Raw genomic sequence first — 115,343 nt, 5'->3', positions numbered from 1 at the left:
AATGAAAGAGTCGAATTAGATAGTGTGAAAGAGTGAAATCAGATCAGTAGGAGCAACAGTAGAGTAGTACGCAGAATAGCCAAACAAAAGAGCAGCAACCGACTAGCGGAACAATAGACGAGCAATAGTAAACTAACATCAAAGTAGTAACAGTCCGGCAGTAGACTAACATCAAAGTAACAACAGTCCGGGAGCAGACTAACAGCAGTAAATCACTGTTGACTGACAAATCTAACAACAGTCATCTTTTGAGCTACTATAAGTAAGCATTATCCTAACATCTGCGCTACAACAGATCTAATTTTAAAAACCAGCAAGTCCCCAATCTTGGGAGGCTCGCTGGTTTATGTTTTTAAGGAGCGATGCCGGAGAGCAGTACATCGTTTTGATACAAGGTTACTTTGTTCCAAGTGCTGAAGGAAACTTTGGTTGGGTCGAACGAATAGTCATTTGCTTCATTGAAGTTAGACCAGTCGCTTTTATGCACTCGTAATTGGATTTCTCCTGACTGTCCACCGGCAGGTATGGAGCCCGCGCTAGCGTTGAAAGTAAGCTCAACATAAGAGTCGGCGTTCGTTCCACTAGTGGACCCAAGGGCAACCGATATATTAGAAGCACCGATCTGCGCCCAATCGATCAGACCATTGAGGGAGGCGCTTCCATCTTTAGTAAAGTAATAACGAATTTTCAGTCCATTTAGATTGACTGCCGTTGTTCCGTTGTTATAAATGTTGAAGTAAGGTTTGATTGAGTTATCTGTAGCATTGGTATCTGCTGCACGGTAGTAAAGTGCCAGATTACTGGATGGCGAGCCGGTAGGAGTGGCTGTAGGTGTTACTGTTGCTGTTGGCGTTGGTGTTGGCGTTGGCGTTGGTGTAGGTGTAGGTGTAGGTGTAGGTGTAGGTGTAGCTGTTGGCGTTGGTGTTGGTGTAGCTGTTGGCGTAGGTGTAGGTGTAGGTGTAGGTGTAGGTGTAGGTGTAGGTGTAGGTGTAGGTGTAGGTGTTGGTGTAGGTGTAGTGCCACCATCCGGCACAGGTTGGTAACCAGGTGTTGTGTAAATTTTATTAAGCATAGAGGTTGCTAAGGTTCCGTTTGCTCCATTAACGACTGTATTTCCCCAGTTGCTGAGTGTTCCTGCTGGACCGCTGGCTAGATCCAGATATTCAACGCCTCCGCCATTACCATACCAGGACCAGGCGAGCCAGCCCACCTTTTTTTCCTTAGTGTAGCTCAAAATGGTGGCTTCATCGACATCTCCACCCGTGTGCTTGTCACCGAATTCGCCGATAATTACAGGGGCTCCAATAGCCAAGGCACTATCGATATTACTCTTAACTGTAGCAGCATTACCTCCAGCATATTCGTACATATGAATAGAGAAAATGGTATTTTTTAAAGTATCTGAATTAAATACAGCCTGACCACTAGTGAAAATAGATTGTGGGTATTGACCCCATCCCGCTGCATCTACAACTAAAGTGTTCTTAATGCCCGCATTTCTTAACGCAGGAATTGCCGCTTGGTATCCACTAGCCCATGTTGCAGTGTTCCAAGAACCGTACCATTCATTAGCAATATTCACAATGACACGATCTTCTTTACCGATCAAAGCATCCTTGATGCTGATCCAATAGTTTACTGCAGCATTAAGGTCAGAGGTGTTGTCTGAGCCCGTAGCATCATGCACTTCTAGCATGGCAATCATTTTATACTGATCACAAAGCTTTAGAATATTTTGGACATCAGCTAAAGTATCGAGAGACCACTTGCTGCCATTAGAAAGTACAATTCTGACGGTATTGGAGCCAGTCGCTGCGATGGCCGGTATTGCAGTAGCCAGATCGTTTTTGTACCAAGTGTGTGCATGATTCACCCCACGCATTACAAAAGGACTGCCAGTAGCATCGTATAAAGTGGTACCGCTTACATAAAAACCTTTAACAGAAGTGTTTGCTGCCGCTGCCTGCTGTTGAGGTAGAGATATAGAAAGAGTAAGGATACTGATTAATACTAACAAACTGATTTTCCGGAACGAAAAATGCTTACTGAATTTCATCAACATTTCCTCCTTAATCAAATAGGGTTGCTTCTTAGATTATGCGTATCCTTCAGGTGGTTGCAGTAAATGCACTCAATTACAGGCATGTATCACCTCCTCAGTTATTTTGAATATAACATATAAGGGAATTTTTAGGAATAATAAATAATTTAACGATAACAATAACTTTATGTTTTATTAGAAAATAAGATGAAGTGCTGATCAGGCACTCGTCTTTCATCTAACATTATCATAAAAAAATGATGTTATTTTTAGATTCAGGAAGGAAAATATAATTTTTTTTGACTAATGATTTGGATTTCTCGCGATTTTCTTTCATAATATAAAGGGTAAACTAAATACAAAAGAAGAACCGTTGCCCGAGAGCGATGAGTTCTGTACAGAAGAGGCGATATTATGATTATCATGAAAACGATGGAAGAGATCGAAAAAATGCGTGCGGCGGGAAAAATTCTCGCTGAATGTCATCGTCAAATTGCGCAAATTTTGCAGCCTGGTATTACGACCTGGGAAATTGATGAATTTGCAGAAAAATTTATATTGTCTCAAGGAGCTACTCCTGAGCAAAAAGGATATAATGGGTACCCGTACGCAACCTGTGCATCTGTAAATGATGTAATATGCCACGGATTCCCGAAAAAAGAGCCGCTAAAAGACGGGGATATCGTAACCATTGACATGGTTGTTAACTTAAACGGCTGGTTGGCAGATTCGGCCTGGTCTTACGGCATTGGCAATATTAGTGAACAGGCGACCAAACTTCTAGACACTACTAAGGAATCGTTATTCCGTGGAATCGAGCAGGCGGTTGCAGGCAACCGTATCGGGGATGTTGCGCATGCCATCCAAGTTTATGCAGAGTCTAACGGATTTTCTGTAGTACGTGATTTTATTGGCCACGGGATCGGTTCAGAAATGCATGAAGCTCCGGAAGTGCCTCACTATGGTCCAGCAGGGAGAGGGCCTCGTCTTAAAGAGGGGATGGTATTTACCATTGAGCCCATGCTGAACACAGGCAGTTACAGAACAAAAATTGATGCGGATGGTTGGACTGCGCGTACCATTGACGGTGGATTGTCAGCACAATATGAGCATACTTTAGCGATTACCCCACAAGGAACGATTATCCTGACTGAACTGTAATTTTGATGAAAAATAAAATGACCAGTCTCCGTAATTGAGATTGGTCATTTTTTATTAATCTGTAATGTTGCGAGTGTAATATTCAATGATATCTTTTCTCCTAATAATTCCAACAAATACACCCTCATTATCAATCACAGGAACGAAATTCTGATCCGCAGCAAGCGTCAGCATATCCTCCATTTCTGCATTAATGAGAACACTTTCGTTATGAACATGCTTTTGGATGTCGCTTACTGGAACTTCCCCTATATTGTCAAAGGTTAAATCTGCTGTGTTTTTCAGCTTCCACAATAGATCACCCTCCGAAAGTGTTCCTACATATTTTCCTTCATTATCAATAATAGGGATAGCCGTGTAATGGTGCTGTTCTAATTGTTCTAAGGCTTCCAGCATGGATAGTGAGTTAGTGATATAGGCAACTTGATCTTTTGGCAACAAAAAAGAGGATATTTCCATCGGCATGAACTCCTTTGTATTATGTTTTTTTTGAATAGGCTACTTTTATTTAAACATACTTTTGGAATGGATAGAATTTTAAATTTTCATCCCTTGAATTATAGGTAATAAGTCCTATTGAATAGAGGTCGTATTTTGTCGATTAAAGATATATTATCCTAGAGTGGAGTTGTTCAGATGGCATTGTATCGAAGGCTTTCTTTAACGTTTAAGTTTGTTATGGTGGTAAGTTTAGTAATTATTGTGATCTTTTTCTTTAGTTTAGTCGCAAACCTGGCTAATCTGCGTAGTGTGAGCATATCCAACGGTGAACTTCAGGCAGAGATCGCAGGGAAAAGTTATGCGGAGACCATTCAGAATAGAATGATAGACATTCAGTCGACGGGTGAAGCGCTCGCTGAGGTACTGATTGAATCAAGAGAACGTCAAACCTTGGACCGTGAAGATGTTGTTTCTACAATGAAAACTATGCTTGAGCACAGACCAGAAATTTTTGGGATGAGCATATTATGGGAACCCAATGCTTTTGATCAGAACGATCAGGCTAATATAAATAAGATGCCATATGATGACGGTACGGGGCGTTTTATTCCTTATGTCTTTAGAAATCAAGGTGCAATTAAGGTTGAACCCTTAAAAAATTACGATGTAGAAGGTGCGGGTGATTATTACCTTTTACCTAAAAAAGAGAAAAAACCGGTCTATATTGAACCCTATTCCTATGAGACGACTGGTGGAGCAATAGAGATGATTTCGGTCATGCTGCCGATTTTGGATAAAACGGGTGCATTTCTTGGGACTGTAGGGTTCGATGTTTCGTTAACCCAATTGCAGGAAGAAGCTGTTAACTATAAACCTCTGGGAGGTTATGTTTCTTTAATCACTGGTAATGGCAAATATGCAGCCAATCCAAATGATCCTCAAAGTGTACTCAAAGAGTTCGGTGATACAGAAGATAAAACATTACTGTGGAAGCGTGTGAAGAATGGGGAGGCCACACTGGGATACACGATAAATTCCAAGGGAGAAGACGTGCTGCGGACTTTTGTTCCGATACCAATGCCTGGAAGTGACCAGGTCTGGTACACACAGACAGCGATTTCTAAGGATGTTATCATGGCTGATTATGAACAAGCCAAAACAGAATTTTTTATCATTATGATTATTGGTATTTTGATTTTAGCTGTTATTGTTGGTCTTCAGCTATGGTTGATGGTAGTTAAACCGCTTCGCTTGTTATCTGATAAATTGCAGCTGATGTCTCAGGGTGATTTGACTCAAACCCTGCAGGTTCGAAATGATGATGAATTCGGCAAGATGGCTACACATTTTAATCATATGACCCATAAGCTTCGAGAAATGTTTGGACTTGTCGCTGATTTATCAATGTCTGTGGGAGCTACCTCTGAAGAGCTGACAGCTAACGCTGAGCAGACTGGGAAAGCTGCTGAACAAATTGCTGTGGCAATTGGACGAGTAGCCGAAGGAGCGCAGCTGCAGAGTGATTATGCGGGTGATTCTTCAATGGCGATGAGCGAGCTGAATGTTGGAGTGCAACGGATCGCTGACTCTTCGTCATCGGTGTCTGCGTCTGCAGATGAAGTTACCGATCAGACGAAAAAGGGCAGTGCGCAGCTTCAAATGGCAGTGAACCAAATGTCAGAGTTAAAGCTGTCTGTGGATGAGACGAGTCTGGCAATCGAACGTTTAGGCGAACGATCTGCTCAGATCAGCGGGATTATAGGCCTGATTTCGAACATAAGTAAACAGACCAATCTGTTGGCACTAAATGCGGCTATTGAGGCGTCCAGAGTGGGTGAACATGGCCGAGGTTTTGCTGTAGTGGCCTCAGAAATTCGTATGCTGGCAGATCAGACTAAAAAAGCTGCCGAACAAGTTACTGCTTTGGTTGAAGATGTGGTGCAAGATACTAATCAAGCTTCACAAGCAATGGCTGTCGGCAATGAAAAAGTAATTCTTGGTGTGCAAAGTGTATCTGATAGTGATCTTTTATTTACTTCGATTCTGACAGAGATGACGCAGGTGACTGATCAAATCCAAGAGGTGTCAGCAGCTGCACAGCAGATGACCGCGGGTACGGAGCAAATTTCAGTTACAGTTAAACAATTAGCCGATCTTGCTTCGGAAGCTTCATCTGACTCCCAAAGTGTGGCAGCAGCCTCAGAGGAGCAGCTTGCTTCTATGGAAGAGATCTCAGCTTCGTCGGAGTCACTTAGCTCAATGGTGCAAGACCTGTTGGATAAATTGTCCTATTTTAAAATTTAAATTCCCTTTTCAAATTTTAGAAAAAGGGCTATCCCCTAAGCTATGAAAATGACTGCTGTGTCGAAAGCACATGCTTAGTCACTGGAAAATACGCTTAGTAACCTGCTAAGGGACACAGTGGTCCTTAAACGTAGGATTATCCGATATTTGGAATGTTATCGGACTCCAGTGCAGCTATTGGCCCGAAAAATGCTTAATATGAGCCTCTTTCCAAGGAATAACGTCGCTGGAGTCCGAATTCTAGCTGTAAAGGATAAAAACATGAAAATAACGTCAACTGAGTCCGAAAGCCCCGCAGGATAATGAAAGTGTAGTTGAAGCAGGCCGCGAATGACCAAAAAACGCCGAACAGCGATTCTTCGAGAACAGAAGAATCGCTATTTTGTTGATTTTAAGATTTTGAAAGTGAGGAGGTCAGTCTCCGCTCGTAGAATCACTTATGACACAGCTCCTTCTTTCTTCCCATTTTGTTCATAATGCAGAAGAGTATCTATTTGGTGTTAGCTGTGCTATAATCAATCTATCGAAAGTATTTACCTGGCGAATTCACATAGCGTAGAGGGTTATTCTTTAGACGTTAATAACCTTGTACCATATGTGAATTTTTATTTTTTTAGAGATTTTGTAAGAGATTTTTTGAGGATAAGAATAACATGTAAATAAAAATAAGGTGGTAATTATATTATGCAAACAGGAACAGTGAAATGGTTTAACGCAGACAAAGGTTTTGGTTTTATCGAGGTTGAAGGTGGAGAAGATGTATTCGTACATTTCAGCGCAATTACTGGTGACGGATTTAAGTCCCTGGATGAAGGACAACGTGTAGAATTTAACGTAGTTCAAGGCAATCGTGGTCAACAAGCTGAGAATGTTGTAAAACTGTAAGTAGTAAAATGAATCCCCAAACGTATCGTTTGGGGATTTTTTTATAGAAAGGTGGCGGATGTAAATGCAGGTGTTTGAAGACTGGAATTTAAAAGTTAAGAAAACCTTTAACGCTACAAGTAACAAGGAAGTATTGACGGTGTCTGAAGCGGGAAGCTTGCTTGGGCTGTCTAAAGACCAAATGAAAAGTTATGTAGATCAGCATAAGTTGACTAAAGTTCCGATCATGAGAAGTGTCGTCAGATATCTTTTACTGAAGAGCGAGATCGATATGATTGTGAAAAAAACCTAAGATCAGCATTAATAAATAGGGTAGACCAATCCTTGATAGGATATGGTCTTTTTTTGTCTCACAAATTTCTTATAAATAGAAACTTATCGACCCGAAGATCGTCTATAATAATGGGATATTTTAGGTAACAGTGTCATCCAGCAAAAAATATCCTCACATACTGGTGGTTATCTATCAAAACATTACGTGATATCTAAGGAGAAAATTATGAAACGACTAGAGAGTAAAGATTATTACAAAGCTATTGAGCCTTTAGGAAAAGTGAAAATAAATACGATGTTCGCTGAGTCAGTGGTGAAGCAAGTCATACCTGGCAGCTTATATGTTGACGATATCGTTAACCCGCGTGCTTTTTACATTGCACACCCTTGTGGAATGTCTTTATTAATTGGTGAGTCGGATAATGAAGAGTTTAAGCGCGACCTTTTTGATTACATAACCAATAAAAATATGATTCGGCATCATCAAGAGTTGCTGCAGGCTGATCCAGCGGGAGGTTGGCCGGAAGTTATCGCTCATTGGAGTGAACAGGAAATGCTCCATAGAAATACAAGGGTCAACTTCAGCTTTAACCGCGAGAGATATCTGAACCAGAAAGCTTCTTATCTTAACCAAGACCTTGAAGTGGTGCGAATGAACAAAGAACGGTTTATGGCGGCAACAGGAGGTGTCAATCCTAAGGATTTTTGGAGGAATGAAGAGCAATTTCTTGCTGAGGGGCTGGGCTTCAATATTCTTGATGCTGGGGAAATTGCCTCTACGGCATTTTCGGGTTTTGTTAATGAGCATCAACTGGAAATTGGCATAGAAACCTCAGAAGCACATCGGGGGAAGGGCTATGCCTACGCTGTCTGTTCAGCCTTAATCGAATACTGTCTAGAACATCAGCTTGAGCCGGTGTGGGCGTGTCGTCTGGATAACGAAGGTTCTTTCAACTTAGCGCATAGATTAGGCTTTGAGACAACCTACATGATTCCCTATTATCGGCTGGTAGAATCCGTCATCAGGAAGGGTTAAGGATCCGAATGAAAAATAAACAGATTACCCATTCAGCTTCTTCTTTTTCTTTAAGTAGAATTGAGAAAAAGAAGGTGAAGAAGAAAACTAAGACCAGCAGGAAAAAAAAGATCTGGCTATTTATGCTTGCTATCGTACTTATTGCTGGGCTAGGATCTTATGTTTTTCGTAAAGAACTGCTGATTTTCGGATTTAATAATGTTGTGGCTCCAACTATTGAACACACGCTTGATGGGTCATACGTTCCTTTAAAAAATAATGAAAATGCTGAAGCTCCTGGATTCCAACCCACGACGGATAATAAGGATCGTCCATTTTCTATCCTCCTATTGGGTACTGATCAGCGGGGAAAAGAGAACGGGCTTTCTGATTCGATTATATATACTGTGATTCGGCCAGTTGATCATAAAGTATTGTTCGTGTCGATCCCTCGTGATTCCTATGCAGAAATTATCGGAGCGGAAAATGTTAAAGGAGCTAGGAAAGAAACCAAGATTAATGCAGCACATTCCTATGGCGGTCCTCAGATGAGTGTAGACACCGTTAAAAATTTGTTAAAAGCGCCTATCGAATATTACGCTACTATTAATTTCAACGGTCTTGTGGGCGTTACAGATGCTCTAGGGGGTGTTGAACTTCCGATTACCAAGGTGATTGAGAACAAGAGCCCGGATCATGAGAAATTAAGAATTGAACCGAACAAACCGATTTATTCTGGCGCTGAAGCATTAATGTATGTAAGATACCGTGAGGATTCTGATTTTAAACGAACGGAGCGGCAGCGGATCTTTTTGAAATCTGCGCTTGAACGGATGAAGAGAGTAGATAATATCCTTAATATACAGAAAATCATCGAAATAGCAGGCAGTAATTTCCAAACCAATATGAAGTCAGACTTTATTCTTGATTTGGCGAAAAGAGTAATTCTCGAGGGGGGTACTCCTGAGATTACAAGCCATATGTTGCAGGGTGAAGGCAGACGGAAGGATCAATGGTATTATATGCTTGACGAAAATGATGTGAAGCGTACCCATGAGTTGATTGAGATTTGGCTGAATCCTGACTCTACCGATATGGATCTGGCCGCAGCTTCTGCGGATGACGCAGCATAGATGTTGTGACTGAATTATTTTATTTTTCATGTGGAGGTTGATCTCTCTGGCTGCAAAAACAAATGAGCAAATGTTACTCGAATTTAAGTCCCTCATCCCGTTCGTAGAATCTTTAGGGGAAGTATCAGACAAACATTGGAATCAGCCTATTGCAGCTGGTAAATGGACTGTAAAGGATATCATCTGTCATCTCATGTTATGGGATAAATATTTTTATGAAGGTGCGATTAAGAAAATAATTCTCCGGGAACCGATCACAACTAAGCATTTGGATTTTAACGAGTTTAATGCTAACGCTGTAGAATATGCTAAATTATTATCTGAACAAACATTAATTGAACAATTTGTACGTTATAGAACTAAAATCATAGATGCAGCTGCAGGGTTAACGGAAGATGAATTCAATCAGGAATATAAGGACGGAGATCGCAAAAAATTCAGCGTTCGCAAGTATTTGAGAAGTTTTATCCCACATGATAAGCATCATAAAAAACAGATTGAGCAGTTCTTGAAACCTTAAACCTTGGCGCGATTTTGAACTAACTTCATGGATTGGCGTATGAGGATAGGACCAAACATGCTTCCGGCAGAGGCGGCAATTAAAGAATGGAAGGGAAATTTTATAGCAAAATAAAAGACCCATCCAGCAACAATATCAATAAGGATGAACTTCTTGATCTCGGATAATGGAATGGTCACGAAGACAATGGATTGTTTGTTTCTCACAGCAATGACCTCCTAATTTTAAGAAAACATCTTATAAATCCACTGTTCATTCTATTTTGGAACTAAGATGTCCCATTCCGTCTAAATCTACAATCGAATCGTAAAAAAAAGGAAGTATGCCTTGCGGTTCTTTTTCGCAAAGTGTACTTCCTTTTTTGTATGTGAGGATATTATCTGACTAATATTTGGCAGGGTATGGAAAGTCACAGAAGATATATTCAATCACTAGTACAATGTAAGCGTTATCTTTTGTGAAAATATATCCTAAAGGAGCTAAGCTATGAGAGTGAAGAGACTATCTTTTAACCAGCTTGTGTTTATCTGTTTAGGTTTTCAATACTTGTTAATGCGTTTGTTCTCTGCCGGCGAGGCGATCGTTATCACATCGATAGAGCTAGTAATATATATTGTTTATACTGTCGCCACCCTTGCCGGATTGTTTCTCCGGAGCAGACGAATTGATAGTGAAGCTGTATCTGGGTTGTCGTCGTTATTTTTCAGCGTGTTATGGACGGTGTCTTTGTTCTCACAATTTCGGAAAGAAAGTTATCCAAATGCTTTAACAATCATCAATTCGGTGGGGGTATCTTCAGCGGTAATCGTGATGCTCACACAATTTATTATTTTGGCCAAGGCTTAGGCTTTAGCTGAAAAAAAAGGCGGGTGCCCCAGCAGCCATTTCATGGCTTATGCGGCACTCGTTTGTTTTTTTTTCATCCCCAGAAATGAAAGCTCACCCTGTTCATTCCGTTTAAATTCAAATTTACTATCATGCTTGGTATGATGGAATCTTGTTTCTGAGATAGGATAGAACGGTGTAACCTCTTCATCATTCCAGACAAAATAATAGTCCTGGCCCCTACGCTCTACGCTCGCTTTGCAGCCAAATCCCTCATAGGTCCCCATATATTCAGCATACATGCTATCATCAAGTGGGAAGGCTTGCGGGAATATCGGCATCTCGGCAGGCTCACCGAATACTAATCCAGATAGAGATTCCGTTAACTTGGTAATGGGGACACAATCATAATTGGTCAACATGACGACGGTCGTCTGCTCTTCTGGATATCTGTGCATTTCACTTCGGAAGCCGCGATAAGCGCCGCCGTGATACATTCTTTTGCGATCATAACGTTCGTCCAAAAACCAACCAAAACGATATTTGAGATTACTTGAATGAAAAGCCATCTCCAAAGTATCGTGGGATACTAATTGATCGGAGTATAACGCTTGATCCCACAGGAAAAGATCAGCAGCCGTCGAATACATAGCACCCGCTGATAGGATAGAGCTCATATTTATGTATTCACCCTGAGTATACTCACCCCATGAGGAATGATAAGGTGAGGCTAATTTTGAAATGATTTGCTGATTGTTATAAACTCCTGTATTTACCATGCCAAGAGGCTGTAATATAAAAGTAGTGATATAATCTTCAAATGTCATGCCTGTAATCTTCTCAATGATCATTCCTAATAAATAATAACCTGAATTATTATAGGAAAACGATGTGCCAGGCATAAATGCAGGCGGTTGACTCACAAATAGCTGTAACATCTCCAGTGGAGTCAGCTTCAGCTTATTTAATTTTTGATTATATTCGGGTAGAGAAGTGTAGTTGGCTATACCCGAGGTATGTCCCAGCAGATGAAGGATGGTAATCCCCTCGAATGCATGCTGTTCAGGAATATACTTAAAGATCGGATCTTCCAGTCGCAGACGTTTTTGTTCTTTTAGCATCAGAATTGCCATGCCAGTGAATGACTTGGTTAATGACCAGATCCGGAATTTGGTATCTATAGTGTTCGGAACCTGATGTTCAAGATTCGCATATCCGTATGCTTTTTGTAGCTTGATTTCTCCATGCTGAGCTACTAAGACTGTCCCGCTCAGTGGCCAGCTTTGTTCGTATTTATCTAAATATTGCTCCAGACGCTGGGATTGTTTATCCACAGGTAACCCCTCCTTAAAGGCATATTCTAACATAATACTAAATTCTGTTGAAGCGGAGAGAAATCCATGAGATATGATTGTTTAATTATTGATGATGAAACTGAACTTGCGGAGAGCACCTGCGAATATTTTAATTTGTTTGATGTTCAAACCGCGTTTGTTACAAGCGCTGCTGCCTGCCGGAGCTTTTTGCGTGAGCATCAAGTCTCAATGTTACTGCTTGATATTAATTTAGGCGGTGAATCCGGCTTCCAGTTATGCAAAGAGCTGCGTCAGACGATGGGGATTCCTATCTTGTTTATTAGTGCCCGCTCCAGTGAAGATGATGTATTGATTGCTCTTGATATCGGAGGAGATGACTATATTCATAAGCCGTATACCCTGAGAGTGCTGCTCGCAAAAGTGAAGGCGGTGCTTAAACGCCACAATAACGAAGTTATAGCTGAGGCAGCGGTCCTTCAAGCCGGCTCTATCCAGATAGACCCTGAACTTAGGAGGGCAAGCCTTAATGGCTTAGCTCTCAAGCTGAAAACGATGGAATATAAACTGCTCAGCTATTTGATTCAGCATAAAAATAGGGTAATCCCCAAAGAGGAGTTATTTACAGAGGTATGGGGAGATGTTTTTGCGGGGGATGGCACCTTAAATGTACATATTCGCCATCTACGCGAGAAGATTGAGCAGAATCCTAATGATCCTCAGTACATCCGTACAGTATGGGGCATCGGTTATGCTTTTGAGGACAAATAGTTATGACTAAAAAACTGCTGTTGGCTCTTCTACTTACTATATTTGCCGCAAGTTTAACGCTCACATTCCTAATTCTTAATTTGCAGGAGGAGACAGGAACAGATAGAGTGGCTATCAATACCATTGTGAAGCTCACGGAACAGAACTGGGACAAGCTTGATCCGAACCTGTACAAGGAAGGTCCTTATGAATTTGCCATTATCGATACCGCGGGAGTACTTAAATATCAGACGGGAAATGCGATTTCCGTTACCGTTAACGAAGCCATCAACAATCGGGATACTCTAGTGGACGTTTTTGTTCAGGATAAGATGGTGGGTAAGGTGATTATTAATAATGATTACCATGCGATTTTTATACATATGAAAAAACAATTTATACAAGTTTCTATTGTGATGCTGCTACTGCTTACGGTTTTAGGCATTCTCTATATTTGGTTCCTGAATCGATCGGTTCTCCGTCCGTTTCGCAAAATGCAGCTATTCGCGAAGCATATCGCGAGAGGTGATCTGGAAGTTCCGCTGGAGATGGATCGTAATCATCTGTTTGGTGCTTTTACCGAAAGCTTTGATATGATGCGGGAAGAGCTTGCAGCGGCTAGACACAGCGAATATTTGGCGAATAAAAGTAAAAAGGAACTGGTTGCTAGTCTCAGTCATGATATTAAAACACCAGTTGCTTCGTTAAAGGCGATTACGGAACTGATGTTATTAAGCGCAAGGGATGAGAAGACCAGCAGACAGCTTAACACTTTGTATTCCAAAGCGGATCAGATTGATCGTCTGGTGACCGATATGTTCCATTCGACCTTAGAGGAACTAAATGAACTTAAAGTCAGCTTAACGGAGGAGCAAAGCCACCTGCTGATCCAAATTATAAATAATGTAAATTTCTATGAACGGATTTCAGCAGCAGCAGTGCCTGACTGTATCATTACGGTGGACTCCTTGCGGCTGCAGCAGGTGATTGATAATGTTGTGAATAATTCCTACAAATATGCCTACATAGACACACCTATTGATATTAGGTTCGAGATTACGGATCATTATCTGGAGGTAGATATTCTGGATTATGGCCCCGGGGTTCCGGAGGAGGAGCTGCCTTTAGTATTTAATAAATTTTTTCGGGGCAGTCTGGCCGTGAGCCAGAATGGTGCGGGTCTAGGCCTGTACATTTCCCGTTATATGATGCAAAAAATGCAAGGCGACATTGTGTGCTCCAATCGGGAGGATGGATTTACAGTCAAACTGCTAATTCCTTTAGCAGGACAGAATTAAGAATTAGCTAAGGATTGCACAAAGACATGTTAAGAACATTTAACGTACGATAAGGTTGCAATTACGAATGAGCTTGTGATTGCAGCCATTATATTTCGCGTAGAGCAATGATTTTCTTTTAGCGCAATTAATGAGCATGAATGTAAATGGAGTGTTCAACATGAGCGAAGTGAATAATAAAGTGCTGATGCAGACTAATAAGCTTGGAAAAACCTTCTCCCATGGAGGAACTCAGCAGCATGTTTTGAAAAATCTGGATCTGACCTTATATCATGGTGATTTCACGATTATCATGGGCAGCTCTGGTTCTGGTAAATCAACACTGCTGTATGCCATTTCGGGTATGGATAAGCCAACGCTTGGAGAGGTTCTATTTGAAGGTCAGGATATCACAGCCATGAGTAATGATCAGCTTGCGATATTCCGGCGGAAGAATTGTGGGTTCGTGTTTCAGCAGATTCATCTGCTGGATACGATGAGTGTCCTCGACAATGTATTATCTAGTGCTTTTCTTGTACAAAAGGATAGAGCAGGGGCTGTGAAAAAAGCCAAAAAGCTACTCTCAGATGTAGGTCTGGATGACTCTGTCTGGGGCAAGTTTCCGGCGCAAATCTCAGGTGGCGAAGCTCAGCGGGCGGGTATTATCCGGGCATTGATCAACAGTCCAAAAGCGGTTTTCGCTGATGAGCCGACAGGTGCGTTAAACAGTTCAGCAGGAATAGGTGTATTGCGCGTCCTCACTGAGGTGAATAGGCAAGGGCAAAGCATAATTATGGTTACACATGATCTTAAAACCGCGTTGCGTGGTAATCGGATATTGTATCTGCGGGACGGAGTCATCGTTGGTGATTTGCGTCTTACCCCTTATAGCGAAGATAACGGACCTGAACGGCAGCAGCAAGTACAGTCCTTTCTAACCGAATTGGGGTGGTAGGGATGAGCAGCCTAATAGGAAAACTAGCTTGGTCAAATATTCGTAAAAGAAAAAGCGCCACGCTTACACTCTTCATTTTGATCATGATAGCTGTGCTGCTGCTGAACATTGGCCTTACGGTCAGTTTAAAGCTAAATTCTTTTCAGCAAGAAAAAATGACTGAATTAAGGACTCCAGAAATAAGTGCATTTTTCCCAAAAGATGATCATCTAGAAGAGTATGAGGAGCTTGTGGATAGTTATTCATATACAGAAACCTGGGAGAATGAAGCAGCAATTCTGTTAGCAGACGCTAAAATGAAGTACGGACAAACGGACACTACGGTAGCTTTTATAATTCTTAACATGGATACACCGCGGACCAAGGGACTATTCAAGACAACGACTCCGTTAGGATCTAAGGATGCGGATATGATCTATTTGCCTTATTTGTTCCATGTTGGATCGGGGTATAACCTTGGCGATACCTTTTCTTTTGTATACGATAATAAGCCATTCTCTTATACCATAGGTGGCTTTATTGAGGAGCCGTTGCTAGGGACGTTAACTAATGGAGCTTTAAAAGTATTTTTGAATGATGAAGGTTATAAGCAGTTGGAGAAACGTCTTGGAACAGAAGCTCAGTACAGCTTTCTATCAGCAGATTTAACCGATCCTTCAAAGGATGTAAAGCTGGAACAAATGCTAAGTGAGCGGATTTTTGCCTCAGGAAGTACGGATCAATTTCAAGTCATGCGGGCAGAGGTTGGTCTCCAAGGGAACCGTGTTTTTGTTAATCTTTTAGCGGCCATTCTGATCGTATTTGCCCTGATTATGGTTCTGATCTCGCTTATTGTCATCAGGTTTCAAATATTGGGACATATTGAAGACAATTTGACGAATATCGGTATTTTAAAGGCCAACGGTTATACTTCATGGCAGATTAAAAACGCGCTTCTGCTACAGTTCACCTCAGTGTCAATCATCGCAGCTATACCGGGAGGTGGGTTATCTGGGATTGTTATGCCGTTGGTAGGGAATATGATTTCGTCTTCAATCGGACTTCTGTGGCCAATATCCTTTGAAGGGGTCAGTGCAGTACTTAGTTTGGTTATTGTCTCTGGACTAGTGCTACTTGTTACCTATCTGTCGAGCCGGCGAATTCGGAACATTACTCCGATTACAGCTCTGCAGAGCGGAATCCTCACTCACAATTTTAAGCGGAACCCAATTCCACTCGAAACATCCCGAATGAATTTGCAATTCAGCTTAAGCCTTAAAGCTTTAGTAAGGCAAATGAAGCAGAATATGATGATCGTATTGATCGTTGCCGGATTAACCTTTTCTAGTATTTTTTGCTCTATATTGAATTTCAACTTTAAGGGAGACACCTCAGCAGTTATAAAACTGGTAGGTATAGAACGCAGCGACTTTTTGTTGTTGCCGAAAAACGGTGACCTACAGCAGGGGAAGTTTACAGAATTAGAAGCCATGCCAGGGGTTGAAAAGTTGACTGTATTGGATAGCATGGTCGCTTCGATTAAAAATACCAGCTTTATGCTCCGGGTATCTGACGATTATAGCAAGCTGGAGACACAAACCATATACAAAGGGCGAGAGCCTATTTATGATAATGAAATTGTGATTTCCGGTGTTATTGCAAAGTTGAAAAATACAGAAATAGGGGACGAGGTACCTATCACTTTTAATGGTGTGACGGAGAATTATTTGGTCACTGGCTTAAGCCAGCAGATTAGCCAACTTGGAATGGTGGCGAGTATGACCGGTGATGGAATGAGAAGACTTCAACCGGAGTACACCCCTCTGTCCATCAATGTGTATCTGAAAGAGGGGGGAGATGCGCAAGCTTTTGTGAAGGATCTGGAAGCACATTTCCCCGGAAAATGGAATATTACTAACATTCGAGAAACGGTTGATAGTACGCTCAGTACATTCACTGCCGCAGTATCTTCTATGACAGCAGTCATCACTGTGGTGACGATTATAGTAGTAAGCCTGATTTTATATTTAGTGATTAAGACTTTGATTCTGAAGCGGAAGCGTGAGTTCGGCATTCTTAAAGGAATGGGTTATACCACTTTTAATCTGATGACGCAGATTACCTTTAGTCTGTTTCCGGTGATTGTGGTGGGAGTAGCTTTGGGGAGTATAGGCGGTTATTTTTTCTCGGACTCTGCGTTTGTACTATTGCTCTCGAGTTTAGGGATTTATAACGTCCAACTGGCGGTTAGTTTGCCACAAGTATTGCTATTGTGTGCAGCCATTCTAGTAGTCGCTTATGCGGTGTCTATGCTTGTTGCCCGGCGAATTCGGAAGGTTAGTGTTTACGATTTGATTATGGACTAAGCAAAAGACAAAAAAACAACGAGCAGGAGGTTTGTTACTCCATACTCGTTGTTTTTTTTACATATTCATTCGTCCGTCATCATAATTGAATTGCCAATCAATGCCGAATTTATCTTTTAGACTACCATAACAAGAGCTCCAGAAGGTTTCTTGCAGTTCCATAACTACTTTACCGCCCTCTTGAAGTTTATTGAAATATTTCTTTATGTTATCTAAATCCTTACTAACTACGGAAAGACTAATATTGTTTCCTTCGATAAAAGGCATGCCTGGAAAAACATCAGAAAACATTACATTACTGCCTTCGATATTCAAGCGGGTGTGCATAACCAAATCTTTAGCTTCCTCAGGAAGAGTGAAATTGGGATCGGGTGGTGTTTCACCAAAGGTCATGATTTGTGGACGTTCAGTGCCAAACACCTCTGCGTAAAACTCTGCTGCGTCACGACAATTCCCGTTGAAATTAAGATAAACATCGATAGACATTTTTTTCACTCCTTAAAGGTTTGTTAGCGGCACATCAAAAGTTCTTAAAATTCAAAATACCTTATCACATCCACATTGTATCATTTACCAGTTTATAAACAAATATACTTTTAGTCTCATTATTAAACTTTTATTTCATCTACTATCTTCTAATTAAAAATAGGATATGGTAGTATTCAAGAAAAGGGATAATTTTCTATAAATTAAATAAAATTATATTTATGTTAAATAGTTGGGGTGGATTTGGGCTCGTGTTTGATCTTTACCACTGAGAGGAGGTGATGGTGAGTGCGGGTAAGGCATAGAGGAGGTGACAATTCTTTAAAGGAGTGAATACTGCAATTGTAGCATCGCGTGGCTATTAATAAATTATTTACGAATTTATTTAATTGTCGAAAGGAGAATAATAAATGACAAAAGCACTAAGGAAGCAAATGTTGTTATTGCTTACGATCATGGCTTTAGTTATCACCGGATATGCTCCTTCTACCACGTATGCCAGTGAGGCACATGTTGACAATCCGTTTGTAGGAGCTACAGCATATGTGAATCCTGATTATGCCGCACTGATTGATACCTCTATTGCTCAGGTTACCGATAGTACTTTAGTTTCCAAGATGGAGACCATAAAAAAATATCCGACAGCCGTATGGCTGGATCGAATTGCTGCAATTTATGGCGGAGAGGACAATGGAGGTAGAAAAAGTCTGGAACAGACTTTAGATGCCGTACTCGCGCAAAAGCAACCCAATACGCCGATTACAGCCACGTTCGTAATTTATGACATGCCTGGTCGGGATTGCCACGCTCTTGCCTCCAATGGCGAGCTGCCACTGACAGCTGCGGGTCTTACAACCTATAAGTCAGATTATGTTGACGTAATCGCCAGTATTTTTGCAAAGCCCAAATATAGTGACATTCGTATAGTGACTATCGTAGAGCCGGACTCGCTTCCGAATCTAGTCACCAATCTCAGCACACCACAGTGTGCTCAAGCTAACTCCACGAATATTTACCGTGATGCTACGCGTTACACTTTAAATGCTCTCCATGCCATTCCGAATGTATATACTTACATGGATATTGGCCACTCCGGCTGGCTCGGATGGGATACTAACCGTGGCCCCGCTATCGACCTCTTTACTTCGGTTGTGTCAGGCACTACAGCTGGACTTGCTAGTGTCGATGGATTTATTACGAATACAGCCAATACCACTCCACTAGTAGAACCTAATCTTCCAGATCCGAATCTTACGATAGGCAGCCAGCAGCTTCGCTCCGCAAGTTATTATGAATGGAATCCGTATTTTGATGAAGCCGATTTCACAGCAGCTTTGTATTCAGGTTTTGTAGCAAAAGGTTGGCCTTCCACGATCGGCTTCCTTATTGATACCTCCCGTAACGGGTGGGGTGGACCTAATCGTCCGACTAGTGCAAGCGGAACAACCGTTAACGCTTATGCAGATTCCGGTCGGATTGATAAACGTCTCCATCGCGGCAATTGGTGTAATGCCAGCGGCGCTGGAATTGGAGAAGTTCCACAAGCAGCCCCTGCAGGTTATGCAGCCTCACATTTGGACGCATTTGTCTGGGTGAAACCTCCGGGAGAATCTGATGGTTCCAGCAGTGCCATTCCAAATAATGAAGGCAAGGGCTTTGACAGAATGTGTGATCCGACTTATACCAGCTCAAGCGGCACACTGACCGGTGCATTACCTAATGCGCCTGTATCAGGTCACTGGTTCCATGATCAATTTGTTCAGCTGGTACAGAATGCTTACCCTGTAATTCCTCTAAGTAACGGAGGGGGCACTGTAGTTCCAGCGGCACCCACTAACTTGGTAGCGACAGGGGAAGATGCAAAGGTAAGCCTGAGCTGGAGCGCATCCAGTGGTGCGACTAGTTACACAGTAAAACGAGCGACCACAAGCGGAGGGCCGTATACCACAGTAGCGACAGGATTAACAGCTACGAGCTACTCCAACACCGCCTTAACGAACGGAACAACTTATTACTATGTTGTAAGCGCAACCAATAGTGTGGGAGAGAGTGCGGATTCTACACAAGCGAGTGCGACTCCAGCAGCAGTGGCGACTTTTCCCGCGGCACCAACCAATTTGGTAGCGACAGCAGGTGAGGCGAAAGTAAGCCTGAGCTGGAGCGCATCCAGTGGAGCGACTAGTTACACTGTGAAAAGTGCAACCACAAGCGGAGGACCGTACACTACTGTAGCGACAGGGCTAACGGCAACGAGCTACACCAACACGGGCCTAACGAACGGAACAACCTATTACTATGTTGTAAGCGCAATCAATAGTGTAGGAGAGAGTGTGAATTCGGGACAAGCAAGTGCGATCCCAGCAGCGGTGGCAACTGTTCCAGTGGCACCAACTAACTTGGTAGCGACAGCAGGAGATGCGAAAGTGAGCCTGAGCTGGAGCGCATCCAGTGGTGCGACGAGTTACACTGTGAAAAGTGCAACCACAAGCGGAGGACCGTACACCACTGTAGCAACAGGGCTAACGGCAACGAGCTACATCAACACGGGCTTAACGAACGGAACAACCTATTACTACGTTGTAAGCGCAACCAATAGTGCGGGAGAGAGTGTGAATTCGGCACAAGCGAGTGCTGTTCCACAAGTTCCGGCAGCAACTAGTCTGACGTTGCAGTATCGGGCGGGAGATACTAATGCGACAGACAATCAGATCAAACCTTATTTTAATATTAAAAATAACGGCACAGCCGCAGTGAACTTAAGCGATCTTAAAATCCGTTATTATTTCACTAAAGATAGTAATCAGACGTTAAACAGCGCAATTGACTGGGCACAAGTTGGCAACAATAATATTCAAGTCGCCTTTGCAGATTACACAGGCACGAATGCAGACACTTACGTTGAGCTTTCGTTTACTTCTGCAGCTGGTTCCATTCCAGCTGGAGGCCAGTCCGGAGATATTCAGCTCAGAATATATAAATCCGATTGGACTAATTTTAACGAAGCCAATGACTACTCCTTTGATGCTACAAAAACTGCTTATACTAACTGGGATAAAGTGACGCTTTATCAAAGTGATGCTCTCGTATGGGGGATTGCTCCGTAACGGAAAGCAGGGGATATTTAAAAGAGCCGCTGGAGTGATCCTGGCGGCTCTTTCTGTATTATTTAATTCGTTTACCGAGTAGCACAAGCAGCCAGATGATTCCAGCCCCAACAATGGCGTGACCAAGCCCCGCAATATGGGGCAGGAAGCTAATATCACTGCCGTTAATTTGCAGCATTCCACGTGTAGCCATTGCACCAATCGTGATTAGAAGACCAATGTTATAGACAATGTACCATGCACCAAAAGATTTAGCCTCATGGATATTAAATAACTTATCTAAGATCATAGCAATAATAAAGAAAAAGAATCCTAAGATTAGAATGTGGGTGTGAAGCGCAACTAATATAGTATCTCCTGTGAAATCATTCATTTTAGTAATTTCGCGATAGGCCACTCCGGCTATCAAACCAAGAATTGCATAGAAAAAAGACGTGTAATACAATTTTTTCATAAGAATATCTCCTTTGTAGTTATCGTTATGATTGAAGTGTATCAAGCAATTAAGAACGCAATATGAACAAATGATTACAAGGTGAAAAAAATCACTAGTTTATAAATACATTATATCCTAAAGGAAGTTTCACTTTCCACGACGAACTGTACTACTAGAGAAATGAGAGGAGACTTAAGGAAAATATGAATGATAACATTGAAGTATTTCCGGTGCTCGAAACTGACCGCTTTATTTTGAGAAGAATTACACTGGATGATGCTAAAGAAATATATGATTATTTTTCAAAAGATGAAGTGACCCAGTATTATGATCTGGATAGCTTCACCGATATACAGCAAGCGATCAACCTTATCGAAAGATGGGATGAACGTTTCAAAGGCAAACAAAGCATTCGCTGGGGAATAGCCAGGCGTGAGGATAATATAATGATTGGTTCATGCGGATATCATAACTGGGCGCACAGAAATTTCAAAGCAGAGATTGGGTATGAATTATCTCCACTTTATTGGTGGCAGGGTGTGATGACGGAAGTTCTGACAGCTATTATTGCGTATGGCTTTGAGCATATGAAGCTCCATCGAATTGAGGCGTTTTATGATCCGGCTAATATTGCCTCCAAGAAGTCGCTTTTGAAAGCGGGCTTTAAGTATGAGGGGTTGTTACGCGAATCTTTTTTTGAAAAAGGTAGATTTGTAGATGCGGAGATTTGCTCTTTGTTAGCTTCCGATACGAACTAAGAAGTGTAAAATTAATAAAAGCAAGTTAACCATAATGCGAGAGGACGTATTATGGTTTTTTGTTTGTGATACAATAAATAGATTATCGAATTTATCCTACGTGGTACTAATCCAACATACATATCATGATGAAAGAAGGTGAAGGTATGGAGTTTGAGTATTTGCTTCGTGTAATTGGCGCGGGAATTTGTGGCGTATTAGTTGGATATGAACGCAAAAGCCGGATGAAAGAAGCTGGAGTTAGAACACATTTTGTTGTAGCCTTAGGTGCTGCACTCATGATGGTCATCTCCAAATATGGGTTTCAGGACCAAGCGGATTGGCCTAATCTTTCTCTTGATCCCGCTCGGATAGCTGCTCAGGTAGTAAGCGGAGTAGGTTTTTTGGGAGCAGGGATGATTTTTATGCAAAGACACACAGTCAAAGGGCTCACTACTGCTGCAGGGATTTGGGCAACAGCCGGAGTGGGCATGGCTATAGGGTCTGGTCTTTATATTCTTGGCGTAGGAGCAACGATAATCATTTTACTTGGGCAAAAGATCTTACACAGTCGTAACAGCTGGCTGGCCGCACCAAAAACCCAACAGCTCGTTATAAGTCTAGCTAACACAGAAGGCGCTATGGGCCGAATTCAAGAGTTACTTAAAGAACACAAAATCGCTGTTCTAAGTTTTCATGCTGAAAATAACAGTGTAGAATCCGAATTAAACGTAGAAATCGTTGTAAGATTGCCTGAATCATTTAATCCAGTGCAATTGTTATCGATGATCCAAGAGGACGCAGCCGTTAAGACCGTTGAGTTTCAATGATTTTTTAGCACCCTCGATGTAACTAACTCACTTCGCATCAAAGGTTACCTCCCTTTAGAGAGCTTCCTTTTGATGCGAGTGTTACCTTCCATTTTACAATCGATTCACACACCTCACATTAATCCAAACAAAATACTTCTTTCAGTCTTTCTATCCCAATTAATAGGTTCAAGATTCAAATTAAATGCTAATTCATGGGTATGTGTGTTATGTCTGTGTTATATATTTAATGGTTTTTGTGTCGGTTATCTTTCGTTAACCGCTTACATTTATTTTTAAATAAAAAATATGTCATTTATATTGACACATAAACCATGACCCTTTATTATTAATCCCATCACTGGAGAAACTAAATTAAAATTTAAATCAAACAATACATTATCAGCGCTTTATTTGCAAATATTTTCTTGTTTTTGTGGTTTATTAATCCAATTAATGCACTGGAGAAAATAATTAGGAGAATGCCCGTGAAAAAGCACGATCAGGATTTCATGAAGCGACAAAATCGTTTAACGGTTTTCGAAATTATAAAAAATCAACAACCGATTTCTCGCGCTTCTATTGCTAAACAGACTGGTATGAGCCCTACGACTGTAAGTCGAATCGTCGGAGAGTTGACGGAGGAAGGATATTTACTCGACTCTGAGCAAGTATCATCAGGATTAGGTCGGAAATCAACGTTAATAGGTATGATTGACACTTCTGTATTATCGGTTGGCGTTGAACTGGATCGCAGTCTTATGTCTATTGGAATTGTGGACTTACAAGGACAGCTTATCTGCAGTAGTCAATTTCCCCGTACACCAGACGAAAGTCCAGATCGAACGCTGGAACGAATTAAGGATGCCATCGATCAATTGTTCCAGCAGCATGTGATTGACAGAACACGTATCGTGGGTATTGGCGTTGGACTTCCCGGCATTGTGAATAACGAAGAAGGAATTGTTGTCTTCTCTGTTCAGCTAGGATGGAAAAATGTGCCGTTAGCCAAACGCTTGAAAGAGCTGACAGGTTTTGAAATCGCTGTGGACAATGAGCTGAAAGTAAGGGCTCTTGCTGAACATCTTAAAGGAGCCGCAGTCGGCTCCAGCCGTACGGCATTATTGGGTTTCGGTCAAGGCGTGGGTTCTGCGATGATTCTCGAGGGAGAGATTTATCGAGGGGTGATGAACAGTGCGGGTGAAATTGGGCATACGACAGTGGATCCTAACGGAATGATGTGTGAGTGCGGCAAAGCGGGCTGTTTACAGACCTATATAAATATCAGTTCTTTATTATCTGAAGCTAATCGGATTCGCCCGATCCGTACGATTGAGGAGTTATTCGCAGCAAAACATGCAGGAGAACAATGGGCGATTCACTTGATCGACCGTGCACTCATGTATATGGCCATCACCATTAATAATGTCGTATGCATGTATAACCCCGACAGCGTGATTTTAAGTGGAGAACTCGTGGACAAATTCCCGGATATATACGAAGAAGTTGAGCAGCTGTACCTCTCGCGCTTTACATGGGAGCCGCTTCGTGGTTCCTTTACGATTCATCGCTCGTTGCTGAATGAGAAGGGTGTAATTATCGGATCGGGACTTTTATCACAGAATCGATTTTTTGCCTTAGATTAAATTAACTACTGCTGGGGAGGTTGTACAGATGGGATTTACAACATTGGTAGAAGAATATCGTGCTGGCCTGCTGGAGAATGTGCATTATGGTGCAGTTAGTGTAGTCGATGAGAAGGGCAGCATTTTGTACAAAGCAGGCGATCCGGAGCATATGACTTATCTTCGCTCTGCTGCTAAGCCATTCCAAGCTTTGCCGGTAATGAAACGCCGGATCGATGAAGTATATGGTTTGACAAGTAAAGAAGCTTCGCTGTTTACCGCTTCACACCGGGGAGAAGCCTTCCATATTGAAGCGCTTGAAGCTCTTTTTCAGAAAATGGGATTAAAAGAAGAGTCACTTCATTGCTGCTCTACATACCCGCTGAATGAAGAAGCCAAAGCAGAACGTCACCGGGCAAATGAGCCAACTCGTAAAATCTTTCATAACTGCTCAGGCAAACATGCAGGTTTAATGGGCCTTAGCAAATATATGGGTTGGGATATAGACACTTATTACGATCCTAACCATCCTGTACAACAGGAGATTCTTGAGATGATGGCTTATATCGCTGAAGTTCCCAAAGCGTCCATCCCGCAAGGTATTGATGGCTGTGGACTTCCTATCTTCGCACTTCCGCTTCATAAAATCGCTTATTCCTATCTAAAGCTAGCGTGTCCCGATTTGATTGAGGATACGGATATACGTAAGGCAGCCGCTGCAATTGCAAAACTTATGAACGATAACCCGGTTATGATTGCTGACACGAAATTTGTATGCTCAGAGCTCCTGAAGGATGACAATCTGACAGCTAAAGGTGGAGCAAAAGGGGTATACGGTATCGGACTCCGTAAGGAACGAATGGGTATATCACTGAAAGTATCCGACGGATCAGAACAAGTCTGGCCATGTATTATCGCATCGATTCTAGAACGTATTGGTTACAGCAATCAAGACACAATTGATCGCTTATATGCACTTGTGCCTAACACGATTGTTAATGATGGCGGTACTGTGGTCGGCGAACGCCGTGCTGTATTTCAATGGGAGATCTAGAGCATAAGGTCAAGAATAATCTTCAAGTTTGGTGATTAATCGGACTAGAAGCTTTTCTAATACATCGTTTGAATAGGGGAGTGTAAAAAATGAAAGCAAAAGGAAAAGTATGGTCAATGTTCATGCTGCTGCTTATTACAGTAGTAGTGACTGCAGGGTGCGGCAACAAAGCGAGCAACGAGGGACAAAACGGCAATACTGCTGGTGGAACTGAAACTAGCACCCCAACTACAAAGAATGATAAAGACATTGTAATTGCCATCAATTCTAACTTTATTACGCTGGACCCTCATAACGCAAGCGATACGCATTCAATCAGCGCTGCCAGAACGATGTACGAAGGTCTGATGGGTTTTGACGAGAATATGAACGTAGTTCCTGTTCTTGCCGCAAGCCATTCCATAAGTGAAGACGGGTTGGTCTACACGTTCACACTGCAAGAGAATGTTAAATTCCAAGACGGTACTGACTTTAATGCTGAAGCGGTTAAAGTAAACATCGCCCGTATTCAAGATGAGAAGAACAATCTGAGACTGCGCAAAAGCTTCGCAAAGGTAGCGAAAGTGGAGACTCCTGATGCTAAAACCGTGGTTATTACACTCAGCGAGCCGTACAATGCATTTTTAAATAAAGTAGCTATGGCACCTATTATTAGTCCGAAAGCTTTAGAAGAAAATGGCGCCGATATTTCGAAAAATCCTGTAGGAACGGGACCATTTAAGTTCAAAGAATGGGTGCAAGGCGACCGCTTGGTTGTCGTTAAGAACCCTGACTACTGGCAAGCTGGGTTGCCAAAAGTGGATAGTGTGACCTTTAGACCTGTTCCAGAGAATGGATCACGGATAGCCATGCTAAAAACCGGCGAGGCAGATTTCATTTATCCAATGCCAACGGAGCAAGTATCTGAGGTTGAAGGTCTTGAAGGAATTACTGTAGATACCATCGATTCGACAATTGTTCGTTATGTAACGTTAAATACGATGAAAAAACCTTTTGATGATGTGAAGGTTCGTCAAGCCATTAACTATGCTATCAATAAAGAAGCTTATATCAAAGTTGTGAAATCGGGTCTTGGCGCTAAGCTTGATTCCACGATGTCTTCCAAAACACAATACTATTCCCCACAAACAGGTTATGACTATGACATTGAAAAAGCTAAACAATTGCTTGCTGAGGCAGGATATCCTGATGGATTCGAAACCGAAATTTGGGGTGAAAATGAATCCGAAACTATGAAGGGGATGCAATTTATTCAGCAACAGCTAGCACTTGTAGGGATTAAGGTAGACGTGAAATCCATGGAAGGCGGCACATTGTCCGACCAAATTAACTCTGCTAAGACGCCAGAAGAAGCAAAAATTCAAATGTGGTATGTCAGCTGGTCTCCGTCTTCAGGTGATGCAGATGGTGCAACCAGAGGGTTGTTCAGTAGTGAAATGTTCCCGCCTGCTGGCTCAAATACAGCCTATTATAAAAATGAAAATGTAGACAAGTGGATCGCTGAGGCGAATAAATCTGTTGATCCAGAAGCGGCTAAATCCATTTATGGCAATATTCAAAAAACAATATGGGAAGATGCTCCATGGGCATTCATGGGCGTCGACCAAATCATTTCAGGCAAAAGATCGTATCTGGAAGGAGTTAAGGTCTTCCCGGATGGTTCCATTAATGTCCTGAATGCAGAAGTGAAATAATGCTAAACAAACGTTAGGTTTAATATCCCAAGAAATGAACGAGGCCGCTTCTGTAGTATGGTGGGAAGCGGCCTCACTAAATCATTTGTCGATACTGAAGGGGGCTTATGAGTTGGGTAGATATGCTTTACAAAGACTCCTCGGGGTTATTCCGCTGTTGTTCATTGTATCGGTGCTTGTCTTTTTGTTTATTCACTTAATCCCAGGCGATCCAGCCCGACTTATTGCCGGTAAAGATGCCACACTTGAAGAGATTCGTGGAATTCAGGAGCAGCTGGGTCTCAATCTGCCTTTGTGGAAGCAATACATAAACTACATGGGTGATCTGCTAAGTGGGAATCTGGGCAATTCGATCCGTTCAGGGATCCCGGTTACCGACATGCTAGAAAGCAGAGTAATGCCAACGTTGTGGCTGACTTTTCTCAGTATGGCCTGGGCTCTAATTATTGGTCTTCTAATTGGCGTGGTTTCAGCCGTTTATCGCAATCGGTGGCCAGATCATTTAGGGACGTTGACAGCTATTTCAGGGATGTCTATTCCTGGATTTTGGTTAGGCTTGGTACTCATTCAAATTTTCTCGGTAGAGCTTGGTTGGTTTCCAACAGGTGGTGTTGATTCCTGGAAGTCCTATATTCTTCCTTCCATTACACTTGGGATGGGAATTATGTCTATGTTGGCCCGTTATTCTAGGTCATCTATGCTGGAGACCCTTCGGGAGGATTATATCCGTACAGGACGTGCAAAAGGCTTACGCGAGTATGTTGTTATCGGCAGGCATGCGCTGCGCAACTCTTTGATTCAGGTGGTTACCGTAGCTGGACTTCAGTTTGGGTTCCTGCTCGGCGGCTCTGTAATGGTTGAGACGGTATTCAGTATTCCGGGTCTTGGCAGGCTGCTAGTAGACTCCATTTTGTTCCGGGATTATACAGTCATTCAAGCCTTACTGCTTCTGTTTGCTACACAATTTATTCTTATCAATCTATTAGTAGATTTATTGTATGGCGTACTTAATCCGAAAATAAGGTTTTCTCAGTAGCTAGTGCGACTAAGAAGCAGAATTTCAATAGATTTATAGGGTGAATTTAGGATCAGGAGGGATATCATGAGTGACAATTCGGCGGTGATGGGAGCAAAATCTCCATTACCCGGAGAGGTACTGGCCCCGGAGAAAACAAAAGGCCGTATGGGTGTTTTTTTACGTAAGTTCAGTAAACAAAAGATGCCCCTTGTGGCCGCATTTTTTATTATATTGCTATTCCTAATTGCAATTTTCGGGCCATTTCTGACCCCGTATAATCCTGATGAACCAAACTACGATGCCCTTATGGCGGGTCCTTCTGCTGCACATTGGGCCGGGACAGACGAATATGGCCGTGATATTCTAAGCCGTTTGATTGATGGTACTCGCTTAACCTTAGCTGTCAGTCTCAGTTCCGTCTTCATCGCAGGCGTACTTGGAACCATCCTAGGTCTGTTAAGTGGATATTATGGCGGTTGGCTAGATCGGATTATTATGCGTGGCAGTGATGTACTATTTTCATTTCCAGACTTGCTGCTTGCCATTGGGATCGTCGCCATCCTCGGTCCGGGTCTATCCAATGTTGTTATCGCGGTTGCAGTCTTTGGTACTCCATCGTTCGCCCGAATTATTCGGAGCGTAACGCTGTCTGCGAAAGAAACATTGTTTGTGGAAGCTGCTCGTTCCATGGGAGCGAAGCATCGCCGGATTATTTGGCGTCATATTTTTCCTGAGACCGTGCCCAGCATTATCGTTAATCTATCCATGAAGATTGGCGGAGCGATCTTGGCCGCTGCATCACTAAGCTTTCTCGGAATGGGTGCAAAAACAACGGAGCCTGATTGGGGCGCAATGTTAAGTATGGGACGTGATTATTTAAGTATTGCTCCACATATTGTTTATTTTCCGGGGATAGCCATCTTTTTAACAGTACTTGCATTTAACCTGGTCGGGGACGGACTGCGTGATGCTCTTGATCCCAAAATGAAAAACTAAGGAGGGACAAGACATGACTCAACATTTGCTGGATGTACAAGGGCTGAAAACGGAGTTCAAACGCGGCGATGGAAGTATTACTGCGGTTGCGGGGGTAGACTTTGCCATTAAGAAAGGTGAAGTGCTAGGCCTGGTTGGTGAATCTGGTTGTGGCAAAAGTGTAACCTCATTATCGATCATGCGGTTGCTTAAAGATACGCCGGGTAGAATTTCTGAAGGTTCTGTGCGTTTTGAAGGAAAGGATTTGACGAAGATTTCTGAGAAGGAGATGCGCCAAATCCGGGGAAATGATCTGGCAATGATTTTTCAGGAGCCGATGACCTCTCTTAATCCAGTGCTGCGGATTGGGCTGCAATTAACAGAGCCGATTAGACTGCATTTGGGTTATGGACGCAAGAAGGCTCGTGAGCATGCGATTCATATGTTGCGGCTTGTAGGTATCCCTCGCGCAGAGGAATTAATCGATGAATATCCGCATCAACTATCCGGCGGGATGAGACAGCGGGTCATGATTGCAATGGCCATGTCTTGTCATCCTAAGCTGTTGATTGCCGATGAACCCACGACCGCACTCGATGTAACGATTCAAGCGCAAATTCTTGATCTGATGAAGCAGTTGAAAGATGAACAGGATATGGGAATGCTGCTCATTACCCATGATCTTGGAGTAGTTGCCGAATTATGTGACCGGGTAGTTGTAATGTATGCAGGTCGTGTGGTGGAGGAAGCCTCTGTTCAGGAGCTGTTTGCCAGACCGCAGCATCCGTATACCAAGGGATTAATTCAATCGGTACCTAAGCTGCGCCAGAATGTACATCGCTTGGAGTCAATAAAAGGGAATGTGCCAGACCTTTCACAAATGCCTGCCGGCTGTAAGTTTGCGCCTCGCTGCGACTTTGCCATGGAGCGTTGTCTGTCGCACGAACCTGAGCTACTTCCGATTGAGGGACTAGAGCGCAAAAGCCGTTGTTGGCTTACACAGCAGGAGGACACGGAAGGAGCGGGATGTTTATGAAAGAGACTCCACTAATTGAAGTTAAGGGTTTGAAGAAGTTGTTTTCTGTGAAGAAGGGCTTCTTCGGAACGACTAAATATTTGCACGCCGTTGATGGGATTTCATTCGCCATTCGTAAAGGAGAAACGTTCAGCCTTGTAGGTGAAAGTGGCTGTGGGAAATCGACTACGGGCAGACTAGTGACTCGCTTACTGGAACCCAATCATGGAGAAGTGTGGTTTAAGGGGCAAAATATTAGCCATATCTCAGATAACCAAATGCGGCCTCTGCGCAAAGATATGCAGATGGTGTTTCAAGACCCTTACGCTTCACTTAATCCACGCATGAAGGTGAAGGATCTTGTCGCCGAACCCCTGCTTATTCATACAAAGCTGTCCTCCAAAGAGCGGGATAAGCTAGCTTGCGAACTGCTGGAGACCGTTGGATTGAACAGTTTGCACGCTGAGCGATTTGCGTTTGAGTTCAGCGGTGGACAGCGGCAACGGATTGGGATTGCCCGGGCTTTGTCAGTGCGCCCTAGTCTAATCGTGGCGGATGAACCCGTGTCAGCACTGGATGTATCGATTCAGTCCCAAGTGTTGAATCTGTTACAGGACTTGCAGGAGGAATATGGCCTGACCTATTTATTCATCTCTCATGATCTTAGTGTGGTCGAGCATATTAGTGATCGAATTGGGGTCATGTATCTGGGTTCCCTTGTGGAGACGGCTGATAAGGATACATTGTATGACCGTCCCTTGCATCCTTACACCCAAGCGCTGCTATCTTCAGTTCCCGTGCCCGATCCAAGCTTGAAGAAGGAACGCATTATTCTAAAAGGTGACCTTCCAAGTCCCGTTGATCCGCCGACGGGCTGTCGCTTTCATACAAGATGCCCTTCCTGTATGGAGATCTGTAAGCAACATGTGCCTGTATTCCGGGAAGTTGAACCAGGTCATGAGCTCGCTTGTCATCTGTTTGATGAAGAAATGTTGAAACTAGAACGATAATTTTAAATGTGAGTACACTTTACGGAAAAGAAGGGACAGCTATGAATATCTTGTTCGATTCTGCTAATGGGGCGGATATGCTTATCTACTTAGCCTATGAAGAGGAGCCTTTTCCTATTCGGCTGGGAGAAGCTCACAAACAGAGTGGCAGTGTGACATGGTTATATTCTCGTTCTGAGGAAGAGTCCGATGTGTTAGCTATTGGAATGGGAAAACGTAAGGCTCTTACGCTTGAGAAAATTCGTCGAGCAGCGGGATCTGCCGCCCGCTTAGCTCTAAGAGAAGGGCTGAATTTCGCTTCATTTGTTCGTAGGACAGCAGAAAGTGATATTTCCGCTGCGGATGAGCTGCAAGCATGGATTGAAGGCTGGCTTCTCGGATTATATCGTTTCCAAACCTATCGTGGCGTTACTAAAATAGACAATTCAGTTGATTTGCTGCTCCAGACAGCCGATTGGCCTGAGCTGACTAAGCTTGAACTGGAAGTTGTACTAAGTACTGGCCGCATACGCGCTGAAGGAGCAGTGGTTGCTCGCGATCTGGTGAATGAGGTGCCCGGGACTCTAAATCCGGATCGGTTCGCAGAATGGATGGTCGAATATTTCGAGCGTGATAACGCAGCAGTGAAAGTTCATGTTTACCGGGGGCAGGAGCTGGTTGACCTACAGATGAATGGGTTGCTGGCGGTTGGAGCAGGCAGTAAACACTCCCCAGCCCTCGTTGAAATTCGCTATGAGAGTAACCCTGAATTGCCAATGCTGGCATTGGTGGGTAAAGGTGTTACCTTCGATTTGGGTGGGATGAATGTTAAGACCGCAAGTGATATCAGCGATGCACGTATGGATATGGGTGGTGCAGCAGCTGTTATTGGGGCGCTGGATATTTTAGTACGGAATCAAGCTCATGTAAATGTGACCGTATTGATCCCAGTTGTTGATAACGTACCAGATGCTGAAGCGATGCTGCCATCGTCTGTTATACGCTATCCTAATGGGCTGACGGTTCAGGTTGCAAATACGGATGGCGAGGGGCGGCTTATTATCGCGGATGCGCTTATTCATGCAGCAAATATCGGGGCAACTAAGGTCATCGATATTGCAACACTTACTGGAAATGTTGGCGCAGCGCTAGGATTAGGTATCGCCGGCATATGGGGTGATGGAGAGATGACGCAGAACCTCGTCGAAATCGGTGAGCGCAATGGTGAGCGACTGTGGCCCATGCCGCTTATGGATGAATATGAAGTCGATCTTCGAAGCAATTACGCTGATCTACGTAATGTTAGTACTTCACCTTTTGCAGGTGCGATTACAGCAGCGCTTTTTATACGGCGTTTTGTAGCGGAATCGCTGAGCTGGGTTCATATTGATATGGCTGGGACGGTTCAGTACAAGCAGGATGTGGGGTATTCAGAAGCTGGAGCAACGGGCTATGGTGCTCGATTGCTCGCTGATTATGTCATGAAACAGGCACAACAATAACAACCGGAAGAGTGGGGGAAAGTTATGAGATTGGAAGTCATCGCTACCTGTATGGACGATGCTCTTACAGCCGAAGCGAACGGGGCTGACCGCCTGGAGCTCATTACTGCGATTACGGAAGGCGGTCTAACACCAGGGATAGGATTGGTGCAACAAGTTGCTAAATCGGTTAGCATTCCTGCGTTTGTTATGGTTCGCCCGCACAGCCGTTCTTTTTGCTATTCAAAGTATGACATTTTGACCATGGCAGCAGAGATAAAGCAAATTGCAGCCAGCGGAGCGGCGGGGATTGTGATTGGTGCGTTAACACCGGAAGGGACTATCGACGAGCGAGCGCTTGAAACATTATTGCCGTTGACCGATGGATTGCAAGTAACCTTCCACCGTGCTTTTGATGAGTTGAAGGATCAAATAGAAGGTTATCGAACGCTTTGTAAGTATCCGCAAATTACGCGTGTACTCACTTCTGCTGGGCCAGGTCCGGCACCAGAAGCTATTCCTGCTATGCGGAAGCTAGTCGAGGAATCAAGAGGTAAAACGGTAAGTATACTGGCTGGAAGCGGTTTGAAGCCGGAAGGTATTACTTCATTTATACATCAGACTGGAGTAACCGAAGTGCATTTTGGGTCGGCTGTTCGTTATGATAAAGACGCTTTGTCGCCAATCGATCCAGCAGCCTTACGGGCGTTAGCAGAGAGTATTCATTCTAACGGCTAATAATAGATAGTGAAAAGGTGAATGGGTTATGCAGAAGGTTGAGAGCTACGTAGTTGGAATCGATTTAGGAGGCACAAAAATTGCCGCAGCATTGTTCGATTCAAAGGGGACCGTGTTGAAACGGGAACTGATGGAAACGGCTGGGGCACGTACCGCTAAAGAAGTGGTGCAGCGAATGATCGATATGATCCGCTCCGTATCCGAAGGACGACCACTCACTGGAGTGGGGCTGGCTTCTCCCGGAGCTGTAAATAGCCAGGACGGGATCGTTATTCACGGCACCAATCTTCCGGAATGGGATAATGTTCCGCTGAAGCACTGGATGGAGTCGGAGCTAGGCGTTGAAGTAAAGGTAGTGAATGATGCGAACGCTGCGGCTTGGGGTGAGTATGTCCGAGGAGCTGGCAAAGGTGCAGACAACATGGTTTATGTTACCTTTAGCACAGGGATTGGAGCAGGTATCGTCATTGACGGCAAGCTGCTTCTTGGCAAAAATTCATTTGCTGGTGAACTAGGTCATAATATTATTGACCCGAACGGAACGGAATGTAGCTGTGGAAGATTCGGCTGCTGGGAAGTTTTCGCTTCGGGCACAGCGATTCGGGATATGGCGCTGCGAAGTATGGAGAGCAGACCGTCGATGATTACGGAACTGGCTAATATAAATGGAGAAAAAATTACTTCGCGGCACGTATTTGAAGCCATGGCACTTAACGATGCCGTGGCCGTCGAGGTTATTGACCGCAGTATTCATTATATGGCACTAGGTCTAGCCAATGCAGTTCATACGTTCAATCCTGATCGGATCGTGATCGGTGGAGGCGTGAGTAAGGCTGGAGATTTGTTATTCCCTGCACTGGTGGAGAAGACGGAGCAATTTGTCATGGATCCATATAAGGGTACTTTTACAATTGAACCTGCCGCTCTCAAAGACGATGTAGGTTTAATTGGAGCCGCAGCATTATTTCATACCGCTTAGGTGGAGTGAAAGATTGATTATAGCTTTCATTAACGAGGAGTTGGAGAGATGGGTGCAAGAGAAGAAAGAACGAAATGGTTCTTACAGGATAGGTTCGGGATGTTTATCCATTGGGGATTATATTCAATTCCTGCTAGAGGGGAATGGATACGCGGTAACGAGCGGATGAGTAGAGAGCATTACATGACGTATTTCGATGAATTTGACGCCTCTCGATATGATCCGAAGAAATGGGCAAGTGCAGCAAAAGCTGCGGGTCAGAAATACGCTGTTCTTACGACCAAACATCATGACGGGTTCTGTCTGTTCGATAGTAAGCTGACTGATTTCAAAGCCACTAATACGCCCGCTGGGCGTGATCTAGTGCGGGAATATGTAGACGCTTTCCGGGCTGAAGGGATTGCAGTAGGTCTATATTACTCTATCATAGACTGGCACCATGAGGATTATCCCGGATATGGAGATAAGGCACATCCTGATCGGGATAACGAAGCGGCTAAAGATAAGCCGATTGATTTCGATAGATACTTGGAGTATATGCATGGGCAAGTAAAGGAACTGCTCACCAATTACGGTAAAATCGACATTATGTGGTTTGACTTCTCCTACGATAATATGACAGGGGAGAAGTGGAAGGCGACGGAGCTTATCCGGATGATTCGTTCCATACAACCTGATATTATTATCGACAATCGATTAGGTGGCAATATTCGTGCGGCAGAACCTGAGGAATATGCTGGAGATTTCTTCTCCCCCGAGCAAATCATTCCACCTGGCGGCATTGTTGACGTAAACGGCCAATCCATCCCTTGGGAAGCCTGCATTACCCTTAATGACAACTGGGGTTATCATTCCGAGGATAAGAATTATAAATCAACCAAGCAAGTCATCCGTACGATGGTCGAATGTATCAGTAAGAATGGTAACCTGCTCCTCAATGTTGGACCAGATGCTAAAGGTGAAATGACACGGGAATCACTGGTTATCCTTGACGAAGTTGGGGAGTGGATGCGCCTTAATGGAGACAGTATTTATGGATGCGGGAAGTCTTCGCTGCCTAAACCAGAGTGGGGACGGTATACGCAAAAGGGCAATAAATTGTATGCGCATGTCTACGACCGTGGAATTGGCCCGATCTATTTCCAAGGCTTGAAAGGGAAGATTAAAAAGGCTAGATTACTACGTGATGGTACCGAGCTAAAGGTGGAGGCACCGTGGATGGCTGAGGAATATTCAGATGTTGACGGTGGAGCGTTTATTACATTAAAAGGCGCGATATTACCTGATGAGATGGATACAGTTATCGAGCTTGAACTATTTAATTAAATCAGAAGGAGTTGTCCCATATGCCCTGAATGGCTGCTGAGACAACTCCTTTTTTACATATGCTTGCTAATATTTGCACATACGTAACACCTATCGGACACAGATGACTCTAAACCCAGAAATATCGCACTTTTGGGATGCCAACGGACCTCATAGCCGCTATTGCCTTGAAACACCCCCGATATGGAGCTGATTCTAGGGAATAACGTCATTGGAGTCCGAAGCCCTGCTTCAAGGGGAGAGAATGTGCAAATAACGTCATCTGGGTCCGTAACTCTTAGAGGGTGACAATACTGTTGAATTTGTTGAAGCATTTGAAGCAGGCATTCAACGAGTCAGGCGGCAATTCTCCAAATAACAGGAGAATCACCGCTCTGCGAATACTAGAGGCGAGCCTTGCGGAAGCCTTCATATATATTGAGGACCGCAACTAAAATCAAGACTGCGATACCTCCACCTACTAGTCCCGTTTCAAATTGGTTAGTTGTAGTGGTTAATAAATTAGACATGTAGTTAATGAATTCTTGGTTAAATACATTCGGATTTATAAGGATAACAGCGAATACAATAAGTACAATGAGCTCGAGGACCGTATTACATAATGCTAATTCTCTAGTCCATTGTCTCTTGATTAATTTATATATAGTTAATGCGACTTCTAATCCGATCACAATTAGAATAATAGGCCAATAATCAAGTAACACATGCTGATTAAAAGCTGGGGCTACGAAGTTAAGTGCGCCTTCACCGCCTCTATAGACTCTGATCAGGTGTTCAGCATTAAAATAAACAGTAGCCCAAATGGCAGTCCACAGTAAACTTCCGAACACTTCGAAGCTTGTAATTGCTTTTTTCTTATGGACAAGCGCGATATCCTTCAAATCATCAGGAGTCCATTTCCTTAATTTTGTAGTAAGCGGATGCCCTTCCTTTCCTTTATCCGCCCGTTCGATAATAGCGAACACAACAGTTATCCAAAAAAAGACTTGGATTCCTACTTCAAGGAAGGTTCCAATTCCTGTACTTATAACTGCAGTAACAATATCCGCAACTGTTTTATCGCCGCTGTAGCCAATCAAGTAATCAGCAACCAGAGCGATTAAAGAAACAACTACAGCGATTGGTATAATCATTTTTAATAACGTAACATATAAATCGAAATAGCGTGGGCCGATGAGATACATGGGCTGATCGCGGTACTCACTAGCTAAAATAGCTGGATTGCCCAATTTTTCAAGGACGGCCTTTACCTCTTTTTCGTCATAATCATCCGGTAACATATCCTCGATGGTTGATCGTAATTCTAATGCGATGTCTTCCCGATTTTGTTCCGGTAACCTCCGAGTAACTTCATGAATGTAAATCTCAATTAGCTTCATGGTCATCCTCCCCTTGTAATAGGCCGTAGAGTTCTTTCGAATTCTTAAGCCATTCTTCCTTTAGCTGTAAAAAAATCTCTACGCCATAGTCACTTAGAACATAATACTTACGGGGTCTGCTCTCGGATGTGTCCCAGCTGCTCGTCACTAATTCCTGTTTCTCTAATCGGCGAAGTAATGGATATAAGGTGCTTTGATCGATGATGATGCTGGATTCCTCCAACAATTGAACGAGCGAATATCCATACTGGGGTGTTCGTAATTGACTTAAAACGGCTAGCGTTAACGTACCTCTTCTAAGCTCTGTGATTAAAGAATTTAATAAAGTACTCATTCACCCACCTCATTATTTAAAATATAAGGATTTATAATCTCTTATAAATTGTTCTTATATTTTTGGTTTAAAGGCTTGTTGTCCTTGAGAGGACGTCGAAGCCGCTTATACTTACTATGTGTCATACAGTATTCAATCTATACTATGCATCATACACTATTGTTGTTCCAACATCAATTGAATAAAATAATCTTCTAAGAAATAAATAAGAAAATTTTTCTATTTTGTGAAGCAGTTTGATTAAAAGGAGGTTGTGAAATGACCTCTTCAGTTTGGGGTGGAAGATCGATAAGTACATCACGAAATATCAAACATTCGGTATTGTTCTAAAGGGAGCAGAGCAGGTCATTGAGTTTGTGGAGGCGAATCGTTACTTATTGGAGGGGCGGCCGCAGACTTTTCAACACGGCGACTATCATGTAGGGAATATGATCATTACGAAGTCGAGGGAACTTGGAATTATTGATTTTAATAGATTTGATTATGGTGATCCTTGGGAGGAATTTAATCGCATTTCTTGGTGTGCACTAACGAGTCCAGAGTTCGCATCGGGCCGAATCCATGGGTATTTTAATCATGATGTTCCAGATGTATTCTTTAGGCTTTATATACCGAAGTGGTATTTGGCAAGGTATACTGAGTGAAAAGACTCAGCTATTTGAGATTAGTTAGGGGAATTGAGCGATGAATATACTGATTGCTGAAGATGAAACTGATATAAGAAAACTAGTGAAAATACATTTAGAAGATCGATCCTATCGAGTATTCGAAGCCAAGGATGGCATTGAGGCTTTAGAGGTTGTTAATCAACATGAAATAAATCTTGCCATTCTGGATATTGTAATGCCCAAGCTTGATGGGCTTAATCTGTTGCGACAGATAAGAGAGAAAAGCCATATTCCGGTTATCTTGTTAACTGCCCGCGGTGAAGAAATTGATAAGGTTGTTGGTTTAGGTCTTGGAGCGGACGATTATATGGTGAAGCCATTTAGTGCTTCAGAGCTTGTGGCTAGGGTTGAGGCGCAGCTGAGACGAAGAAATGTATACGATCTTAGCCAATCGATAACTGAAGAAACAATCCAACATAGAGAATTGAAGCTGAATTTAAAGGAATGTATGTTGTACATAAATGAAAGTCCGGTTCTTTTAAATGCCAAGGAATATAAGGTATTACAATGTCTGATGCAGAGTCCTAATCAAATTTTTACGCCCAAAAAGTTATATGCAGCGGCGTGGGAAGAGGATTTCTATAGTGATAATAATACGATTATGGTTACTATCAGCCGTCTAAGGAATAAGATTGAACGGGACCCACACCATCCCGAATTTATCGTCACAGTGCGTGGACTAGGTTACAAATTCTACAATCCAGGTAAATAAGATGAAAAAACATAATATATCCTATCAATTGTTAAAAAACTATATCGCGATCTTTCTTATAACAACGGTTATCACGATATTGGTGATTGTTGCTTTGTTTAGCATGAACAGGCTGGGATCTAAGGACATTATTTATAATCAGTTAACGGCTGCTAAACTTATGCAAAATGACTATCAAAGAATTGACACTAGTGTTATTAATGATGTCGGGGGCAGTTTACAGGTTGTGAATTCCAATTACGAAGTCATACACTCCATTGGCAACAATCCATTTACGTCCAAGCAGATTAGTGTCAAAGAATTTACGGATTTTCTAATGAATACTGGAGCTAACAAAGATATGATCACTGTTGAATATAATGAGCAGGAACATTTTTGGCTGATCGTCTTTTTACCTATACAAGTGAAGATGACAGGCAGTTTCCATTGGAATTCAGATTCACCTATGCAGGATCATACCCTTCAAATGCTTGGGTTTATTGGGTTAGGTTATTTGTTGATTTTGATTCTAAGCACGATGATTTATGCGAGAATTACAGCGGTTAGTTTCATTAAACCCTTAGACCAGTTGTCCGCTGCTGTTGAAAAGGTTAAGAATGGGGATTATTCAGCAAGAGTACAGGTAGGCGGAAATCGGGAGTTTAGTCAACTGGAGCAGGCTTTTAATCATATGGCAGAAGTGATTCAGATCCAGACCTCGTTAAAAGAACAGAGTGAAATCAATCGAAAAAATCTAATATTGGATATATCCCATGATTTAAAAAATCCATTAACAAGTATTATGGGTTACGCAGAGCTTGAACTAAAAGAACAGGTGAGCGGTCGGATAGAACATTTGGAATTTGCCAAAATAATATACGAAAATAGTATCCGTGCCAATGTATTGATTCAGGATTTGTTTGAATTATCGAGAATGGAAAGTCCCGAATTTCGTTTGGATGTTACAACAGATGATTTCTCAGAATATTTGAGAGAAGAAATGATACATATGTTGCCCGAGCTTGAGGCTGCGGGTCTGATTCCTGATTTTGTAATCGAGCCAGAAGAAATAATTCTACAGTTTGATAAAAAAAGAATGAACCGTGTATTCTCAAACCTGCTTTATAATGCCATCGCTTATCAGGAGCGAGGTTCTAAGTTTCAAGTTGTGCTGGAAAAGGTGAGTGATGGAGCCAAGCTTACTTTTGTTAATTACGGTCAACCATCAGCCTTGAACCCGGCAGGTTCTGGATTAGGGCTACTCATTGTTCAAAAAATAATAACTGCTCATGGAGGGACTGTTCAGCTGAATACGCAGGATAACCAGTTTGAAATTATAATTGGGCTGAACTGGAAAATTTAAGGTCTATGTAAGATTACATTAAGTCGTATGAAATTTCCCAATGCTAAAATGGTTGATATTCAGTCTATTAACAATTTTACATGGGGGATTAGATTATAATGATTGATGAGAAATTAAGTAAAAGGCAATTGATCTTGGGCGTTATATTAGCAGTAATGTACTTTTTAGGATTGTTCTCTATTCTCTTGATCCGGCCGATTATGGAGATTCTTAACCATGTTTTTATTTGGCAGCCAGAACAACAAAATCGAATGGCCTTACTGTTGAATGGTCTGATCTACATAGGAGTGATTTTAGGTTTTAGGGGGTTCTATAAACAAGCTATCCATGATTTCAGACAATACTGGGTCCGTAATATGTTATGGATGGTTTGGGGACTTTGTTTGATTATTATCATCGGAAGTATGTTGATTCCCACACTAATTTCCATCTTTCATCCTATTACAAAGTCTGTTAATGAGGTGGATTTACGGGCTATGTTGTCCTCGTATCCATTTATTTTTACAGTGAACGTGGTCTGGATTGGCCCCTTGATTGAAGAATTAGTATATCGGGTTACCATCTATAGCACGATCCGCAGGAAGAGTCGTCTTCTGGCTTATCTGATATCTTGCTTTTTATTTGGCTTCCAGCATGTCTATAGAGCCGTGGTTTTTCAGGGTAACTATAACGAAATGTGGAATATCTTCTCCTATATGACTGCTGGATTAATCTTTGCCTACCTTTATGAGAAAAGAAAAAATATATTAGTGCCTATAGTTGCACACATGGCTAGTAATGGTTTATCTGTGCTTCTCTATTTCTTAAGTTAATACGAAACTTGACTCCACATCAGATTACTAGTAAACTGATAATCAAATAGATCCAATTCCAAAGCAATGGATGTGGCATAATGCGAAACAATGGATTCACTGAAGACAACAAACTAAGCTTGTTGATCTGGCTGCGGCTGGTAAGAGTTTATGACAATAGTAACGATCTTTCCAATGAGTTCTTGAAGCAGTTTGATTTAACGGTTAGCCAGTTTGATGCGTTAGTACAAATACTATTACATCAGCCTGTGACACAGATGGATATTGCAGAGCATTTAACCATTACTAAAGGTGGAGTATCACATATGCTTGGCAGATTAGAAAAAGAAGGATGGATTGAGCGTAAGCAGGATTGGAAGGTGAAGTATATTTCTTTAACTGAAAAGGGCCAGGCGCTTATCGAGAAAGTTCTTCCTTTGCAATCGGATTTCCAAGCTTCGTTATTCGATCCACTGACGGACGAGGAGAAAAAGGTATTTTACAGCATGCTTAAGAAGATTCACCGCCATAGCCAAAATGAGAATCGAATTCCACGAGGAGTTTAGTAGTATTGTAAAAGCTTTATTCTGAATAAAGCTTCCTTTTTTCAGCATCAGTTTACTAGTAAACCATAATCATATTAGGAGGAAATTAAAATGAGCCAACAACAAATAACCGGACAACATCATGTATCAATGATTACTAAAGACGCTAAACAAAACCTATGGTTTTATACAAAAGTTCTGGGACTAAGACTTGTCAAAAAAACCGTAAATCAGGACGATCCAACCATGTACCATTTATTCTATGGCAACCCTAATGGCGCTCCAGGCACCGAGGTATCCTTTTTTGAAATGCCAAATGCAGGCCAGACCCGGAAAGGAACGAACAGCATTTCTGCAATCTCTCTTCTCGTTCCTAGCGATGAGGCCTTAGTATATTGGGCTAACAGATTAGATACATTTGAAATCGCTCATGAAGCTATCGTAAGTATAGAGGAGCGTAATTCGCTTACTTTTCAGGATAGTGATGAATTAACGGTTCATCTGGTGTCCGCAGAAAAAGATAATGTGACTCAGCTGGTAGAACCTTGGATTACTGATGATATTCCACCACAATATGCCATTGTTGGTTTGGGTCCCGTTGAATTGACTGTCCGTGAGGCTAGCCGTACAAAGGCTGTTTTGGAGGATATTTTAGGCTATACACAAGTTCGTAGAGTGCCATCCATGGGTGACCCGAAGGTAATGGTGGATATTTATGAAACAGCTAAAGGCGGCTTGTACACTGAACTTCAGCTCAAAGAAGTTAATGATCAAGACCGGGAAAGACCGGGAAAAGGCAGTATTCATCATGTGGCTATAAGAGTGAAGGATCTGGAAGAGTTAACCGCATGGGCTGCTAAAATCACAGCTGAAGGGTTCAAGAACACAGGGGTCATTGATCGTTATTACTTCCATTCCTTGTATTTCCGTGATCCGAACCATATTCTTTTTGAGCTTGCTACAGATGGTCCAGGGTTTGAGATTGATGAATCTTTTGATGCGCTGGGCGAGAATTTGACCTTACCTTCTTTTCTGGAAGAACGCCGGGAAGAGATTGAATCGAAACTTCATCCTATCCAATAATATAGCTAAGAAATAAGAAAAACTATGAGATTGGAAAAAATTATATTAAAATCATTCCTATAAGGTTAGACGATGGTTTGATAAGGTTCACTTAAGGAGGTAAAGTGTGACGAATAAAATGATAGCTACTCAGCGTTTATATAATCAGAAGATCGTTGATTCCAAGCTAATCAAGCCCAAACAGGTCGTTAAAGAATTAGGGGCAATACAGGCGCAGGATTACATGCAGGCGATGTGGGCGATCGGATTACGTACTCCATCTTCGAATTTAGCTGATATAGAGTGTGCTATCGTTGATCGCAAGATGATTCTGAATTGGACGCTGCGTGGTACGCTTCATTTTGTCCCACCGGAAGATGTAAAGTGGATGCATCAGCTATCTGTGCCGCGTTTAACGGGACAAACAAAGCGACGAAATGCAGAGCTTGGGTTAGATGATCAGACACTAGAACGTTGTAGACATATTATAGTTAATGCTTTACAAGGTGGGAAGCAGCTAGATCGTGCTCTTTTACTTCAGCTAATAGAAGAAGAAGGTATTCACACAGGGAACCAGCGTGGTTATCATATGTTGTGGAATGTTGCGTACCAAGGGCTGATTTGTTTCGGGCCGATGAATGGTAAGCAGCAAACGATTGTTTTGCTAGAGGAATGGGTGCCTCATTTTCGCGATCTTACTTACGAAGAGTCATTGTATGAACTCGCTCGGAGATATTTCACTGGACATGGTTTAGCAACTGTTCAAGATTTTGCTTGGTGGGCAGGCATAACCCTTACAGATGCCAGACGAGGACTGGAAGCGGCCAAAAGTCAACTGCAATCAGAGGTTATTGATGGCACTGAGTATTGGATGTCTGCTGATCGGCTAGAGTCAACTGCTGAGGAATCGGGCGTTCATCTGCTTCCGGGTTTTGATGAGTACATTCTTGGTTATAAAGACCGAAGTGCCGTTCTAGAGCCCGACGTTGCTCCTTTGATAGTTCCAGGGAATAATGGTGTTTTTCTTCCAACGATTGTTGTGGAGGGTCAGGTTGTGGGTACATGGAAAAGAACCCTAAAGACCAAGGGGATTGAGATTATGATCCATCCTTTTGCCGATCTGGGCGATACGGAAAAGTTGGTACTTAAAGAAGCTGAGCGATATGCGGCATTTATTGGGCTGCCGATACTCAAAATGAATGTGAGTGGTTCATTGACATGAGTATTTCACTATTCTCATCATTCTCACCGTTTTCATCTTTCTTACCATACTTTTGTGCGCACCTTTAACGCTAACGGACACCAGTGCACTTATTAGCTCCTAAATGCTGATTTGCTGAGCTTTTCGGACTCCAATGCAGTTATTCCCGTCGCAGCACCACTTTTGCCCCCTGTTTTTGCGGAATAGCGGCATCTGGGTCCGATAGATACGTAAAAAGACTACTTTTAGCTCAATAGCGCCTCCTGAGTCCGAAAGACAGAACGGCATAATGGGCGAATGGTGAATGGTTGAATGGATACCGATTACCGGATAACCGCTCACGAATGCACTCTGAGTAAAAAATAACCCGGCAGGGCGACCTGCCGGGTTTGTTTCATAAATCTTATAGCTAGCTTAATTAGATTCGTCTAGCTAATTCAGCGCCTTCCCAAATCGCATTAAGCGCTCTACGCGCTTGCACCGCATCGCCAATTACATGATAAGGGATGGAGCTTTCCTCCAAGAAATCCTGAAGAGGTTGTTTGTTGAGGGCGCGTGAACCTACGGCGATTACTACATAATCAGCAGGTAGGCTGTGAGATTCGCCGTCTTTTTCAACAATTACGCTATCCCCTTGAATCGCCATACATTTGCTGTTGGTTATTAATTCAACGCCATGTCCATATAGACTTTCCATGACACAGATTTTACGCAAAAGTCCTAGATCATTAGCAACATCGGCTTGCATTTCAACTACAGTGATTTGATGTCCGCGTTCTACAAGCAGCTCTGCGACCTCAAGCCCCACTAAACCGCCACCGATAATAACGACTCTTCCTTCTGGATGAACCGTTCCCCACAACACATCATGTGAATTGACCACATGTGAACTGTCGACGCCTTCCACAGGCGGAATAATAGGAGAAGATCCGATTGCAAGAATGACCTCATCTGGACCAATTTCTTGGATTAATTCAGGTGTAACCTCTGTATTCAATCGAATGTCTACACCTTCACGTTTAGCGGTTTCTCCCATATTCAGAGCGGCTGCAGCCATTTCCTCTTTACGTGGTGCGGCGCCGGCAATATAAAGCTGTCCGCCTAGAATGTCATTTTTTTCGCATAATATTGGATGATGCCCACGTCGTTTCAGTGTGACAGCTGCTTCTAATCCACCAGGGCCACCACCAGCAATAAGTATTTTCTTAGGGATATTCGTTTGCTGCAATTCATATTCACTTTCACGGCCGGTTGCAGGATTAAACACACAGCTGATAAATGGCACATTAGGATTCACGAATCCATCGAAGCAGCCTTGGTCGCAACCCACACATTTAACGATGGTGTCTGCACGTCCGGCTAAAGCTTTATTGCAGAATTCCGGATCAGCCAGCTGCGCACGCCCAATGGCTACAAAATCAGCCAAACCCTCCGCGATTATCCGGTCTGCAATTGCTGGATCATTAATACGGCCTACGGCAATAACAGGGATGTTAACCACAGATTTAATTTGTGCTGCGTTATCTACATTGAAGCCCACAGGTAAATCGATTGGCGGAACTTCATATTTAATTGCAGCGCCAGCAGGGACCCCACGAGATACATTAATAGCATCAATTCCAGCTTCTTCAGCGAGCTTCGAGAAGAGCTTCATATCTTCCAGCGTAAGTCCGCCCGGTAGATCCTCAATTGCAGAAATTCTCATCAAGATAGGGAACCCAGGTCCAACCGCTTCCCGGATAGCGCGGATACAAGCCAACGGGAAGCGGCAACGATTCTCCCAAGAACCGCCGTATTCATCCTGACGAAAATTCATTGCAGGACTAAGAAATTGTTGGGGCAAATAACCATGGCCGGCATGGAATTCCACGCTGTCAAATCCGGCTTTCTTCGCACGTGAGGCTGTATCTGCGTAAGCTTGAACCATCTCGCCGACTTCATGATGCGCAAGTTCACGTGGTATATGACTTACGCCTTCAAATGGAACAGGTGAAGAGGAGACCTGAATTAGGTTGGGAGTTACTTTACCTCCATGCCATAACTGTAGACAGCTTTTGCCTCCTGCCTCTCGAATAGCTAATGCTAATTGAGCCATACCTGGAATAAATTTATCATCATAAAGGGCAGGAGCATCATCGGAGGCCGCCGTTGGGTGAATAGTTGTTACTTCTACAGTATTTAAGCCGTTGCCGCCTTTAGCTCGTGCTACATGGTAATCAATCAGACGATCACTGACGTATCCACCCGGCGCATTCATTTTCGTGCCCATCGCTGGTAAAATGACCCGGTTCTTAAGCTCCATATTTCCGATTGTGCCCTTGCTAAATAAATGTGTGAATTCCATATGATAACTTCCTCTCTACATATAGGTTAAAAATAAATAGGTTATTTTAACCTATATTAGCGAAAGGGTAGGGTGAAAGTATGTGCAAAAAATCACGAGTGATTTGGCAGGATTGTAGTAATTGAGGTAATATAAGAAAATGATGAACCGGATACGTATTCCGGAAGCCCGGAGGATGATTATGGATATTGAAGTTTTGATTCTGGCCCAATTAATGAAAGGGGCCAAACATGGTTATGAAATTAAAAAAAACATTATTTTTGTAATGGGCAATGATAAAATCGTAAACAATAACTCGCTTTATCCAAAGCTGAAATTATTTGAAAAGCGAAAATGGGTAATCAAAAAAACGGAAATTCAGGAACGCCGGCCTAAACGTTATGTATATTCAATAACTACTGAGGGTGAGGAGCGGTTTCACACTTGCTTAACAGAATTTACGCTGGAGACGATTCGAATTGATAATGAATGGTCTATTCGTCTTGCTTATTATGAGCTTTTGGATCAGGAGACACGTAGAAGATTGCTTGATTACAGAGAGACTTATATGAACGAAAAGCTGGACCATTTACAGCAGTTATCCAAAGTAGTAGGCAATAGTGAGGATATGGATTACTCTGAGGAGCTCTATTTTTACACCCGAAGTATGGTTTTACGAGAGATCGAGTTAATTAAGGAGCTGTCACGTAAATTAGAAGCATAAGCACACAGTTTAGCACCCTTTGAGGCAATCAATTTTTAAAAATATGAGGAGGTACAATAGAATATAAGATTGAAGAGTCAAGCTTATGACTGTGAAGAAATACTTAAGTATGATACAAAAGTAGAAAACGATAATGAGTATAATTTGATGATTACTAACAACAGTCCGTTATTTTTGAAAAGCGTAGTTGTAACAGAAGAAGAAGAAGAAGAAGAAGATAACAAGCACAAAAATGCTTTAATTGATGCTAATATCAACCGAGGTAATCAGAAGTGAGGATGCCCCCTGCTCAATAGAGAGCAGGGGGCATCCTCCTTAATTTGGCTAGTCTTTTATTGTTCGCCTTTATTTTTTGGCTTTAAAACCTGATGCTTGCATAAGTTTGGTGAATACTTCGGTGTTTTCGTAGATTCCAGTAAATAATTGTGCATTTTTGCCCATAGCTGTGATTGGAATATCAACCGCAGTATGGCCTGAGGTCGTCCAGTCCACTACAAAATTGTGTTTGGAATTGGCGATGGCGAATGGACCGTCTTCTTTGGATATGCCGTCACCGGACTCATCATCTGCGTCAACTGCTTCAATAGAAAATCCGCCGGTCTCATGATCGGCAAGAACTAGAACCAGTGTATCTGGATTCTTTTTGGCGAAGTCTTTGGCTACTTGCACGGATTTGTCCAGTTCTTGACCTGATTTAATCGTCATTTTAGCGTTGTTTTGGTGTGCAAATTCGTCAGTGCCTTCTTCTTCCACCATAAGGAAAAATCCCTTTTTATTTGTTGCTAGCGTATCTATAGCTTTCTTAGTCATCTCGGGCAGCGATACCACCGGATTATAAATATCCCCTTCACCCTCAGGATTTTGCTGGAACATTTCCTCGTTTGCGAATATTCCCAGTAGCTTGCCGTCTTTTGCTTTTTGCATATCCGCTTTGTTCGTTACATAGGTGTAGCCCAATTGTTTAGCTTTATCAACAAGGTTACCTTGTGTTCCTTTGCTTTTCTCTGAAGGATCTTCAGCGGGTTCATCTGGGAATTTCCCGGGATTGCCTGCAGGGTACCAGAAATCCTCACCCCCACCAAGCAGAACATCAACCTTGCTCTTAGTCAGAAGCTGGAGGGCGATATCACTTTGCTTTGAGCGGTCTTCGACGTGAGCACCAAATGCGGCGCCAGTCGCGTCTGTAATCTGACTAGTAGTAACGACACCTGTTGATTTTCCGGCATCTTTAGCATATTCCATAATGGTTTTAACACTTTTTTTATCGGCATCCATTCCGATAGCTCCATTATAAGTTTTCACACCGCTGGCATAGGCTGAAGCAGAAGCAGCCGAATCTGTAACAGGGACAGTGGAGCTTGTATGAATTAATCCAACGTATGGCATCGAATCCATTGCTAGATTTCCTTTTTCACCTACGGTGGCAAGCCGGATGGCATCACGCTGAGCAGCACCCATTCCGTCTCCAATAAACAGAATTACATTTCTTGTGTTCGAAGATGCTGCGTCTGCTTGATTAGGTGCATGAGTAGTGACTATGCTGGATACAAAAAGAGCCGTTGCCGCTGTCGCTACAATTGCTGTTTTGACGCCATGCTTTTTCGGTGATTTCATAATTTCCCTCCTAATGTATGTTTACAGTCTCATATTATAGTAGTTACATTAAGAGAATGTTTTCTTGTCTTGTAAAAAATGTAAAATGATATAGCGAATATAAATTATCCGAGCTGTGATAAAAGATTTTAAAATAGAAAATATCTAGGTGTATTATTGGCATATTGGATATATTCATCTCTGAATACGGACTTTAAATGTTGCTCTTCTTGAAGAATTAGTAAATGAATCGCGGCAATGTTAAGAAAGAATATTAGGAGTGTTAACAGATTGGGGTACATCAGATACAATCCCAGAAACATGAGATCAAACCCGACAAATGCAGCGTTTCTACTATATTTATAAATACCGTGTGTGATGAGTTTGGTTACAGTAGTCTTATCAATCCCAACTCTCCATGAAGTGCGCATAGCAATCATAGCTTGAATGAAAATGAAACATCCGAGCGCAGCTATAACAACACCGCTAAAGTGCAGTACAGGAATATCAAACGTTTTGCCTACAAGTGTAACCATAAAAGACTCTGCTAAGGAAAAAACAAACCATGCTGCGCCCCATAAAAAAGTAGAGGTTTTTACCAATAGCTCGGTATAATAGATTTTAGATAGTTTAGAGCCTTTAGCCAGAACGTTTCCTTTAATGTGGTTTTTCTTGTAAAGTATAGGGAGCTTTAATAGATAAGAAATTAGGAAGATGCAGAAAAGAAGTAGAGATAGGATATTTTTAAGATCGCTCATTATAATTTCCTCCTCAGCAATACATATGAATGATTGCTCATATGTTTGTTTATATCTTATTTCCTAATATTGTACATGTCAACTAATTATTGATTTAGGGGGATATCGTGAAAACAAATGTATACAAAAAACGGTGGCTTTGGGTGTTGGTTATCGTGGTTATTGCACTTGCAGGTACTGTAATCGGTATGCTGCTTACGCAAACTGGGCTTGCAACCTTTACTTCCAATGCTTATGGAGTCTCTTTGAAGTATCCAACGGAATGGGTCGTCGATTCAGCAGATGATGAGAAGGGTCAGGGGGAGGATGGTTTTTTTCAATTATCCGCTATGTCTGGAGAGGGACAATCAATAGATGAAGTAGCTGAAATTATTGCCTCCCATCAGCTGAAGCCTTATGGCTCCAATCCGCAAATCACTGAACTGACATTAGTGAGGTTAAAAGAGGAAGAGAAGGCAAAGTTGATTATGCCTTCTGCTGACCAAGGGGAGGAATGGAATCATCAAGCGGCGCTTATAATTAAATATCCCGAAGCGGTGAAAATAGGAGATGATGTATACTATTATTTTATTTTGCAGGGCGATAAGGAACATGTGGAGGAGATAGGTCAGACCGTAAGATTTACAGGTAAACCGTAAAGTGCTTGTGCACGAAGGTAGTCTACGGGTTTATTTACAGGGATATCCAAGAAATATTCCGACTGCCATGTTTGCGTTTTTTGAGCTTGGCGACTCGTGGGATTGTCCCAAGGCGGGTAGACTCGAAAAGCTCTTTTTCCACCTTCACCTTTAGCAGATAGAATATCTTGTTCTCCTAGGACAGCTTTTGGAAAAATAAATTGGCCAAAGTGATTCCCATTTCGTGTACTTATAACGAAGAGATCAGCAGGATCTGAGATGTCATAGGGTTGGATGGGATGATCTCCAATTCGCTCCCATAGTGTCACAAATTGCCCGACTTTAGTGGGTGTGATTTAGCCACCCGGAATCTAATGGCCAGCGCATTTAAGGTAAAGATATATGCTCCGTATTCCGCATTTTGCGGTTCAAGAATTGGTTCGGAGCAATCAAACCTGCAAGGATTATATACTTCTTCCATGGTAGCAAGTAAGTCACTATGTAGGATAGAAGTAAACATGGCCATCGTTTATGAACGATTTTCTAAAATCATGAAAAAATATGACTAATAGAAAGGTATGAGAGGATGGATAACTATCAGGAGATCATAGCTTCGCTGAAGCAGCGCTTTCCGGAAGGGACAGTAACACACCGAAAAGATAAGAAGGGAGTTTATATCCCCAATCAGGTCTATACAGATCGAATTGAGACTGCAACAGGCAGTGAGTGGGATAAGGAGATTAAGTAGCTGGATATTAGTGTGCCACATCGCTATGTAAAGGCGATCGTACAGATCCGTATTGGACCCTATACTCGTGATGGCTACGGAGTATCGATTATGAATGGAGATCCTGCTGCCGAGCCCAAGTTAATACGTACAGCGGTCGATCAGGCAGTCAATGAAGCTTTCATCGACGCGATTGATACTTATGAGATGGGATGGAAGGATCTCGCCCCCTACAAGCTTGAGGACTGGGCAGGGAACCCAGCGCTTGCACATTTACAACAGAGTGGACCACCTGCAGGAGTGGAGGATGGAGCCGCTCCAATACAATCATTTGCGGTTTCAAACCATAAATGCCTGAAGTGTAAAGAGAATCTGACTAATGCCGAGTGGGAGTTGCTAGGACGGATACCGAACTTAAACCGCGAATCATTGGTATATTGCTTTGAGCATATACTGGCACATTTGAAACGCAAACTTCCCGAGCCAGTTTTGACTGACTTTGAAGAGAAGCGAAACAGTTAAAGGAGAACGATATAAAATCTTTTTTACTCATTTTAATAGCCTACTGTTTTCAGGGAGGGAATTGAAATGTCCAAAACGACGGTTATTACCATTGCCAATCAGAAAGGCGGTACAGGCAAAACGACCACTGCATACAATCTTGCTTACGCTTTATCTAGGTCTTGTCTGAAAACTATAGAATCCTATGGTATGATATGAGAAAAACGAATGGAGAAACAAGCATGATTCCAAGACGGTACGAAATAACCGATGAACAGTGGGAACAAATAAAGGACATGTTCCCCCTATCAAACAGGAAGACCGTCGAAATTAAGCAATCGTACGATGTTTAACGCCTTTCCTTGATTGCCCGAAGTGGTGCCGCATGGCGAGACTTGCCGGAAGAACGTTATGGTTCATGGAAAACGGCCTACAGTCGTTTCTGCAAATGGAGAGACTCCGGACTCCTTATCGCCATCTTCCAAGCCCTTCACATCGAACCCGATTTTAAAAACTTGAGCATCGATTCTACATCGGTCAAAGCCCACCGACACAGTGCCGGTGCAAAAAAAACGCAGATGGACACGAAGTAAACCAACACATCGGCGTCAGTCGTGGCGGCAAGACGACCAAACTTCATGCCATGGTCGATGGATTAGGCAACCCTCTAGCTTTTCTACTGACGGGTGGTCAAGTTATTCTTTTCCAGCGATTGAATTGCTTCAGGAGTTAGATATTATTGGAAGTCACATTCTTGGCGACAAAGCCTATGGCTCAGAAGCGATTCGGAACTGGATTACGACTGAACAGGCCACTTACACCATTCCGCCTAAAACGAATAGTCAACATCCATGGAAGGTCGATTGGTATCGGTAGAAAGAACTCCACTTGGTTCAATGCTTTTTCAATAAAATCAAACACTTTCGCCGTGTGGCCACTCGTTACGATAAGTTGACTAAGTCATTCCTCGCGTTTATATACATAGCTTCCATTTTTAAATTGACTCAATGATAGTTTTCAGATACGCCCTACACAGATGCTTCATTATTTTGTCAATGGTAGGGAGCGGGCCGTTCTGTTGTTGTTCTTTCTGAGTTCTTCCCGAGTTCTCTCCAACGTCCCAAAAAGCTTCATTTTGCCCAGATGCCGGGAACCCTTACGGGCTTGGAAAAGACCAGAAAGACCGCTAAAAACCTTGATTCTACAAGGATTTTTAGCGGTCTTTAAACTCCTCTTCTTGGACTTAATTTCTGCTATCTTCTCAATAGCAGTCGCGACTCAAAATCGAGTGGGAAACCGTGGAGGTTCGAGTCCTCTCGCCCTTTACTAAGAGCAGTTCAATAGATTAAAAATCTGGTGGACTATTTTTATTTTTATTACTTCATTCATTCGGTTTGCGGAAGTGACCTTAAAACTGAATTCCAAGTGAGCATAGATGTTGGCTGTGGTGGAATAGATACTGTGACCTAGCCATTCTTGTACTTCTTTCATGCTAACGCCAATTGCTATGGCACGAACCCTACTGGTCATAGCCTATAGCATGCTGAAAAACAAAGAAGCTTACTTAGAAGGCCGACTCCAAAAACTAAAATTCGTCCATTCGTCTAGTTCCCCTTATTTTCACAGAAAAACTGTCTGTAGGTCGCGGCAACTCCGACAAAACCGGTCTGCTCCAGTGAAATATTAAGGTTCGGTACTAATAGCGCTTCCATTGCTAATTCATCTTCAATGGAATGAAAAACAGGATGGCTGTCTACCAGCACCAAGTCTACAACCTCCAGTCCCTGCCTCCAACAAACGACCAGCTGTTTCAACCGCGATCAGTCCTCCCAAACATTAGCCGATTAGCTGAAATTGACGATGTCCGGTATCCAGAAGATGGGCCGCATAGTCGTCAGCCAGTCGTTCGATCAATCCGTCAATGTTCCTGGTCTCAATAGCGCTCTACATCCGCAATCGTAATGCCAACAACTGGTCCCAGCCCTTATTCATCCAGGTGTCGAAGCAGCAAATGGAAGCAGTTTATTGTTCCCAGACCTATACATGGAATACCACATGAAGCGGACCAGATTGCTTGCCGCCATAATAAGTGAACACTGCGTTGCCGCCAGTATTCAGTTGGGGCAGGACTTCGCTCAACGTTCCCCCCATCTCTGTTTCATGCTTCATAGAATCGCCCTTGAAACCGTCAGTTTGGCTAATTGTATTATTTTTTACGTATGAGGCAACAAAATCCTCTGCTACTGTTGGATCGTTCAACATTTGCCGCAGAAAGGCATCAAACGGAATGGACTGACCGTCACAAGCATAATTACTCAATCGCGTAGCTTCCCGTCAACCTGAGCCATGATTAATGAATCCGCACCATGTTAAGCGGAGGCCCCCTGCCTATTGATAATAAGGGACAGAATCAGCTAAATAGTCATGCCCTGTCTTGACGCCGGGCTGGAGCAGCCGTATGGTACAAGTGACAAGAACATACAAACATACAAACACATGCTCAAGAAGGGGGAACTATGAATAAATTCACAGCCTATGGCCGACAGATCCGGCGGCAGATCGTCAGCAGGTATTACCGGATATCCATCAAGCAGAGAATTCTGTTCTCGTTCATCGTGCTGATCACGCTGTCCATCAGTGCAATGGGCAGCTTCTCGTATTGGATTGCCGCGCAGGAGATCGAGGACAATGCCTACGCGGGCAGCCAGGAGACCGTAAGCAAGACGGCACAGCTGCTGGATTCCCGCCTGAATGATGTGGCGCTGTCCGTGCAGTCCCTGATGCTGAGCGATGCGTACCGCAAGATGATGCTCGATGTGTTCAGCCATGATGTGTCGAATTACTATGTGCATCTGTCGGATCTGCAATATGTGCTCTCCCAGGCAACGTTCAATCAGCCGATCATTGAGAATGTACTGATCGTTACCCCGATAGGCGATTTCTATTCCACTACGCAGACCCGGGCGCAGGACCATTCATTCTACGACTCGGAATTATATGGTCTGAGCAAGGGAAAGCCGGGCGGCTATTGGGCCAAAGGACATTATGACCGGTTATTCACGGGCAGCCAGCGGGTGGTCTCCTTCGTGGTCCGGGGAATTTATGAATACCCTTACACACCGATCAGCAATGTATTTATTGTGGTCAATATCAGGGAGAGCCGGATAAATGAGCTGCTGAATAAAGGGGGACAACAAGCGGGATGGGATTATTACCTGGTGAGCGGGGAAGGCGAGGCGGTGGTGGAGTCCCACTGGCCCTTCCAAGGCAGGTTCCCCTGGAAGCCGATGCTTGCCGGAGCCGGGACAGCAGCCGGTCCCAAGGATTACAACTACAGCTATGGCGGGAAGGAGTATCTGGTTAATTATACAGGCTCAGCGGCATCGCCGGACTGGATCATCTCCGGCATGCAGTCGAGGGACCAGCTGCTGGGCAAGCTGCAGCGGGTGCAGCGCATCACCCTCTATGTCATCGCATTCTTCCTGCTGGCCACCTGGCTGATCTCCAATCAGCTGACGTCTGTGCTGCTTAAGCCGCTGTTCAAGCTGCGGCGGCTGATGCGCAGAGTCGAGGAGAACCAGCTAAGCGTAGTTTATGAGAGCCGTTATGAGGATGAGGTTGCCCAGGTCGGCTATCAGTTCAACCGGATGATGTCGGAGATTAAGGTGCTGATTGCAGATGTGAAGGCCAAGGAGGAGGACAAGCGTCATGCAGAGATCCGCGCACTTACGGCGCAGATGGAGCCGCACTTTCTGTACAATACTCTGAATACCATTTATTGCAAATCGGTCATGGGCGAGAATGATGATGTGAATGAGATGATCCTGTCGTTGTCGCAGATGTTTCAGATCGGGCTCAGCGGCGGCAAGGATCTGATTCCCCTTGAGGATGAGCTGTCCCACATGCAGCAGTATTTCGCCCTTCAGCAGAAATGCTATGAAGGGTTGTTTGAATACACGGTGACTGTTGAGGACGAGGCCCTGCTGTCCTGCCTGCTGCCCAAGATTATCCTGCAGCCGGTGGTGGAGAACAGCATTCAGCACGGGTTCAGCGACCGGACCGCCGGTGGCCGGATCGACATCACGGTCAGCCGGGAGCAGGAACTGCTGCATATTTGCATTACCGACAACGGGCGGGGTCTTGATGCTGCACGGGTCAAGCAGGGGACGGTCAGGGCTCCGCAGTCGAGGAAAGGTTATGCCCTGTTCAACATCAGGCATCGGCTGGCGCTGTATTACGGGGCCGAAGCACGTATGGACGTTGGCGGCGAACCATGTAAGGGATCACGGACAGATCTGTGGATTCCGTTAGGGGAGGAGAGATGAAGGATGGACTGGGAGCTGGAGCAGGAAAGGTTCAAGTTATGTGTAATCGACGATATTAAAAGTGTGGTGGAGATGGTCTCGCGCAAGCCGCCGTGGCAGGAGCACGGTATTGAGGTCGTCGGTACGGCGCTTGACGGTGATGCGGGGCTGCAGATTATCCGCGAGACCCGGCCGGACATTGTGCTGACGGATATCCGAATGCCAAGAATGGACGGCCTGCAGATGACCCGGGCGATTCTGGAGGTGCTTCCGGACTGCAAGATTATTATCCTCAGCGCCTACTCGGAGTTCTCTTATGCCCAGGAAGCCATCCGACTAGGGGCGCTTGATTTCGTCAAGAAGCCCTTTTCGCTGGACGAGATTATGCAGGCTGTGCTGAAGGCCAGGGAGTTGTGCCGGGAGGAGCGTCAGGAGACCACCAGACTTGCTGTGATGGAGGCCAAAATCAGAGAAAGTCTGCCTATTCTCCGCCAGGAATATCTCATCTTCCTGCTGCACCACCAGACGACAGAATCGGATGCACGTTCCCGCTGGGCCTATCTCGATATCCCTCTGGACCAGCATGATTTCTTCGTGTTTGTCGCCGAAATCGATCATTTCACGGAGAAACTGAGCGGCCAGCCTGTGCAGGAGGTCGAGCTGCTGCGGTTCAGCCTGCACAATATTCTCGAAGAGACGATTTCCGCCTGGACCCGCGGCGTCATCATCCGGGAGGCGACAGACCGGTATGTCTGCATCATGAACGGCTCGGACCCGGATACGGCCGCGCTGGTTACGGAGGCCTGCTGCACGAATGTAAGCCGGTTCTCCCGGCATACGCTTTCCATTGGCGTGGGGCTGGGCGCAGCGGCGATTCAGGAGCTGAGCGCAGCGTACAGGCAGGCGATTAGCGCGCTGGGTTATCATTTCTACACCGGAGGCAACGGGGTCTATATTTACAGCAATATCGAGAATAAACCGCTCGCACTTCACAGCTACTCCGCCGCCGCCGAGCAGGAGCTGCTGTTCGCCCTGCGTTCTGGCAATTCTGCCAAAAGCCTGCAGATGCTCGATCAGCTATTCGCGGAGCTGCTGGACAGCGGGCTTTTGCCTGAGCCGCGTTATGTGGAAAGCGTCGGCTATGAGCTGGGCTACAGGATCTGCCGGGTCCTGCTGGAGCAGTTCCCCTACGGGCAGGTGGAGCCGCTGGAGCGCAGGATTGCCGTCATGAAGAACCAGGTGCATCCTTCCCTGCAGGATATCCGGGACCTGCTGTCCGGGCTGTGCCGGGAGGCCTGTGCGCTGGTTACAGAGACCCGTTCCCTGGAGTCCACGCGGATTATCCGCCAGGCCGCCGCTTATATCGATAGCCATCTGGATACGGGACTGTCGCTGGAGCAGGTAGCGAAGCAGATTAACCTCAGCCAGGGGTATTTCTCCAACCTGTTCAAGAAGGTGCAGGGGATTTCGTTTCAGCAGTATGTGATGCACGAGAAGATGGAGAAGGCCAAGGCGATGCTGATCAGCGGACGGCAGGTTCAGGAGATCGCCCAGGATCTTGGGTATGAGCACAGGCGCTATTTCAGCGAGGTGTTTAAGAAATATACCGGAATGACCCCGTCCGAGTTCAAACTGCATTATCTTGGAAAAGAATAAAAATGCGCAGGGGAGGCATGTCCGCAGGGCGGAGGTGGCCTCCCTTCACTGTATAAAGCTTCTGCAGAAATCTGCCCTTAAAGTGGGCTTACCCGCCTTATCCGGATGCGCCAATCCGTCTATAATCAGGTTGTAAGCGAATACAGCAGGGATATATAAGGGGGAACTACCAATGATGAAGCGTATGCTAATAACATCTCTGAGCCTGGTCCTGGCACTTGGCCTGACAGCCTGCGGCAACGGTAACGGCGGCAATGCTGCAGAAGGTAAGGGAGACGGGAAGACAGGCGGCTCGGGGGACAAGACCAAAATCAGCTACTGGACCGGCGACCGTCATGATGCGGATTTCGTGAAGGACAAGGTAGCCGAGTTCAACGCAACCAATACCGACGGGATTGAGGTGGAACTGGTCGTCAAGGGCGACGACTTCGATACCGCACTCGATCTGTCCTTCCAGACCTCCGATGCGCCGGATGTAATCCGGGTGAAGGAGAATACCATCCAGACCTTCTACAAAAAAGGCTTTCTCGCTCCCATTGACGAGTTCCTCACCGATGAGCTGAAGACGAAATTCCCGGCCATGCCGGATCTGAATGAATTCGACGGCAAGCGTTACAGTCTGCCGAATTATGGAACAACCATGCGTCTTGTATACAACAAGGATCTGTTCGCCAAAGCAGGCGTTGAGCATCCGCCGGCTACCCTGCAGGAGCTGGTGGAAACCGCCAAAAAATTGACAGAAGCCGGTAAAGCGGATGGCGCTTACGGCTTCGCCCAGAACTTCAAAAGCCCCGGAAGCGCGTTCGGGCGTTCGGCGCGGGTGATTGCGGAGATGAGCGGCTACGGCGGCTTCGGGTATGATTTCAAGACGGCCCGCTACGATTTCAGCGGCTTCGAGCCGATCATCAATGCCTTTAAGCAGATCCGGGACAACGGCAGCATGCTGCCGGGTGTGGAATCACTGGATATTGATCCGCTGCGGTCGCAGTTTGCAGAGGGCAAAATCGGAATGTATATGTCCTACTCCTCGGAGCCGGGCGTCTACAAGAATCAGTTCCCGGCCAAGATTGACTGGGCAGCCGCTCCGGTTCCGACCATCGACGGCACCGTGAAGGGGGCTTCGGGCTTCCTCGGGGGCCAGTGGCTGGCGCTGAGCTCGAAGTCGGAGCACAAAGGAGCAGCTTGGAAGTTCATGGAGTTCATGTACGGCGATCAGGTGCTGACGGATTATCAGGAAAAAGGCTTTGGCATCTCCATGGTTCCATCCGTCAGCGCAGTAGCCAAGACACCGGATGTGAACGGCATTGAAGGCTTCCTGCCGAACAAGCACGATGGAGTGTGGCCGGTCTATCCGTCTGTAGCACCGGAAGGGATGAAATCGGATGACGCCTTCTTCAAGTATATGCTGAACGGCGGCGATCTGAAGGCGATTATCGCCGATCTGAACAAACGCTATAACACTGCACTGGACAGCGTGATTGCGAATGATGGCGTGAAGGCCGAGCCGGATGCCGGCTTTGACCCCGCCGCACTGGGCGGCAAGTTCGCCAAGTAGACAGAAGGTTAGGGATAGAGATATAGGCCAAAGCAGAGGGATGGGGAAGCAGCTTTCCTCTCCCTCTGCTCTGGCCGCAAGGGAGAGGAGCCGGAAGAAACCAGATGAACAAAACAAAACAAGCCTTATTTTCATACAGCTTTATCTTTCCAAGTGCCTTGCTCACGTTGGTCCTCGGGATTTATCCGATTGCCTGGGCGTTCCGCTATATGTTCTATGATTACAAAGGGTTCGGAACGGCCCGGTTTACCGGGCTGGCCAATTTCAGACGCATCCTGAAGGATACCCAGTTCTGGGAGTCGGTGGTGAACACGTTTGTCTATGCAGGCGGCAAGTTGCTGATCACCATTCCGCTGGCTCTGCTGCTGGCCGCCATATTGAATCGAGGGCTGCGGGGCAGACAGCTGCTGCGGGGGATTTTCTTCATGCCGACCGTCATCAGTACTGCCGTAATGGCCGTAGTCTTCTTCACGATCTTTAACTCGTATAACGGGATTCTCAACCAGTTTCTGATCCGTTCGGGCCTTTCCGATTCCGGTGTGGACTGGCTGGGGCCGAAATATGCCATGCTCACCGTCATTCTGGTTGCAGCCTGGGGGGCGGTCGGCAATTACATGCTGCTCTTCCTCGCCGGTCTGCAGAATATCCCGGAGGATGTTTATGAGGCCTCTTCCCTGGACGGAGCAGGCAGAATCCAGCAGTTCCGCTATGTCACCCTGCCAATGCTCGGGCCTGTCATGCAGATGGTCATTATGCTGGCGATCATTACAGCTTTGAAGGGCTACGAGAGCATTATGGTGCTGACCGAAGGCGGCCCCGTAGGCAAGACAGAGGTGATGTTCCTGTATTTGTACAAATTATTTTTCCCTGTCGGCGGAGGCAGCGCGGCGGTCCAGGTCCAAGAGTTCGGATACGGCAGTGCGGTCGCCTTCGTGTCTGCGGTCATCGTCGGGATCATATCGCTCATTTATTTCTACGCATCCAGACGTATGAATCAGACCGATTGAGGAGAGAGGATATTATGAGACTAAGAACCATACTGGGCAATATCATCCTGTGGATTTTTTTGCTGGCATTTGCTTTTATCACCTTGATTCCGGTCGTTATCACCATTCTCGGCTCCTTCAAGACAAATGCCGAACTGACTGCGGGAGCCACCTTCCTGCCGGATAGCTGGCACTTCTCGAACTATGCCGAAGCCTGGGCGCAGGCGAATTTCTCCAGATATACGCTGAACAGCCTGATTGTCTCTCTGGCGGCGGTGGTTGGCACGCTGCTGGTATCATCCATGGCGGCTTATGTGGTGGACCGGATGGATTTTGCAGGCAAGAAATTGTATATCGGCCTGCAATCCTTCACTATGTTCGTGGCAGTAGGGGCGGTCGTGCTGCGTCCGCAGTTTGATCTGATGGTCAAGCTTCATCTGCACAGCAGCCTGTGGGGGGTCATATTGATTCTGATCTCCGCCCATGCTTCGATCTTCTTCATTCTGTCCAGCTTCATGAAGGGGATTCCCCGTGAGCTGGATGAGGCGGCGCTGATGGACGGCAGCTCCCCTGGCCGCACCTTCTGGCGAATTATTCTGCCACTGCTCGGACCCGGACTCGGCGTAGGTGCGCTGTTCACCTTCCGCGGCGCGTGGAATGAATATTTGCTGCCGCTCGTGTTCACGATGACGAAGCCGGAGCTGCAGACGCTGACTGTCGGGCTGGCGAACCTGAAATACGGGATTTCAGCCGCTTCCCAGACCCACTATATGATGGCGGGCGCCTGCTTGTCCATTCTGCCGATTCTCGTGGCCTATCTGTTCGCCAACAAATCCTTCATGCAGATGACGGCCGGTTCCCTCAAAGGGTAGCGGTCCGGCCCTGCGCAACCCATAATCCATCTTTAACATTCAAGGAGGTACACCCCATGACTCAACACGTTCCGGCGATTCTGCAATCTGCCCCGTTCATCCGGCGGTATCCGGGCAATCCGGTGCTGGCTGCAGCGAAGATTCCTTACCCCACCGCACTGGTATTCAATGCCGGTGTAACGAAATTTAACGGCAAATATGTGATGATCTTCCGCAATGATTACGGCTCACTGGCCGATCAGACGCTTGAGCCGCACCACACCACGGATCTCGGCATTGCTTACAGTAACGACGGGCTGAGCTGGACCGCAGGCCCGAAGCCAGTGTTCAAAATGCATGACGAGGAAATTATCCGCGCCTACGACCCGCGCCTGACCGTGATCGGCGGCCGTTGTTATATGTGTTTTGCCGTGGATACGCACCATGGCATCCGCGGCGGAATTGCCGTTACCGATGATCTGGAACACTTCGAGGTGCTCAGCCTGTCTACACCGGACCTGCGCAATATGGTACTGTTTCCCGAGTTGATCGGCGGCAAGTATGTCCGGCTGGAGCGTCCCTTCACGGTATACAGCCGCGGCGGCAGGGACCGCTTCGATGCCTGGATCTCCGAGTCGCCGGACCTGAAGCATTGGGGCAACTCCAGCCTACTGCTCGCCGTCGAGCAGGTGCCGTTTGCCAATGACAAGGTCGGTCCGGCCGCACCTCCGGTCCGGACGGATAAGGGCTGGCTGACCACCTTCCATGCGGTGGATGTGGACCCGGCCAGAGGCAAGCATGGTTGGGAGGACACCTGGAAGAAGCGCTATACCGCCGGAATTATGCTGCTGGATCTGGAGGACCCCCGCAAGGTGATCGGCATGAGCAGGCAGCCGCTGCTGGCACCGGAGACAGACTATGAGATTGGCGGGGGCTTCCGCAATCATGTGATTTTTCCGGGAGGGATGATTCTGGAGGATAACGGCGAGGTCAAGATCTATTATGGCTCTGCGGATACGGTAGAATGTCTGGCAACGGCCCATGTGGACGATCTGCTCCGACTCTGTCTGGAGCCGGAGCATAGATAAGATTGGAAGCAGGCTGAGGGCGGAAATGCGGAGTAACAGTGGGGCCATGTGCCATGATTGGAGCGGCTTGCGCGGAGTTTGTGCATGAAGTGCAACAATGCTAAATCAACAACAGCGACCGTGGGGAGATTATCCATAAAATGCAACAATACAGCTCAGTAGTAGCGACCAACGCAGGAAATCCTGCACAAGTGCAACAAAACCGGGACCGTATTTTAAAAGGAAACTTTGCTGATGCAGAAAAGGTTAGTATTACTCTGCCACTTCCGAAGCTGAACAGGAATATGTCGATTTTATGAAAAGAGTAATAGAGCATCACTGGTGAAATCGTTATTCACTGATGACAGAGTATTTCCTAAAAATATGAAAGAGGTGTTTATTTATGCTGAAAAAGTTAAAATTATTAAGCTTAATTGTTTGTATGCTCGCCAGTCTTTTAGCTGTCGTTCCTTTGACAGCAAGAGCGGCGGATACAATTGTAAGCTATCCATTACCGTCGATCTATACCACGACCAGTCAATACACGGTAACAGCAGACTCTACAAATATACCGGTAATCGACACTTCGGCGATATTTGTAAACTATAATTATTGTAATTTCTCTTTTTCAGGTACTACTACAATCACAATAACAGCAAGCGAGACAATCAATACCTATAATATTTCTCCCAAAGCTTTGGGAATTACTGCAACAAAGAGCGGAAATACACTTACATTTACACTTTCATCACCAACATATCTTATAGTTAAAATCAATAATCTGAAAGATCTGGTTATTGCGGCAGATGCTCTTGAAACCAATGTTCCGGCTTCATCCGGTACAGGTATATACAATGTTAAAGCTCAATACGGTGCCGACAGTACCGGTGCCGCTATGGCTACAACTGCAATACAAAACGCCATAAATGCGGCTAACGCAGCAGGTGGCGGTATAGTATACGTTCCAGCCGGTGTTTATAAGTGCGGAAACCTTGTTTTAAAAAGCAATGTTTCGGTTTATCTGGAGGGTGGTTCTGTTATAAGGGGTTCAGGAAATCCGAGCGATTACACTACCCATTTTCATAAGAATTCTCTGGGTAAGGATGGAACATGGTTTATTTACACCGAAACAAATGCAAACAATATTAAGATATACGGCAGGGGGACTATTGACGGCAATGGCCATTATATGAGAAATACAAAGAATTATTTGAACAATATTCTTGTACCCTTGCAGTGCAGCAACTTCACGGTTGACGGCATAACAATAAGAGACAGCGGGGGCTGGGCTACCATAGTTACAAGATCCAATAACGTCACATTCCAGAATACAAAGCATTTCAACAACAATGAACTTGATTATGAAAATGATGCAATAGACATTCAAGAGAGCCAGAATGTACTAATAAAGCACACGGTAGCAGTATCGGAGGATGACACATACTCATTTAAGACATGGGATGTAGCAACTACGGATATAGCTGCAAACTGGCCGGGAAGTCCTGAAAACCAGTCAAATGTAGTTGTGGATGATGCTTTGGCTTGGAGCAGATGTGGAGCATTTAAGGTTGGAGATGGAGTTAAACAGCTTCAGGATGGCATTGTTGTTAAAAACTCTTATGTATACAGGTGCTGGCGCGCTTTAGCGGTAGGTCATCTTTATGGGACTACACCAGCACAAAACATCATATTTGACAATATAGATGTAGAAGGCTTCTGGCCAAGATCCGGTGTTCACTCCAGATGGTTTGATCTTTCTGCAAAAAGCGGACCGATAAAAAATGTGGTCTATAATAATATCAATTTACGCGCTTTAGGTGAAATTTCAGTAATGAAGGGTTGGAGTGATACATTTACTGTCTCCGGAGTTACATTAAACAATGTTCGCGTCGGTGGAGTTGCGGCAACTACATTGACAGAATTGAAAATAACAGATACTAACAGCTATGCTGAAGCTCCAAAATTCAACACATTGAAATTTGAAGCGGAAGGCTATAACCTTAGTTCAGGTGTTATTTCCTATGAGGCAAGCACTGATGGTGGGCTGGATGTTGGTGGAGGGAGTAATGGCGACTATATAGCATTTAAAAATGTAGATTTTGGTAGTACAGCTAAAACAAGTATTGATTTGAAGGTCGCATCCGCTAATTCCGGCGGAAGAATAGAATTCCACTTGGACAGCCCTACAGGCACTATGCTGGGTTATTGGACGGCAGAAAGCACAGGCGGATGGCAGACATGGTCAGTCAAGAATATCTCGCTTAATGCCGGGACAGCTGTAGGAACCCATACAGTATATGTTACTTTTGTTAAGTCAGATTCAACCACAGTTGCAAATTTAACTTGGTTCCAGTTCAAATAGAATGGAAACGGTTTGATTTAATTGCAATAAGATGGATAAAGGGGTATATCAAATGATATGCCTCTACATTCAGCTAAAGTTTTTTTCTACGACTGACCAACTAACACAAAAAAACAGCAAGTCTCCTAAGTGAAGTGAAATAGGGACTTGCTGTTTGAGGTTTCAATTAATTCTTAAAGCTATGAATTGGAGCTGGGATTCGTCCGCCACGATTAACGAAGTTCGCGCAGTTGAAGCCGTTTACTGCTATAACTGGTGCATATCCGAGCAGGCTGCCAAATTCGACCAAAGGTCATAGATTCCAGCTTCTCTAGTGTAAGGGTACCCCGCTGAGCCGCTTTAATCATGCCGTGATCTTCATGGAACGGAATAAAGGCTCTACTATTAAGCCCACCTACATAGGAGGAGGCCATTACGCCACTTTTTTTAATATTGTCATTTAGGGCGTGTCTGAAAACTATCATTGAGTCAATTTAAAAATGGAAGCTATGTATATAAACGCGAGGAATGACTTAGTCAACTTATCGTAACGAGTGGCCACACGGCGAAAGTGTTTGATTTTATTGAAAAAGCATTCAACCAAGTGGAGTTCTTTCTACCGATACCAATCGACCTTCCATGGATGTTGACTATTCGTTTTAGGTGGAATGGTGTAAGTGGCCTGTTTAGTCGTAATCCAGTTCCGAATCGCTTCTGAGCCATAGGCTTTGTCGCCAAGAATGTGACTTCCAATAATATCTAACTCCTGAAGCAATTCAATCGCTGGAAAAGAATAACTTGACCACCCGTCAGTAGAAAAGCTAGAGGGTTGCCTAATCCATCGTGGAAGATATTAGTGATCGGGATTTTGATCCTATTAGCAAACCCGAGAGTTATCTCGAATTTTATTTTGGGAAACCTGGAAGTGGAGGGAACAAGAGGACATTACATTGAATACTTTTACGAATCAGATGCTTCCAAAATTTTAGATGAATAAATAAGTATGAGAGTGATAGCATAGATTTTATTTATCAAGCTTCCTACAAAGGCATTTACAATATATTATTTATTGAACGGGCTTTCGGGGCTCAAGGGCATTTGTCTAAGTTAGTAAATGGATATATCCCACGAGCCCCCCAAATAATGATTACGAAAAAGGTTGGCGAATCTTTAGAAAATTCACAGCATTTAATCTGCGAAGCCGGCACCGGGACTGGTAAATCACTTGGATATTTAACTCCTGCAGCTCGATGGGCTGTCGTTAATAAGAAAACAGTTATTGTCTGTACGCATACGATCCCTTTAATGAATCAAATCGTTAATGTGGAGCTGCCAAGAGTAGTTAACATTCTTAAGATGGAGAAGTTATCACTTAAGTTCCAACATGTCAAAGAAAAAGATCATTATATTTGTAATACAAAATTAGAAGCTCTCTGGCAAGAAAAGTTACGCAGTAATGATTCTAAAGCTAAACTTGTACGTGAAATTTCAAAGATGGTGAAACAAGAACGGGTTGGGGATCGTGCGGCTCTAGGATTCGATGTTGAAGACAATGTGTGAAAAAAGATTAGTGCTTCCAATTGTCCAGCCAATACTAAACCAAGCAACTGCATGTTAGAAGACCTGAAAGGAAAGATGTATACCTCCCATATAATTGTCACAAATTTCGCTTACTTCTTTAATGATCTAAAAATGAGAATGAAGACGGGGAATGGTACTCTTCCAGCATATGATGCCGTCATTTTTGACGAAGCACATGAAATAGAGGGTGTATGCTGCAATGTCTTCGAAAAGAAAGTAGATATCAACCGTTTTGAAATTTTATTTGAAGCAATCTTCAAACGAAGTGCATTTTCGGAACTCGATCATGGAAATCAAATCGAGCTTGCTCAGCTTCGTCAAACTTTTCACCAGCAAATTGATGAAGTGTACGCTCAAGTAGGAAAGAAGATGAGAGATGATCAAGGAGGATTACTTGCCTTCAAGCTTATGACAACCAAGATTGAAATTTCGGAGGTTTGTGCTACTCTAAGCCAAGCGCAGCAGTTTCTTTGATTATATGTTCCCTAAAATGATGGTAAAGCTTCAGCAAGGATTGGGCGTTTAAATCGATCCATGAAGTGCCAAGGCGCTTTTATCATTCTAGATAACAGAATCTTAACCAAGAGATATGGGGGAAGAGTCATTCGTAGTCTCCCAAAGTGTCAATATTCAAGAAAATTAGAGGATATCATTCACATACTACCTTGCTAAAGAAAGGTTATTGATTCTTATGATGGGAAGAGCTCACTTAGCCATAAGTACCGGAGTTACTATTTCGATCTTAGGGTTAGCCGATTATAAAATAACAGTACCCGTAGTCGCTGTAATTGTGGTTAGTTCTCTTCATCCAGATATCGATGAACCTAATTCACTTTTAGTATCAAGAGAACTCCCAACATCCTTGCTTCGTCTTCTGCAGGGCGTACTTGTCACACTTGCTGCATTCTAAACAGTATTTTCTTTGTCCTGACTGTAGTTGTGAATACGGTTTGAATTCAAGCAAAGAATTAATAGAGAGAACTTATTTCATTAGGGCTTTTGAGATTCTTTCAAATAGAAATATGGATAATTTAACCTGGCCAGAAAAAGAAAAAATATTTGGATTAAAGCGAAATAGTATTCTGAGAATTATTGCTAATGAATTTATTACTGTGATGTTAACAGCGATCTCTTCAATTCAAACAGAAAATGACTTCGCTGACATGGTCTTTGAGTGTGCTCGTGAAATGGTAGAACAAAATATTATTTATCGTGAAGCAATGTTTGATTACACAGCTTGCTATGGACGTAGAGGAATTCCACTAAAAACTGTTATGAATGGCTTTGCTAAAGGCTTAAAATTAGCAAAACAAAAGTTTAATAATATTGATATATGTTTCATTGCAAACCTCGATAGAACAGCTCAAGTTAAGGATAACTGTAAATATATTCAAGAGTTAGTGAAGTACAGAGATATGATTTCATTGATTGCTGTGGGAATGGATATGCAAGAACTTGGACATCCGGCTCATCGGCAAGCTGAGGCTTTTGCTGTTGCAAAAGAAAATGGATTCTTTATTACGGGTCATGTTGGTGAAGAAGTTGGTCCAGAAGGTATTTGGGATGCCATCCAATCGATACCATTTGATAGAATAGATCATGGTGTTCGTGCTGTAGAGGACGAAAAGTTATTAGAATGGTTGGCAGATAAAAAAATATTACTTACTCTATGTCCAGCTTCTAATATAAGCTTAGAAGTATATCCGTCGTGGGATAAATATCCAATCAAAAAATTAATAGACAACGAAGTGAAAGTATGCATTAATTCTGACGACCCACCTTGTTTTCACTATGATCTAACAGGAAATATTATTAAAATTGCAGAAACCTTTGATTTTTCTAAGGCACAAATTATTGAATTAATACGTAATTCATTCATTTTTAACTATTATTGCGGTTTGTTTGTCTTACGGTCGATACAACAAGTCGAGACCAAGTAATTGTACCCATTACCGTTCTGGGTGACAACCGAGACTTTTGTTTATGATCCCAATATGTCTACAATGGATAAGCTGCAACGTTTGATTGGGTATGGTGGATTTATTCCTATCCTTGGGGCGGGTCCTGATGGACTCAACTCCATTTTATATCTTGTTCGTGGACAGAAACTTATTCTTGTAGCACGGATATTCAGGCAAATCTATAAATTCAACCCGTGTAATTGCTTCTCACCTGGCACACTGGTAAATAACCAAGAAGGTGCCAAGCCGATTGAACAGGTTCAAGTTGGTGATATGGTCTGGTCCAATAATCCAGATACTGGAATATCCATATAGGTGAAGAGATACTAACGACCACTGATTTGCATCCCTTCTGGATGATAGGCAAAGGATGGGTGTTGGATTAAACTATAATCAGGTCGCACTTACGAATGAAGGAGTTAAAGCTTTGCATGAAATAAGAAAAGATTTAATAGAAGGAAAGATAGCACTTGGAAGAGTGAAATAATACTGTTGGAGGTACACATGAAAATATGGCAGTGGGGGTTTGAAGCGGATAAATACGAGACTGTTTCTTTCCCGAACCCACTCTAAAAAGCTTATCTTCTTATCATTCATCTGTTATTCTCCCATTTGAGTTCGTAATGTTCACTATCTTAATGCAAGTGAACCGAGTTCACAAGTCTAGGAATAATAGAGAAATTGGGCTTATGCTAAACTAGGGATCTTCAGAAGTAGTTATGGCGGAAACCTATTCGGGGGGGTGTTTGTTTTACTTACTGACGTATTGTCATTTGTTGGATTTTTTTATTAATATGGTTTTCCAAAGAAAAATAGTTTGTGATTTTTGGGGGAGTAGAAATTTTGGATATGATGAACATACTGGTTGAAGAACGCCATTGTCCTTTATGTAAAGAATTGAATCGTTGTGGCGCTGAAAGCGGTGAATGTTGGTGTTTCCATACAGAAATTCCACTCGAATTGCAGGAACAGATCCCGGAAGAACTGAGAGGGAAAGCTTGTATCTGCCAAAAATGCGTAGAAGCATTTAATAAACATTAACCGGGATATTAATTAACTCTCGACGAAAACCGTAATTTCATTGTATATAATTAAAGTGTAATCTAAAAAAATAATGGAGGCGCAGATGAGGAAGCCAATAATTGCAGTAGATATGGATGATACAATTTGCCATCTAGTGAAGCGAGCCATATACCATAATAATAATGATTTTCCCACGCATCTGCTACGGTATGAGGAAATGCTTGATTGGAATACGGATCATTTACGTCATCCGGATTGTACACAAGAGATTTTCTATGGGCGGCCCGGTCTGTATGAAGAGCTTGAACTGTTTGACGAACATGTCGTAGGAGAAATGGAGAAGTTGCATTACGCTTATGATGTAATTATTGTTACGGCAGCCCAACCCCAGTCGGTGGTGGAAAAATGGAACTGGTTGCAGAAGCATATGCCGTTTATTCCGATTGAAAATTTCTTTACCTGTAAGCGAAAAAATCTTATTAACTACGATCTATTGATCGATGACGGGGTGCATAACCTGGTTCCGGCATTGCAGGGGGGAAGAAAAGTGCTTTGTATTCCGCATCCATGGAATTTGCGGGCCCGTGAACAATATGCTTTTCCATTATTGACCTCATGGGAAGGTGCAAAAGAGAAGATAGATCAGATGTTAGGACGTCCAAAGAGCGAATGAGACTGTTTTTTATAGATGATGTACAGAAAAATATCCTCCACCAAAAAATGAAGGTATCCCATTAGCCAGTGTGGCTTTTGAGATACCTTTTTTATATCTATTGCAGAAGTGCAATTTCATTATTATGCTCTGGATGTAAATATGTTGAATTAGTGACATTTCGATTCTTGGACTCTTTTCTTTGTATATTATTGTATATAAAAGGAGTGGACATAGTAGTGAGAACAATCGGAATTGATTTAGGAACGACCTATAGTCTTGCTGCTTATTGGGACGGCAGTCAGGCTGTAATTATTCCCAATGTACTCGGGGAGCATGTAACACCCTCGATTGTTAGTGTAGATGCAGGGGGAGAAGTATTAGTTGGAAGAATCGCACAGGAACGACTGATTACACATCCACAGTTAACCGCCTCGACTTTTAAGCGCTTTATGGGATCAGCAAAGAAATATACGCTAGGTTCGATGACTTTTACTCCTGAAGAGTTATCTTCTTTTGTTCTGCGGTCACTGAAAGAGGACGCGGAAAATCATCTAGGTGAGTCCGTAACGAAAGCTATAATCAGTGTTCCGGCTTATTTCAATGATGTTCAGCGGAAAGCAACTAAGAAAGCGGCTGAGCTGGCTGGTTTACAAGTAGAACGGCTTATTAGTGAACCTACGGCGGCAGCACTCGCTTATGGCCTGCATCAGAATCAGGAGACTTCATTTCTTGTTTTTGATCTGGGTGGAGGAACCTTTGATGTGTCAATTCTGGAGCTTTTCGAAGGGGTAATGGATGTTAAGTCGATTGCCGGAGATAACTATCTTGGCGGGGAAGATTTCACAGAGATACTAGTGGCCTACTTTATCCAAAAGAATAAGCTGGACGCGGAATCGTTAACACCAATAACGAGGTCGATGTTGTATAAGCAGGCAGAGCAGAGTAAACGAATTCTTGGTACAGAGTCTGCTGCGACTATGCGGATAGTTATTAAAGAGGAAGAATACGTGCTGACTATAGATCGCTTAGAGCTTGAGCAATTGGTGCAACCGTTACTAATACGTCTAAGGCAGCCGATAGAAAGAGCATTGCGGGATGCTTCTTTGCAGCCTTCCGATCTGGATGGGATTGTGATGATTGGGGGTGCGACTAAAATGCCTCTGATTAAGCAAATTATCAGCCGTATGTTCGGGAAAATGCCTTATGCGAATATCAGCCCAGATGAGACCGTCGCACTTGGAGCTGCGGTTCAGGTAGCTCTGAAGCAGCGTGATCAAGCGCTGGATGAAATGATTTTGACGGACGTTTGCCCCTATACATTAGGGACCAGTGTTTTGCGTAGAGGTTCAAGCGGACAAACGTCATCTGGACATTACTTTCCGATCATTGAACGTAACACTCCGATTCCTGTTAGCCGGGTAGAACGTCTATATACAGCCGCAGATAATCAGAAGATCATAAGTGTGGATGTGTATCAGGGGGAGAGTCCTCGCGTTGAAAATAATCTTTTCCTAGGAGAAATGGAGTTTCAGATTCCGCAAGCACCTCGGGGAGAAGAAAGTATTGATGTCAGATATACATATGATGTGAATGGGATTCTTGAGGTGGAGGTTACAACAGTTTCAACAGGTCAGAAGCATCAGATGATCATCGAGCAAAATGCTGGTGCAATGACGAAAAAGCAAATTGAAGCTCGTTTACTGGAACTGCGGAGTATCAAAATTCATCCGCATGAGCGTACCGAGAACAGGCTTCTGCTTGCTAGAGGTGAGCGTTTATATGAAGAGGTGCTTGGGGACCAACGGAAGTTTATCGCACAGTGTCTGAAAGTATTCGAAGATGCTTTATATACTCAGAACGAGAAAGTGATTGAAAAAGCGGCACAAGCTTTCAATGAGCAATTGGCGGAAATTGAAGGGTGGTCATACTTCACATGACAATCTGGAGTATGTTGGAGATTGAACCCACAGATGAACTAGCTATCATCAAAAAGGCCTATGCCAAAAAACTGAAATCGCATCACCCCGAAGATGACCCTGAAGGATACCAGCAGCTTAGAGAAGCTTATGATACAGCTGTGAAATGGGCCCGCTCCGGGCAGCGTATAGCAAGCACTGTCCCTTCATTTGTAGGTGAGGATAAGAAAGAAATAGCGGAAGCAATATCAAAAGAAATAGAAGAAATGGTGATACAAGCAGAAAAAGTAATACGAGTAGATGAAGCTGAGGAGGAAGAAGGCGAGGAGGAAGAACAAGAAGTTGAGGAGGTAGACACCGAGGAAGAAGTAGAAGGGGCAACTTCTATACCGCATGAAAACGAGTGGGCGCTGTTTCGCCCTCTTCCCATCCAACTTGATGCTGATCTTCAAGAACAGCCAGCAGATATTTTTGACAGACAAATTAGGGAACTGTATGCGGATTTCTCGCGCCGGATTAAGCAAGCTTCGTGGCATTCACTTTTGAATGAAGATTTCATGTGGAGTATAGAGCATCGCGATCGGCTAAGGGATAAGCTTATGTTGTTCCTTGATCAGCATCGGAATTTGCCTCATGCCGTATGGGAGGCGTTGGATTCATTTTTTCATTTTCGTGAGGACAAGGAAATATTTCTTCAACGTTTTGATAAAAAGTTAGTCGAGTACATACTAGGGCAGGTCGACGGAAGTTTGGAGATGCGTTATGAGTGTTTCCTTTTGCAGGAGTCTCTTGAGTTCGACATAGAACACTATCTAAATCTGAGGCAATCCGCTCAATTCATGCTGATGGAGGATAAACATACTGAAGCTGGCCAACTCCTCGATGAAGCAAATAAGCTGTTTCAGAATGATCCGGATCTGCAATTAATGCGAGCTAAGTATTGTCTGGATACTGCTGATTATATGGAAGCGCTGGTGTGCTTGGACCGAGTAACCACTATGTGGCCTAACGAAAGAGACGGTTACTTATTAAGAGGGCGGCTTCTCTACTATTTGCAGCGTTATGAGGAAGCGATGAAGGATTGTGAATGTTTGTTGCAAGAGGATGCTGGAAATAGAGATGTGCAATGTTTAATTCTGGAATGTAAGATTGCATGTTCTCAAATTGAGGAAGCTCTTACACAAACGGAGACTAATGAGCCTAAAAAGGACGAGTTCATTCATTTTCGTTACCTTGCGAATAAGTCCATGTTGAACAACAAAAAACTGTATCCACAACGTCTTCGTATCTCTTCGCTCGTAACCATTGGAAAGAACATTATAAGGCCTATATTATTCTATCTATTGGTTTTCCTGAAATTAAGCTGGTTCTATATGTTGGTATATACCATATGTTATTTTTCAGTATCTGAGCTTCCCCCGCTTGTCAATGCAGTGTTCATTCTTATTATTCTATGGAAAATCAGGAACATTTGCAAAACAGCATACCTATTCTCGAACTAATATCAGGAGGCTCTATATGCTGAAGGAATACAATGTTAAGCAAAGAAAACGATTGGAAATGTATTTCCGCTGTCTTTCCTCTACCTGCATACGTGGTCTCTTAGGGAGATACTATGTGGTTTATGAGTTTGATTTCAGTAATGTCTTCTTCAAAAGAGGATTAATCAAAAATGCTTGTGAAAGATGGAATATCGAGGATGCTAACTCCTTTCATCGCCAGATTCGCTGGCTTCTAGAGGATGGCAACCGTGCAGAATATAGATCTTTACATGCTCGATTAGCCACACTTTCCGAAACCTCACGCAGTAAATATCTTGAGGCACATAAGGATCATGAGGATTTTGTTAATCTGAAGGTTGTTGCACAAGGAATACATCAGTTGCCTTCTGGTGACATTTCTGCTTTTGGGTTAGCTTGGGTAATTTATCTGAGCCGGATTGGTTATGTTGAGGATTATTTGAAGAAGGAAGAAGCCTGGGAATACAAAATAGAAGCAGCAAGGCAGCTACAAGAACGTTATAGCAGTTGGGCGGATTATTATATAGCCTATTCCTTGGGCAGCAAATTTTCATTAGTACAATCCGGCGGATTAGTTAATCTATTTGAGACGGGATTGCAGAAGCTCATGCGAAATAGCAGCATTCTATACAGGGAAGCCGTTTGGGGGCAAAATCTGCAGCCGGAAGCCACTTAGTCCGTACTTAGGTAATTAATACCTATTGAATACCTATAGAATACCTATCCCGTGTTGCTTAAGGACCCAGAGGACGCTATTTGCAGATTTATAGCCCTTTGAGCCGGTTTTCGGACTCCAGTGCAGCTATTCCTTGAGGAAGGGGTCTTTTGTGGTGTTTTTCATGTCAATAGTGGCTATGCGGTCCGTTAGGATTCCAAATGGGGGATAATGCAGCATATAAGGTCAGCTGTGTCCGATAGGCTATGTCGTAAGTGTAAATGTGATATAAGCAAACGAAGTTTAGTGTTACAACACGAGCAAAGGTTTCGCTCAACGGATCAGATCAAAGAGCAAGCTAAAAGTAAAACGCAGCAGTAAGACCAAACAGTAAAACCAAACAGTAAAACCAAACAGTAAAACCAAACAGTAAAACCAAACAGTAAAATCCAACAATAAACAATAAGACCCAACAGTAAAACCTAACAGTAAAATCCAACAGTAAACAATTAGACTAAACAGAAAATAGTAAGACTAAAACCCAACAGTAAAACTCAAAAGTGAATCACAAAAAAAGAGGGAGTTCCAGCTGCTATAACATAGCTTTTGGAATTCTCTCTTTTTGTGATGCCGGATTAATCTTGACAGGATCTGATATTTGTATATAATTGGAATAGACCGACGGTCGGTCAATAGAATGGAGGACGTTTCAGATGAGAATTTCCAAAGAAGCGGAAGAACGTAGAAATGAAATATTGGATACAGCAGAAATGCTGTTTTTTACGAAAGGGTATACCAAAACGACAGTGAATGATGTCTTGCAGGCTGTAGGTATTGCGAAGGGAACCTTCTACTATTATTTTAAATCGAAGGAAGAGGTCATGGATGCTGTAGTGCTGCGATTTATTGATGTTGGTGTAGCAACCGCTAAGCAAATTGCTGCAGATCCTAAGCTGACCGTTCATGAAAAGCTGCTGCAAATCATTATGGCGCAAAAGCCGGATACGGACAGAAAAAGCCAAATGATTGAGCAGTTCCATCAGGCTGATAATGCACAGCTGCACCAGAAAAGCTTGGTGGAAACCATTTTACGGCTAACTCCTGTTTTGACGGAGGTCATTGAGCAGGGCATAGAGGAGGGACTGTTTCACAATCCGTATCCCCGGGAGACGATGGAATTTCTATTGATCACCTCTCAATTTCTTTTTGATGAAGGTATATTCAAGTGGCAGCCTGAGGAAATCATCCAGAAGATAAGAGCTTTTATCTATACGATGGAAATTACGCTGGGGGCGGAGAAGGGCAGCTTCGACTATGTGTTTCAAATGTTTGAGTAGGGGAGAGGGAATATTCTGAACAACAAATCCTTCGGAAATTTTATGATCATTTGGATGGGGGAGTGGATATCCAGTATTGGCAGCGGGTTGACGGCTTTCACCTTAGGGGTTTATGTGTTCCAGATGACGCAGACTGCCTCTAGCGTGGCACTTTTAACCTTATGTGCTTTTCTCCCTTCCATTGTGCTCAGTCCTTTTGGCGGCGTGTTAGCGGATCGGTTTGATCGTCGATTGATGATGATAGCAGGGGATTTGTTATCTGCTTTTGGACTAGTATATGTTCTCATCATCATGCTGCTGGGTGAACCTCATTTATGGCAGATTTGTCTAGGCGTGACGTTTAGTTCGATTTTTGTATCCTTGCTTGAACCTGCCTACAAGGCTACCATTACAGATTTATTAACAGAGAAGCAATTTGCCAAGGCCAGTGGTTTAGTTCAGCTTGCTGCGTCCTCAAAATATCTTCTTTCCCCTATCCTTGCCGGGATTTTGCTTAGCTTTATGGATATAAAAACTATCCTGCTTATAGATATCTCAACCTTTCTAGTTACAGTTCTTGCAGTGATGGCTGTTCGCAGGAATCTACATACTGAACACAGAGTCCCAACGAATCAGTCGTTTGTAAAAGATTTGAAGGAGGGCTGGGATGCTCTTATTTACACGAAAGGTGTACTGCAGCTTACGATCATTTTGTCTGTCGTTACTTTTTATGTGGGTTTTCTCCAAACCTTATATACGCCTATGCTTCTACCCTTTACGGATACGAAAACTCTAGGCACGGTATTGTCTGTAAGTGCTATAGGGATGTTGCTCGGCAGTCTGATTATTGGAGTTTTTAGCATCGATCGTAAATATATCAAAGTATTAGCGCTCGGCCTAGGATTCGCCGGTTTGTTTTTTTCTTTGGTGGGACTGACCACGAATGTTGCTTTTATTACAGCTGCTGGATTTTTATTTTTTGCAACGTTGCCTTTTGTTAATACCAGTGCTGACGTTATGATTCGCAACCATATCCCAAATGACACACAGGGGCGGGCATGGGGGATCATTGGCATTTTATCACAACTCGGTTATGTGGCTGCGTATGCTTTTGCTGGCATATTGGCTGATCAAGTGTTTAATCCTCTTTTGCGAGAGGGAGGTCTGCTTACTTCATCAGTAGGTAAGGTGATAGGCACAGGGGAAGGACGGGGAATCGGCTTATTATTTATCATCTCTGGTTTGCTCATCATTATTATGGCATTTGTGATCCCCCGAATGAAATCCATTCGCTGCCTTGAACATGAATAATTAAACGAATTAAAAACCATAAAGGAAAGAAACGAAGAGAAAGTTTGGAACTGTAGGAGCGATAGCGACCGCCTTTGTCTCCGGAAGTCCAAATTTTCGCGCAGTGACACTAATTCTAGTGATTATCTGTAGGTGGATTCAACTAAGGAGAGGAGAAGGCCCGTCAATGCTGCTACGAATTGTAAAAAGAGACCTTCAACGCAATAAAATCATTACCTTCGGATTATTTGTGTTTATCATGTTATCGGCTTTGCTTGTTGCTTCTGCGTCGCAAGTGATTATGGAGTTGTCGGGGTCCTTGAATCAGCTATTGATTAAATCCAAAGCCCCTCATTTCGTGCAGATGCACGCAGGACAAATTGACAGCTCAGCAATCGAGAGCTTTACAGCTACTAATCCACTGGTGAAAGATCAACAAACCGTAGAGATGCTTAACTTGGATGGATCTAACGTTTATCTAGGCAGTAACCAAGGCTCGGAAGCAAACAGCGTGATGGATATCGGCTTTGTAGAGCAGAATCCTTCGTTTGATTTGCTGCTGAATTTAGAGAACAAGGTGATTGAGGTATCGGCAGGAGAAATCGCTGTCCCCATTTATTATATGAAGCAAAAGAATTTGAAAATCGGCGACGTAGTTAGCATTCTAGGTGAACAGTTCGATAAAAAGTTTGTGATTACTGATTTTGTAAGGGATGTCCAAATGAATCCAGCCATGGTCAGCTCCAAACGATTTGTCGTAAATACTGCTGACTTCATAGCGCTGAGACAGAAGCTGGGTGAACCTGAATACCTGATTGAATTTCAGCTTACGGATCTATCCAAGCTCAATGATTTCCGCAATGAGTATCAATCCTCAAATCTGCCCAATAAAGGCCCCTCTATTGACTATCCTTTATTTAAAACGCTGAATGCACTGACGGATGGGATTATCGCAGTTGTTATTATTTTGGTAAGTGTTCTGCTGATGCTGATTGCTATTTTATGTCTCAGATTTACGATGATCGCTACCTTGGAAGAGGATTACAGAGAGATAGGTGTCATGAAAGCGATTGGGATCACGCAGCAAGATATTCGCAGCATTTATTTAGCAAAATATATCGTGATGGCAGCCGTCGCCTCTGTATGTGGATATTTACTATCTTTAGGTGTGGTGCGTTTGTTTACAGCCAATATTACTTTGTATTTGGGCGTTGCTCCTGCCAGTATCCTTCAATATTTTGTTCCTGTCCTGGCGGTAGGTTTGATCTTTGGAGTTGTTGTATTCTTTTGCCGGATGATTCTTAGACGCTTTAATCGCATCACGGTTGTAGAAGCTTTACGGTCAGGTACGAGGGGTGAAGCAAGGATTAACACAAGCAGATTTTCACTTAGTAAGCGTAAATTTGTTAACGTGAATGCTTTTCTCGGGGTAAAAGATGTTTACGGGCGCTTCACCATGTACGGATTATTGTTCTTCGTATTTGTGATCAGTTTGTTTATCGTTCTAGTGCCAGTGAATATATTGAATACCCTTCAGTCTCCCCGGTTTGTTTCTTATATGGGCGTCGGTCAGAGCGATATTCGTATAGATTTGCAGCAATCGAACCAAATAGAGAAGCGTTTTAATGAGATGATAACCAAGCTTGAAAATGACCCGGACATCTCTAAATTATCTCCACTGATTACTTCTAGATTTAAGGTATTAGGTAGTGATGGTGTATGGGAATCGCTAAATGTTGAAACCGGTGACTTTACTATTTTTCCGCTCTCGTATGTTAATGGAGGAACTCCTAGCAGTGCAAGTGAGATCGCTCTTTCTGACCTGAACGCCAAGGAACTGAATAAAAAGGTGGGGGATACCGTTCTTTTAGAGGTTGCTGGGGTGGCAAAAAAATTGACTGTTAGCGGGATCTATCAGGATATAACTAATGGTGGCCGAACCGCAAAATCGCAATTGCCATATGATCCGAAGACGGTTCTCTGGTATGTAGTAGCTTTGGATGTGAACCCGGGAATTTCCGTCCAGGCAAAAATGGATCAGTACACCAATTTATTTTATCCAGCAAAAATCACTCATCTGCAAAGCTATTTAGCTCAGACATTAGGAAATACAATTCGCCAATTGAAGCTAGTTACAGGCTTATCCATCGTTATCGCATTTTCGATTTCGGTATTGATTACCTCTTTATTTTTGAAAATGCTGCTTGCCAAGGATTCTTCGCAAACCGCTATTTTGAGAAGTGTTGGCTTTACGTTAGGAGATATTCGTAGGCAATACCTGGTAAGGATGCTGTTAATATCAGGGCTGGGCGTCATTCTTGGTACTTTTGCGGCTAACACTCTCGGGCAAAAAATTGCTCAAATGCTAGGCTCTTTTATGGGTGCTTCTAAGATACAGTTTGTAGTCAATCCGGCGGTAGCCTATCTTATTCTTCCTATACTTTTCATGCTGATTGTAGCGCTCACCACCGTAACAAGCACGACTTCAATGAGAAAATCCAGTATAGCCAAACTAATTGTCGAATGATAGGAGGTGACAGAATGTTCATATTAGAGACGAAGGGGTTAAAAAAAAGTTATTCAACAGGGCAAGGAACTCCGCAGTCGATATTAAAGGATGTTCAGCTTCAGGTGTCACAGGGGGAATTCATAGCTGTCATGGGACCTTCTGGTTCAGGAAAATCAACATTGCTGTATACGATCAGCGGGATGGATAAGTTGACAGCGGGAAGTGTTGTTTTTAAAGGGCAGGAGATCAGCGGAGTTTCAGAGAACGAATTAGCCGGACTGCGCTTAAAGCATATGGGCTTTATTTTTCAGCAAATGCATCTGTTAAAAAACTTGAATATCCGCGACAATATCATCCTGTCTGCTTATCGGGCGAGAACCAGCAGCCGTAGAACTATCAATAAAAGAGCAGCCGAGTTAATGAACAAAACAGGAATTGCTACGCTGGCTGAACGTGATATTACACAGGTCTCAGGAGGACAATTGCAAAGAGCAGCAATCTGCAGAGCACTCATTAATCAGCCAGATATATTGTTTGGCGATGAGCCAACCGGGGCGCTTAACTCAAAAGCAGCTAGTGAAATCATGGACATATTAGCAGATATTAATCAATCAGGAACAACGCTTATAATCGCCACACATGATGCCAAAGTCGCTGCTCAAGCTGAGCGTGTCTTATATATGCTAGATGGCAGCATTGCAGCTGAGCAACGGCTTGGAAAATATAATCGCGTAGATGGTGAATTGAAAAGGCGGGAGGAGAAGCTTGCGGCCTGGCTATTAAAGCTGGGATTCTGATTGGGGATCTAGGATCATACCCATAACGTTTCTCATACACTATCCAGAAAGGAGTTATGAACCTTATGGATAGAAACTGCAAACTAAGCAATGTGACACAAGCTTATCTGAATGCTTATTATAATATTCTAAATACCATGATTAGAAGAATGACATGTGTTCCGCTATCGTGTAGTATATCAGACACCTTTATTCAACAGATGATACCGCATCATATCGCAGCTATTGAGATGTCTCGTAATATTCTTAAATACACGACCAATCTTGAAATACAGCGTATTGCTACAAGTATCATTTCAGCACAAACCAAAAGTATCTCCAATATGCAAGCTATCCAGTGCAAATGTAGAATGCTGACGAATACAGATTTTGAACGATCTCAATACATGAAGAAATTCGAGCAAATAACGCAAACGATGTTCTCAGAAATGGGATCGGCAACTGTAACCAACGGAGTGAATGCGAATTTTGTACGAGAGATGATACCCCATCATGAGGGCGCTGTACGAATGTCAAACAACGTTTTACAGTTTAATATCTGCCCAGCACTAAAACCTATTTTATATGCAATAATAACCACTCAATGCGAAGGCATTAAACAATTAAAAAAACTATTAACGCACCTCGATCATTGCTGATATAAACCGAACAAAAAAGCAATTGCCCCGGCACATCCGGATAACTGCAATTGCTTTTTTATTCACTTACTAATTCTTTAGAAAGCTTACGGCACTACGTAGATATTGGGTTTAGACACAGTGGGCATACCGTTGCCTAGGAAAAATCCTGTGTGCGGAGGTTGATTGTAAGCTGTATTCTGCCAGGCAATGCTCAACCGATATACTGGATCATGCATTAAGGTATATATTTTATTAGTGGTGATGTTCGTAGTTGTATAGATTCGTAGAGCCGAGTTATCGGACTTTCTCCAGATAGCCTCTTCGCGCCAGTCTCCAAGCAGGTCGGCCTGTAGGCTTGGCGTTGCTTTGGTACTATTGTTGGATGCTACGCTCGCTCCGGTTAATAAATTGGTAACGGAGTTGCTTGCAGGGTTCCATTTATCAATCTTGACACCATCCAGCAGTTCGCGGGACAAGTCGCCATCCCACCAAATTCCAAAATTCACAGAAGGCATTGTGCTGCTTATTTTGGTGCCTGTAATGGAGTATAGGCCAACGCCGTGAGCCCATACCTCTTCCCCGGGATAATTGGGATCAATATCGGCAGCCATCCCCCGGCCGGTATCTTTTCCCGTGTATACACCCCATAAGACCGTCCCGTTTGCAGCATCCCATACCGCAGCGCCATAGGGAGAACTAGTATTTTCCATGACTTTAAAAACTTCGAGACCGGGGCGGTTCGGATTTAAATCGCCTACATGCAGCGCGTCTCCATGACCCAGCCCTGTATTGTATAAGGTCGCACCGTTATTATCAATGGTTAAGGCACCATAAATGATCTCATCCTTACCATCGTTATCCACATCGGCTACACTTAAGCTATGATTACCTTGACCGGCGGTTCCAGCATTGGTGGAGCTATTGCTATCAAAGGTCCATTTACGAGTCAAAGCACTGCCATTCCAGTCAAAAGCTACAACGACTGTGCGTGTATAATAACCACGTGCCATAATGATGCTTGGATGTACTCCATCCAGATAGGCTACTCCTGCTAAAAAGCGGTCTACTCGATTGCCGTAATTGTCACCCCAACTGGATACCGTTCCTCTGGCAGGAACATAATCAATTGTGGTTAAGGCTTTCCCCGTTTGTCCGGAAAATACACTCAGATATTCAGGTCCGGTCAGGATATATCCACTGGAATTGCGATAATCTGCACTTGCGTTTCCAATGGTTACGCCAACTCCGTCAACCGTACCGTCTGCTGTTTTGCAGACTACTTCGGCTTTACCATCACCATTGAAATCATAGACTAGAAATTGAGTGTAATGTGCGCCAGCCCGAATATTTTTGCCCAGATCAATTCGCCATAGCCGAGTTCCATTCAGCTTATAGGCATCCAGATAGACGTTGCCAGTATAGCCACTTTGCGAGTTGTCTTTGGAATTGGAAGGATCCCACTTCAATACGATTTCATATTCCCCGTCACCGTCTAAGTCACCCACGCTGGCATCATTGGCACTATAGGTATAACTTACGCCATCTGGCGTAGTGCCGCCAGCCGGAATCTGAATTGGAACGTCCAAATAATTGTTGGCCCATACATTTGCTGCTGGAGAATCAGATTGCTCAATACCGCCAACGATTGCTCGAACTGTATAGCTAGACGAAGCTGTGCCGGCGTTATCCTGATAATTCGTGCTGTCCGTGATTGGGGTAACGTTTACTTTTGTGCCATTGCGGTATAAATTAAAAGAAACCGACAGTTCTTCTGTTCCGAGTAGCCGCCAGCTCACAAATACACCGCTGGATACCTTCACTGCTACTAGTCCCCGATTTAGCTTTTCCGCTTGCCGGGCAGCTGCTGCCGACACAGAGGAAAGAGAGCCAAAAGCTGCCGTCCCTAACGTAAAGACTAAAAACCAAATGATTACAAGATATCCTGACTGATGTAACCGCTTACTCATTAACGAAGCCTCCTTTTCATTTTTGGTTCACGAGGGTTACACAGGATGTCATAGTGAACAGTACATAATATTTCATATAGATAAAAATATGTTTTAAATTTACTTGAACCATTTTAAATGAGTACGACTTTACTCACACAGAAAGGAATACATAACATGGAAAATATAAGCTATAATTTAAAATTCGCAACACTTTGTGCCAAATATAATCTGGGTCTGTTGATGAATGAACCTGAACCGATAACAGGTGGACTCTTGCACAGAATGTATCGCCTGCAAACGGATAAAGCGCAATACGCAGTAAAGGCCTTAAATCCTCAAATTATGCAACGAGATACAGCAATGTCCAATTATATTTTTTCTGAAATGGTTGCGAACCTGGCTTATCAAAAGGGGATCCATGCTGTTCCGGCAATCGTATCTAATGGCAGTAGTATGCACGAGGTTGAGGGGCAATTTTATTTATTGTTTCCATGGGTTCAGGGGACGGCATTACCTCCAGGCATAATAGATTTAGATTGTTGTAAAAAGATTGGGGCAATTCTTGCGCAGCTCCACAATATTGATTTCTCACAGGGAACGGATGAGCATCACTTTGAAACGCTTATAGCGTCTAATGGTTCAGTTGCCAATTGGAAAGAGCTTGCTCTCAAAGGAGAGCAGCAGGGTATAGAATGGTCAAGCTTGCTAGCAGATCACCTGCATAAGATAGAGAATTGGGAGGCATTGATTCATTCTTCAGCGAGTCTATTGACGAATCAATATGTTATCAGCCATCGGGATTTAGACCCCAAAAATGTCTTGTGGGATGAGCGGCAAGCTCCAATAATAATCGATTGGGAAGCAGCAGGACCTATTCATCCGACGTTAGAGCTGATAGATGTAGCTTTATATTGGTCAGGTTCTGAATCGGGAGATTTAAGCAAAAAGGCATTCTCAAATTTGATTAGCAGCTATCTGGAGCATGGCGGAAAGATTTATGCGGATTGGCAGGTTGTGCTTAACTATTGCTTTTTGGGAAAATTAGAATGGTTAGCTTACAATATCAGACGTTCGCTAGGACTGGAGAGCTCGGATGACGCAGAACGGGAGCTGGGTACTCGTGAGGTAATCCGTACGATTAATGCAGTACACGACTACGCTGATTTTATTCCACAATGTTTATTATGGTTGGGAGATTTAGATAACCGTCACTACCTTTGGTGAGGAACATTTAGCAGGCCAACCTGCCAGGGAGTTTTATCGGAAATTTGGATTTAGTCCTTTGCAGGAATATGTTCCCGATGGACCGGAAGGGGGTTCACGCCAAAAGTTTAAACTGACTGTAAGTTAAAAAGGAGGACTTATGAAGAAGTTTATAGTTATATCTGGCGTCTCGCTATTTTTGCTGGCGATTTCTTTTAACCCATTGTTCAACTATATACGTGAAAACAGGCAGGAAAGCAGATATGACTCCATGGGATGAAGAGGAGAAAGCCCCGCCTGGTGATATTGTCAAAGTTCAGTTCTTATTAAATGATCAAAAAATCTCCACCCCTGATGAAATATGGCTATCCAATCGGGACAGAGGCAGCAGATATTTTTCGTGGATAGATATTCTCACAGTAAAGGACCGAAAGACTGGTGAGGAACAAGTAAGTATAGTCCAAAGACTGACCGATGATAGTCAACCCATGGAAACAAGAAAATGGAAAATCATCACGATTGCACAAAACGGAGAAGTAGACGAAGAGGTTCTCAGCTATGCGCAAAGAAGCATCAATCATTTAGGTGTCAAGCTAATCGAGTTCTCCGGTACCTCCCTTATGGGTATGGGATATTATTCAGATGTTACTAAGGCCTATCCTAGTATTTTCTTCCCACTCCTATTTCCGTTTCTAACTGGAATAGCGGGTCTCCTGTTATTGATTTTTCTGGTTGTTCTATTACTGTTTGAGCTTTATCTTAGACGCGTTATTAGAAAAAGAAGGCGATAAAGAACACAGGATACATTCTGAAATTACTTGTAGTTTCGAATTACCTTTAATTTAGTGATAGTTGATAAGGCAAACAGCAGCAGTAAGACTCCGATTGAACCCATGACAGGACCAGGGCTGAAGAGATCAGACAAGAACGAGACAGCAGTAAGACCAATGGATGGGGCTACACTCATGATAGAACCTAATACACCGAACACCCTACCCTGGATGTCTTCTGAAACTTCCAGCCTAAGGATTGTATTAATCAGCAACGTGGAGAATGAGAACATGAAGCCAATCACAAGAATGATAGGAATGGCAATCGCAGCGGAAGTGACGAATGATAACAGGAGGTACAGGGGACCGAGACATAGCAGTCCAGTCATAATAAGGAAACCTCTGTTTTTCAATTTGGAGCCAAGCAGCAAGATCAGTCCGGACCCGATCATATAACCAAGTGGAATACAGGCTTCAATAAGTCCAAACTGAAAGGGAGTGGAATCCCACACTTTGACGGCCATAACCTGCGTCAACATCAGGGAGGGGACAAAAAATAAGGTTAAGGTAGGAAGCATAATCATAACGGCGCGTGCGAAAGGATACCTCCAAATATAGCGAATTCCATCAACCAGATCCTGTGTGAATTTCCGTTCTTTCTTGGGTGCGTTATTTAATTGAGTTGGCAAAGGAAGGGAGCGAACTGCTAAAACGAGCAGAAAGGAGAGGAAAAATGTAGCTCCATCAAATAAAATAGCGTCGGCTGCTCCAAAACTCGCTACGAAAATACCACCGGCTGAATAACCAATAGTACGGCAGATGTTTTCAGACAAGTTCAACAATCCTACCGCTTTTTGTAGATGTTCTTTACCAACAACAGTAGTGATAGAAGCTTGGTATGCCGGGGACTGGAATAAAGCTGAAACGGTCGTAAGACCCGTCAGTATAGCGACTATAATGAACGATGTAGAGGGCAGGGAAATGGCTAAAGCAAGTGTCACTACGAGTCCGCAACTTATCAGATCGGTGATCAGCATGAGGGTTCGACGATTGACCCTATCCGCAAAAGTTCCCCCTATCGATCCAAGTAAAGAACTGAGCACTAAATTGATTATCGTGATGATGGCAATCATTTTGGCGCTGCCGGTCGTTTGCAGTACCCATAAACTTAAAGCAATACTATGAAAAGTGTTACCGAATAAGGAAATGGAGTACGAACTGAGTAGCAGCAGGAATCTCCGATTTCCCCAAAGAGAGGGATGAGCTTGAACAGCAGGGGGAACTTGTTTCACTAATAAAGGACCAGACATAAGTTATGCTCCCTTCAACTTAAACGCTTAAGTGAATAGCCAAAAAAATTATTCTACAAAATAACAATTATTTTTTTGTGCGGAGTAGTCAGAATGATGCAATAATTTGTCCATTAGTTCAAATGCAGTAGCCGCTTTATCCCCTGTGAAAATGAATTTATGAACGTCATCGCCTAATATTTCCGGACAATTGCAGGTGCAAAGCACAGAGAGTTGTTCGAACCTCCCGTTTTTTTCAACGTAACTTCCAATAAACTCATTAATGACAATGGCCTCTTTATAGCCCCCCTCCTGTAAGAATGTATTTAATTTCTCCAAATTGACAACGGTGAATATCGCTTCTTCAGGTAATGGAATACTGTCCTGAATAAAACGGGTGAGGAAAGAGTTATTGAAGCTCTCCATAATTAAACATACCTGTGAAAGGTCCTGTGGTTTTACCTTTTGTAGAGCTGCTCGATAGTTGAAAAGGACCTGCTTAAAGAGTTTATCTTCAATCATGCTGTCGATCAGAATCAAAGGAATTCCTTCTACAAAATGCTTGGAGATCGAATAAAAGGCTTCCTCGCGCACATCGATCAGAAATACAGCCTCCAGCTTTCTTTCTACGATAATATCCAAAGAAGGCTGGTCAACATCAAGTGAATATAGCAGCGTATGGTAACCAGCATTTGTTAACCGTTGTTCCAAGGCATGTATAAATGAGAACTGGGCATGGAGCTTCCAGTGTGGGGTATGGGCTGAGGTGTTAACGAGCACACCTACCAATCCTGTTTTCTGATTCGCAAGTGAACGTGCCGCCAGATTGGGTATGTAGTGTAGTTCCTCGGCAAGCTGAAGAATCTGCTGGCGCGTTTTCTCAGGAATGGTTTGGTTGCCGACACGATTCAGAACATAGCTCACTGTTGCGACGGAGACATTGGCACGAAGTGCGATGTCCTTCATGGTTGTCTTTTTCACCAGTAAATAGCTCCCTTATCCTTGTGATATTTTCTAAAGATTAACATTCTGATCCCAAAGCGTCAATGGGAAGTGAGTGTGCAGTTAGATGACCCTGCTAGGTTCTAGAAATGGAAGAATTGCGGTGAAATTAATCTATCGGAATCAATAGATTCCATGTTATTCTAGTTAATAAAAATAATAGAAATAGGGGAAGTGTCGATGAAAAAATTGCTCCATGTTCTCTTTGTTTTAGTATTACTAATAGGTTTAAATGTAAGTGAAGGGAACACTGCATCTGCTGTACAGGCTAAACAGGTGTTGCGTATTGGTTTTGATTATATTCCTGTAGATCTAGATCCTGCCTCTTCCACAGATAGTAGTACGACTACGGTCATTAAAGGGATATTTGAGGGATTGGTGCGTTTGAATGATGCGGGAGAGGCGGTTCCCGGGATAGCCAAGTCGTGGACAGTCTCCAAGGATGGGAAAACATACACGTTCTCCTTGCGGCCGAGCGCAAAATGGAGTAATCAGCAGCAGGTTAAGGCTTCAGATTTTGAGTATGCATGGAAACAAGCGCTTGCACCTCAGTCTATGAATAGCTATGCATTCAAAATGTTCATAATTGCTAACGCAGAGAATTATCATAAAGGGAAGCTAAAGGAGTCTTCGAAAGTGGGTGTGAAAGCGTTAAATAACGATACACTCCAAGTGACTTTGAATGAAAAAACTTCACATTTCCCGCAGCTTCTCGCGGAAAGTATTTACATGCCAATTAATGCGCAAGTCGCGAAAGCAGATAAGAATTGGGCGTACAATATTAAAACTATGGTTACTAATGGCCCTTTTAAACTGCAACAGTGGGATGAAAATTCGATTCATCTAATTAAAAATCCAAACTATTATGCGGCGCAAGAAATTCGTTTCTCAGAGGTGCATCTACTTCGGCCTAAAGCTGGAACACCTTCGCCAACTATGGCCTACTTAAACAATGAAGTTGACTGGGTAGGGGCAAAAGATGAGCTGATAGATAAGGCTTCTTTAAATTCTGTATTCCCTCAGGAGTTATATGCATTGCCGTATGCTTCTACATATTATTATCAGTTCAATCTAAGCAAAGCACCTTTCAAAAATCTGAAGATACGTAAAGCATTAGCCATGGCAGCTAACCGAGAATCTATCGGCTATGGTACACCTGCTTACGGTTTTATTCCTCGGAGTATTCGTGGTTCCAAGTTGAATTTTAGATCAGAGATTATTGATACACGGTATTTCAAAGAGGATGTAATACAGGCTAAGAAATTACTTCAGGAAGGTTTGAAGGAAGAGGGCTTAACTCAGCTTCCTAGTTTTTCGATTATTATAAATGAAGGTCATGAAGAAATTGCAGAAGCCGTTATTAACAGCTGGAACAAAAATCTGGGCATTACAGTAGGCTTTGAGGTTCAACCCTGGGAAGATCTGCTTGATAATCGTCTTAAGCTGAATTATACAATGGCAAAAGCGGCTTGGGCAGCCGACTATAACGATCCATCGACTTTTTTAGATTATTTCACATCTTGGAGCAGCGATAATGATTCGGGCTGGAGCAGTGCACTTTATGATAGTTATATTAAACAAGCTAGGCTTACATTAGACACTAGCGAACGAAACAAGCTTTATGCAAAAGCTGAAAAAATGCTCATTGACCAAATGGTCATCCTTCCGCTGTATTATTTTTATGCTGATGTTTTGCATAAACCTAACATTAAAAAAGTAAGTGTAGAGTATGATGGTTCCATATCTTTTTCAAGAGGGTATTTAATCTAAAAAATTATAGTAATAAAGACTATGAGGATACTTCCGCAGTTATTGGGAGTGTCCTTTTTGTATGGAATTAATCACCTTTGTGAAACCGCTTCAGATAACGACACAATATTGTGAAAATTTTCACCTGTTTATTAAAAATTTTAATATATAATTAATTTATAATCAAAAACAAGGGGGATTTAAAATGAAGTTATTTAAAATGATGTTAGTAGCAGGCGTCTCGGTTGCAGTCTTGTCTGGTTGTGGTGCGAATAATAATAATGCAACTAATTCAGCGGCTACTACGGCTCCAGCTACAGAGCAAACGGATGCAGTTACTACAGCTTCAATCGTAAATCAAGCAGATGCGTTTACCAAGGCTGTAAGTAAAGATGGAAACTGGATTATTGCCATTCTAAATGATGTGACCATTGCCCAAGATGTTGTTGTTGAAGGCGAATTCCATGATAAAGGGGCCGCAGACGGCGACATCTACCGTAAGATTGCTCTTTATGCCCAAGACGCTGATCACAAAGTTACTGCCAATTACACACTCACTGTACCTAAGTTAACTGTACAAAGTGAAAATTTACGAGTTCAAGGCGGAACCATTAAAGGTGATGTTTATGTAGAAGCGAACGGATTTAATCTGCATGAAACTTCGACTATTGATGGAAATCTTTACTTCGCAAACGAAGATGTGAAAGCAACTGCAGGGATTGAAGGTAAAGTGACTGGGGCAACTGAAGTTAAATAAGTTAGTGATGATTTCGATTAGGTAGAAGTAGAAGGACTAAATAGATAGAATTATCCGGATAGGATAGGCAAAAGGAATCAGTAATGAATGGGCTGACTCATAATGGACTACACCCCATCTAGTTACCATATGAGAGCCAACGGCTTCGAAGTAACAAGTAATGGAGTATTGAAGCAGTGAATTATTGGAGTATGAAGTAATGGAGTATGAAGTAATGGAGTATGAAGTAATGGAGTATGAAACATTGAAGTGTACAGTAGATGGTTTTAACTGTATTTTGTACAACTAAAATGCTCAAAACGCCCGGCCAATGCAAATAGCTGTATTTTGTACATCTATTTTCCTGATTTAATACTCTATAGGCTATTTCTCTAGTTTTTAATTGTATAGAATACACTTAAAGTTAGAATTAGCCCTTGTGGATATCGAATAAGTGTATAGATTGCAGTTATCTTACAGATATATCAAGATAGTGCGCTACAACGGAGTGGTTATCCGAAAGCTACGAATGATTAAGCTTAGCTCATAACCTATCAAGCAAATCACAACAGACCCAAAACACCAGTCAGCGAACCTCCAATAACGGAGAATTGCTGCCTGGTTGTTTTTTTGTGGATGATGAATATATGAACTATTGTTGATTTTCTTCCTATTGACTTATAATATTACTATCACTACTAGGAGGAACACATATGTCTAAGGAGTATTCGCGCACATATATTGAGAGCGTAAAGCTTGAAATGTTAAATAGGTTGGGATTAAAGCAGGTGTTCTTCAAGGAGCAAATAGGGGACAGCCTAATTTTTGAAGCTGTGGGCTTTGATAAAGGGGCAAAACACCGCTTTTGCGTTAGACCAAAGACGAAAACGATTGATGAATTCATTTCAGGCAAATGGATGAAGGTCCGCAGTTTTATAATCAAAAGTGTGGATATTTAATGTTGAACGCTAAAAAGGTAGCCCCGTTAATCGGAGTTACCTTCTTATTTTTTGACCCATAGTCATTGATAATGTGAAGTATCTCCATACAGATCGATGGTTGTATTGTTATCAGTTAGGGTTACTTTACATAATGCAGTAGAGAGAATATCCGGTAACTCCCCTATTTCCTGCAATGATTTATTAAGAAAATAAGCCATAATGACTTTTAAAGTCATCCGATGGGTGACGATGAGCACCTCTAGCCCTACGTTATCGTTTATGATGCGCTCCATTGTCGGCACTACTCTTTCTTCAAGCTGCTTATAAGTCTCACCTGAGGTTAGAGGAATATATAGATCGGGTCTGGTGAAAAAATGGGAATATTGTAAAGGGGATTCTAGTTGTATCTGATCCGTATTCATTCCTTCCCAGCTCCCCATGTTTATTTCCATTAAAGAAACTTGCTGTTGAATAGGTAAACTCCGCTTTCCCCGTAAAATCTGCGCAGTATGCAATGCTCTTGGACTAGTACTAGAATAAATTGCGCCTAAGTTTTCTACTTGCAAACGATCCCTTAACCATTCGGTCTGCTGTTCGCCCAAGGCTGTAAGCGCAGAATTTTGATGCCCTTGCATTCGTTTTTGTAAATTCCATTCTGTTTGCCCGTGGCGGGTTAAGTATAATACTGTCTTTGTCATTAACAAAACCTCCCTTATGAATAGTTGTAAGTATAAGAGAAAAAAATATAAATAAACAATATATAATAGTTAACATCCATAATGTATAGTTATAGTAAATGGCTGAGGATAGATAAGCGGCGATTAGAGATATTATTTTATTAGGTGAGGAAGAAATCATGATGAACTATCATGTATTAAAATTGTTTTATTACGTTGCGATCACAGGTAGTGTGACCAAAGCCTCTGAACGTTTGCATATCAGTCAACCCGCTATATCAGCGCAAATCCGTAAGTTTGAACGGGAGAATCATATTTTGTTATTTGAAATTAAAGGAAAGAGGATGGTGCTCACCCCTTTAGGAAAAAGGTTAATCGAACCTCTTGAGAAGTTTTTTGCCATGGGTGATCAAGTCCAGCAAATCATTGAAGACTATCACAAATTTCCTGAGGGGAATCTGCGGATTGCAGGTAATTATTTGGCAACAAGCATCCTCATTCCCCGGTGGGCGTCATTATTCAAACAATCTTTTCCGGAAGTTAACATTCAGATCACTACTACTAATTCTCATGGAGTCATGGAAAAATTGAATAATTTTGAAGCAGACGTAGCGATTTACAGTGATATGGAGTTTCCTACGCATAATACAGGAGTGTTCGAACATCGGGAGTTATATAGGGACGAGTATGTATTCGTGGTTTCTTCCCATCACCCTTTTGCCAATCAGCAGGTTAGCTTTGAAGAAGTGATGTCTGAAGCATTTATTATGAGAGAAGAGGGCAGTGCAGCCAGAGAGCGGCTTGTCCGGTTGTGTGAAGAAAGAAGTGTACAGCAGCCAACGATTGGGCTTCAATTTAATGGAGTGAATGAAGTTATTCAAGCTGTGATTGCCGGTTATGGAATTAGTTATGTATCCGCTTTGTTGGCGAAACCTTATCTTGATCAGGGAACATTAGCTAATGTAGCAGTAGAAAATGTAGTCTCCAAGCATTCGATATGGATGGGTTACAGAAAGAAGGAACTTCAAGAAAGCTATATGCAGTCGTTTATTACGCTCGTTATGAAACAATTAAGTTTAAAATAATATTAGGAAATTAAAGATAAGCTTATGGTAAACTATGGATAAAAGTTAGGAGGGGTCATAATGGATCAAATCATATTCAAACAACTTAAGTTTGTGCGTAGTGTTACTGTTCGTGCTGTCGAGGGACTTTCTGAGGGAATTTTAGATAGTATTCCAGAAGGTTTTAATAACAATATCCGCTGGAACTTGGGACATATTTATTTGGTGCAAGAGAAGTTTGCCTTTCATTCTGCTAGGGAGCTTATGCAATTGCCGGCAAGCTTTGAACGCTTATTTGCGAAAGGGACTAAACCAGCCGAGTGGAATGAGGAACCGCCAACGCTTGAAGTTTTACTTGAGATGCTTACGGAGCAACCCAAACGGATCCAGGAAGCTTTTCACAATCGCTTAAGTGAGCAAGTAACCCCTCTTACAACAGGAAGTGGATTAACCTTAAATTCAATCGGTGAATTCATAAATTTCACACTTTACCATGAAGGTATGCACTTCAATACAATAAAATTATTAAATCGCTTTGCAGATAAATAAATTCAAATAACAAAAGATATCGATATATAATTGGTATCTTTTGTTAGCTTTATGATCAAAAAAAAGATTTGTAAATGAAAAGGTTATGTGATAATCTAATTTATGTAATACATGTAACCGGTTACACATTGGGGGATGAATTAAAGAATGATGACGATCAAAGATGTCGCAAAAATAGCTGGAGTTTCGGTAGCAACAGTCTCACGGGTTATAAATGAATCTGGATATGTGAATATCGATACTCGCAAAAAGGTTGAGGCAGCGATCAAAGAAATGAATTATACCCCTAATGAGGTTGCAAGATCATTGTACAAGCGGAAATCTAAATTAATCGGGCTGCTCTTGCCTGATATTACCAACCCCTTCTTCCCGCAGTTAGCGCGGGGGATAGAGGATCGGATGCAGGAGCAAGGTTATCGGATCATCTTTGGCAATAGTGATGAGAACGAGGACAAAGAGATGGATTATATTCAAACCTTTATCCAAAATAATGTCATTGGCATGATATCGTCAACCAACTTCCCTGAGAGCGACGTTTATTCTAACTTGAAAATTCCGGTCGTATTTCTGGACCGTACTTCTAACGATAGCCCTTCCGTATACGCAGATGGCAAAAAGGGCGGACGTCTTGCAGCACAAGAGATTATCGCACGGGGAAGCAAAAAAATCACAGTAATACAAGGACCGGCGCATATCAAACCTGCACAAGATCGATTTCTTGGGGCGATTGAAGTACTTAATGAAATGGGAATCAGCTATAATGTGATCCAAACTTCATCCTTCTCCCATACAGTAGCAGAACAATGGGCTGTGGAGTTATTTGCTAAATATATAGATACAGATGGCGTAATTGCCAGTAATGATATTGTGGCGACGGCAGTCATTCATGAAGCACATCGTTTAGGTAAAAGAGTGCCGCAGGATCTGCAAATCATCGGATTTGATGATATCCCGCTTAGCAGCTTGTTGTCACCTGCTTTATCCACCATTCGCCAGCCGGCACATGATATGGGTAGAGAAGCCGCGGGTTTACTTATTAAGCTAATTGAGCAAGATAAGGTGGAAGAGAAGATTATTCAACTACCCGTTAGCTTTGTGGAGCGGGAAACTACAAGAAGTAAAGAATAGATGACAACATGAGAAAGGTTGATGAAAATGGCTAAGATTTGTGTAATTGGCAGCTGTTCAATGGATTTAGTAGTGACTTCGAATAAGCGACCTCACGCGGGTGAGACTGTGCTTGGAGAACAATTCTCCACCGTTCCGGGCGGTAAGGGCGCGAACCAAGCAGTCGCTGCAGCCCGTCTTGGAGCAGAAGTTACGATGGTTGGTTGTGTAGGTGATGATTTCTATGGTACCGCTATCATGGATAATCTGAAAAAGAATCGCGTTTTTACCGCCAATGTGGAACCGGTTACACATGCCGAAAGCGGAACAGCTCACATCATTTTAGCGGAAGGCGATAACAGCATTATCGTTGTAAAAGGAGCCAATGATTTAGTTACTCCTGCATTGGTTGAACGGGCACTTGAGAATATTAAAGGCTCTGACATGGTATTAATCCAACAAGAAATTCCGGAAGAAACGGTGTCTTTTGTAAGTGAGATTTGCCACAAATTCAATGTGCCTATGTTGCTAAACCCAGCACCTGCTCGTCCTATCAGTGAAACGATTATAAACAATGCCACCTATTTAACACCCAATGAACATGAATGTGCAATATTATTTCCTGAGATGAGTACTGCTGAAGCTTTACGCAAATATCCCAATAAGTTATTTATAACCGAGGGCAGCAATGGTGTGCGTTATTACGATGGTAAACAGGAAGTTTTAGTTCCCACCTATAAAGTAAATGCTATAGATACCACTGGAGCAGGAGATACTTTTAATGCGGCATTTGCTGTTGCTCTAGCTGAAGGCAAGTCTATTCGAACTAGTGTAAAGTTTGCCAATCGCGCGGCTTCTTTATCCGTCACAAAATTTGGTGCCCAAGGTGGCATGCCAACAAGAGTAGAGGTGGAGGTGAGTCTTTAATTATGAAAAAACAAGGAATCTTAAACAGTCATATTTCCAAAGTGCTTACTGATTTAGGCCACACCGATACGATTGTCATTGCTGATATTGGATTACCCGTTCCACCTGGTGTTCCAAAGATTGATTTAGCACTTAAATTGGGAGTTCCCAGCTTTCAAGAGCTTGTCGAAATCATTTCAGAGGATATGGTCATTGAGAAAGTTATCGTAGCAGAGGAATTAGCTGAAAAAAATAAAGATACCTCTGAATACTTGAATGACAAATTTAAGGAAATACCTATAGAGGCGATTTCACATGAACAATTTAAATGGTTAACCCAGCATGCGAAGGTCATCATTCGTACGGGGGAAGCTAAGCCTTATGCAAATTGTATTTTACAAGCCGGGGTCTATTTTTGATAAAAAGGGGGTTCAAAGCGTATGCACATTACGATGAAAGATATTTATAAATCTTTTGGGGCTAACCGTGTGTTGACGGGTGTGGATTTTGAACTGAAGGATGGCGAAGTTCATGCCCTAATGGGAGAAAATGGCGCAGGCAAGTCTACTCTGATGAACATTCTGATTGGACTGCATCAGCGTGATCAAGGGACCATTACTATAGATGGTCAGGAAACATACTTTAATAATCCCAAAGAGGCTGAACGTTATGGGATCGCTTTTATCCATCAGGAGCTGAACGTGTGGCCGGATATGACGGTTCTAGATAATCTGTTTATTGGTAAGGAACGAACCTCCAAACTAGGGATCTTAAATATGAAAGAGATGAAAGCGTTAGCAAATGAACAATTTCGTAAGCTCTCCGTAACGATTCCCTTAAATCAAGAGGCGGGGGAATGTTCGGTAGGTGAGAAACAGATGATTGAGATTGCAAAAGCGCTTATGACTCATGCAAAAGTTATCGTCATGGACGAACCGACAGCGGCATTAACCGAACGGGAAATCCAAAAATTGTTCGAAGTCATAACTTCCCTTAAAAAGGAAGGCGTCTCCATCGTGTATATTTCGCACCGGATGGAAGAGATCTTTACGATATGTGACCGAATAACGGTCATGCGAGATGGGAAAACAGTAGACACGAAGCCCATTCCAGAGACTAACTTCGATGATGTAGTTCGGAAGATGGTAGGGCGTGAATTAACTGACCGGTTTCCTGAGCGTACCTCCAAACCCGGAGAGGTTGTTCTTGAAGTCAAAAATGCCACGAAAAAAGGGCAATTTAAAGATGTTAATTTCTCCGTTCGTTCTGGTGAGATCTTAGGCTTCTCAGGATTAATGGGATCTGGACGAACAGAAATGATGAGAACCTTATTCGGATTGGAATCGTTAGACCGTGGTGAGATTATGGTACGGGGAGAAAAGGTCACGATTCGAAATCCCAATGATGCGATGAAGGCGGGGATAGGATTCGTTACGGAGGATCGGAAAGATGAAGGGTTAGTGCTTGATTTCTCTATTCGAGACAATATGGTCCTTACAAATTTATATAGCTTCGCTCCTAAGGGTGTAATCATTGATAAAAAAGAACAAGAATTTGTAGACATACTTATCAAACGGCTGCACATCAAGACACAGTCTTCCTCCACTTTAGTCCGGAATTTATCCGGGGGGAATCAACAAAAAGTGGTCATCGCCAAATGGATTGGGATTGGCTTAAGTGTGCTTATCCTCGATGAACCTACCCGTGGAGTGGACGTAGGAGCTAAACGGGAGATCTACCAGCTCATGAACGAATTAACGGAACGTGGAGTCGCCATTATCATGGTATCGTCAGAGCTTCCTGAAGTTTTAGGAATGAGCGACCGGATCGTAGTGGTTCATGAAGGGGAAATTAGTGGAGAGCTATCACAACTAGAAGCTACGCAAGAAAAAATCATGACGTTAGCTACAGGGGGGCAATAGTAATGACAACTATCAAAGGTGAGAGAGAAAATAAAGGTTTTCAAATCGGGCAAATTACACAGAAGCTAGGTCCATTACTAGGGCTGATTATTCTAATTGTTATCGTTACGGTGTTGAACCCAAGCTTTATGGAGCCCCTTAATATCCTGAACTTGCTTAGACAAGTTGCCATAAATGCGCTTATCGCTTTTGGGATGACCTTTGTTATTCTAACGGGTGGTATCGATTTATCGGTGGGTTCTATTCTAGCCCTATCCAGTGCCTTCACAGCTAACCTGATGTTGTCAGGTTGGGATCCTGTCTTAGCTATTATTGTAGGTTGTTTAGCGGGTGGTGTGATGGGGATGGTCAATGGACTCATGATTACCAAAGGTAAAATGGCACCATTTATCGCTACGTTGGCGACCATGACGATTTTCCGGGGATTAACTCTTGTATACACAGACGGTAATCCAATCACAGGTCTTGGAGACAGCATGACCTTCCAATTGTTTGGTCGTGGATATTTACTGGGAATACCTGTACCTGCTATAACAATGCTCATCGTCTTCGCAGTCTTATGGGTTGTATTGCACAAAACTCCATTTGGTCGTAAAACCTATGCCATTGGTGGTAATGAAAAAGCATCAATTATTTCAGGGATTAAAGTAGACCGCATTAAAATTATGATCTATTCATTGACCGGTATGTTGTCCGCATTGGCAGGAGCTATCCTGACTTCCAGATTGAACTCAGCACAACCCACAGCAGGCACATCCTATGAGCTGGATGCTATCGCAGCTGTAGTATTAGGCGGTACGAGCTTAACTGGTGGTCGTGGACGTATCGTAGGCACATTGATTGGTGCACTGATTATCGGGATTTTGAACAATGGTTTGAACTTGCTCGGCGTATCCTCTTTTTACCAAATGGTGGTCAAAGGGATCGTTATTGCCATTGCCGTACTCATAGACCGTAAGAAAGCCGTATAAGGGGGATTCCAACATGAAAAAGTTAACTTTGATTCTTACTTCCTTACTATTAATTCTCATGACAGGATGTTCCTTGGAGCCTCCAGAGTGGGCTAAGCCTAGCAGTGGTGGAAGCATGGAGAATATGAAGATTGGATTATCCATATCTACTTTAAATAACCCCTTCTTTGTATCCGTTAAAGATGGTGTTTTGGCCGAGGCTAAGAAGCAAGGCTTGGAAGTCCTTGTCATTGATGCCCAAAATGATTCTGCTAAACAAAGTAATGACGTCGAAGATTTGATGCAAAAAGGTGTGAATGCGTTATTGATCAATCCTGTAGATTCATCAGCGATCTCGACGGTAGTGCAAACAGCTAACAGTTTAAATATTCCCGTCGTTACGTTGGACCGTTCCGCAGATCAAGGGGATATCAAAGCTCTAGTTGCCTCTGACAATGTAAAGGGTGGCTCTATGGCGGCAGAATATATTGTAGAGCAGCTTGGGAAAGGTGCAAAGGTCATCGAGCTAGAAGGATCCCCAGGAGCGTCAGCGACTCGGGAACGCGGTAAGGGATTCCATGAAATTGCGGACAGCCAGCTAGATGTCATTGCTAAGCAAACGGCTGATTTCGACCGTACGAAAGGCCTGACCGTTATGGAGAACCTTCTACAAGGAAATCCTGGCGTACAAGCAGTTTTCGCTCATAATGATGAAATGGCGCTAGGTGCCATTGAAGCCATTCAAAGTTCAGGCAAGAATATCCCTGTGATTGGTTTTGATGGAAATGAAGATGCACTTAAATCCATCGAAGCTGGTAAATTAACAGGAACCGTTGCTCAGCAGCCTGAATTAATTGGCCAGCTAGCCATTCAAGCCGCTAAGGATGTATTAGAAGGCAAAACCGTAGAAAAGCTGATTGCGGCACCGCTTAAACTAGTTGTTAAAGAGTCAAAATAATAACCATTATAGAAAAAGACTGCGCTCGCCGATTTGGCGAGCACAGTCTTTTTTGCTGTACATTGCAGCTTATTCTTCAATAACTCTATCCGGTAGCTGTGTAACATAGCTGTCTGACAAATGGAGCAGCTGTAAGGCACGCTCGAATTCGTCTTCTGTGGATTGCAGAGGTTGATCGCCGTTACCAGATAAAGTATAATGCTGGCCATCCTCGAAGCCACTGCCGGATAAGAAGAGCTCTTCGTTATTTACGAAAGATCCTGTAGGCAAATAATACCGTTGTGGAAGTAAGTTATATGTTGATTGATTCAAGAGATCTTGTCCGAAATGAATATGATCTGTAAGAGAGACACCCAATAAATTAGATACGGTAGGTAAAATATCTACTTGCCCGCCCAGCTGTTCTTTTACACTAGGTGTTGTAATCCCTGTCGCTGACATGATCAACGGAATATTAATCAATTCACGTTCCGAATATTCATGGCCGAGAATCTCTTCCAGTAGGAGATGATCATCCTCTTTTAGAGAGAAGATAGGCAGTCCACGATGATCCCCGTACAATACGATCAAGCTGTTATCCCATACTCCGTTTTGTTTGAGCTCATCGATAAAAAGTCCTAGCGCATAATCAGCATAATTCTGAGCCCGAATATAATCGCCAACAAGCGTTCCTTCGAATCGCACTGGAAGTGTCATTTTGTATTTATCCTCTGGGATGGAGAACGGGTTATGAGATGACATCGAAATTACATGGGAGTAGAAGGGCTGGTTATCCTGATCCATTCTTGCCAGCTCTGCAGCGGTTTTTTCATACAAAACTTCATCAGAAGCGCCATAAAATACTGTGTCTTCTTCCCCGAAGTAAGTTTTATCATAATAACGATTGAATCCCAAAGCACTATAAAGCTCACCACGGTTCCAAAAGTCGACTTCGTTCGTATGGAATGTTGCCGTATCGTAACCTTGTGCTTGCAGCAGCTTGGGTAAGCTTGGAAGCTCTTTAGGAGCGTACATTTGGGTAGCTGGACCATCAGGTGGTACATAAAAAGAAGTGTTTACAATAAACTCTGCGTCAGAAGTGTTGCCTTGTCCAACCTGCTGGTAGAAACGCGGGAAGTAGAAGCTGCTGGCCGCAAGCTTGTTCATATTTGGTGTGATTTCTTGTCCATCAATCTTTAGATTGATTAAGAAGTTCTGGAAAGACTCCATTTGCAGAATGATTAGATTTTTTCCTTTGGCGGCTCCAAATAAAACCGGGTTAGAGATCGCTTGAATTCCTTTGGTTTTATCAATAGTGGATTGCGTAATCTCAGAGACGTCAATTTGTTCTTCCTCTTGATCAGCTAGCAGAGAGTAGGCTTCATAATTAAGAATGCCCATTTGCTCCGCTTTAATCGTTTCGTTCATACTGGCACGGTTTGGAAAAATATTCATTGCACAAATGATGATGGAAATACAGAACAGGACTGCCACCGCTTTACGGTTACTTTTGCGCGACATGGCTTTTTTCCAATCCAGTGCTTTCTGTTTTCTAAACATCACCAAGCTGATGACAATGATATCCACAAAGATAAGCATATATTGAGGACGAAGGACCGAAAATATACTTTTCTTTACGGCTCCCACTTGTTTGACCTGATCTAATACTTGCGAAGTAGCAATGATGCCAAAATGATTATGATATACAATTAATGAGAAAAATAGAGTAGTAATCAACACATTGACAAGCATGTAAATTGCAATTTTTCGTTTCGTAGCGAACCATTCAATCAAGCAAAAGACTAGAAGTACAAAAGGGATTTCTTTAAGCCAAGTGGTCCAAGTAGGGCCATCTTCAAATAGAAAATACCAGGCAAAATAGCTTTTTACAAGCATAATGAGAGAGAAGAATAGCAGGGATCTTTTACTGAGGGTACGAGGTTCTTTAAACGGCATTGCTTATGCCCATCCTTTTCTTTTTAGATTAGTTCATTCTATTACATTGAAGCGTTTAAAATCAACTAGATTTGGGTATGTCTGAGTGAAATTTTCCTTAATATTACAGTTTAGGTGGATTGAATAGTTCGCAATATATAAAAATTTTTTATGAAGATGAACTTTTTACAGTGCTCCTGACTCATATAGGGGAGAGAGGTGAAGGCATGGATGTTATACGATTGGTGAAAAAAGCCAAAAAAGGAAATAAAGAAGTTTTGCTGCACTTAATTATGTCTGAAAAAGATGTTTTTTATAGGCTTGCGTACAGCTATATGGGAAATGCGCAAGATGCAATGGATGCCATGGAGGAAATGATAGTTACGTTATACGAGAAGATTGATCAACTTAAGAAAGAGGAGTCTTTTTACAGCTGGAGTAAAACGATTTTGGTAAATGGCTGCAAAAGGCAGCTTCATAAGCGAAGCAAACTGGTGTTATTAGAGGATTGGAGCTCCAATGATAAGATGGAAAGCGTCCATGTTGCACCAGGCGATCCTTATCATAAAAGTGAACAGCAAATGGATATGCAGGCGTTATTGTTACATGTGAACGAGCAGCAAAGAGAAGCAATTCAATTAAAGTATTTTCATGATCTCGATTATCAAACGATAGCTGACATTACACAGGTCTCGATCGGAACTGTTAAATCAAGAATCTACAATGGATTACAAACGCTAAAAAATCATTACAGAGGTGATGTTGATGAACGATAACGTCGAACAACGATTGGTGGATGAGAAGAGGAATTTAGAGTCCATAACTGCACCTGAGGGTTTAGAAATGAGATTAAGAAATGCTTTAGACTCGGCACCCCCAAAAAGAATAAAAAGAAAAAGCTCCCCCCTCTGGAAGATTGCAGCCGTCATCTTATTAGTGATAGTGGTTACTGGAAACAGCTATAATGCCTTCGCTTATTATGGAAAAAAGTTATTTGGTTTTGATGAGGTGCTAGAGGGAACTTTACAACAACTCAATGAACAAGGAATGGGACAAAGCATAGACAAAAAGACGACGTTAGCAGATGGAACAGAACTTAAGATTAACGGAATTATGGCAGATGCCAATCAATTTATTGTGTATTACACGTTAAACAATCCTAAGGGACTAGAGGAGACGGGAGATCATTTTAGTCCTTCTAAAATAGAAGGGTTTCTCACGAATTCCAACATAAGAAGTGGCGTATCTTTAATCAATGACGAACATACAGAAATAAAAGGCACGATGACATTTGATAGCGTAAGCCCATTTTCGAAAAAACTAACACTTCATTACTGGGGACCTCTACAGAAAGGGCAGATGAGTGAAGGGAGCATAACGTTTTCTTATAATCCAAATCAAGCGATGGTGACTCAGATCAAACAGTCGATTAATAAAAAGGTCAAAGCCGACAAAGGATCAATTACCTTCAAATCGATCACGGCCACACCAACCATGACTGTGATTAAAGGGAGTATGAATGTCGAGAATTTCGATCGAATAAGATTAGGGTTAGAAGGCATTCAATTAATTGCCAATGGAAAGCCTGTAGAAATATTAGGTAGTAGCAATAAAACCTCGCTGGGTGGGAGATCATTTGATATTCGTTATGACACCTTGCCAAAAGAACTACATTCATTGCAGCTGGTTGTTAAAGAGTTTGTTGGATATCAGAAGCTGGAAGAGAAGTATCCTCTAAATGCTGATAGTAATGAGCCGATTCTACTGGGGGATAAAGAATTATGGATTAAGGATGTGTCCAATACCGCTCAAGGGATTGAAGTAACTATTGCTACAGATGAGGATGTAATGCTGGATGGTGTGTCTATAGAAAATGCTGGCGAAAACACGGCTTTAAAAACAACAATTAATCAAAAAGAGTCAGAAAAAAACAACGGTAAACTCATGAAGGAACGCACCTTATTATTTGATACACAAACGAAACCTGAAAATATTCTGATAGAAGGAATACATTATATGAAGGAATATAACAAGGTGATTGAGATTCCAGTGGATTAAAAAGAGGTGCCATATCCATAATTTATGAAATATAGTAAGCTATAATAGTCTGAGAAAGTGAGGGGGTTATGGAAAATATAGGAGCTTATAAGGTGAGTCGTCCGTCGTTAATGTCGCTTCTGTTTTCTATGATTTTTTCAAGTAGCATACTACTGTTAAATGCCAGAAATAATATGGAGTATAAAGTATTACTTTATTTTGGTTATATATGGTTGACCTTCTGTCTGATTGTTGTAATCATATTGCTCTATAGGATCATTACGATTAGAAAGTTCATTGAGGTTCGGATTCTTCCAGACTCTATACTAGTAGATAACAAAGAAATTCAAGCGAAACAAATTGAGAATATTTATGTAAAGGGCTATTTCATACCCGTAATAGGCATTAAACCTGTAGATCACAAATTTCCTCCCTATAGATTATGTTTTAGTTTTCTTGACGAAGAATACAAAGGTATGAAAGAACTAACCGCATGGGCCGAACATAATCAGATTAAACTATCTAAAAAAAGATTTATGAGATGGCTTTAACCGGGCTCTGACCAGTCCACCATACCGCGCTATATGCGCACTGCGGAGAGGATGGGTGTCCCAAAAGCCGAAAATGGCTACTGGGGCACCTCATTTTTTTTGCTCCATCATCGAACCCCAAAACGTCGCTCGTTTCCTCTATCTGCGAATCCAGAAACGTCGTTCGCTTCCTCCATCCGCAAATCCAGAAACGTCGTTTGCTGCTATCACCGATTTCCCAAACCTCGCGCACATTCTCCATCATCGAACACTCTAATTTTGTCACCTCCGCTATCCCCCAAAAACTACTCTTTCTTCGATCACATTTGCGCACCCGGAAGTGGCTAACGGACTCAGATGACCCTTAGACGCGTCATATCCCACTTTTGGAATCCTAACGGACCGCATAGTCGCTATTGGCCTGAAAAACACCCCAAATGATGCCTTTTCGACGGAATAACTGCGCTGGAGTCCGAAACCTTGCTCCAAAGCCGAAATATTCGCAAATAACGTCATCTGGGTCCGAAAAGCAACCGTCATCCATCATCGAATCCCCAAACGTCGTTCGCTTCCTCCATCCGCGATTTCTCATACTTCGTTTGTTACCGCTATCACCGATTTCCCAAACCTCGCTCACATTCTCCATCATTCAACCCCAAACCTCGCTCACATTCTTCATCACCGAATCCTCAAATTTTGTTCTCTTCCGCTATCACACTCCCAAGTCACACTTTCTTCGATCACATTTGCGCGTCCGGAAGCATCTATCGGACTCAGATGACCCTTAGACGCGTCATATCCCATTTTTGGAATTCTAACGGACCGCATAGTCGCTATTGGCCTGAAAAACACCCCGAAAGCAGCCTTTTCAGGGGAATAACTGCACTGGAGTCCGAACCCTTGCTCCAAAGCCGAAATATTCGCAAATAACGTCATCTGGGTCCGAAAGTAACCGCCATCCATCATCGAACCCCAAAAACCTCGTTCGCTTCCACTTTTGGAGTCCTGACTGCCGCATAGAGACTGATTACGCCAATACGCTAATAGGTGGAATGAATGGAAAACACTTAGTTTTTGTTGCAAATACAACAATTATGGTATACTATTTTCCTGTCACATCTGCATAACACCATATAAATGGAGCTCAAAATAAGAGTTTATTTGTAAATTGATATTTTAAAAGGAGAAAACACAATGGCTATAAATATAAAAAAGTGCACGTTCGAAGATTTAGGTTCACTTCAAGGAATTAGTGTTGAAACATTTAATGAGACATTTAGTAATCAGAATTCACCTGAAAATATGAAAGCCTACTTGGATAGAGCATTTAACTTAAAGCAATTAGAAAAAGAATTGTCGGATAGCTCATCAGAATTCTATTTTATTTATTTTAATGAAGAAATAGCTGGGTATTTAAAGGTTAACACCGATGATGCTCAATCTGAAGTAATGGGCAATGATTGGCTTGAAATCGAGAGGATTTATATTAGGAAAAAATTTCATAAACAGGGGCTTGGGCAATATCTAATAAATAAAGCTATAGAAATAGCGATACAATGTAATAAAGAGAAGATTTGGCTGGGGGTTTGGGAAAAAAATAAGAACGCCATTAGCTTTTATGAAAAAATGAAGTTTGTTCATACAGGAACTCATTCTTTTTATATGGGTGATGAGGAACAAATAGACTTTATTATGACAAAACAACTATAACATTTCTCTAAAATGATGTTAACTAAGGAGCGATAGGAGGCTTAGAATGAAGCAACTTTATATAAAACAAAAGGTATTCAGTCTAAGTGGTAAATTCACGGTAAAGAATCAGCAGGAGCAAGATGTCTATTACGTAGAGGGCAGTTTTATGCAAATTCCCAAGACTTTCTCTATTATGAATACAACAAGAGATGAAGTCGCACTAATTACGAAAAAGGTGTTCAGTTTTTTACCAAAGTTTTTTGTTGAAGTAGATGGTCGAGAGGTGTTAACGATTAAGAAGGAGTTTTCTTTCTTTAAAGCACGTTATACGATTGATGCTGCTGACATTGAGGTACATGGTAACTGGTGGGACATGGATTTTCAGGTTTTACAGCATGGTGTAGTCATCGGTAAAGTGAACAAGGAGTGGTTCACTTGGGGTGATAGCTATAAGGTTCAAATATTGAATGATGAGATGGAGACGCTCATGATTGCGTTCGTTGTCGCTATTGATTGTGTGAAGGCTGACCAAGCATCTGCATCTCATCAGTGACGATTTAACATTAAAGTTGAAAACTTAACAAGGTGACGTGGACGGAATTAATTCAGCAGGTGCTGATGAGTGTAATTGGCTTAGTTTATTTATGATGCGTTGAACCGTACTATAAGTAGGAGCAAGTTTAGTTTTTTGATATTGCCTATGTTAGATCTTATTGTTGATTTTCATTTTTTGAAAAAACGCCCATTGCGCCCAAGCGCCCTCTCCACGAATGCATATGATGATTATGCCTACTCATTGAAAGGAGCGATCACATATGGGATTTTTTCCAACACCGGGAGCCGGCGGAGGATTTCCAGGATTCCCGGGCGGACCTGGCGGACCTGGCATGCCGGGAGGACCCGGAGGACCTGGAGGACCCGGGGGACCAGGGTTTCCGGGAACCCCCGGACAATTTCCGGGGGGTGCACCAGGAGGCGTTCAAGCGCCGACGGCTCCTCCACCGCAATTCGTGCCGCAAATGTCGACTACCACATTTGCCATTGATCCCGGCGGGATCAGACGCTGCCTGTTCCGCAACACATACATTTGGCTGAACAACGGCGAGCAATTCTGGTTCTTTCCGGTATTCGTCGGACGTAATTCTATTGCAGGGTTCAGATGGAACGGTTTTTTCTGGTCGTACTTCGGCATTGATTTGAATCGGATTAGCTCGTTCACGTGCTTCTAAGGCAGACAGCGATAGAGAACAGCCAGCAGGCTGTTCTCTATGTTATGCGAATTTTCGTGTTCCGGGAGTAGTGAATTACGCAAAAGATACATAGACAAGGTTCATTTTTCCCTGACGCTGACGTTAATACTAGATTCAAAAAAGGACTACTCTGCGAAGGATAACCTTAAAGCTGGCCGTTACAGACAGCGCGTTGAGCCGTATCATTAATCACGGTAATGCGGAGGGTTGGGCACGTTGGGTGATCCATTCTGTTATGAATTCAATTAGTTTTTTTGCCGCTGGAGAGGCATTTTTAATGGATGCGGCTGCAATGCCAATAGAACGATAATGCTCTCCTTCTAATGGGCGATAACATACATTGTCGGGGAGATGTGACAGAATCATTTCGGGGAGTATACTTACTAGGCAGATTTACAAATCCCAAGTCAGCGGTTCCATCGGTAATCCATTCTTCTATTTCAGAGTAGTTACCATCAAGTAGTTTTATTTCAATATGTGGAAACTGATTTTGAAATTGTTTAATGATTTGGGGCATCCATTGGATCGATACACTAGTGAAAGTACCTATTTTCACAGTTCCAATCTCAACTACCTTACTGAAAATCTGATATTTTAAAAGATTCATAATAATTTCTCTCCTCAATAATATATGAAAAAAATTCATTAAACTAATAATTAATATTCATTATTTTTATCTTAATTATAATAGTATAATCTGTTTTATAAAAAAACATCTACGATTAAAGGGGAGTTTGAGCGGAATGGTTCATGAATCAAACGGATCTTATTATGCAGTCATATTTTCAAGTCAACGTACGGAGGGGGATAACGGATATAACATTATGGCTGAAAAAATGGAGCAGCTTGCGTCCGGGCAACCAGGGTTTTTAGGAGTGGAAAGTGTCCGGAATTCTTCAGGAGCGGGTATTACGATTTCTTATTGGGAGAGCTTAGAGGCGATTAGTAACTGGAAACAGCATCAATCTCACAAAGTTGCTCAGGAGAAAGGTAAGAAAGAATGGTACCAAAATTACAAAGTGAAAATTTGTAAAGTTGAAAGAGAGTATTCTTGAGTGGTAACATATTACTGCAAAGTAATTTGGGAATCAATCCATTGAAGCGTACAACAACAATTGTTTTATTTCAAAAGGATGCGAAGAAACTTATCCGAGAAAATAGAAGATTCCTTTACTAATTAGATAAAATATAGATATGGGATGATTATTAAATGAACTATCAAATTAAAAGGGCAACCCTTGAAGAAAAAGAAATCCTCAACAACCTAATGCAATTTTATATGTATGATTTCTCCGAGTATATGGATTTGCACCTTGAAGAAAACGGAAAATTTAATGATTATCCTCTCAACGATTACTGGACAGAAGAGTCGAATTTCCCATATCTGTTAACTCTGAATGAGAAAAATGCTGGATTCGTTTTAGTCAAATTAAAAAATAGAGATGATGATTTATACTTTTCCATTGCAGAGTTTTTTATTATAAAAAAGTATCGGAGAGTAGGATTAGGTAGACTAGTTGCAAAAGATATTTTTAATTTACATAAGGGGCAATGGGAAGTTTATCAAATAGATAATAATGAGCCCGCACAACGCTTTTGGAAAAAGGTAATAGAGGAATACACTGGCGGAAAATTCACTGAACGAATTGAAGCAGGGAGAAAGACACAGGTGTTTGTTAATTGAGTTTGAATCTTAAGCTAACAGGATACAGTAGATCAATAAAAAGCGGCAGTCGTGGACTTTATTTACTAGTTCAGGGCTGCCGTTGTTTTTTAGGTTCTCCAGAAGTGATGTTATAAGCCAGTTGCTTTGGTATTTTTGAGTAGTACAAAATCTCTTCTGGTGTTAAAATTACCCAAAAAGTATTTTAGGAGGCTAAGACGGGAATTATGCTAAATATACAGCAGATTGTAGAACTTATTCCTCATCGCTATCCGTTTATTTTAGTGGACAGAATTATTGAGTTGGAGGAGAACAAGAGAGCAGTAGGTATAAAAAATGTATCCATTAATGAACCGTTTTTTAGCGGCCATTTTCCTGAGCATCCTGTTATGCCAGGTGTTTTAATTGTGGAGGCATTAGCCCAGGTAGGAGGAATCACAATGTGCAAAAACGAAAAGCTGATGGGCAAGATAGGGTTATTAGTTGGCATTGATAATGCCCGTTTTAAGCGCCAAGTAACGCCTGGGGATCAGCTTCTTCTCGAATTCGAAGTCAATCGGATGAAAGGTGAGATTGTAAAAGGCAAAGGCATCGCAACAGTAAATAGTGAGCTGGTATGTGAAGCTGAGATTTCTTTTGCATTTGTGCAAAAAGGAGGTTCAAAATGAAAAGGATGCCGTTTGTACGACCAACTGAACATTACGATCTGCAAATTAAGGATATCGACGAGCAAATATGTGCATTGATCAAGCAACGAAAGGAAATCTCGAATAATAATCCAGGATTCCCACCGTTTGAATCTATCTCTAAATGGGCAGAAAATTATGAGCTCTATGAGGATTTTTTGAAAGCGGTATTTGGGACATTGCTAAGTGAAGATCATTTTAAACCGATGGTTGAGCCAATTGATTTTAGAAAACATATTGCAGTTCTTAAATCAATTGAGAAAGATGAATTATTTTATACACTGACCTCTATACGTCAATACAGTAATGCTAGTGTGGTCACCCTTAATATAGATTGGGACATGACAACTGAGCTTCCAGCAAATTCTCATAGCCATAGCTTTTTCGAGCTGTTTATAGGAGAAGAATATGATAGTCGAATGACGAATGGCGGAAGTTCAACCGGACAAGCTTCTTATAATTACGTGATTTCTCCACCGCTTTCTGACGATCCTTCAGGCGTTACATTAGAGTTCAGGAAATATGGTAAACCCTTCAAGAACAATGAGACAGGAGATCAAATTGTTTTTAGGCTGTAGTACTTATTTATTCACCGGAAAAAATTGCTTATAGCTGTCTCCATTGCTATGATCAAAAGTGGAGATCCGAGCGAAGTTAAATTAGGCTCCGCTCCATATCACAGTTAACGGATTTTAGTGAATTAAAAACCGGCCATCCTGAGGGGATGGCTGTTTTCTGTGTAAAACAAATTCAATGATTCATTTCCAGCCATAAAAACTACGAAGGTACAGTTTACAATGTAGATATTCAGGAATACGAAAATTGATGACCCCACACAGACTTCAGATGTCTGTATTTTTTTGCTAATTGTGGTTCTATAGTATGATTTTTTGGGATTATTTGAAAAATGGTTGAGAAATACATAGTGTATAGTCAATACTGTGACTTATAATGTTAGCTTAGGTAATGATCTAAAACCCTTAATATAACCTTGAATATATTCATTTACGCAGCAAAAGGCTGAAAGGAAGTCATCTCTTGTTTGAAACCCTACTTTTGAATTTTTTGTTTTTGCTTTTTCCAGTATTAACATTTCTGATATTTTTTGAGAATCGGGCCTATTCCTACAATAGATTGATTCTCGTTTTTATGTCAGCAGTGACCATGAGTCTCTGTATCGCTAAACCTATCAGACTAGAAATTGGCTATATTTTTGATTTAAGGTACATTCCGTTTATTATTGTGGCACTCTTTGGAGGATATAGGAATGTTTTTCCTCTATATATTATTTTGAATGCGTACAGATTCTATGTGGGTGGAGATGGCGTATTTTATTCGTTTCTATTTGCGACGGCGATTCTGATTTTGGTGCCGTTATATAAAAACAGATTTTTAAAATTACCATCGAAAGGTCGTGTGATTGCGGCAAATCTGATTGCTTTGCTAATTATGGGGGTTTATCTGTTTATTTTAGGTTTGGTTCAGGATTCTTTAGACAGGCAATTTTGGATTCTTTCATTAAATGCTTTGACGACTCATGTTGGGGTGATGAGTGTCATTATGATTTTGATTGAAAAAATTATATCTAATATTAAAAATCGGGAACGGATTGTCCAATCGGAAAGATTAAATGTCGTCAGCGAGCTAGCGGCAAGTGTATCCCATGAAATCAGAAATCCACTTACAGTGACTAGTGGTTTTTTGCAGCTATTAAATAAATCTAAAACAATGACGCCAGAGGAAAAGGGATTTGTAGAGTTGTCTTTACAAGAGCTACAGCGAGCAGAAAAAATTGTAAGTGATTATCTCTCCTTTGCCAAGCCACAATCTGAAAACATGGTTTACTCCAATATGAAGGCAGAATCAGAATATACTAAAAATATCATAATGCCTTATGCCACCATGCACAAAGTAGATGTTCAATTCAATTTTAATAATTCCTTAAATAAAAATTATGACCGGAACCAGATTCAGCAGTGTCTAATTAATTTATATAAAAACGGTATAGAAGCGATGAAGGAAACCGATGGCGGAACGCTATTTATCGATATATTTGAAAAAAAGCAAAATATTATGATCAGTATCAAAGATAACGGAGTCGGCATGACTAAAGATGAAATATCGCGACTCGGTAAACCGTATTATTCTACTAAAGCAGAAGGGACGGGGCTGGGTATGCTTATGGTCTACAGTACCGTCGATAAAGTGAAAGGAAATATTGAAGTCGATAGTGAAAAAGGCAAAGGGACAACATTCCTTATAACCATCCCAACATAGGCAAGTTGCAGAGAGTATCTTTTGCTGTTTATACCCCACTAGGAGTGTGTAATACCTTTCATGAATGGATTTCGTGTAAAAAGGGCAACGTGCCTGCGCGAGTCCCATCTGGAGGTGCAGCAATGGAGATATTTGTAACTATAGGCGTCAAATTGGTCATCAGCTTTTTTGGTTTGTGGATCATTACCTTTATTACCGGCCGCAAGACGCTTAGTCAATTGACACCACTTGATTTTCTGTCTTCATTGATTTTAAGTGAAATTGTCGGCAATACGATATATGATGATGAGGTGAAGATCTGGCATCTGCTGTTTGCTCTTTTTATTTGGACCGCATTATCTTATCTGTTCGAAAAGGTGACTACCCATTTTGTGAAATTCGGGAACATGGCGGAAGGCCGGACAGTGCTGCTAATTGACGATGGCAAAGTGAATCAGGATTTGTTGGAGAAATATGATATTGAGTATACCCAACTGCTGTTCATGCTGAGGCAACAAAATATCTTTTCCCTAAGTGAAGTACGGTATGCTCTGCTCGAAACGAACGGTTCTCTATCGGTAATGCGCAAGTCTGAAGATGAGCAATCTTCTGCTTTTTCCGTTACAGTTATTGATAAAGGCAGGGTACTGGAAGAGTCCATGCGTGGCAGATCGATGAACAAGGAGCAGATTAAGGAACGCGTCAGAGAGCAGGGCTATAATTGCATTGAGGATATTGCCTATGCTGAATATAAAGAAGACGGAACACTCTATATCCTTCCCAAAAACAAACCATAAATCAACAAGATGAGACGCTGGAGCCGGGAGGCTCAAGTGTCTTTTTTCAAATCAGGAGTGCCTAGTGAATAATAAATCTTAATGGAGGTAAGGATGATTAGTTTAGGATTATGGATCTTAACCGCTCTAATTGTGCTAGTTGTTGTAATGTTTCACGCAGGAGCATTATTAGATTTTATCCGGCCTAGTGTCCTACAAACTCAGCTTTTTGGTCTTCACATTACATTGTTTGGAGTAGTTGTGATATTAGCCTATGAGGGTGGTCAGGGGATAGGTGTTTTTATAGGATTAATTGGACTGTTTACGGGGATCTTGGGCTCTTTTAGAGATTCCTCTAAACCGGAGGATAAAAAGAATATCTGACAGCTTATATATTAACTAACTTTCGGAGGGGGATAACTTTATGGAGATTTCTTTATGTAAAGCAGACGCAAGCGACGCAGCGTTTATTCATGAAATGCAAGTTAAAGCCTTTATGCCATTGCTGGAGAAATATAAAGATTATGAAACCAGCCCAGCCAATGAAACTGTGGAACAAATAAGGGATCGAATTAATCAGTCTTTTGCAGATAATTATATGATTAAGTATTTTGATATTGCTGTGGGCGGTGTCCGCATCGTTAAGAAGGATAATAAAACTTATCGGGTCAGCATCAAAGAAATGGGAGCTGGATAGTATTATACAAGAGCAAAGGAATTGCTATTTATATGAAAAGTTAGGGTATAGAAGCACGGGGGAAACCAAAAAAATAAATGACAACTTAACATTAGTTTTTTATGAAAAACATATGAGTTAAAGCCTTAGGATTATACTTAAAAAAAAAGACAGCGGGCAGTTCATGTCCACTGTCTTTTTAACAGACAAAATCAATACACTCGAATACGCTTCACAAATAACGATATAATCAATCCAATACCTGCAATTGCTGCGATAAATAAGTAAGCATGTGTAATTCCAGCGGTTAATATTTCAGGCTGTGCAGCGGTTGGATGTGTGTTTGCGAATCGTATTTGTCCGCTAGACATTAGCGTAACAGCGAACGTTGTACCAAGAGCACCTGCAATTTGCTGAAGTGTACTCATAACAGCAGCCCCATCCGGATAGTATTTCACAGGTAATTGATTTAACCCATTGGTTTGAGCGGGCATAATGACCATTGCTAATCCGATAAACATTGCGCAGTGTATTAATATAAAGGTTAGGCTACTGGTTTCAGTAGAGTTTCTTGTAAATAGAAAACCAGCAATGGTTGCGATAAAAAATCCAAGCGGCAGCAATAATTTCGGACCGTATTTATCGAATACTCTACCCGTAACTGGAGCCATAGCCCCGTTAATAACACTGCCTGGAAGAAGTAGAGTACCAGCCATTGTGGCCGATAACAATAAACCTCCTTTTAAATATAAAGGTAATAAAATTGCAGAAGATAAAATGATCATCATTCCTAAAAAGAGCATTATAAGACCTATCGTAAACATGGGATATTTAAATACCCGTAAATTCAGCATTGGGGTTTCCAATTTAAATTGCCGTAATACAAACAAGATTAAGCTGATGAAACCAACAATAAGAGGCAGCAAAACAATGATTTCACTCAAAGAATGATCAGCAAAGTTACTAAAACCAAAGACGATTCCACCAAATCCAAGAGTAGAAAGCAAGATGGATAAAATATCAATTTTAGGTTTTGTGATGTTGGCTACATTTTTAATGAATGTTAATCCGAAACCTAATGTAAATAACAATAAAGGTAAGCTTATCCAAAAGATATACTCCCAGCCAAAATGATCTACAATTAAACCAGATAGAGTAGGGCCAAGGGCTGGTGCACACATAATAACGAGTCCCATCATTCCCATGACAGTTCCGCGTTTATGTGCAGGGAAAATAATAAGAATAATATTGGTCATTAATGGAAGCAATAACCCTGTCCCTAAGGCTTGCACTAATCGTGCAATTAATAATAAGCTGAAATTAGGGGAGAGGGCAGCAATTAAAGTACCGATAATAGAAAATAGCAAGGAAGCGGTGAATAATTGTCTAGTGGTAAACCATTGCATTAATAGGGCGGATATTGGAACGAGGATACCTAATACAAGTAAATATCCTGTGGTTAGCCACTGAACCGTTGAGGCGTTGATTGAAAATTCATCCATTAAATTTGTAAAAGCCATGTTTAAGGCGGTTTCACTAAATAGCCCGACGAATGCACCTAACATAAGCGAGAAGGCCATGAGGGCTGGACGTTTAACTTGAACAGTTGATGATGATTCCATAATAATGATGAACCTCTTTTCAGTATTTTGATTCGGATTATTTTTACAGGATAGATGATATATCAACTATAAGGGGGAGAGAAATGCTTTAAGCATCTCTTACATTATTCAGCACATGTGTTAGCAAAGTCTTTAACGTTGAGTAATCTGAAGCAGATAATCCTGACTCGATAATTTCGTTTAAATTGACCGTCACCTCATTTATAGTATTCTCTAATTTCCGTCCTTCTTCTGTTACATATACATTTACCGCTCGGCGATCTTGCGCACTTGTTACTTTGCGTATGTAACCTTTGCTCTCTAAGCTGGCGATCATTCGGGCAACACTGGCTTTGTCCTTACCAAGATTAGCAGCAATCTCGTTCTGAGATAGACCTTCTTTCTCAAGAATCAGAGCCATAAGTAGATGCTGTTCAGGTGCAAGTCGAAAAGGAGCAAGTAACTTTGTTAAATAATTTGCTATTTCTAAATGCAAATCTCGAATGACCAAACCTAAAGGTTCTCTTGAATCCATATGATCTCTCCTAATTGAAGAATAGATGATATATCAACGTTATTGATTTGTCTATATTAGCATACAGTAACTGGTGCTTGTCAAGTTAAAGAAAATGAATAGAATCATAGGCTTAGATACAAGCGACAAAGTTGTTTAATGCCCAATCATTTGATGATACATAGTCATATGCTGTTGTGAAATTAAAAAAAAAGTAATTAGGGAGGGATTAAAATGGGATATAATTGTGTTGGGGGCGTTCAAGAACAAAAAAAGGCTCCAGTTTGTATTAATCCTTGGACATCAACGGGTACGATTCTTGTACTTTACATTCTTCTCGTCATTATCCTTAAAACTTGTTGGATCTAGAATTATGTAAATCGACGCCCCGAAGTTTTTTTCTTCGGGGCGTTTCTGTGTTTTCTTTTGTTAGATAATTGACAACGTTAAGGATTCTGGATTATTTTTACGGTGGTTAATGTTGTCATGAATATTCATATAGAAGACTTAACGGGAATAATCGGGTTGTGTCATAGAAATGGGCTGAGGATTGGCAAGTACCCATTGCACCGCCAGCTCGCATAATCTGGCTGGTTGCTCATTGCCAGCAATGTTGCGGAACCGCTTGGCGAGTGCAGCTGCCTCTTGAAGAAGGGCGGGCGTTAAAGGCGTGCCCGTGCTAAAATGCCGTATCAGTGCATCCAGCATTTTACGGTAATCGGCATCCCAGTTTCCTCCGCCATTATTAAGTATTTCATGAGACACCCGCCCTGTGATGCGGATAACCTCACCCTGCACCGTTGTCGCATGTCCTGAAGCAGGGACAAGAAAATCCCACAGCTCTTGGTGCTGTGCGGGCCATGTGGCTGCCGTTACCTTGATGGGAGAAATTCCGTCATGTCTCTCCAGTTTCGCTATAGGCTCGACATCAAATTGCCGGTACAGCTCCAGGAGAGCATTTGCAGTTTCATCCAGTCGATCTTTATTGTAATTTGTTCTGACGAATTCAAAATCCTTGCCGATACGCCGCACGGATTCCTTCATCTCCGGCGTAATTGCTGCACCTGCATCCAGCATAATTCGCGAGATTTCTGCCATGTGAACTATATCGATATTCCGGCATTGTAATAATCCTTTGGCGAGAGGTGTGTTTTTTCGCATATTTTCTGCATGGACATTTGCACCGCGTTCCACCAGATCCCGCACTACTTTTGTTTTGTAAGAAGCTGCTGCTGAGTGCAGCGGTGTCTCATTCTGGTAATCCAGAGCTTCCATATCTGCACCTAGCTCAAGGAGTAAGGGGACATTTCCGGACCAGGTTGCAGCCTGAGCATGAAGAGGGGTACGCTTATAGTTGTCAGCAGCGTTGATGTCAGCACCCTGCTCCACAAGCCAGGAAACCATTTCATCCGGTATTTGCCGGAAGCTGAGGGCGGTACCTTTGCTGTAACCCCCGCGGGCATCCCATTCGCATAGCTCAAATACCTCTTTTAAGGCAGATATATCATTCGTTTTAACCAGCTCGGCAAAATTGGCGGGTAATGTTTTTTTCTTTTTGCCCATATCATTTTTCCGCTCCTTTATTAATAGATAAATAGCAGATAACTTCTTGCAAGTTTATCATATAGGAGAATTGAACACTAATTCATGCAGGACGAAAAGGTTGAAGATATAGACGTAACATTATTGGAAAAGAGAATGGAATATCGTTTATAAGGCGATCCCGAAATCATAGACTATTAGAAAATGAAAACATTAAGCTTGTGTCTTGGAAATAAATTCGAGATTTACGAAGGACTTCGAAATTACGCTAACGGAGAACGATAGCTCAATAAACACGATTTGGCAGTCAGCCAAAGCGATCGACTCTGCTTTTGTTGTTTTTTAAGTTCGTTCATTTCTAATTTTTCTGAACTCCTTAGGAGTTATATTTAAGTGTTTTTTAAAAGACTGGATAAAGTGATTTGCGTTATTGAAACCAACTCGCTGTGCGATTTCAGTTATCGTGTAGTCAGTTGCTATTAACAAATCACAGCTTTTATTAATGCGATATTTAATTAAGTAGAAATACGGAGTCATATGGATGCTTTTTTTAAAACCTCGAGTGCACTCCGATACACTTAAATGTGCTATATCTGCTATTTCCTTCAATGTCAAATTATTAGAATAGTTTTTGTGAATAAAGCTAAGCATTAATTGTAGTCTCTCTTGCTGGAGTCTGTTATATTTAGACGATTCCTCGGAGGATAGAGAAAAATTTGATATAAGGATTAACCATAACTGGGCAGTTTTGATAGAAACTTCGTACTCCCATCCCCATTTTTTTTTCGATTCAAATTCTTTTTTCATATCCCAAAGAATTTGTAGGATTTGATTATGCCAGTCCTTATCC

The 115,343-nt window shown here is 42.5% G+C and carries 115 protein-coding genes and 4 pseudogenes (1 of these 119 only partly in view); 91 read left to right on the top strand and 28 right to left on the bottom strand.

The window, feature by feature from the left end:
* Positions 1-352 precede the first annotated feature (352 nt).
* Positions 353-2,056, bottom strand: a complete 1,704-nt coding sequence (locus MKX34_RS21060) for a cellulase family glycosylhydrolase (RefSeq protein WP_076296811.1) — start codon at positions 2,054-2,056, stop codon at positions 353-355.
* Positions 2,057-2,455: 399 nt separating this feature from the next.
* Here MKX34_RS21060 and map point away from each other — a divergent pair, with 399 nt between their 5' ends.
* Positions 2,456-3,202, top strand: coding sequence for a type I methionyl aminopeptidase (map, locus tag MKX34_RS21055; protein WP_036685786.1), 747 nt, complete (start codon positions 2,456-2,458; stop codon positions 3,200-3,202).
* A 54-nt stretch (positions 3,203-3,256) separates the two neighbouring features.
* On the opposite strand, the gene MKX34_RS21050 is transcribed toward map, so the two are convergent.
* A complete protein-coding gene (locus MKX34_RS21050) occupies positions 3,257-3,661 on the bottom strand; it encodes a CBS domain-containing protein (protein WP_038572361.1) in 405 nt (134 codons plus the stop codon).
* 177 nt (positions 3,662-3,838) lie between these two features.
* Here MKX34_RS21050 and MKX34_RS21045 point away from each other — a divergent pair, with 177 nt between their 5' ends.
* From MKX34_RS21045 to MKX34_RS21020, 6 genes are all read left to right on the top strand, one after another.
* Positions 3,839-5,947, top strand: a complete 2,109-nt coding sequence (locus tag MKX34_RS21045) for a methyl-accepting chemotaxis protein (protein ID WP_052097158.1) — start codon at positions 3,839-3,841, stop codon at positions 5,945-5,947.
* Between the two features lie 684 nt (positions 5,948-6,631).
* Complete coding sequence (locus MKX34_RS21040; RefSeq protein ID WP_036685790.1) at positions 6,632-6,832, top strand: cold-shock protein; 201 nt, start codon at positions 6,632-6,634, stop codon at positions 6,830-6,832.
* A 64-nt stretch (positions 6,833-6,896) separates the two neighbouring features.
* The gene (locus MKX34_RS21035) at positions 6,897-7,124 is read left to right on the top strand and encodes a hypothetical protein (protein WP_038572358.1); all 228 of its coding nucleotides are present in this window, start codon (positions 6,897-6,899) and stop codon (positions 7,122-7,124) included.
* Between the two features lie 207 nt (positions 7,125-7,331).
* Positions 7,332-8,141 (top strand): GNAT family N-acetyltransferase, encoded by an 810-nt coding sequence (locus MKX34_RS21030; protein ID WP_076296810.1) that lies wholly within the window; start codon positions 7,332-7,334, stop codon positions 8,139-8,141.
* Between the two features lie 8 nt (positions 8,142-8,149).
* Entirely contained in the window at positions 8,150-9,253 is a 1,104-nt protein-coding gene (locus MKX34_RS21025; protein ID WP_081383931.1) for an LCP family protein, read from the top strand.
* Between the two features lie 28 nt (positions 9,254-9,281).
* Positions 9,282-9,773, top strand: a complete 492-nt coding sequence (locus tag MKX34_RS21020) for a DinB family protein (protein ID WP_063829829.1) — start codon at positions 9,282-9,284, stop codon at positions 9,771-9,773.
* Here MKX34_RS21020 and MKX34_RS21015 read toward each other — a convergent pair.
* The gene (locus tag MKX34_RS21015; RefSeq protein WP_036685800.1) at positions 9,770-9,979 is read right to left on the bottom strand and encodes a hypothetical protein; all 210 of its coding nucleotides are present in this window, start codon (positions 9,977-9,979) and stop codon (positions 9,770-9,772) included. The genes MKX34_RS21020 and MKX34_RS21015 overlap by 4 nt on opposite strands.
* A gap of 280 nt (positions 9,980-10,259) precedes the next feature.
* Between MKX34_RS21015 and MKX34_RS21010 the strand changes: the two genes are divergently transcribed.
* Positions 10,260-10,619, top strand: coding sequence for a hypothetical protein (locus MKX34_RS21010; RefSeq protein ID WP_076296809.1), 360 nt, complete (start codon positions 10,260-10,262; stop codon positions 10,617-10,619).
* Positions 10,620-10,666: 47 nt separating this feature from the next.
* Here MKX34_RS21010 and MKX34_RS21005 read toward each other — a convergent pair whose 3' ends face one another.
* Positions 10,667-11,932 carry a serine hydrolase domain-containing protein gene (locus tag MKX34_RS21005; RefSeq protein ID WP_076296808.1) on the bottom strand — a complete coding sequence of 422 codons (1,266 nt, stop codon included), beginning with the start codon at positions 11,930-11,932 and terminating at the stop codon, positions 10,667-10,669.
* A gap of 66 nt (positions 11,933-11,998) precedes the next feature.
* Here MKX34_RS21005 and MKX34_RS21000 point away from each other — a divergent pair, with 66 nt between their 5' ends.
* The 4 genes from MKX34_RS21000 (at position 11,999) to MKX34_RS20985 (ending at position 17,238) form a co-directional block, all read left to right on the top strand.
* Positions 11,999-12,682 carry a response regulator transcription factor gene (locus MKX34_RS21000; RefSeq protein WP_036685803.1) on the top strand — a complete coding sequence of 228 codons (684 nt, stop codon included), beginning with the start codon at positions 11,999-12,001 and terminating at the stop codon, positions 12,680-12,682.
* Between the two features lie 2 nt (positions 12,683-12,684).
* Complete coding sequence (locus MKX34_RS20995) at positions 12,685-13,959, top strand: HAMP domain-containing sensor histidine kinase (RefSeq protein ID WP_038572352.1); 1,275 nt, start codon at positions 12,685-12,687, stop codon at positions 13,957-13,959.
* Between the two features lie 160 nt (positions 13,960-14,119).
* Positions 14,120-14,893 carry an ABC transporter ATP-binding protein gene (locus tag MKX34_RS20990; RefSeq protein ID WP_036685808.1) on the top strand — a complete coding sequence of 258 codons (774 nt, stop codon included), beginning with the start codon at positions 14,120-14,122 and terminating at the stop codon, positions 14,891-14,893.
* Between the two features lie 2 nt (positions 14,894-14,895).
* Complete coding sequence (locus MKX34_RS20985) at positions 14,896-17,238, top strand: ABC transporter permease (protein ID WP_076296807.1); 2,343 nt, start codon at positions 14,896-14,898, stop codon at positions 17,236-17,238.
* A 57-nt stretch (positions 17,239-17,295) separates the two neighbouring features.
* Here MKX34_RS20985 and MKX34_RS20980 read toward each other — a convergent pair whose 3' ends face one another.
* Entirely contained in the window at positions 17,296-17,724 is a 429-nt protein-coding gene (locus MKX34_RS20980; RefSeq protein WP_036685812.1) for a VOC family protein, read from the bottom strand.
* Between the two features lie 455 nt (positions 17,725-18,179).
* Between MKX34_RS20980 and MKX34_RS20975 the strand changes: the two genes are divergently transcribed.
* Positions 18,180-20,828 (top strand): glycoside hydrolase family 6 protein, encoded by a 2,649-nt coding sequence (locus MKX34_RS20975; protein WP_256717627.1) that lies wholly within the window; start codon positions 18,180-18,182, stop codon positions 20,826-20,828.
* A gap of 58 nt (positions 20,829-20,886) precedes the next feature.
* Here the strand turns inward: MKX34_RS20975 and MKX34_RS20970 are convergent, their stop codons facing one another.
* Positions 20,887-21,282: a DUF2871 domain-containing protein gene (locus tag MKX34_RS20970; protein WP_036689034.1), complete on the bottom strand. Its 396-nt coding sequence runs from the start codon at positions 21,280-21,282 to the stop codon at positions 20,887-20,889.
* Between the two features lie 185 nt (positions 21,283-21,467).
* On the opposite strand from MKX34_RS20970, the gene MKX34_RS20965 reads away from it, so the two are divergent.
* The 13 genes from MKX34_RS20965 (at position 21,468) to MKX34_RS20905 (ending at position 35,704) form a co-directional block, all read left to right on the top strand.
* Positions 21,468-22,022 carry a GNAT family protein gene (locus MKX34_RS20965; RefSeq protein ID WP_038572346.1) on the top strand — a complete coding sequence of 185 codons (555 nt, stop codon included), beginning with the start codon at positions 21,468-21,470 and terminating at the stop codon, positions 22,020-22,022.
* Positions 22,023-22,147: 125 nt separating this feature from the next.
* Positions 22,148-22,831, top strand: coding sequence for an MgtC/SapB family protein (locus MKX34_RS20960; protein WP_244886359.1), 684 nt, complete (start codon positions 22,148-22,150; stop codon positions 22,829-22,831).
* A 467-nt stretch (positions 22,832-23,298) separates the two neighbouring features.
* Positions 23,299-24,456 carry an ROK family transcriptional regulator gene (locus MKX34_RS20955; protein ID WP_036689029.1) on the top strand — a complete coding sequence of 386 codons (1,158 nt, stop codon included), beginning with the start codon at positions 23,299-23,301 and terminating at the stop codon, positions 24,454-24,456.
* Positions 24,457-24,484: 28 nt separating this feature from the next.
* Positions 24,485-25,489 carry an asparaginase gene (locus MKX34_RS20950; protein ID WP_076296805.1) on the top strand — a complete coding sequence of 335 codons (1,005 nt, stop codon included), beginning with the start codon at positions 24,485-24,487 and terminating at the stop codon, positions 25,487-25,489.
* An 89-nt stretch (positions 25,490-25,578) separates the two neighbouring features.
* On the top strand, positions 25,579-27,183 hold the full coding sequence (locus tag MKX34_RS20945) for a glutathione ABC transporter substrate-binding protein (protein WP_076296804.1): 1,605 nt from the start codon (positions 25,579-25,581) through the stop codon (positions 27,181-27,183).
* A gap of 112 nt (positions 27,184-27,295) precedes the next feature.
* Complete coding sequence (locus MKX34_RS20940) at positions 27,296-28,219, top strand: ABC transporter permease subunit (protein ID WP_036689023.1); 924 nt, start codon at positions 27,296-27,298, stop codon at positions 28,217-28,219.
* A 66-nt stretch (positions 28,220-28,285) separates the two neighbouring features.
* The gene (locus MKX34_RS20935) at positions 28,286-29,197 is read left to right on the top strand and encodes an ABC transporter permease subunit (RefSeq protein ID WP_036689021.1); all 912 of its coding nucleotides are present in this window, start codon (positions 28,286-28,288) and stop codon (positions 29,195-29,197) included.
* Positions 29,198-29,210: 13 nt separating this feature from the next.
* Positions 29,211-30,212, top strand: a complete 1,002-nt coding sequence (locus MKX34_RS20930; RefSeq protein WP_038572340.1) for an ABC transporter ATP-binding protein — start codon at positions 29,211-29,213, stop codon at positions 30,210-30,212.
* Positions 30,209-31,201, top strand: a complete 993-nt coding sequence (locus MKX34_RS20925) for a dipeptide ABC transporter ATP-binding protein (RefSeq protein WP_094903192.1) — start codon at positions 30,209-30,211, stop codon at positions 31,199-31,201. The genes MKX34_RS20930 and MKX34_RS20925 overlap by 4 nt, the downstream gene beginning before the upstream one ends.
* Positions 31,202-31,242: 41 nt before the next feature.
* Positions 31,243-32,682 carry a leucyl aminopeptidase family protein gene (locus tag MKX34_RS20920; protein ID WP_076296803.1) on the top strand — a complete coding sequence of 480 codons (1,440 nt, stop codon included), beginning with the start codon at positions 31,243-31,245 and terminating at the stop codon, positions 32,680-32,682.
* A gap of 24 nt (positions 32,683-32,706) precedes the next feature.
* Entirely contained in the window at positions 32,707-33,399 is a 693-nt protein-coding gene (locus MKX34_RS20915) for a copper homeostasis protein CutC (protein WP_038572334.1), read from the top strand.
* A 28-nt stretch (positions 33,400-33,427) separates the two neighbouring features.
* A complete protein-coding gene (locus MKX34_RS20910; protein ID WP_036689009.1) occupies positions 33,428-34,378 on the top strand; it encodes an ROK family protein in 951 nt (316 codons plus the stop codon).
* A gap of 48 nt (positions 34,379-34,426) precedes the next feature.
* The gene (locus tag MKX34_RS20905) at positions 34,427-35,704 is read left to right on the top strand and encodes an alpha-L-fucosidase (protein ID WP_076296802.1); all 1,278 of its coding nucleotides are present in this window, start codon (positions 34,427-34,429) and stop codon (positions 35,702-35,704) included.
* Between the two features lie 383 nt (positions 35,705-36,087).
* Here the strand turns inward: MKX34_RS20905 and MKX34_RS20900 are convergent, their stop codons facing one another.
* Both MKX34_RS20900 and MKX34_RS20895 read right to left on the bottom strand, forming a co-directional pair.
* Entirely contained in the window at positions 36,088-37,083 is a 996-nt protein-coding gene (locus MKX34_RS20900) for a hypothetical protein (protein WP_076296801.1), read from the bottom strand.
* On the bottom strand, positions 37,070-37,417 hold the full coding sequence (locus tag MKX34_RS20895; RefSeq protein WP_036689003.1) for a PadR family transcriptional regulator: 348 nt from the start codon (positions 37,415-37,417) through the stop codon (positions 37,070-37,072). The genes MKX34_RS20900 and MKX34_RS20895 overlap by 14 nt, the downstream gene beginning before the upstream one ends.
* Positions 37,418-37,698: 281 nt before the next feature.
* On the opposite strand from MKX34_RS20895, the pseudogene MKX34_RS20890 reads away from it, so the two are divergent.
* The 7 genes and pseudogenes from MKX34_RS20890 to MKX34_RS20860 all read left to right on the top strand — a co-directional run.
* Positions 37,699-38,022 (top strand): annotated as a pseudogene (locus tag MKX34_RS20890) (phosphotransferase); the annotation flags it as partial.
* 79 nt (positions 38,023-38,101) lie between these two features.
* Positions 38,102-38,797, top strand: a complete 696-nt coding sequence (locus tag MKX34_RS20885) for a response regulator transcription factor (protein ID WP_038572324.1) — start codon at positions 38,102-38,104, stop codon at positions 38,795-38,797.
* Between the two features lies 1 nt (position 38,798).
* Complete coding sequence (locus MKX34_RS20880; protein WP_076100143.1) at positions 38,799-40,139, top strand: HAMP domain-containing sensor histidine kinase; 1,341 nt, start codon at positions 38,799-38,801, stop codon at positions 40,137-40,139.
* A gap of 98 nt (positions 40,140-40,237) precedes the next feature.
* A complete protein-coding gene (locus tag MKX34_RS20875; RefSeq protein WP_076296800.1) occupies positions 40,238-40,951 on the top strand; it encodes a type II CAAX endopeptidase family protein in 714 nt (237 codons plus the stop codon).
* Positions 40,952-41,031: 80 nt separating this feature from the next.
* The gene (locus MKX34_RS20870) at positions 41,032-41,496 is read left to right on the top strand and encodes a MarR family transcriptional regulator (RefSeq protein WP_036688999.1); all 465 of its coding nucleotides are present in this window, start codon (positions 41,032-41,034) and stop codon (positions 41,494-41,496) included.
* 90 nt (positions 41,497-41,586) lie between these two features.
* The gene (locus MKX34_RS20865) at positions 41,587-42,558 is read left to right on the top strand and encodes a ring-cleaving dioxygenase (RefSeq protein WP_076296799.1); all 972 of its coding nucleotides are present in this window, start codon (positions 41,587-41,589) and stop codon (positions 42,556-42,558) included.
* 106 nt (positions 42,559-42,664) lie between these two features.
* Entirely contained in the window at positions 42,665-43,759 is a 1,095-nt protein-coding gene (locus tag MKX34_RS20860; RefSeq protein ID WP_076296798.1) for a winged helix DNA-binding domain-containing protein, read from the top strand.
* 397 nt (positions 43,760-44,156) lie between these two features.
* Here the strand turns inward: MKX34_RS20860 and MKX34_RS20855 are convergent, their stop codons facing one another.
* Positions 44,157-46,082 (bottom strand): FAD-dependent oxidoreductase, encoded by a 1,926-nt coding sequence (locus MKX34_RS20855; RefSeq protein ID WP_052097144.1) that lies wholly within the window; start codon positions 46,080-46,082, stop codon positions 44,157-44,159.
* A gap of 181 nt (positions 46,083-46,263) precedes the next feature.
* Here MKX34_RS20855 and MKX34_RS20850 point away from each other — a divergent pair, with 181 nt between their 5' ends.
* A complete protein-coding gene (locus MKX34_RS20850) occupies positions 46,264-46,785 on the top strand; it encodes a PadR family transcriptional regulator (protein WP_076100150.1) in 522 nt (173 codons plus the stop codon).
* Positions 46,786-46,854: 69 nt separating this feature from the next.
* Entirely contained in the window at positions 46,855-47,061 is a 207-nt protein-coding gene (locus MKX34_RS20845; protein ID WP_076100152.1) for a hypothetical protein, read from the top strand.
* Between the two features lie 69 nt (positions 47,062-47,130).
* On the opposite strand, the gene MKX34_RS20840 is transcribed toward MKX34_RS20845, so the two are convergent.
* Both MKX34_RS20840 and MKX34_RS20835 read right to left on the bottom strand, forming a co-directional pair.
* A complete protein-coding gene (locus MKX34_RS20840) occupies positions 47,131-48,399 on the bottom strand; it encodes an alkaline phosphatase (protein ID WP_036688991.1) in 1,269 nt (422 codons plus the stop codon).
* A gap of 128 nt (positions 48,400-48,527) precedes the next feature.
* A complete protein-coding gene (locus MKX34_RS20835) occupies positions 48,528-49,136 on the bottom strand; it encodes an isoprenylcysteine carboxylmethyltransferase family protein (protein ID WP_076296797.1) in 609 nt (202 codons plus the stop codon).
* Positions 49,137-49,243: 107 nt separating this feature from the next.
* On the opposite strand from MKX34_RS20835, the gene MKX34_RS20830 reads away from it, so the two are divergent.
* Positions 49,244-49,774 (top strand): hypothetical protein, encoded by a 531-nt coding sequence (locus MKX34_RS20830; RefSeq protein ID WP_076296796.1) that lies wholly within the window; start codon positions 49,244-49,246, stop codon positions 49,772-49,774.
* On the opposite strand, the gene MKX34_RS20825 is transcribed toward MKX34_RS20830, so the two are convergent.
* A complete protein-coding gene (locus tag MKX34_RS20825; RefSeq protein ID WP_339203311.1) occupies positions 49,744-50,082 on the bottom strand; it encodes a MepB family protein in 339 nt (112 codons plus the stop codon). The genes MKX34_RS20830 and MKX34_RS20825 overlap by 31 nt on opposite strands.
* A gap of 257 nt (positions 50,083-50,339) precedes the next feature.
* Between MKX34_RS20825 and MKX34_RS20820 the strand changes: the two genes are divergently transcribed.
* From MKX34_RS20820 to MKX34_RS20805, 4 genes and pseudogenes are all read left to right on the top strand, one after another.
* Positions 50,340-50,501: a hypothetical protein gene (locus tag MKX34_RS20820; RefSeq protein ID WP_155288153.1), complete on the top strand. Its 162-nt coding sequence runs from the start codon at positions 50,340-50,342 to the stop codon at positions 50,499-50,501.
* A 12-nt stretch (positions 50,502-50,513) separates the two neighbouring features.
* Positions 50,514-51,002 (top strand): hypothetical protein, encoded by a 489-nt coding sequence (locus MKX34_RS20815; RefSeq protein ID WP_141240335.1) that lies wholly within the window; start codon positions 50,514-50,516, stop codon positions 51,000-51,002.
* A 66-nt stretch (positions 51,003-51,068) separates the two neighbouring features.
* Positions 51,069-51,200 (top strand): ParA family protein, encoded by a 132-nt coding sequence (locus MKX34_RS20810; RefSeq protein ID WP_081382544.1) that lies wholly within the window; start codon positions 51,069-51,071, stop codon positions 51,198-51,200.
* Between the two features lie 23 nt (positions 51,201-51,223).
* A pseudogene (locus MKX34_RS20805) lies at positions 51,224-51,992 on the top strand (IS5 family transposase).
* Positions 51,993-52,585: 593 nt separating this feature from the next.
* Here the strand turns inward: MKX34_RS20805 and MKX34_RS20800 are convergent.
* Entirely contained in the window at positions 52,586-52,795 is a 210-nt protein-coding gene (locus MKX34_RS20800) for a hypothetical protein (RefSeq protein WP_076100160.1), read from the bottom strand.
* A 223-nt stretch (positions 52,796-53,018) separates the two neighbouring features.
* Complete coding sequence (locus MKX34_RS20795; protein WP_076100162.1) at positions 53,019-53,300, bottom strand: hypothetical protein; 282 nt, start codon at positions 53,298-53,300, stop codon at positions 53,019-53,021.
* A 197-nt stretch (positions 53,301-53,497) separates the two neighbouring features.
* On the opposite strand from MKX34_RS20795, the gene MKX34_RS20790 reads away from it, so the two are divergent.
* The 8 genes from MKX34_RS20790 (at position 53,498) to MKX34_RS20755 (ending at position 63,762) form a co-directional block, all read left to right on the top strand.
* Positions 53,498-55,306 (top strand): sensor histidine kinase, encoded by a 1,809-nt coding sequence (locus MKX34_RS20790; protein ID WP_076296795.1) that lies wholly within the window; start codon positions 53,498-53,500, stop codon positions 55,304-55,306.
* Positions 55,307-55,309: 3 nt separating this feature from the next.
* Positions 55,310-56,941 (top strand): response regulator, encoded by a 1,632-nt coding sequence (locus tag MKX34_RS20785; protein WP_038572292.1) that lies wholly within the window; start codon positions 55,310-55,312, stop codon positions 56,939-56,941.
* A 172-nt stretch (positions 56,942-57,113) separates the two neighbouring features.
* Entirely contained in the window at positions 57,114-58,496 is a 1,383-nt protein-coding gene (locus tag MKX34_RS20780; protein ID WP_038572290.1) for a sugar ABC transporter substrate-binding protein, read from the top strand.
* A gap of 104 nt (positions 58,497-58,600) precedes the next feature.
* Positions 58,601-59,503: a sugar ABC transporter permease gene (locus MKX34_RS20775; RefSeq protein ID WP_076105253.1), complete on the top strand. Its 903-nt coding sequence runs from the start codon at positions 58,601-58,603 to the stop codon at positions 59,501-59,503.
* 14 nt (positions 59,504-59,517) lie between these two features.
* On the top strand, positions 59,518-60,354 hold the full coding sequence (locus MKX34_RS20770) for a carbohydrate ABC transporter permease (protein ID WP_038572285.1): 837 nt from the start codon (positions 59,518-59,520) through the stop codon (positions 60,352-60,354).
* A gap of 56 nt (positions 60,355-60,410) precedes the next feature.
* Positions 60,411-61,421 carry a glycoside hydrolase family 130 protein gene (locus MKX34_RS20765; RefSeq protein ID WP_076100167.1) on the top strand — a complete coding sequence of 337 codons (1,011 nt, stop codon included), beginning with the start codon at positions 60,411-60,413 and terminating at the stop codon, positions 61,419-61,421.
* 140 nt (positions 61,422-61,561) lie between these two features.
* Complete coding sequence (locus MKX34_RS20760; RefSeq protein WP_178420331.1) at positions 61,562-61,720, top strand: hypothetical protein; 159 nt, start codon at positions 61,562-61,564, stop codon at positions 61,718-61,720.
* A gap of 83 nt (positions 61,721-61,803) precedes the next feature.
* Positions 61,804-63,762, top strand: coding sequence for a carbohydrate-binding protein (locus tag MKX34_RS20755; protein ID WP_076296794.1), 1,959 nt, complete (start codon positions 61,804-61,806; stop codon positions 63,760-63,762).
* A 166-nt stretch (positions 63,763-63,928) separates the two neighbouring features.
* On the opposite strand, the pseudogene MKX34_RS20750 reads toward MKX34_RS20755, so the two are convergent.
* Both MKX34_RS20750 and MKX34_RS20745 read right to left on the bottom strand, forming a co-directional pair.
* Positions 63,929-64,205: pseudogene (locus tag MKX34_RS20750) on the bottom strand (DUF711 family protein); the annotation flags it as partial.
* 152 nt (positions 64,206-64,357) lie between these two features.
* Positions 64,358-64,516 carry a transposase gene (locus MKX34_RS20745; RefSeq protein ID WP_162636765.1) on the bottom strand — a complete coding sequence of 53 codons (159 nt, stop codon included), beginning with the start codon at positions 64,514-64,516 and terminating at the stop codon, positions 64,358-64,360.
* A gap of 368 nt (positions 64,517-64,884) precedes the next feature.
* Between MKX34_RS20745 and MKX34_RS20740 the strand changes: the two genes are divergently transcribed.
* The 15 genes from MKX34_RS20740 to MKX34_RS20670 all read left to right on the top strand — a co-directional run bounded on the left by MKX34_RS20740 (position 64,885) and on the right by MKX34_RS20670 (position 79,602).
* Positions 64,885-65,301: a DEAD/DEAH box helicase gene (locus MKX34_RS20740; protein ID WP_076297681.1), complete on the top strand. Its 417-nt coding sequence runs from the start codon at positions 64,885-64,887 to the stop codon at positions 65,299-65,301.
* 51 nt (positions 65,302-65,352) lie between these two features.
* Positions 65,353-65,796, top strand: a complete 444-nt coding sequence (locus tag MKX34_RS20735) for a hypothetical protein (RefSeq protein WP_179089345.1) — start codon at positions 65,353-65,355, stop codon at positions 65,794-65,796.
* A gap of 217 nt (positions 65,797-66,013) precedes the next feature.
* Positions 66,014-66,232 (top strand): hypothetical protein, encoded by a 219-nt coding sequence (locus MKX34_RS20730; protein ID WP_143763802.1) that lies wholly within the window; start codon positions 66,014-66,016, stop codon positions 66,230-66,232.
* A gap of 40 nt (positions 66,233-66,272) precedes the next feature.
* Positions 66,273-67,262, top strand: a complete 990-nt coding sequence (locus tag MKX34_RS20725) for an adenosine deaminase family protein (RefSeq protein ID WP_143763801.1) — start codon at positions 66,273-66,275, stop codon at positions 67,260-67,262.
* A 54-nt stretch (positions 67,263-67,316) separates the two neighbouring features.
* Positions 67,317-67,598 carry a hypothetical protein gene (locus tag MKX34_RS20720; RefSeq protein ID WP_339203297.1) on the top strand — a complete coding sequence of 94 codons (282 nt, stop codon included), beginning with the start codon at positions 67,317-67,319 and terminating at the stop codon, positions 67,596-67,598.
* Positions 67,599-68,132: 534 nt separating this feature from the next.
* Positions 68,133-68,324 carry a cysteine-rich CWC family protein gene (locus MKX34_RS20715; RefSeq protein WP_076297685.1) on the top strand — a complete coding sequence of 64 codons (192 nt, stop codon included), beginning with the start codon at positions 68,133-68,135 and terminating at the stop codon, positions 68,322-68,324.
* A gap of 85 nt (positions 68,325-68,409) precedes the next feature.
* Positions 68,410-68,979, top strand: a complete 570-nt coding sequence (locus tag MKX34_RS20710; RefSeq protein WP_076297677.1) for a hypothetical protein — start codon at positions 68,410-68,412, stop codon at positions 68,977-68,979.
* 218 nt (positions 68,980-69,197) lie between these two features.
* On the top strand, positions 69,198-70,898 hold the full coding sequence (locus MKX34_RS20705) for a molecular chaperone HscC (protein WP_076297676.1): 1,701 nt from the start codon (positions 69,198-69,200) through the stop codon (positions 70,896-70,898).
* On the top strand, positions 70,895-72,379 hold the full coding sequence (locus MKX34_RS20700) for a J domain-containing protein (RefSeq protein WP_076297675.1): 1,485 nt from the start codon (positions 70,895-70,897) through the stop codon (positions 72,377-72,379). The genes MKX34_RS20705 and MKX34_RS20700 overlap by 4 nt, the downstream gene beginning before the upstream one ends.
* A gap of 16 nt (positions 72,380-72,395) precedes the next feature.
* Positions 72,396-73,073, top strand: a complete 678-nt coding sequence (locus MKX34_RS20695; protein ID WP_076100182.1) for a DUF1266 domain-containing protein — start codon at positions 72,396-72,398, stop codon at positions 73,071-73,073.
* A 692-nt stretch (positions 73,074-73,765) separates the two neighbouring features.
* Positions 73,766-74,389 carry a TetR/AcrR family transcriptional regulator gene (locus tag MKX34_RS20690; protein WP_076141075.1) on the top strand — a complete coding sequence of 208 codons (624 nt, stop codon included), beginning with the start codon at positions 73,766-73,768 and terminating at the stop codon, positions 74,387-74,389.
* Positions 74,390-74,431: 42 nt separating this feature from the next.
* Positions 74,432-75,679 (top strand): MFS transporter, encoded by a 1,248-nt coding sequence (locus MKX34_RS20685; protein ID WP_178944158.1) that lies wholly within the window; start codon positions 74,432-74,434, stop codon positions 75,677-75,679.
* 166 nt (positions 75,680-75,845) lie between these two features.
* A complete protein-coding gene (locus tag MKX34_RS20680; protein ID WP_076297674.1) occupies positions 75,846-78,185 on the top strand; it encodes an FtsX-like permease family protein in 2,340 nt (779 codons plus the stop codon).
* Between the two features lie 14 nt (positions 78,186-78,199).
* Positions 78,200-78,964 (top strand): ABC transporter ATP-binding protein, encoded by a 765-nt coding sequence (locus tag MKX34_RS20675; RefSeq protein ID WP_076297673.1) that lies wholly within the window; start codon positions 78,200-78,202, stop codon positions 78,962-78,964.
* Positions 78,965-79,029: 65 nt separating this feature from the next.
* Positions 79,030-79,602, top strand: coding sequence for a DUF305 domain-containing protein (locus MKX34_RS20670; RefSeq protein ID WP_076297672.1), 573 nt, complete (start codon positions 79,030-79,032; stop codon positions 79,600-79,602).
* A gap of 86 nt (positions 79,603-79,688) precedes the next feature.
* Here MKX34_RS20670 and MKX34_RS20665 read toward each other — a convergent pair whose 3' ends face one another.
* The gene (locus tag MKX34_RS20665; RefSeq protein ID WP_162164293.1) at positions 79,689-81,551 is read right to left on the bottom strand and encodes a rhamnogalacturonan lyase; all 1,863 of its coding nucleotides are present in this window, start codon (positions 81,549-81,551) and stop codon (positions 79,689-79,691) included.
* 156 nt (positions 81,552-81,707) lie between these two features.
* Here MKX34_RS20665 and MKX34_RS20660 point away from each other — a divergent pair, with 156 nt between their 5' ends.
* Both MKX34_RS20660 and MKX34_RS20655 read left to right on the top strand, forming a co-directional pair.
* Positions 81,708-82,757 carry a phosphotransferase gene (locus MKX34_RS20660; RefSeq protein WP_036688963.1) on the top strand — a complete coding sequence of 350 codons (1,050 nt, stop codon included), beginning with the start codon at positions 81,708-81,710 and terminating at the stop codon, positions 82,755-82,757.
* 218 nt (positions 82,758-82,975) lie between these two features.
* On the top strand, positions 82,976-83,527 hold the full coding sequence (locus MKX34_RS20655; RefSeq protein WP_141118457.1) for a hypothetical protein: 552 nt from the start codon (positions 82,976-82,978) through the stop codon (positions 83,525-83,527).
* A 23-nt stretch (positions 83,528-83,550) separates the two neighbouring features.
* Here MKX34_RS20655 and MKX34_RS20650 read toward each other — a convergent pair whose 3' ends face one another.
* Positions 83,551-84,798, bottom strand: coding sequence for an MFS transporter (locus MKX34_RS20650; RefSeq protein ID WP_339203292.1), 1,248 nt, complete (start codon positions 84,796-84,798; stop codon positions 83,551-83,553).
* Positions 84,799-84,864: 66 nt separating this feature from the next.
* Positions 84,865-85,776, bottom strand: a complete 912-nt coding sequence (locus MKX34_RS20645) for a LacI family DNA-binding transcriptional regulator (protein ID WP_076100191.1) — start codon at positions 85,774-85,776, stop codon at positions 84,865-84,867.
* A 201-nt stretch (positions 85,777-85,977) separates the two neighbouring features.
* Between MKX34_RS20645 and MKX34_RS20640 the strand changes: the two genes are divergently transcribed.
* From MKX34_RS20640 to MKX34_RS20630, 3 genes are all read left to right on the top strand, one after another.
* Positions 85,978-87,567 (top strand): peptide ABC transporter substrate-binding protein, encoded by a 1,590-nt coding sequence (locus MKX34_RS20640; RefSeq protein WP_051491588.1) that lies wholly within the window; start codon positions 85,978-85,980, stop codon positions 87,565-87,567.
* Positions 87,568-87,751: 184 nt separating this feature from the next.
* A complete protein-coding gene (locus tag MKX34_RS20635) occupies positions 87,752-88,303 on the top strand; it encodes a polymer-forming cytoskeletal protein (RefSeq protein ID WP_076100192.1) in 552 nt (183 codons plus the stop codon).
* Positions 88,304-88,995: 692 nt separating this feature from the next.
* Entirely contained in the window at positions 88,996-89,241 is a 246-nt protein-coding gene (locus MKX34_RS20630) for a hypothetical protein (RefSeq protein WP_036688955.1), read from the top strand.
* Positions 89,242-89,303: 62 nt separating this feature from the next.
* Here the strand turns inward: MKX34_RS20630 and MKX34_RS20625 are convergent, their stop codons facing one another.
* Positions 89,304-89,921: a histidine phosphatase family protein gene (locus MKX34_RS20625; protein ID WP_076297671.1), complete on the bottom strand. Its 618-nt coding sequence runs from the start codon at positions 89,919-89,921 to the stop codon at positions 89,304-89,306.
* A 158-nt stretch (positions 89,922-90,079) separates the two neighbouring features.
* Here MKX34_RS20625 and MKX34_RS20620 point away from each other — a divergent pair, with 158 nt between their 5' ends.
* The 8 genes from MKX34_RS20620 (at position 90,080) to rbsB (ending at position 97,356) form a co-directional block, all read left to right on the top strand.
* Positions 90,080-90,985: a LysR family transcriptional regulator gene (locus tag MKX34_RS20620; RefSeq protein WP_081384084.1), complete on the top strand. Its 906-nt coding sequence runs from the start codon at positions 90,080-90,082 to the stop codon at positions 90,983-90,985.
* A gap of 60 nt (positions 90,986-91,045) precedes the next feature.
* Complete coding sequence (locus MKX34_RS20615; protein ID WP_076105268.1) at positions 91,046-91,513, top strand: DinB family protein; 468 nt, start codon at positions 91,046-91,048, stop codon at positions 91,511-91,513.
* 147 nt (positions 91,514-91,660) lie between these two features.
* The gene (locus tag MKX34_RS20610; RefSeq protein ID WP_036688945.1) at positions 91,661-92,641 is read left to right on the top strand and encodes a LacI family DNA-binding transcriptional regulator; all 981 of its coding nucleotides are present in this window, start codon (positions 91,661-91,663) and stop codon (positions 92,639-92,641) included.
* 27 nt (positions 92,642-92,668) lie between these two features.
* Complete coding sequence (gene rbsK / locus MKX34_RS20605; protein ID WP_036689135.1) at positions 92,669-93,547, top strand: ribokinase; 879 nt, start codon at positions 92,669-92,671, stop codon at positions 93,545-93,547.
* A gap of 2 nt (positions 93,548-93,549) precedes the next feature.
* Positions 93,550-93,945 carry a D-ribose pyranase gene (gene rbsD / locus MKX34_RS20600; RefSeq protein WP_038572233.1) on the top strand — a complete coding sequence of 132 codons (396 nt, stop codon included), beginning with the start codon at positions 93,550-93,552 and terminating at the stop codon, positions 93,943-93,945.
* A gap of 21 nt (positions 93,946-93,966) precedes the next feature.
* A complete protein-coding gene (locus MKX34_RS20595) occupies positions 93,967-95,448 on the top strand; it encodes a sugar ABC transporter ATP-binding protein (RefSeq protein WP_036688940.1) in 1,482 nt (493 codons plus the stop codon).
* Positions 95,449-95,450: 2 nt separating this feature from the next.
* The gene (gene rbsC, locus MKX34_RS20590; protein WP_036688938.1) at positions 95,451-96,419 is read left to right on the top strand and encodes a ribose ABC transporter permease; all 969 of its coding nucleotides are present in this window, start codon (positions 95,451-95,453) and stop codon (positions 96,417-96,419) included.
* Between the two features lie 13 nt (positions 96,420-96,432).
* Positions 96,433-97,356 (top strand): ribose ABC transporter substrate-binding protein RbsB, encoded by a 924-nt coding sequence (rbsB, locus tag MKX34_RS20585; RefSeq protein ID WP_036688935.1) that lies wholly within the window; start codon positions 96,433-96,435, stop codon positions 97,354-97,356.
* A gap of 69 nt (positions 97,357-97,425) precedes the next feature.
* Here rbsB and MKX34_RS20580 read toward each other — a convergent pair whose 3' ends face one another.
* Positions 97,426-99,291 (bottom strand): LTA synthase family protein, encoded by a 1,866-nt coding sequence (locus MKX34_RS20580; RefSeq protein ID WP_038572228.1) that lies wholly within the window; start codon positions 99,289-99,291, stop codon positions 97,426-97,428.
* 206 nt (positions 99,292-99,497) lie between these two features.
* On the opposite strand from MKX34_RS20580, the gene MKX34_RS20575 reads away from it, so the two are divergent.
* From MKX34_RS20575 to MKX34_RS20565, 3 genes are all read left to right on the top strand, one after another.
* Positions 99,498-100,046 (top strand): sigma-70 family RNA polymerase sigma factor, encoded by a 549-nt coding sequence (locus MKX34_RS20575; RefSeq protein ID WP_076105269.1) that lies wholly within the window; start codon positions 99,498-99,500, stop codon positions 100,044-100,046.
* The gene (locus tag MKX34_RS20570) at positions 100,036-101,328 is read left to right on the top strand and encodes a DUF4179 domain-containing protein (RefSeq protein WP_076297670.1); all 1,293 of its coding nucleotides are present in this window, start codon (positions 100,036-100,038) and stop codon (positions 101,326-101,328) included. The genes MKX34_RS20575 and MKX34_RS20570 overlap by 11 nt, the downstream gene beginning before the upstream one ends.
* 68 nt (positions 101,329-101,396) lie before the next feature.
* A complete protein-coding gene (locus MKX34_RS20565) occupies positions 101,397-101,858 on the top strand; it encodes a hypothetical protein (protein WP_076105271.1) in 462 nt (153 codons plus the stop codon).
* Between the two features lie 373 nt (positions 101,859-102,231).
* Here MKX34_RS20565 and MKX34_RS20560 read toward each other — a convergent pair whose 3' ends face one another.
* Positions 102,232-102,486: a hypothetical protein gene (locus tag MKX34_RS20560; RefSeq protein ID WP_143758660.1), complete on the bottom strand. Its 255-nt coding sequence runs from the start codon at positions 102,484-102,486 to the stop codon at positions 102,232-102,234.
* 29 nt (positions 102,487-102,515) lie between these two features.
* Positions 102,516-102,920, bottom strand: a complete 405-nt coding sequence (locus MKX34_RS20555; RefSeq protein ID WP_339203283.1) for a hypothetical protein — start codon at positions 102,918-102,920, stop codon at positions 102,516-102,518.
* A gap of 111 nt (positions 102,921-103,031) precedes the next feature.
* On the opposite strand from MKX34_RS20555, the gene MKX34_RS20550 reads away from it, so the two are divergent.
* The 3 genes from MKX34_RS20550 (at position 103,032) to MKX34_RS20540 (ending at position 104,758) form a co-directional block, all read left to right on the top strand.
* On the top strand, positions 103,032-103,547 hold the full coding sequence (locus MKX34_RS20550) for a GNAT family N-acetyltransferase (protein WP_076297668.1): 516 nt from the start codon (positions 103,032-103,034) through the stop codon (positions 103,545-103,547).
* A 46-nt stretch (positions 103,548-103,593) separates the two neighbouring features.
* The gene (locus tag MKX34_RS20545; protein WP_076104991.1) at positions 103,594-104,082 is read left to right on the top strand and encodes an LURP-one-related family protein; all 489 of its coding nucleotides are present in this window, start codon (positions 103,594-103,596) and stop codon (positions 104,080-104,082) included.
* 262 nt (positions 104,083-104,344) lie between these two features.
* Positions 104,345-104,758: a transporter gene (locus tag MKX34_RS20540; RefSeq protein WP_076104990.1), complete on the top strand. Its 414-nt coding sequence runs from the start codon at positions 104,345-104,347 to the stop codon at positions 104,756-104,758.
* A gap of 210 nt (positions 104,759-104,968) precedes the next feature.
* Here MKX34_RS20540 and MKX34_RS20535 read toward each other — a convergent pair.
* A pseudogene (locus MKX34_RS20535) lies at positions 104,969-105,356 on the bottom strand (LysR family transcriptional regulator substrate-binding protein); the annotation flags it as partial.
* Positions 105,357-105,522: 166 nt separating this feature from the next.
* Between MKX34_RS20535 and MKX34_RS20530 the strand changes: the two are divergent.
* The 8 genes from MKX34_RS20530 to MKX34_RS20495 all read left to right on the top strand — a co-directional run bounded on the left by MKX34_RS20530 (position 105,523) and on the right by MKX34_RS20495 (position 110,857).
* Positions 105,523-105,834 (top strand): antibiotic biosynthesis monooxygenase, encoded by a 312-nt coding sequence (locus tag MKX34_RS20530; protein ID WP_076104988.1) that lies wholly within the window; start codon positions 105,523-105,525, stop codon positions 105,832-105,834.
* Between the two features lie 155 nt (positions 105,835-105,989).
* Positions 105,990-106,463 carry a GNAT family N-acetyltransferase gene (locus MKX34_RS20525; protein WP_036688911.1) on the top strand — a complete coding sequence of 158 codons (474 nt, stop codon included), beginning with the start codon at positions 105,990-105,992 and terminating at the stop codon, positions 106,461-106,463.
* A 206-nt stretch (positions 106,464-106,669) separates the two neighbouring features.
* Positions 106,670-107,110: a 3-hydroxyacyl-ACP dehydratase FabZ gene (gene fabZ, locus MKX34_RS20520; RefSeq protein ID WP_076104987.1), complete on the top strand. Its 441-nt coding sequence runs from the start codon at positions 106,670-106,672 to the stop codon at positions 107,108-107,110.
* Positions 107,107-107,706, top strand: coding sequence for a chorismate mutase (locus tag MKX34_RS20515; protein ID WP_076100216.1), 600 nt, complete (start codon positions 107,107-107,109; stop codon positions 107,704-107,706). Before fabZ ends, MKX34_RS20515 begins: the two co-directional genes overlap by 4 nt.
* Before the next feature lie 460 nt (positions 107,707-108,166).
* Positions 108,167-109,405, top strand: coding sequence for an ATP-binding protein (locus tag MKX34_RS20510; protein WP_038572208.1), 1,239 nt, complete (start codon positions 108,167-108,169; stop codon positions 109,403-109,405).
* A 122-nt stretch (positions 109,406-109,527) separates the two neighbouring features.
* A complete protein-coding gene (locus tag MKX34_RS20505) occupies positions 109,528-110,181 on the top strand; it encodes a DUF421 domain-containing protein (RefSeq protein WP_076100219.1) in 654 nt (217 codons plus the stop codon).
* Between the two features lie 93 nt (positions 110,182-110,274).
* The gene (locus MKX34_RS20500; RefSeq protein WP_076100221.1) at positions 110,275-110,544 is read left to right on the top strand and encodes a hypothetical protein; all 270 of its coding nucleotides are present in this window, start codon (positions 110,275-110,277) and stop codon (positions 110,542-110,544) included.
* A gap of 40 nt (positions 110,545-110,584) precedes the next feature.
* Positions 110,585-110,857, top strand: a complete 273-nt coding sequence (locus tag MKX34_RS20495) for a hypothetical protein (RefSeq protein WP_305953528.1) — start codon at positions 110,585-110,587, stop codon at positions 110,855-110,857.
* A gap of 191 nt (positions 110,858-111,048) precedes the next feature.
* Here MKX34_RS20495 and MKX34_RS20490 read toward each other — a convergent pair whose 3' ends face one another.
* Both MKX34_RS20490 and MKX34_RS20485 read right to left on the bottom strand, forming a co-directional pair.
* Positions 111,049-112,458, bottom strand: coding sequence for an MDR family MFS transporter (locus MKX34_RS20490; RefSeq protein WP_076297667.1), 1,410 nt, complete (start codon positions 112,456-112,458; stop codon positions 111,049-111,051).
* Between the two features lie 88 nt (positions 112,459-112,546).
* Complete coding sequence (locus MKX34_RS20485) at positions 112,547-112,972, bottom strand: MarR family transcriptional regulator (RefSeq protein ID WP_076100224.1); 426 nt, start codon at positions 112,970-112,972, stop codon at positions 112,547-112,549.
* Positions 112,973-113,239: 267 nt separating this feature from the next.
* On the opposite strand from MKX34_RS20485, the gene MKX34_RS20480 reads away from it, so the two are divergent.
* Entirely contained in the window at positions 113,240-113,320 is an 81-nt protein-coding gene (locus MKX34_RS20480; protein WP_232061537.1) for a YjcZ family sporulation protein, read from the top strand.
* A gap of 138 nt (positions 113,321-113,458) precedes the next feature.
* On the opposite strand, the gene MKX34_RS20475 is transcribed toward MKX34_RS20480, so the two are convergent.
* Both MKX34_RS20475 and MKX34_RS20470 read right to left on the bottom strand, forming a co-directional pair.
* Entirely contained in the window at positions 113,459-114,514 is a 1,056-nt protein-coding gene (locus MKX34_RS20475; protein WP_076100225.1) for an ankyrin repeat domain-containing protein, read from the bottom strand.
* A 321-nt stretch (positions 114,515-114,835) separates the two neighbouring features.
* Positions 114,836-115,343, bottom strand: partial view of an AraC family transcriptional regulator gene (locus MKX34_RS20470; protein ID WP_076297666.1) — the 3' portion only. The gene runs 383 nt beyond the window's last position; 508 of the gene's 891 nt are visible here — the last part of the coding sequence; the start codon falls outside the window, past its right edge; its stop codon occupies positions 114,836-114,838.

Origin of the sequence: Paenibacillus sp. FSL R5-0636, assembly GCF_037974255.1 — a bacterium.
In the GTDB taxonomy this organism is placed as follows: Bacteria; Bacillota; Bacilli; order Paenibacillales; family Paenibacillaceae; genus Paenibacillus_AQ; species Paenibacillus_AQ odorifer.
The sequence above is the reverse complement of the archived record's forward strand: the minus strand, read 5'-3'. Positions and strand labels throughout refer to the sequence as shown.

Excerpts from the sequence above, each read along its gene's own strand:
- MKX34_RS21060 (WP_076296811.1), bottom strand. The coding sequence starts at position 2,056 with ATGAAATTCAGTAAGCATTTTTCGTTCCGGAAAATCAGTTTGTTAGTA.
- map (WP_036685786.1), top strand. The coding sequence starts at position 2,456 with ATGATTATCATGAAAACGATGGAAGAGATCGAAAAAATGCGTGCGGCG.
- MKX34_RS21050 (WP_038572361.1), bottom strand. The coding sequence starts at position 3,661 with ATGGAAATATCCTCTTTTTTGTTGCCAAAAGATCAAGTTGCCTATATC.
- MKX34_RS21045 (WP_052097158.1), top strand. The coding sequence starts at position 3,839 with ATGGCATTGTATCGAAGGCTTTCTTTAACGTTTAAGTTTGTTATGGTG.
- MKX34_RS21040 (WP_036685790.1), top strand. The coding sequence starts at position 6,632 with ATGCAAACAGGAACAGTGAAATGGTTTAACGCAGACAAAGGTTTTGGT.
- MKX34_RS21035 (WP_038572358.1), top strand. The coding sequence starts at position 6,897 with ATGCAGGTGTTTGAAGACTGGAATTTAAAAGTTAAGAAAACCTTTAAC.
- MKX34_RS21030 (WP_076296810.1), top strand. The coding sequence starts at position 7,332 with ATGAAACGACTAGAGAGTAAAGATTATTACAAAGCTATTGAGCCTTTA.
- MKX34_RS21025 (WP_081383931.1), top strand. The coding sequence starts at position 8,150 with ATGAAAAATAAACAGATTACCCATTCAGCTTCTTCTTTTTCTTTAAGT.
- MKX34_RS21020 (WP_063829829.1), top strand. The coding sequence starts at position 9,282 with ATGTGGAGGTTGATCTCTCTGGCTGCAAAAACAAATGAGCAAATGTTA.
- MKX34_RS21010 (WP_076296809.1), top strand. The coding sequence starts at position 10,260 with ATGAGAGTGAAGAGACTATCTTTTAACCAGCTTGTGTTTATCTGTTTA.
- MKX34_RS21000 (WP_036685803.1), top strand. The coding sequence starts at position 11,999 with ATGAGATATGATTGTTTAATTATTGATGATGAAACTGAACTTGCGGAG.
- MKX34_RS20995 (WP_038572352.1), top strand. The coding sequence starts at position 12,685 with ATGACTAAAAAACTGCTGTTGGCTCTTCTACTTACTATATTTGCCGCA.
- MKX34_RS20990 (WP_036685808.1), top strand. The coding sequence starts at position 14,120 with ATGAGCGAAGTGAATAATAAAGTGCTGATGCAGACTAATAAGCTTGGA.
- MKX34_RS20985 (WP_076296807.1), top strand. The coding sequence starts at position 14,896 with ATGAGCAGCCTAATAGGAAAACTAGCTTGGTCAAATATTCGTAAAAGA.
- MKX34_RS20980 (WP_036685812.1), bottom strand. The coding sequence starts at position 17,724 with ATGTCTATCGATGTTTATCTTAATTTCAACGGGAATTGTCGTGACGCA.
- MKX34_RS20975 (WP_256717627.1), top strand. The coding sequence starts at position 18,180 with ATGGCTTTAGTTATCACCGGATATGCTCCTTCTACCACGTATGCCAGT.
- MKX34_RS20970 (WP_036689034.1), bottom strand. The coding sequence starts at position 21,282 with ATGAAAAAATTGTATTACACGTCTTTTTTCTATGCAATTCTTGGTTTG.
- MKX34_RS20965 (WP_038572346.1), top strand. The coding sequence starts at position 21,468 with ATGAATGATAACATTGAAGTATTTCCGGTGCTCGAAACTGACCGCTTT.
- MKX34_RS20960 (WP_244886359.1), top strand. The coding sequence starts at position 22,148 with ATGATGAAAGAAGGTGAAGGTATGGAGTTTGAGTATTTGCTTCGTGTA.
- MKX34_RS20950 (WP_076296805.1), top strand. The coding sequence starts at position 24,485 with ATGGGATTTACAACATTGGTAGAAGAATATCGTGCTGGCCTGCTGGAG.
- MKX34_RS20945 (WP_076296804.1), top strand. The coding sequence starts at position 25,579 with ATGAAAGCAAAAGGAAAAGTATGGTCAATGTTCATGCTGCTGCTTATT.
- MKX34_RS20935 (WP_036689021.1), top strand. The coding sequence starts at position 28,286 with ATGAGTGACAATTCGGCGGTGATGGGAGCAAAATCTCCATTACCCGGA.
- MKX34_RS20930 (WP_038572340.1), top strand. The coding sequence starts at position 29,211 with ATGACTCAACATTTGCTGGATGTACAAGGGCTGAAAACGGAGTTCAAA.
- MKX34_RS20925 (WP_094903192.1), top strand. The coding sequence starts at position 30,209 with ATGAAAGAGACTCCACTAATTGAAGTTAAGGGTTTGAAGAAGTTGTTT.
- MKX34_RS20920 (WP_076296803.1), top strand. The coding sequence starts at position 31,243 with ATGAATATCTTGTTCGATTCTGCTAATGGGGCGGATATGCTTATCTAC.
- MKX34_RS20915 (WP_038572334.1), top strand. The coding sequence starts at position 32,707 with ATGAGATTGGAAGTCATCGCTACCTGTATGGACGATGCTCTTACAGCC.
- MKX34_RS20910 (WP_036689009.1), top strand. The coding sequence starts at position 33,428 with ATGCAGAAGGTTGAGAGCTACGTAGTTGGAATCGATTTAGGAGGCACA.
- MKX34_RS20905 (WP_076296802.1), top strand. The coding sequence starts at position 34,427 with ATGGGTGCAAGAGAAGAAAGAACGAAATGGTTCTTACAGGATAGGTTC.
- MKX34_RS20900 (WP_076296801.1), bottom strand. The coding sequence starts at position 37,083 with ATGAAGCTAATTGAGATTTACATTCATGAAGTTACTCGGAGGTTACCG.
- MKX34_RS20895 (WP_036689003.1), bottom strand. The coding sequence starts at position 37,417 with ATGAGTACTTTATTAAATTCTTTAATCACAGAGCTTAGAAGAGGTACG.
- MKX34_RS20885 (WP_038572324.1), top strand. The coding sequence starts at position 38,102 with ATGAATATACTGATTGCTGAAGATGAAACTGATATAAGAAAACTAGTG.
- MKX34_RS20880 (WP_076100143.1), top strand. The coding sequence starts at position 38,799 with ATGAAAAAACATAATATATCCTATCAATTGTTAAAAAACTATATCGCG.
- MKX34_RS20875 (WP_076296800.1), top strand. The coding sequence starts at position 40,238 with ATGATTGATGAGAAATTAAGTAAAAGGCAATTGATCTTGGGCGTTATA.
- MKX34_RS20870 (WP_036688999.1), top strand. The coding sequence starts at position 41,032 with ATGCGAAACAATGGATTCACTGAAGACAACAAACTAAGCTTGTTGATC.
- MKX34_RS20865 (WP_076296799.1), top strand. The coding sequence starts at position 41,587 with ATGAGCCAACAACAAATAACCGGACAACATCATGTATCAATGATTACT.
- MKX34_RS20855 (WP_052097144.1), bottom strand. The coding sequence starts at position 46,082 with ATGGAATTCACACATTTATTTAGCAAGGGCACAATCGGAAATATGGAG.
- MKX34_RS20850 (WP_076100150.1), top strand. The coding sequence starts at position 46,264 with ATGGATATTGAAGTTTTGATTCTGGCCCAATTAATGAAAGGGGCCAAA.
- MKX34_RS20840 (WP_036688991.1), bottom strand. The coding sequence starts at position 48,399 with ATGAAATCACCGAAAAAGCATGGCGTCAAAACAGCAATTGTAGCGACA.
- MKX34_RS20835 (WP_076296797.1), bottom strand. The coding sequence starts at position 49,136 with ATGAGCGATCTTAAAAATATCCTATCTCTACTTCTTTTCTGCATCTTC.
- MKX34_RS20820 (WP_155288153.1), top strand. The coding sequence starts at position 50,340 with ATGGATAACTATCAGGAGATCATAGCTTCGCTGAAGCAGCGCTTTCCG.
- MKX34_RS20810 (WP_081382544.1), top strand. The coding sequence starts at position 51,069 with ATGTCCAAAACGACGGTTATTACCATTGCCAATCAGAAAGGCGGTACA.
- MKX34_RS20790 (WP_076296795.1), top strand. The coding sequence starts at position 53,498 with ATGAATAAATTCACAGCCTATGGCCGACAGATCCGGCGGCAGATCGTC.
- MKX34_RS20785 (WP_038572292.1), top strand. The coding sequence starts at position 55,310 with ATGGACTGGGAGCTGGAGCAGGAAAGGTTCAAGTTATGTGTAATCGAC.
- MKX34_RS20780 (WP_038572290.1), top strand. The coding sequence starts at position 57,114 with ATGATGAAGCGTATGCTAATAACATCTCTGAGCCTGGTCCTGGCACTT.
- MKX34_RS20775 (WP_076105253.1), top strand. The coding sequence starts at position 58,601 with ATGAACAAAACAAAACAAGCCTTATTTTCATACAGCTTTATCTTTCCA.
- MKX34_RS20770 (WP_038572285.1), top strand. The coding sequence starts at position 59,518 with ATGAGACTAAGAACCATACTGGGCAATATCATCCTGTGGATTTTTTTG.
- MKX34_RS20765 (WP_076100167.1), top strand. The coding sequence starts at position 60,411 with ATGACTCAACACGTTCCGGCGATTCTGCAATCTGCCCCGTTCATCCGG.
- MKX34_RS20760 (WP_178420331.1), top strand. The coding sequence starts at position 61,562 with ATGCAACAATACAGCTCAGTAGTAGCGACCAACGCAGGAAATCCTGCA.
- MKX34_RS20755 (WP_076296794.1), top strand. The coding sequence starts at position 61,804 with ATGCTGAAAAAGTTAAAATTATTAAGCTTAATTGTTTGTATGCTCGCC.
- MKX34_RS20740 (WP_076297681.1), top strand. The coding sequence starts at position 64,885 with ATGATTACGAAAAAGGTTGGCGAATCTTTAGAAAATTCACAGCATTTA.
- MKX34_RS20735 (WP_179089345.1), top strand. The coding sequence starts at position 65,353 with ATGTTAGAAGACCTGAAAGGAAAGATGTATACCTCCCATATAATTGTC.
- MKX34_RS20730 (WP_143763802.1), top strand. The coding sequence starts at position 66,014 with ATGATGGGAAGAGCTCACTTAGCCATAAGTACCGGAGTTACTATTTCG.
- MKX34_RS20720 (WP_339203297.1), top strand. The coding sequence starts at position 67,317 with ATGTCTACAATGGATAAGCTGCAACGTTTGATTGGGTATGGTGGATTT.
- MKX34_RS20715 (WP_076297685.1), top strand. The coding sequence starts at position 68,133 with ATGATGAACATACTGGTTGAAGAACGCCATTGTCCTTTATGTAAAGAA.
- MKX34_RS20710 (WP_076297677.1), top strand. The coding sequence starts at position 68,410 with ATGAGGAAGCCAATAATTGCAGTAGATATGGATGATACAATTTGCCAT.
- MKX34_RS20700 (WP_076297675.1), top strand. The coding sequence starts at position 70,895 with ATGACAATCTGGAGTATGTTGGAGATTGAACCCACAGATGAACTAGCT.
- MKX34_RS20695 (WP_076100182.1), top strand. The coding sequence starts at position 72,396 with ATGCTGAAGGAATACAATGTTAAGCAAAGAAAACGATTGGAAATGTAT.
- MKX34_RS20690 (WP_076141075.1), top strand. The coding sequence starts at position 73,766 with ATGAGAATTTCCAAAGAAGCGGAAGAACGTAGAAATGAAATATTGGAT.
- MKX34_RS20685 (WP_178944158.1), top strand. The coding sequence starts at position 74,432 with ATGATCATTTGGATGGGGGAGTGGATATCCAGTATTGGCAGCGGGTTG.
- MKX34_RS20680 (WP_076297674.1), top strand. The coding sequence starts at position 75,846 with ATGCTGCTACGAATTGTAAAAAGAGACCTTCAACGCAATAAAATCATT.
- MKX34_RS20675 (WP_076297673.1), top strand. The coding sequence starts at position 78,200 with ATGTTCATATTAGAGACGAAGGGGTTAAAAAAAAGTTATTCAACAGGG.
- MKX34_RS20670 (WP_076297672.1), top strand. The coding sequence starts at position 79,030 with ATGGATAGAAACTGCAAACTAAGCAATGTGACACAAGCTTATCTGAAT.
- MKX34_RS20665 (WP_162164293.1), bottom strand. The coding sequence starts at position 81,551 with ATGAGTAAGCGGTTACATCAGTCAGGATATCTTGTAATCATTTGGTTT.
- MKX34_RS20660 (WP_036688963.1), top strand. The coding sequence starts at position 81,708 with ATGGAAAATATAAGCTATAATTTAAAATTCGCAACACTTTGTGCCAAA.
- MKX34_RS20640 (WP_051491588.1), top strand. The coding sequence starts at position 85,978 with ATGAAAAAATTGCTCCATGTTCTCTTTGTTTTAGTATTACTAATAGGT.
- MKX34_RS20635 (WP_076100192.1), top strand. The coding sequence starts at position 87,752 with ATGAAGTTATTTAAAATGATGTTAGTAGCAGGCGTCTCGGTTGCAGTC.
- MKX34_RS20630 (WP_036688955.1), top strand. The coding sequence starts at position 88,996 with ATGTCTAAGGAGTATTCGCGCACATATATTGAGAGCGTAAAGCTTGAA.
- MKX34_RS20625 (WP_076297671.1), bottom strand. The coding sequence starts at position 89,921 with ATGACAAAGACAGTATTATACTTAACCCGCCACGGGCAAACAGAATGG.
- MKX34_RS20620 (WP_081384084.1), top strand. The coding sequence starts at position 90,080 with ATGATGAACTATCATGTATTAAAATTGTTTTATTACGTTGCGATCACA.
- MKX34_RS20615 (WP_076105268.1), top strand. The coding sequence starts at position 91,046 with ATGGATCAAATCATATTCAAACAACTTAAGTTTGTGCGTAGTGTTACT.
- MKX34_RS20610 (WP_036688945.1), top strand. The coding sequence starts at position 91,661 with ATGATGACGATCAAAGATGTCGCAAAAATAGCTGGAGTTTCGGTAGCA.
- rbsK (WP_036689135.1), top strand. The coding sequence starts at position 92,669 with ATGGCTAAGATTTGTGTAATTGGCAGCTGTTCAATGGATTTAGTAGTG.
- rbsD (WP_038572233.1), top strand. The coding sequence starts at position 93,550 with ATGAAAAAACAAGGAATCTTAAACAGTCATATTTCCAAAGTGCTTACT.
- MKX34_RS20595 (WP_036688940.1), top strand. The coding sequence starts at position 93,967 with ATGCACATTACGATGAAAGATATTTATAAATCTTTTGGGGCTAACCGT.
- rbsC (WP_036688938.1), top strand. The coding sequence starts at position 95,451 with ATGACAACTATCAAAGGTGAGAGAGAAAATAAAGGTTTTCAAATCGGG.
- rbsB (WP_036688935.1), top strand. The coding sequence starts at position 96,433 with ATGAAAAAGTTAACTTTGATTCTTACTTCCTTACTATTAATTCTCATG.
- MKX34_RS20580 (WP_038572228.1), bottom strand. The coding sequence starts at position 99,291 with ATGCCGTTTAAAGAACCTCGTACCCTCAGTAAAAGATCCCTGCTATTC.
- MKX34_RS20575 (WP_076105269.1), top strand. The coding sequence starts at position 99,498 with ATGGATGTTATACGATTGGTGAAAAAAGCCAAAAAAGGAAATAAAGAA.
- MKX34_RS20570 (WP_076297670.1), top strand. The coding sequence starts at position 100,036 with ATGAACGATAACGTCGAACAACGATTGGTGGATGAGAAGAGGAATTTA.
- MKX34_RS20565 (WP_076105271.1), top strand. The coding sequence starts at position 101,397 with ATGGAAAATATAGGAGCTTATAAGGTGAGTCGTCCGTCGTTAATGTCG.
- MKX34_RS20560 (WP_143758660.1), bottom strand. The coding sequence starts at position 102,486 with ATGATGGAGAATGTGAGCGAGGTTTGGGAAATCGGTGATAGCGGTAAC.
- MKX34_RS20550 (WP_076297668.1), top strand. The coding sequence starts at position 103,032 with ATGGCTATAAATATAAAAAAGTGCACGTTCGAAGATTTAGGTTCACTT.
- MKX34_RS20545 (WP_076104991.1), top strand. The coding sequence starts at position 103,594 with ATGAAGCAACTTTATATAAAACAAAAGGTATTCAGTCTAAGTGGTAAA.
- MKX34_RS20540 (WP_076104990.1), top strand. The coding sequence starts at position 104,345 with ATGGGATTTTTTCCAACACCGGGAGCCGGCGGAGGATTTCCAGGATTC.
- MKX34_RS20530 (WP_076104988.1), top strand. The coding sequence starts at position 105,523 with ATGGTTCATGAATCAAACGGATCTTATTATGCAGTCATATTTTCAAGT.
- MKX34_RS20525 (WP_036688911.1), top strand. The coding sequence starts at position 105,990 with ATGAACTATCAAATTAAAAGGGCAACCCTTGAAGAAAAAGAAATCCTC.
- fabZ (WP_076104987.1), top strand. The coding sequence starts at position 106,670 with ATGCTAAATATACAGCAGATTGTAGAACTTATTCCTCATCGCTATCCG.
- MKX34_RS20515 (WP_076100216.1), top strand. The coding sequence starts at position 107,107 with ATGAAAAGGATGCCGTTTGTACGACCAACTGAACATTACGATCTGCAA.
- MKX34_RS20505 (WP_076100219.1), top strand. The coding sequence starts at position 109,528 with ATGGAGATATTTGTAACTATAGGCGTCAAATTGGTCATCAGCTTTTTT.
- MKX34_RS20500 (WP_076100221.1), top strand. The coding sequence starts at position 110,275 with ATGATTAGTTTAGGATTATGGATCTTAACCGCTCTAATTGTGCTAGTT.
- MKX34_RS20495 (WP_305953528.1), top strand. The coding sequence starts at position 110,585 with ATGGAGATTTCTTTATGTAAAGCAGACGCAAGCGACGCAGCGTTTATT.
- MKX34_RS20490 (WP_076297667.1), bottom strand. The coding sequence starts at position 112,458 with ATGGAATCATCATCAACTGTTCAAGTTAAACGTCCAGCCCTCATGGCC.
- MKX34_RS20485 (WP_076100224.1), bottom strand. The coding sequence starts at position 112,972 with ATGGATTCAAGAGAACCTTTAGGTTTGGTCATTCGAGATTTGCATTTA.
- MKX34_RS20475 (WP_076100225.1), bottom strand. The coding sequence starts at position 114,514 with ATGGGCAAAAAGAAAAAAACATTACCCGCCAATTTTGCCGAGCTGGTT.